The organism is Paenibacillus sp. TSM33 (assembly GCF_056099025.1).
Window position 1 is genome coordinate 115,343 of record NZ_JBLZXB010000010.1, and the last position, 115,343, is coordinate 230,685.

General features: G+C 44.8%; 71 protein-coding genes and 1 pseudogene (2 of these 72 running past the window's edge). 59 read left to right on the forward strand and 13 right to left on the reverse strand.

From position 1 onward, the window contains the following. The 9 genes from ACN6NF_RS04620 to ACN6NF_RS04660 all read left to right on the forward strand — a co-directional run. Positions 1 to 829: the 3' end of a lantibiotic dehydratase gene (locus ACN6NF_RS04620; RefSeq protein WP_474315562.1), read on the forward strand. 2,255 nt of this gene lie to the left of the window's left edge; 829 of the gene's 3,084 nt are visible here — the last part of the coding sequence; the start codon falls outside the window, past its left edge; it ends in the stop codon at positions 827 to 829. A 10-nt stretch (positions 830 to 839) separates the two neighbouring features. Next, a complete protein-coding gene (locus ACN6NF_RS04625) occupies positions 840 to 2,111 on the forward strand; it encodes a lanthionine synthetase C family protein (protein WP_017426262.1) in 1,272 nt (423 codons plus the stop codon). Between the two features lie 15 nt (positions 2,112 to 2,126). Further along, complete coding sequence (locus ACN6NF_RS04630) at positions 2,127 to 2,684, forward strand: DUF5823 family protein (protein WP_474315565.1); 558 nt, start codon at positions 2,127 to 2,129, stop codon at positions 2,682 to 2,684. Between the two features lie 14 nt (positions 2,685 to 2,698). Continuing rightward, positions 2,699 to 4,492, forward strand: a complete 1,794-nt coding sequence (locus ACN6NF_RS04635) for an ABC transporter ATP-binding protein (RefSeq protein ID WP_129548744.1) — start codon at positions 2,699 to 2,701, stop codon at positions 4,490 to 4,492. A 9-nt stretch (positions 4,493 to 4,501) separates the two neighbouring features. Beyond that, positions 4,502 to 5,098 (forward strand): accessory gene regulator AgrB, encoded by a 597-nt coding sequence (locus ACN6NF_RS04640; protein WP_231124952.1) that lies wholly within the window; start codon positions 4,502 to 4,504, stop codon positions 5,096 to 5,098. Between the two features lie 120 nt (positions 5,099 to 5,218). Further along, the gene (locus tag ACN6NF_RS04645) at positions 5,219 to 6,565 is read left to right on the forward strand and encodes a sensor histidine kinase (protein ID WP_474315567.1); all 1,347 of its coding nucleotides are present in this window, start codon (positions 5,219 to 5,221) and stop codon (positions 6,563 to 6,565) included. Further along, entirely contained in the window at positions 6,562 to 7,341 is a 780-nt protein-coding gene (locus ACN6NF_RS04650) for a LytR/AlgR family response regulator transcription factor (protein WP_017426267.1), read from the forward strand. The genes ACN6NF_RS04645 and ACN6NF_RS04650 overlap by 4 nt, the downstream gene beginning before the upstream one ends. A gap of 46 nt (positions 7,342 to 7,387) precedes the next feature. Beyond that, positions 7,388 to 8,146: a TraX family protein gene (locus ACN6NF_RS04655; protein ID WP_474315568.1), complete on the forward strand. Its 759-nt coding sequence runs from the start codon at positions 7,388 to 7,390 to the stop codon at positions 8,144 to 8,146. 140 nt (positions 8,147 to 8,286) lie between these two features. Next, on the forward strand, positions 8,287 to 9,264 hold the full coding sequence (locus ACN6NF_RS04660) for an aldo/keto reductase (RefSeq protein WP_474315570.1): 978 nt from the start codon (positions 8,287 to 8,289) through the stop codon (positions 9,262 to 9,264). A gap of 161 nt (positions 9,265 to 9,425) precedes the next feature. On the opposite strand, the gene ACN6NF_RS04665 is transcribed toward ACN6NF_RS04660, so the two are convergent. Continuing rightward, the gene (locus ACN6NF_RS04665) at positions 9,426 to 10,226 is read right to left on the reverse strand and encodes a WYL domain-containing protein (protein ID WP_474315571.1); all 801 of its coding nucleotides are present in this window, start codon (positions 10,224 to 10,226) and stop codon (positions 9,426 to 9,428) included. Next, a complete protein-coding gene (locus ACN6NF_RS04670; protein ID WP_474315572.1) occupies positions 10,201 to 11,526 on the reverse strand; it encodes a helix-turn-helix transcriptional regulator in 1,326 nt (441 codons plus the stop codon). Before ACN6NF_RS04670 ends, ACN6NF_RS04665 begins: the two co-directional genes overlap by 26 nt. Before the next feature lie 198 nt (positions 11,527 to 11,724). Between ACN6NF_RS04670 and ACN6NF_RS04675 the strand changes: the two genes are divergently transcribed. The 19 genes and pseudogenes from ACN6NF_RS04675 (at position 11,725) to ACN6NF_RS04765 (ending at position 38,817) form a co-directional block, all read left to right on the forward strand. Beyond that, positions 11,725 to 13,293 carry a limonene hydroxylase gene (locus ACN6NF_RS04675; RefSeq protein WP_474315573.1) on the forward strand — a complete coding sequence of 523 codons (1,569 nt, stop codon included), beginning with the start codon at positions 11,725 to 11,727 and terminating at the stop codon, positions 13,291 to 13,293. Positions 13,294 to 13,312: 19 nt separating this feature from the next. Beyond that, entirely contained in the window at positions 13,313 to 14,131 is an 819-nt protein-coding gene (locus tag ACN6NF_RS04680) for a nucleotidyltransferase domain-containing protein (RefSeq protein WP_474315574.1), read from the forward strand. 21 nt (positions 14,132 to 14,152) lie between these two features. Further along, entirely contained in the window at positions 14,153 to 15,592 is a 1,440-nt protein-coding gene (locus tag ACN6NF_RS04685) for a 3' terminal RNA ribose 2'-O-methyltransferase Hen1 (RefSeq protein ID WP_474315576.1), read from the forward strand. After that, positions 15,589 to 18,198, forward strand: a complete 2,610-nt coding sequence (locus tag ACN6NF_RS04690) for a polynucleotide kinase-phosphatase (RefSeq protein ID WP_474315577.1) — start codon at positions 15,589 to 15,591, stop codon at positions 18,196 to 18,198. The genes ACN6NF_RS04685 and ACN6NF_RS04690 overlap by 4 nt, the downstream gene beginning before the upstream one ends. Before the next feature lie 20 nt (positions 18,199 to 18,218). After that, on the forward strand, positions 18,219 to 19,016 hold the full coding sequence (locus ACN6NF_RS04695) for a TatD family hydrolase (protein ID WP_474315579.1): 798 nt from the start codon (positions 18,219 to 18,221) through the stop codon (positions 19,014 to 19,016). 456 nt (positions 19,017 to 19,472) lie between these two features. Then, positions 19,473 to 20,069: an ECF transporter S component gene (locus ACN6NF_RS04700; RefSeq protein ID WP_025364112.1), complete on the forward strand. Its 597-nt coding sequence runs from the start codon at positions 19,473 to 19,475 to the stop codon at positions 20,067 to 20,069. Then, positions 20,069 to 21,551, forward strand: a pseudogene (locus ACN6NF_RS04705) (ABC transporter ATP-binding protein). The gene ACN6NF_RS04700 and the pseudogene ACN6NF_RS04705 overlap by 1 nt, the downstream one beginning before the upstream one ends. Next, complete coding sequence (locus ACN6NF_RS04710; protein ID WP_474315580.1) at positions 21,526 to 22,317, forward strand: energy-coupling factor transporter transmembrane component T family protein; 792 nt, start codon at positions 21,526 to 21,528, stop codon at positions 22,315 to 22,317. The pseudogene ACN6NF_RS04705 and the gene ACN6NF_RS04710 overlap by 26 nt, the downstream one beginning before the upstream one ends. A gap of 139 nt (positions 22,318 to 22,456) precedes the next feature. Next, complete coding sequence (locus ACN6NF_RS04715; protein WP_474315581.1) at positions 22,457 to 23,182, forward strand: methionine ABC transporter ATP-binding protein; 726 nt, start codon at positions 22,457 to 22,459, stop codon at positions 23,180 to 23,182. Next, entirely contained in the window at positions 23,175 to 23,846 is a 672-nt protein-coding gene (locus tag ACN6NF_RS04720) for a methionine ABC transporter permease (protein WP_474315583.1), read from the forward strand. The genes ACN6NF_RS04715 and ACN6NF_RS04720 overlap by 8 nt, the downstream gene beginning before the upstream one ends. A 148-nt stretch (positions 23,847 to 23,994) precedes the next feature. Then, positions 23,995 to 24,852: a MetQ/NlpA family ABC transporter substrate-binding protein gene (locus ACN6NF_RS04725; RefSeq protein WP_474315585.1), complete on the forward strand. Its 858-nt coding sequence runs from the start codon at positions 23,995 to 23,997 to the stop codon at positions 24,850 to 24,852. A gap of 346 nt (positions 24,853 to 25,198) precedes the next feature. Then, positions 25,199 to 25,618: a hypothetical protein gene (locus tag ACN6NF_RS04730; RefSeq protein ID WP_474315587.1), complete on the forward strand. Its 420-nt coding sequence runs from the start codon at positions 25,199 to 25,201 to the stop codon at positions 25,616 to 25,618. A gap of 15 nt (positions 25,619 to 25,633) precedes the next feature. After that, positions 25,634 to 30,601 (forward strand): DUF5724 domain-containing protein, encoded by a 4,968-nt coding sequence (locus tag ACN6NF_RS04735; protein ID WP_474315589.1) that lies wholly within the window; start codon positions 25,634 to 25,636, stop codon positions 30,599 to 30,601. Between the two features lie 229 nt (positions 30,602 to 30,830). Continuing rightward, complete coding sequence (locus ACN6NF_RS04740; RefSeq protein WP_474315591.1) at positions 30,831 to 31,325, forward strand: GNAT family N-acetyltransferase; 495 nt, start codon at positions 30,831 to 30,833, stop codon at positions 31,323 to 31,325. A 193-nt stretch (positions 31,326 to 31,518) separates the two neighbouring features. After that, positions 31,519 to 32,502: a Gfo/Idh/MocA family protein gene (locus tag ACN6NF_RS04745; RefSeq protein WP_474315593.1), complete on the forward strand. Its 984-nt coding sequence runs from the start codon at positions 31,519 to 31,521 to the stop codon at positions 32,500 to 32,502. 496 nt (positions 32,503 to 32,998) lie between these two features. Beyond that, positions 32,999 to 35,728, forward strand: a complete 2,730-nt coding sequence (locus tag ACN6NF_RS04750; RefSeq protein ID WP_474315595.1) for a glycoside hydrolase family 3 C-terminal domain-containing protein — start codon at positions 32,999 to 33,001, stop codon at positions 35,726 to 35,728. Positions 35,729 to 35,916: 188 nt separating this feature from the next. Next, the gene (locus ACN6NF_RS04755) at positions 35,917 to 37,440 is read left to right on the forward strand and encodes a glycoside hydrolase family 30 protein (RefSeq protein WP_474315598.1); all 1,524 of its coding nucleotides are present in this window, start codon (positions 35,917 to 35,919) and stop codon (positions 37,438 to 37,440) included. 275 nt (positions 37,441 to 37,715) lie between these two features. Then, entirely contained in the window at positions 37,716 to 38,414 is a 699-nt protein-coding gene (locus ACN6NF_RS04760; protein WP_474315601.1) for an S-layer homology domain-containing protein, read from the forward strand. A gap of 100 nt (positions 38,415 to 38,514) precedes the next feature. Then, positions 38,515 to 38,817: a hypothetical protein gene (locus ACN6NF_RS04765; RefSeq protein WP_474315603.1), complete on the forward strand. Its 303-nt coding sequence runs from the start codon at positions 38,515 to 38,517 to the stop codon at positions 38,815 to 38,817. A gap of 507 nt (positions 38,818 to 39,324) precedes the next feature. Here ACN6NF_RS04765 and ACN6NF_RS04770 read toward each other — a convergent pair. Then, complete coding sequence (locus tag ACN6NF_RS04770) at positions 39,325 to 40,005, reverse strand: TetR/AcrR family transcriptional regulator C-terminal domain-containing protein (protein WP_474315605.1); 681 nt, start codon at positions 40,003 to 40,005, stop codon at positions 39,325 to 39,327. Between the two features lie 135 nt (positions 40,006 to 40,140). On the opposite strand from ACN6NF_RS04770, the gene ACN6NF_RS04775 reads away from it, so the two are divergent. From ACN6NF_RS04775 to ACN6NF_RS04805, 7 genes are all read left to right on the forward strand, one after another. After that, the gene (locus ACN6NF_RS04775) at positions 40,141 to 41,493 is read left to right on the forward strand and encodes an MATE family efflux transporter (protein WP_474317505.1); all 1,353 of its coding nucleotides are present in this window, start codon (positions 40,141 to 40,143) and stop codon (positions 41,491 to 41,493) included. Between the two features lie 284 nt (positions 41,494 to 41,777). Next, complete coding sequence (locus ACN6NF_RS04780) at positions 41,778 to 42,119, forward strand: iron-sulfur cluster biosynthesis family protein (RefSeq protein WP_013369597.1); 342 nt, start codon at positions 41,778 to 41,780, stop codon at positions 42,117 to 42,119. Between the two features lie 142 nt (positions 42,120 to 42,261). Then, positions 42,262 to 42,822 carry an SLOG family protein gene (locus tag ACN6NF_RS04785; RefSeq protein WP_474315608.1) on the forward strand — a complete coding sequence of 187 codons (561 nt, stop codon included), beginning with the start codon at positions 42,262 to 42,264 and terminating at the stop codon, positions 42,820 to 42,822. A 156-nt stretch (positions 42,823 to 42,978) separates the two neighbouring features. Then, positions 42,979 to 44,844 (forward strand): rhamnogalacturonan lyase, encoded by a 1,866-nt coding sequence (locus ACN6NF_RS04790; RefSeq protein ID WP_474315610.1) that lies wholly within the window; start codon positions 42,979 to 42,981, stop codon positions 44,842 to 44,844. Positions 44,845 to 45,018: 174 nt separating this feature from the next. Beyond that, on the forward strand, positions 45,019 to 45,252 hold the full coding sequence (locus ACN6NF_RS04795; RefSeq protein WP_474315612.1) for a hypothetical protein: 234 nt from the start codon (positions 45,019 to 45,021) through the stop codon (positions 45,250 to 45,252). Positions 45,253 to 45,362: 110 nt separating this feature from the next. Next, positions 45,363 to 46,229 carry a DL-endopeptidase inhibitor IseA family protein gene (locus tag ACN6NF_RS04800; RefSeq protein ID WP_474315615.1) on the forward strand — a complete coding sequence of 289 codons (867 nt, stop codon included), beginning with the start codon at positions 45,363 to 45,365 and terminating at the stop codon, positions 46,227 to 46,229. A 92-nt stretch (positions 46,230 to 46,321) separates the two neighbouring features. Beyond that, positions 46,322 to 46,567, forward strand: coding sequence for an HPr family phosphocarrier protein (locus tag ACN6NF_RS04805; RefSeq protein WP_016819915.1), 246 nt, complete (start codon positions 46,322 to 46,324; stop codon positions 46,565 to 46,567). Between the two features lie 90 nt (positions 46,568 to 46,657). Here the strand turns inward: ACN6NF_RS04805 and ACN6NF_RS04810 are convergent, their stop codons facing one another. Both ACN6NF_RS04810 and ACN6NF_RS04815 read right to left on the reverse strand, forming a co-directional pair. After that, positions 46,658 to 47,446, reverse strand: coding sequence for a formate/nitrite transporter family protein (locus tag ACN6NF_RS04810; RefSeq protein WP_474315618.1), 789 nt, complete (start codon positions 47,444 to 47,446; stop codon positions 46,658 to 46,660). 89 nt (positions 47,447 to 47,535) lie between these two features. Further along, entirely contained in the window at positions 47,536 to 48,318 is a 783-nt protein-coding gene (locus tag ACN6NF_RS04815) for a Cof-type HAD-IIB family hydrolase (protein ID WP_474315620.1), read from the reverse strand. A gap of 198 nt (positions 48,319 to 48,516) precedes the next feature. Here ACN6NF_RS04815 and ACN6NF_RS04820 point away from each other — a divergent pair, with 198 nt between their 5' ends. The 6 genes from ACN6NF_RS04820 (at position 48,517) to ACN6NF_RS04845 (ending at position 89,067) form a co-directional block, all read left to right on the forward strand. Beyond that, positions 48,517 to 49,536 carry a WXG100 family type VII secretion target gene (locus ACN6NF_RS04820; protein ID WP_474315622.1) on the forward strand — a complete coding sequence of 340 codons (1,020 nt, stop codon included), beginning with the start codon at positions 48,517 to 48,519 and terminating at the stop codon, positions 49,534 to 49,536. 801 nt (positions 49,537 to 50,337) lie between these two features. Continuing rightward, positions 50,338 to 51,564, forward strand: a complete 1,227-nt coding sequence (fabD, locus tag ACN6NF_RS04825) for an ACP S-malonyltransferase (protein WP_474315625.1) — start codon at positions 50,338 to 50,340, stop codon at positions 51,562 to 51,564. An 80-nt stretch (positions 51,565 to 51,644) separates the two neighbouring features. Beyond that, on the forward strand, positions 51,645 to 67,394 hold the full coding sequence (locus ACN6NF_RS04830) for an amino acid adenylation domain-containing protein (RefSeq protein ID WP_474315628.1): 15,750 nt from the start codon (positions 51,645 to 51,647) through the stop codon (positions 67,392 to 67,394). A gap of 16 nt (positions 67,395 to 67,410) precedes the next feature. Continuing rightward, positions 67,411 to 75,177 (forward strand): amino acid adenylation domain-containing protein, encoded by a 7,767-nt coding sequence (locus ACN6NF_RS04835; RefSeq protein WP_474315630.1) that lies wholly within the window; start codon positions 67,411 to 67,413, stop codon positions 75,175 to 75,177. A gap of 10 nt (positions 75,178 to 75,187) precedes the next feature. Further along, entirely contained in the window at positions 75,188 to 87,730 is a 12,543-nt protein-coding gene (locus tag ACN6NF_RS04840; RefSeq protein WP_474315632.1) for an amino acid adenylation domain-containing protein, read from the forward strand. Positions 87,731 to 87,759: 29 nt separating this feature from the next. Beyond that, positions 87,760 to 89,067, forward strand: coding sequence for an MFS transporter (locus tag ACN6NF_RS04845; RefSeq protein ID WP_474315634.1), 1,308 nt, complete (start codon positions 87,760 to 87,762; stop codon positions 89,065 to 89,067). Positions 89,068 to 89,148: 81 nt separating this feature from the next. Here the strand turns inward: ACN6NF_RS04845 and ACN6NF_RS04850 are convergent, their stop codons facing one another. Genes ACN6NF_RS04850 through ACN6NF_RS04860 form a run of 3 tightly spaced genes read right to left on the reverse strand, consistent with a single transcriptional unit; the run spans position 89,149 to position 91,726 of the window. After that, positions 89,149 to 89,847: a DUF4097 family beta strand repeat-containing protein gene (locus tag ACN6NF_RS04850; RefSeq protein ID WP_474315636.1), complete on the reverse strand. Its 699-nt coding sequence runs from the start codon at positions 89,845 to 89,847 to the stop codon at positions 89,149 to 89,151. Positions 89,848 to 89,882: 35 nt separating this feature from the next. Continuing rightward, positions 89,883 to 90,818, reverse strand: coding sequence for an ABC transporter permease (locus ACN6NF_RS04855; RefSeq protein WP_474315638.1), 936 nt, complete (start codon positions 90,816 to 90,818; stop codon positions 89,883 to 89,885). Beyond that, positions 90,815 to 91,726 (reverse strand): ABC transporter ATP-binding protein, encoded by a 912-nt coding sequence (locus tag ACN6NF_RS04860; RefSeq protein ID WP_474315639.1) that lies wholly within the window; start codon positions 91,724 to 91,726, stop codon positions 90,815 to 90,817. Before ACN6NF_RS04860 ends, ACN6NF_RS04855 begins: the two co-directional genes overlap by 4 nt. 146 nt (positions 91,727 to 91,872) lie before the next feature. On the opposite strand from ACN6NF_RS04860, the gene ACN6NF_RS04865 reads away from it, so the two are divergent. The 15 genes from ACN6NF_RS04865 to ACN6NF_RS04935 all read left to right on the forward strand — a co-directional run bounded on the left by ACN6NF_RS04865 (position 91,873) and on the right by ACN6NF_RS04935 (position 107,181). Further along, complete coding sequence (locus tag ACN6NF_RS04865; protein WP_474315640.1) at positions 91,873 to 93,657, forward strand: response regulator; 1,785 nt, start codon at positions 91,873 to 91,875, stop codon at positions 93,655 to 93,657. A 489-nt stretch (positions 93,658 to 94,146) separates the two neighbouring features. After that, the gene (locus tag ACN6NF_RS04870) at positions 94,147 to 94,593 is read left to right on the forward strand and encodes a tellurite resistance TerB family protein (RefSeq protein ID WP_013369616.1); all 447 of its coding nucleotides are present in this window, start codon (positions 94,147 to 94,149) and stop codon (positions 94,591 to 94,593) included. 28 nt (positions 94,594 to 94,621) lie between these two features. Further along, on the forward strand, positions 94,622 to 95,215 hold the full coding sequence (locus tag ACN6NF_RS04875; RefSeq protein ID WP_016821473.1) for a TerD family protein: 594 nt from the start codon (positions 94,622 to 94,624) through the stop codon (positions 95,213 to 95,215). A gap of 46 nt (positions 95,216 to 95,261) precedes the next feature. Continuing rightward, positions 95,262 to 95,837: a TerD family protein gene (locus tag ACN6NF_RS04880; RefSeq protein WP_474315643.1), complete on the forward strand. Its 576-nt coding sequence runs from the start codon at positions 95,262 to 95,264 to the stop codon at positions 95,835 to 95,837. A 31-nt stretch (positions 95,838 to 95,868) separates the two neighbouring features. Beyond that, entirely contained in the window at positions 95,869 to 96,450 is a 582-nt protein-coding gene (locus ACN6NF_RS04885) for a TerD family protein (RefSeq protein WP_013369619.1), read from the forward strand. A gap of 101 nt (positions 96,451 to 96,551) precedes the next feature. Continuing rightward, positions 96,552 to 97,817: a TerD family protein gene (locus ACN6NF_RS04890; RefSeq protein ID WP_474315646.1), complete on the forward strand. Its 1,266-nt coding sequence runs from the start codon at positions 96,552 to 96,554 to the stop codon at positions 97,815 to 97,817. A gap of 26 nt (positions 97,818 to 97,843) precedes the next feature. Further along, positions 97,844 to 98,578, forward strand: coding sequence for a TerC family protein (locus ACN6NF_RS04895; RefSeq protein ID WP_031462964.1), 735 nt, complete (start codon positions 97,844 to 97,846; stop codon positions 98,576 to 98,578). 166 nt (positions 98,579 to 98,744) lie between these two features. Next, positions 98,745 to 99,932: an HpcH/HpaI aldolase/citrate lyase family protein gene (locus tag ACN6NF_RS04900; RefSeq protein WP_474315648.1), complete on the forward strand. Its 1,188-nt coding sequence runs from the start codon at positions 98,745 to 98,747 to the stop codon at positions 99,930 to 99,932. Between the two features lie 52 nt (positions 99,933 to 99,984). Further along, positions 99,985 to 101,331 (forward strand): phosphoribosyltransferase family protein, encoded by a 1,347-nt coding sequence (locus ACN6NF_RS04905; protein WP_474317507.1) that lies wholly within the window; start codon positions 99,985 to 99,987, stop codon positions 101,329 to 101,331. Further along, the gene (locus tag ACN6NF_RS04910; RefSeq protein WP_474315650.1) at positions 101,328 to 102,479 is read left to right on the forward strand and encodes a cysteine protease StiP family protein; all 1,152 of its coding nucleotides are present in this window, start codon (positions 101,328 to 101,330) and stop codon (positions 102,477 to 102,479) included. Before ACN6NF_RS04905 ends, ACN6NF_RS04910 begins: the two co-directional genes overlap by 4 nt. After that, positions 102,476 to 103,303: an HAD family hydrolase gene (locus ACN6NF_RS04915; protein WP_474315653.1), complete on the forward strand. Its 828-nt coding sequence runs from the start codon at positions 102,476 to 102,478 to the stop codon at positions 103,301 to 103,303. The genes ACN6NF_RS04910 and ACN6NF_RS04915 overlap by 4 nt, the downstream gene beginning before the upstream one ends. A gap of 25 nt (positions 103,304 to 103,328) precedes the next feature. Next, positions 103,329 to 104,360 carry an ATP-grasp domain-containing protein gene (locus tag ACN6NF_RS04920; RefSeq protein WP_474315655.1) on the forward strand — a complete coding sequence of 344 codons (1,032 nt, stop codon included), beginning with the start codon at positions 103,329 to 103,331 and terminating at the stop codon, positions 104,358 to 104,360. 58 nt (positions 104,361 to 104,418) lie between these two features. Beyond that, complete coding sequence (locus ACN6NF_RS04925) at positions 104,419 to 105,099, forward strand: hypothetical protein (protein ID WP_474315658.1); 681 nt, start codon at positions 104,419 to 104,421, stop codon at positions 105,097 to 105,099. 93 nt (positions 105,100 to 105,192) lie between these two features. Further along, positions 105,193 to 106,293, forward strand: a complete 1,101-nt coding sequence (locus ACN6NF_RS04930; protein WP_474315659.1) for a toxic anion resistance protein — start codon at positions 105,193 to 105,195, stop codon at positions 106,291 to 106,293. Positions 106,294 to 106,632: 339 nt separating this feature from the next. Further along, positions 106,633 to 107,181: a hypothetical protein gene (locus tag ACN6NF_RS04935; protein WP_474315661.1), complete on the forward strand. Its 549-nt coding sequence runs from the start codon at positions 106,633 to 106,635 to the stop codon at positions 107,179 to 107,181. A gap of 368 nt (positions 107,182 to 107,549) precedes the next feature. Here ACN6NF_RS04935 and ACN6NF_RS04940 read toward each other — a convergent pair whose 3' ends face one another. The 4 genes from ACN6NF_RS04940 to ACN6NF_RS04955 form a co-directional block, all read right to left on the reverse strand. Then, positions 107,550 to 107,930 (reverse strand): DUF3899 domain-containing protein, encoded by a 381-nt coding sequence (locus ACN6NF_RS04940; protein ID WP_149035560.1) that lies wholly within the window; start codon positions 107,928 to 107,930, stop codon positions 107,550 to 107,552. Continuing rightward, on the reverse strand, positions 107,930 to 109,573 hold the full coding sequence (locus tag ACN6NF_RS04945) for a peptide ABC transporter substrate-binding protein (protein ID WP_474315665.1): 1,644 nt from the start codon (positions 109,571 to 109,573) through the stop codon (positions 107,930 to 107,932). The genes ACN6NF_RS04940 and ACN6NF_RS04945 overlap by 1 nt, the downstream gene beginning before the upstream one ends. A gap of 203 nt (positions 109,574 to 109,776) precedes the next feature. After that, positions 109,777 to 110,727, reverse strand: coding sequence for an ABC transporter permease (locus ACN6NF_RS04950; protein WP_474315668.1), 951 nt, complete (start codon positions 110,725 to 110,727; stop codon positions 109,777 to 109,779). A 1-nt stretch (position 110,728) separates the two neighbouring features. After that, positions 110,729 to 111,655 carry an ABC transporter permease gene (locus ACN6NF_RS04955; protein ID WP_305165494.1) on the reverse strand — a complete coding sequence of 309 codons (927 nt, stop codon included), beginning with the start codon at positions 111,653 to 111,655 and terminating at the stop codon, positions 110,729 to 110,731. Positions 111,656 to 111,976: 321 nt separating this feature from the next. Here ACN6NF_RS04955 and ACN6NF_RS04960 point away from each other — a divergent pair, with 321 nt between their 5' ends. From ACN6NF_RS04960 to ACN6NF_RS04970, 3 genes are read left to right on the forward strand one after another with little or no spacing between them, the layout of a single operon-like run. Beyond that, on the forward strand, positions 111,977 to 112,744 hold the full coding sequence (locus ACN6NF_RS04960; RefSeq protein ID WP_474315671.1) for an amino acid ABC transporter substrate-binding protein: 768 nt from the start codon (positions 111,977 to 111,979) through the stop codon (positions 112,742 to 112,744). Between the two features lie 40 nt (positions 112,745 to 112,784). Further along, positions 112,785 to 113,444, forward strand: a complete 660-nt coding sequence (locus ACN6NF_RS04965; protein WP_474315674.1) for an amino acid ABC transporter permease — start codon at positions 112,785 to 112,787, stop codon at positions 113,442 to 113,444. Between the two features lie 15 nt (positions 113,445 to 113,459). Next, a complete protein-coding gene (locus tag ACN6NF_RS04970) occupies positions 113,460 to 114,212 on the forward strand; it encodes an amino acid ABC transporter ATP-binding protein (RefSeq protein WP_474315675.1) in 753 nt (250 codons plus the stop codon). A 283-nt stretch (positions 114,213 to 114,495) separates the two neighbouring features. On the opposite strand, the gene ACN6NF_RS04975 is transcribed toward ACN6NF_RS04970, so the two are convergent. Then, positions 114,496 to 115,343, reverse strand: the 3' portion of a protein-coding gene (locus tag ACN6NF_RS04975; protein WP_474315678.1) for an AraC family transcriptional regulator. 52 nt of this gene lie beyond the right edge of the window; the window shows 848 of its 900 coding nt (coding positions 53-900); its start codon lies beyond the right edge, outside the window; its stop codon occupies positions 114,496 to 114,498.

The window sequence follows — 115,343 nt, forward strand, 5'->3', positions numbered from 1 at the left end:
GAATGCCGTTTATTATCCAGGTTCGGATTGGATATCCCTGCAGGTATATTACAATCAGGAACTGCTAACCGATTTGCTGGGCAGTGCATTTAAGACATTCATGGACAATAGCGCCGAGTACTTCATTGACCAGGTTTTTTTTGTCCAGTATGCAGATAAGGAGCCGCATATCAGGCTAAGGTGCAAAATGTCGGGAAGCGTAGAGCATCAGCGTTTCACGGCCTTGAACTATGTTTTTGATTTCCTGAATACTGTAACCTCGTCCGGATTGGTTAGTTCCTATTCGGTTGTTCCTTACCGGCCTGAAATTTTGCGGTATGGCGGCACAGCCTTCATTGAACAAGCGGAGAGGTTATTTGCTATCGATTCTTATCTAGTTTCAGGCTATTATGCAGGCAAGAGGTCAATTAATGCAACCGATCAGATGTTATTTTGCTGCACCGGACTTTTTGAGGTTGTGAACTGCGCGTATCCGCTGGCAGAAGATCAATTGAAGGCTATGGCTGCGATTATTGATCCGAAGAAATTCAGACAGGAGTACCGGGAACACAAAGAAGCGCTATTCCAAAGGATTCAACAGACCCGTTCCATATCCTTGCCAGCAAGCGATAAAGACGATAGGTTGCGGCAATACGCTGCATATTTCACGGCTATCCGGGAAGCTGACGACAGAACCAATTACTACGATGATATTATGTTCAGCATCATGCACATGTTCTGCAACAGAGTGTTCGGCCTGGACCGGGAAAAAGAAGAGCTTGCCCTACACCTATGCTACTTCAGTTTGGAAGATTATTTACAGGTAAGCAAATATCATGTTGCCTATTGAGGAGGAGCTTATGGCGGTCAAACAAGTCCCGGGAAATTTATCTGAAATAGTCAGGCAAAGCGCAGAAATTTACAAAGATATAGATACTGTAACCCTGCTAATCAAGAAGCACGCCATGCATGATTACCCTGAAATGGAGCTGATATCGCTGGCTTCAGGATACCCCGGGATCAGCCTTCTTCTGGATAAGCTAGATGAAGTTTACCCGGGGGAAGGGTGGGCTGCGCTTGCTTTCAAGTACAATCAGGAGATTGTGCGTTTAATCGGTAATATACCGTTCCATTCATTGTCACTGTATACCGGACTAGCAGGCGTTATTTATCTGTTCAACGAGTGTTCAAGAGGTTCAACAAGATATACAAATGTGCTCTCGCAGACGCTGGATATGTTTCTTAGCAGCTACGGGGAGTTCTATGAGGAGACAAGGGGGAAATTGGAAGACTCTTTGATTGAGGATAGCGACTTGGATTTGATTTCAGGCTGGACGGGGATTGCAGCTACATTAATGGAGGTTAAGGAACGCCAGGACAGATACGTTGGGAAGCTGGATGCAGTGCTCCTTAAGATACTTCAACTGATTACGGATGCTGTAGGCAAGCTGAGACATTTCGAGGAACTTCCCGAACAGACCATTTATTATAATCTTGGCATGGCGCACGGAATTACAGGAGCCATTAATCTGCTGGCCGTTGCACATCTCCGCCGCTACCCGTTAACTGGATTGAGAGAAGTACTGGAAGTTGCCAAGACTTTTCTACACGGAAGTATCAGGGAGTGGAACGGCACCCTTGTCATACCTAATATGTTCACACCGGATGAATCCGCAGAGACTAGTCGGAATCCAGGTTATCACAGAGATGCATGGTGTTACGGCACACCGGGAGCTTCTGTGGCTATGTTCCGGCTGGGATTGGCCCTGGAGGACAAAGCGCTGCAGCAGCAGGCTCTGCAATTGTTCAATACCGTCTACTCCAGACCAGATTCGCTAAGAAAGGTAATTTCACCGACGATCTGTCACGGCTATGCAGGCTTGGTCCTGATTCAGCACCATTTCAGCCGTGCGGCAGCCATGCCGTTTAAGGATGAATTTTTGCATCGTTTGTTATCATATCGAAATACTGGTGAGGGAGTACCTTTTATAGACCTTGAGGGAAGCGTCGATGATCCGTTATCTCTCGATAAAGTTGGGCTGCTCGATGGATGTGCAGGTGTATTGCTGACACTGCTGACCTGTGATAATGAGAACTTGAGTACATGGAAGCAGATGCTGGTATTTAGCTAACAGGAGGAGACGGTAATGTTCATTTTATTAAAAGAAATTATTACAGTCATGGTGGGACTGATTACCGATTTTCTCTCTTTTCAACTGGATGCATATTTTTATATTTGGTTTCTGGTCCTGTTTATTTCAAGCTTGGCAGCGACCCTGGTTCAACGAAGCGAAGGGACTATTACCTACAGCACAGCCGAATGTGTCGGAATAAATGTCCTAGTTGTCGTATTATACCTAGTAATCGGTACAATTTTGGCCAGATACTTTGCAAGTTTTGAGGATCAGCAGATTGTTGCTGAAGATAAGATTATGCTGTATAAAATTTCTTTTATGCTTACATCCGCTGTAATTATAGTGGATATTATACTAGATAGGTTGAAGAGAGTGCGGAAATTCTCCTACTCTTTGGAGTTTCTTGCCGGAAGCGCCGTGTGCTTCTTACTGTTCCAGTTAAGCAATCAAACGGACTGGATAGGAACCAAGCTGTCGCTCTCCTATATTGTCATGGTAGCGATAGCCGCAGGTGTCTATACAATGGCAATGAAGTTTTTGCTAGAATACGAAAATCACAAAGAGAAATAGGTGATTAAGCCATAATGGAATTGAATATGGAGAGCACGGCATATAAAAAGATCGGTGAAGAAAAACAAACGGCCCATTCCTTGCTGAAGTTAATCAAAATTGCGAGATGGCCCAAGCTTGCGCTTGCTTGGAGCATCGTATTTACACTGATTTCCGCCGCTTTTTCATTAGTATTGCCGATCATGACAGGCAAGCTTGTCGATAAGATCTCAGCTATGGAGCTGACGATCCAGACCGCAGCTGTGCTTATTTCGCTGTTTCTGGCCGGAGGGATTTTAAACGCTGTGTCTTCTCTGCTCCTCAGATATGTGGGGAGCAAGTTTTTTCAGGAACTGCGACTGAAAATTTGGGAAAAAATTATCCATTTGCCGGTTAATTATTTTGATAACAATGAGAACGGCAAAATCATCAGCAGAATGACGAACGACCTTGCTATTGTAAGTAATTTTCTGGCTATTACTCTGCCTTCTATTCTGGCTGATGTCCTGATGGTCACTGGTTGCATCATCATGTTATTTGTGTTGGATTGGAGATTAATGAGTGTACTCGTTGCTCTGATTCCTATAACGGCGCTACTAATCTATCCCATTGGAAGAAGGATGAATAGGGTAGCAGTTGAGGCACAGGATGCAGCCGCAGACTTTTCCGGTGAGTTATCCAAAATTCTCTATAACATCAGATTCATTAAAGCGACGACGTCGGAAAAGCTTGAAATGAAATATACTCGGGAGATACTTGGACGTATCTTTCGCTTGAACATCAAAGAGGGAATATTGTCAGCTGTCATTGAGCCGATTGTCACAATTATCATCATGCTAGCTTTGGTAGGAATGTTTTGGTATGGAAGCGCCGGCATTGCCGCTGGACATATCACTACAGGTACTCTGGTATCTATGATCTTTTATTTGTTTACAATGGTTTCGCCTCTGACCCAGCTCAGCAGTTTTTTCTCGCAGTATCAGAAGGCCAAGGGAGCAAGTAAGGAAATTTATACCATATATAACCAGCAAGATGAGAAGCAAGAAAAGTTAGGCAGTGTGCCGGACATGAAAAGTCATGATCAGAATTCGGATATCCTGCATTTTGCCAATGTTTCTTTCTCGTACAACCAGGGCCAACCGGTATTATCCAACGTGGAGTTAACCTTCAGAGGCTGTACCACTACAGCGATCGTAGGGCCTTCCGGCTCGGGAAAAACAACAATATTTTCTTTAATAGAGAAATTTTACTCAGAATATAATGGAGAAATCTATTACAATAATGTATATTTGGATAAGATTAGGACGGAAGAATGGCGTCGCAAAATATCCTATGTTATGCAGGATAGTGACTTACTGGTAGGATCAGTGAGAGACAATCTGGTATATGGCCTAAACAGAGACGCGGATGACCATGAGATTTATGCGGCTCTTGATACAGTAGGCTTGAAGGAGGTAATTTATCAATTACCGGATGGTTTGGATACCTTTGTTGGAGAAAGGGGAGTCAAATTATCGGGGGGACAGAAGCAGCGAATCCAGATTGCCAGATGCTTGCTTTCAGACCATGAGATTCTGCTGTTTGATGAAGCTACCGCCAACCTGGATAGCGAGTCAGAGCAGCTCGTCCATGATGTGATCAAGCTTCTCTCCAAGAATAAAATGACCATTGTTATCGCTCATCGTTTGTCAACCATCTACAAAGCGGACCAGATAATCTTTTTGGATAAAGGAGAAGTAACGGGGGTAGGCACGCATCACGAATTAATGAGTTGGCATGATAAATATCGTGATTATGTTCAATTCCAGCTTCCCGCACAATTAAGTTAGGGAGGGGCGGTGGCGTTGTATCATCAATTGTCAACGTGGATCGTTGATAAATACTTTCAAGACGAAGAATTGGAAGCGGAGAAGCGTGCTTATGTGCTTTATTATCTGGAGAACATACTGGCTGGCACAGAAAAAATACTTCTTGTATTGATCAGTGCCTGTTTGCTCGGTGTATTAGCCGAAACGGCTGCGATGCTGCTTTCCTATACAGTGGTCCGGCGAAAGTCCTTTGGCTGGCATGCTCGCAAGTCGCATCATTGCACCTGGGTCAGTCTACTGACCTTTGTGTTTGTTCCCTGGCTCTTAAAGGAAGTAGAATGGAACCGCTTTTTTTTGGCGACGCTCTGTCTGCTTTCTATCATTCTGATTGTCAGATACGCTCCGGCCGATACGGAGTGCAATCCATTGGTAGATCCGAAGTTCAGAAGAGCATGCAGATTACAAGCTATCTTTTTAAGTATAGTGTTTGTTTTCATGGCCATCGCACTAGATTTTTATCCTTGGTTAATATTTGGGCTGTTTCTTGAAGCAGTTGTCATCACACCAGTATTCTATTCCATAATGAGAAGGAGTTATGCCAATTATGAACAATATCAAGAATATTAAAGAATACAGAAACAACCATACTCAGAGACTCAAGGCTAAGCTACTGGAGCATATGAGTAAAAGAGGTGAAGGAGGAGGAATTTGTTTCGGGTTGTTCTATGAACCAGTCAACCCAAAAGTTTGGAAATTGAACAAAAAATGATTACATCCGGCATTTATTTTTTGCAATACACCAGCTATCTTGTAATATATCATATGGTCAGCGGCAATGGTCTAAGCGTTTTCCGTATGAATTATAAGCTGCTGCTGTTTTTAGTCATGTATTATTTTATCGGAATAACAGCTCTGAATAACTTCGGACTGATTGTTTACCTATTTCTATTTGTGCTACTGGCATTATACGGATGGTTGACCGACAAATATGAATCCTTGTGGGTCATAGGCTTCTACGCCATCCTTACCATCTTCATTACGACACTGCTGGGTTATTTCATAACGGTAATCAGCTATGCGGTTCCTTATGAATATAAAAACAAATGGACGGCGCCCTTCCTAACCGCTTGTTCACCTCCGCTGATCTACTTGGCGCTCCGAAAGCTTGTGTCTTATTTGTTTCCTACTCCGGCGGTCAGGCTTTTGAAGATATATCGGATTAAGCTTATCGTCGGAGCTTCTTTAATCTTAGTCTTGGGGATCATCGGACTAGGACTGATTATCTATTCGGAGTGTGAAAGCAACAATCCGTATCCAAGCAGATTAAAGATTGTGTTGATGCTGATCGGCTTGACCTCCATCTTCCTGATGACGATCAATTGGCTGTATCGCTTCCTGCGTGAACGTGAGCTAGAGAAGAACAAGACGGAACAATACCTGCAGCTGGAGGCTTATATTATGGAGATTGAAAAAATGTACGAAGACATCCGCGGCTTCAAACATGACTATACCAATATCCTGTTAATGCTGGACGAGGGGATCAGAACTGGGGATTTGGCGATGATCAAGCGGATATATGAGAGTTCTATCCAACCTACTGCCTCACAGTTGAACGGATATTCCTATAGTCTGGATAACCTGATTAATCTGGACGTGAGTGAGCTCAAGAGTATTATTACATCCAAGGTGCTGGTGGCAAAGAAGCGTGGAGTTGACGTAAAACTGGAAATTGATAGTGGTATCAGTGAAATGTATATGGATATTATAGACCTTTGCAGAGTAATCTCTTGTTTCCTGGACAATGCAATCGATGCGGCACTAGAGACCTGCAATCCGTCCATAAATATTGTGCTGATCCATGAAGACGATATTCAGACGGTGACGATACGAAACTCTTATAATCATTCTGCACTTGACGGGATTAAGGTGAATGATCTCTACAAACGGAACTTTTCAACGAAAGCGGACAATCGAGGTCTTGGCTTGTACAATATAGCAAAGGTGCTGCGCAGCAACAAGTATGTAACTTTGGATACCAAAAAGGAACCGGATTTTTTCACGCAAACATTAATTATAAAGAGAGCGACATCATGAATATTTTTATTCTGGAAGATCAGTTTATCCAGCAGCGCATAATGGAAAAGATGGTCCGTAAAAGCTGCGAGGAACTTGGCATCTGCTGCAGCAATCTCATTGCCACCAGTAAGCCGGATCTCCTGCTTTTTGAATCTAAAGCTTGTGCGAATAACTTGTATTTCCTTGATATTGAAATCTCTGGTTGTCAGATGAAGGGACTGGAAGTTGCCCAGGAAATCAGAAAATATGATATGTATGGGCATATTGTCTTTGTAACTACCCACGGTCATCTGTCTCCGCTTACCTTCCAATATAAGGTAGCAGCTCTTGATTTCATTATCAAGGATGCTACTCAGGATGAAATGGAAAAAAAGGTCAGAGAAGTTCTTGTTGTTGCCCATCAAAGAAAGCCTGTGTTGGATGTCAATGATTGGTTTATACTCGACAATAAATTTACGAAATTTCAAATTTCCTTCTCCAGCATTTATTACTTTGAAACAACAGGTGTTCCCCACAAAATCCGTCTGGTTTCCGAAAACAGAACTCTTGAGTTTTACGGCGATCTGAAAGATATTGAGGCTAAGGACCCAAGGTTGTTCCGGTGTCATCGGGCATTTATCGTAAACCTGATGAAGGTGGAATCTATAGATAAGAGCAAGAAGGAGATCATTTTTCAAACCAATCAGAATTCCGGAGAAGCAAGGCGCATTATTCCCGTTTCCCGCCAATTGTTGAAGCACCTCTTAGATAAGATGGGAGACCGGAGCCTCCTGAACAGACCTGTTTACGAATAGAATAGATACGGAGGGCATAGTCCTTCGGGAAGAAAAGGGGAGGAATATGGAACAAAGATTATCCGTTCAAGCAGAGGTGAAAGGCATTGATGCCACCAGTTTAAAATTAATTGCAGTATTGGCAATGCTAATTGATCATATTGGAGGGCTATTTTTTGCCGATTTTTTGGGCTTTAAGGTGGTAGGCAGAATTACATTGCCTATCATGGCTTTTTTTGTAGCCGAAGGATATATCCATACCAGAAGCTTCAAAAAATATACAATGCGTCTTGCTCTAACCGGGCTAGCCAGTGTGGTGCCTTACGGATTGGTATTTAAAGATTGGTATACTTCGGGAAACATCATGCTAACGTTGTTGATGGGCCTACTGGCAATATGGTTCTATGACAACACGACCAATCCTGTACTTAAATACTTGGCGATTTCGGCTCTTTGCGTAGTCTCTTTTTTGGGAGACTGGAGTGTAATTGGAGTGTTCCTGGTTCTGGCTTTCTATGTGGCTCGCAAACAACAGAAGATTTACAACGGATGGATTATTGCAATAATTGCGCTTATGTTCATTTTCGGAGTCATCATTATATGGGCTGTTCCCGATTCGCTCAGCATCATGGGCATCAACGCCAGCACAATGAACGAATATCTTTATCCGTTTGCGATCGGCGGGGCTTGTATTTTTGCACTCCCTCTGCTATCCCGATATAATGGAGAGAGGGGAAAAGGCCCACGAACCTTCTTCTATTTGTTTTATCCGCTGCATTTGCTCGCGCTCTATTTACTGAAGTTGGCTATTGATTATTACATATAAGAAGGGCTGTCTAATAAGTAACTAAAATAAAAAAAAATTGGACGGGAAACGACATGTTTTCCGTCTAATTTTTGCGGTTTGACGAACTATTCGAATGTTGATGAAGGAAGGAATACTTTGAAGATTAAAGGAGGAGCAGCATGAAGATTATGCCTTTACAGAAACGAGGGATCTCCGACAGTCGGCTGGTGCTCGGTTGCATGCCTTTTGGTGGGGAATGGAGCCATGCACCGTTTACGCAGGAGCATGTCGTTGAAGCGGAGAGGGCTGTAGATGCTGCACAATCCATCGGGATTACGATGTTTGATCATGCAGATATCTATCGTATGGGGAAAGCGGAAGAAATTTTTGGCCGGATTTTAAAGGGACAGCCGAGCTTGCGTGAACAAATCGTAATTCAGTCCAAATGCGGCATTTTTCTGCCGGATGGTACTCTCCCGGGTCGTTTTGATTTCTCATATGATCATATTATGGAGTCCGTGGATGGTATCCTGAAGCGTCTGGGTACTGAGTATTTGGACATCCTGCTGCTGCACCGTCCCGATCCGCTGGTAGAGCCGGAAGAAGTAGCGAAGGCGTTCGGCGAGCTTAAGACATCCGGCAAAGTACGGCATTTTGGCGTTTCCAATATGAATGTAAGCCAAATTCGCTTTTTGGAGCGTAGCCTGACGGAGCCACTGATTGTTAACCAACTGGAGATGAGCCTGGCACATCTGCATTTTATAGATCAGACCGTACATGTGAACCAGCAGGCGGGGACGAATGTACATTTTGGCGAAGGATTGCTGGAATATTGCCAAACCGAGGATATTCAGCTCCAGGCTTGGGGACCACTGGCGCAGGGGCGTTTTAGCGGAGGTTCGCTGGACGGGAAGCCTGAGCATATCCGTAAGACGGCAGAACTGGTGCAGAAGCTAGCTTCTGAAAAGGGGACGACACGTGAAGCGATCGTTTTGGGCTGGCTTATGAAGCATCCGGCACGGATTCAGCCTGTCATTGGCAGCGCCAATCCTGAACGAATCCAAGCATGTCAGGATGCCGAACGCCAGAGCGAACTGATGACCCGTGAAGAGTGGTACCAATTGTATGTCAGTGCGCGTGGACAAGCCTTGCCGTAACTGGTACTGCGGACTAGCTTGTTACAGCAGACGTGTGCGGATGTAAGTGTTTGACCTCGTTTCGTTTATGCGTACTGTAGTTTAATATGGCCCTCCTTCCGTCTCATTAACAGACGGAGGGAGGGCCTTTGCGTGAATACATCCTTTATTTTCTTTAGTAGCTATTCCTCTTCGTATCGTGCGAGGGCCTTGGCTGTTGTTTCCTTCATTCGCGAAATTAAGCGAGAGCCTTGAACGACCTTGACGCGTTTGCCGAGGAAACGGATTTTAGATAGCACATACTCACACTCGTCTGCCTGGAAAGTGAGTATAATACGATAGGTATCAGCTTCCTGTACATATTGGACCTCTTTTTCAAAACAGGAAAAAGCATATAAAATACGAGACATTTCACCGTTGTATACAGGAATGATTTCAATGATGCCCTGCTCTTTGCGCGACTCCAGTATACCGAGTATTCGTTGGGTAAACTTCTCGGCTTCTTCAGGTAGAATCTCATCCTCCGTAACAGTTACGATGTTGGACAGCTTGGTGGACATGAATGCGCGGTGTCGGCGATTGTACCACAGCAGACTCCATTGTTTTTTGACCATGGAAAACTCCAGCTTATAGGGGAATCCGGACATTCGCTCATGCAGGCGTCCGTTGCGCAGTTTGTAGGTCATACAGATGCCAGAACGGGATCGCAGAATGGAACGTAATTCACGCAGGAGCGGATGATAAACCGAAGCAGCAGGAACCCCTGCTTTTTCGCGCAGGCTGCCATCAGCCTCCAGAGGCTCGTCGTCTGCAAGTAATTGCCGAAGCTTATCAAGTGTAGAGGGGGTAAAAGCCTCTGTCGCTGCCGAGTCTGCAAGCATGGACTTAAGCCAGACTCTTTCCTGCGATGTGGTAGCAAAAGCGCCCGATTCATCCAGTCGTGAGACGATCTGATAGTTAAATATTTTCTCGAACAGGCTCATAATAGGCTTGCAGCTCCTTCCATTCCTGTCTGAATTCCTTACGCAGCCGCTGGGGCTCCAATACCTCACAGCTTGATCCGAAGCTGCGAATCCATGGTTTGATCTCAGTGATTCCATTCACTGTGATTTCATAGATAAAGGATTCACTTTCTTCCTCCGTAATCGCACCCCATTGTCCCTGTGACAGTACACGTTCCCGGATAAAGTTGCGCTTTGCACCCTCAGGATTAAAAAAACGTACCCGTACCTTCACGGGACGACCCGTATCAACAAGCCAGCTGTACCGCATTTTTTCTTCCAGCACGGCTAACAGGTCGGCATAAAGCTGCTCTGGGACAGGCTTGCCCTCCACCAATTGAGTCATGCCCTCCATACGAAACTTCATGATTCCTTTGCCGCCTACATGACCAAGCACATACCAACGTCCGTATTGATGATCATAGATGACTTGCAGGGGTAGAATGGTATGTTCACGGCCTTCGGTCTCTTTTTCAAACCGTGGGTTTGTGTTCTGTGACCCGTACATGCTTCGTTTGGACGCCGAAAAATATAAAAAGCTTACGCAGCGACGTTGCCGAATGGCATGCAGAAGCGGATGAATATGGGCTTCGTCCAGAATGCGTGAATAATAATGGTATTTATATAAAAAAGGCTCTGCCATCTCACGATCTCCGAGCTGACGGCGCATAGCTTTTTTAAGATGATCTCGTAACAGATATCCCTGCACAGAGGGGAGCTGGGTGTTGGCCATAATGTCCACAAAATCATATAAGTCCAGTAATTCCTCGTCCGTCAGTTCTGTCACCAGATCATTGCGGACAGCATAGCGATAAGGTCTGCCGCCAGGCTCCTTACGAACCACGCCGACTTCGACCAGATATTTCAGATCAGAACGGATTGTTTTCTCATCTGGCAGTGAACTGTCGGAAGGCAGGCCATTGCAGCAAGCATCCAACAGTTCCATGGTGGTCATAGGCTGTGACTGTAGCGCTGTCAGCAGAAGGGATAAGCGGACGCTTTCCGATTCCTTGAGCGATTTGGCCCGAAACAGAAATAACAGCAATGGATCAGCGGATTCGTAATAATTAAAGCGCAGCATCTCATTAAAATCATGTCCCTGTTCCGCAGGCAACTGCTGTTGTACGGATTGGACAATCTCCTTGAGACGCCGGATCGTTTTATCAAAGGTATGTACCGAAATGCCAAGTCTGTCTGCAAATTGCTGCCGCTTATAAGCGCCGCTTGTTAGTGTGAGCATACGCAGGAATTGAATTTCTTTATCAAAACTCTCTCTCGCCATGATGCATTCCCCGTTTCTGTAGCCGTTCTCCGAAAATAAGTATCCCTTTATTCTAACAGGGAAGGGATGCAGGAAAAAGGTAATTTATTCATCTTTGTAATACTTTCACCATGTTCATGACTTCCAAAATAAAGGATTATAGGGATATAAGGTAGCACGATAAGTAAGAAGCAGTACATAACAGAAGGGTGATGCAACATGTTTGGACGATTCAAAAATGAAGTGTTATATCCATGGGTAGGTAAGCTTTCGATTTATGAAACGATTAAGCAGGGACTGGACCCTCAGGGTAGGCTTACGGATGATCATTTGCCAGATGATGAAGAATACTGGGCAGGTCACAAGATGCGTTGGGTGGCAGGAGGGCTGGATGGAGCGTTTGGGCATCACGGCGCTGGCGGAGATGGAGAGACTGACAAAATTAAGGATCTGGCGCAGTTGTTGTCCAGACAATGCCGGAAGCCAGGGATGAAGACGAGACGTGAGACGTATGTACGCTTGATGGAGGAAAATGCACTCAGCCTGATTGATCCGCTGCTAGATGCGGTGCGCGAGCATCCAGCAATTCAGCCGGATCGATTGTATGAGGAAGCACGTTGGCTGGCTGAACACGGAGCACATCGTAATGTGGTTAAGTTTGGTATTGCATTGCTTGGATTGCTGGAGACGGATCAGCACCACGAGCTTATTTTAACACTAGCCAAGCATGATGAATTCACGCTATATGCGGCTGTAGCTATCCGTAATATCTCGGAGCAGGCCAACGAGCAGTTGTATAGGTTAGCGTCACAGGTACATGGCTGGGGACGTATTCACGTAGTAGAACGGCTGGAGCCGACACGGCAGGAAATACGTGATTGGTTATTACGGGAAGGATTCCGTAACAATGTCATGTATGAGTATCTTGCTTATGAGTGCGCTCATAAAGGCGAACTGCATACAGCCATCGCTGTACCGCACATTGATCAGGATTTGTTTGACGGGGCGGGTGATATTCTATCAGCTTTGCTGGCAGCAGGCGGACCTGCGGAAAGTATAGATGATTATGAGCATGCCGCTATGGTCATAGGCAACTACCTTCGCCATGCTAAGGCCATGTGTACGACTGTGAAGCATTTTACGATCATCATGGATATTGCGGATTTTCTGGGTGAAGAAGACGATTCATGGGAGGCACGTTATGAGCATGAATGGACGCCGGAATTGCGTAAACGTTACGCGTCGATATGCCAGCAGATGATGGACGATCCACAGTGGGTAAAGCCGGTAGAACAGGAGCTACAGCATGCAAATTCACCGCATCTCCACTATGCCATTCGTGTAGCTCGAATGCTAGCACTAGATGTATGGCCCGTGCTATTTGATCAATTAAGCCAATACCCAGTCAAGCCTAATCTGTACTTTGAACTCATCAGGACAGAGGATGAACAACGGGCTCGTAAGCTGGTGGCTTTTGCAGAAAATCGCTTGCCTCTGGAAGAGATTGCTTCTGGTCCTGCTGATGTGCCAGGCTTTGGACCGGAGTATGAAGCGCATCAGTGTCTGGGTATTTTGCTTCAGCAATTGTCTTCTTACGAAGGAATGGGGCAAGAGCTAGTTGCTGCCGGACTCTGGAGTCCGGTGACCTCCAATCGCCGTGCAGCGCTTCATGTACTCAAGGAATGGCCCTCTGAGCTGTGGGGAGAGGCAACGACAGAGCGCCTTCGCCGCTTATCGGTAGCTGAAGCGGAGGATTCGATTAGAGAACAGATTCGGGAAATACTTTAAGGATAAGGGAGGGAACAACATGACAGATGCGAAGCATGGGCAGGGTTTCATTCAACCGGAAATGCGCGAAACGATTTTGCGTGAGCTGCGTGCGTTGGAGCAGGAGGAGCAGGTGCGCATTGTGTACGCCTGTGAATCGGGTAGTCGGGCATGGGGGTTTCCTTCACAGGACAGTGACTATGATGTACGATTTATCTATGTAAGACCCATAGAATGGTATTTATCTATTTTTGATAAGCGGGATGTGATTGAGCGACCAATCAACGATGCGCTGGATATAAACGGCTGGGATTTGAAAAAGGCGCTCCATTTGTTTCGCAAATCCAATCCGCCTTTGCTGGAATGGCTACAATCTCCGGTTCCCTATCTGGAGCAATATTCAGTGGCTGATCAGATCCGTGCGATCTCGCCGTTAACCTTCTCTCCGAAATCTTGTATGTACCATTATCTGAATATGGCGCGAGGAAACTATCGGGATTATTTGCAAGGTGAGCAGGTGAAGATCAAAAAGTATTTTTACGTGCTGCGCCCGCTGCTGGCCTGTGGCTGGATTGAACGTTACAACAGTATGCCTCCTATAGAATTCGTAGACTTACTAGCGGAATTCATTCCGGTAGATACCGAACTTTATCAGGTGATCGAACATTTGCTGGAACGTAAAAAAGCGGGCGAGGAGCTGGATATGGAGCCGCAGCTTTCAGTGGTGAATGATTTTATTGAGCAGCAAATTGCTTATTTTGAACAGAAGGCGCCTTTGCTTCAGCATATGGAGGGCGGACGGGATCAGCAATTGGACGAGATGTTCCGCGCTGCGGTGAATGAAGTATGGAAAACATAAGCTGGGAAGGAGAAGTGGAGTATGCACATCACGCTAAGAGCAACCGGAAACAATGCCGGGATGATTTCGCATTTGCTCGCCAAGAACCCTTACAATACGTATGATCGCACGGAAAAGGGTGCTCGTGTACGCATGGTGTACACCGTTTTTACGGAGGAAGAGGCAGAAATCGTCATTCAGGCCTCGCCAGATTCGATAGATTTGCTCAAAAATAGTCCGGATAGCTATGACATTACACAATATATTAATGATCGGGAGTTTGTAACCAGCAGCTTGTTTTGCACCTATATTCGCGGCGCGCTTGGCACGGCCTTGAACGGCAAGCCCAAGGAAGACTATGCAGCATGGGTGACGCATCCTTTTGCGCTGGAGTTATCGTTTGGGCCTGTTGCGTCAGATTTGCCGGATGCTGTGGTGGAGGGACTATTTGCGCCGCTGGGCTATCAAGTGACCATCGAACGAGGGAAAGCGGATTATTCTTTTCAGCTGAAAAATCGAAGCACCGTCAGATATGTCACGCTAAGTGGCCATCAGACGGTGCAATATGCGCTGCGTCAGTTATTGCTGTTAATTCCAGTGTTGGATAATTATAAGCACTACTATATTAGCAAAGAAGAGTTTGATAAGCTGAAACGTTACGGTGAAGGCTGGCTGCAAGAGCATCCGATGCGCGAGCTCATCATTCGACGCACGCTTCATTTTACCAATCTGATTGAGCAATTTGAGCAATCTGATTCTGCTGCTACACAGACTGAAAAACATGCGGTCCAAGAACAAAACCATAATCACGAACAGGATCAGCAGCAAGATCAGTCACTGGAGGAAGGAAAGCAACAGCCTGTAATGCGGCTAAATGAGCTGCGGTATCAAGCCATTATGGATGTGATTCGCAAGCTGCCCCGAAGACAGAAAATCGTAGATTTTGGATCAGGGGAAGGGAAGCTTTCGGCTCGGATGGCTCGAATCAAGGGCATTGAAGAGATTTGGGCTGTGGAGCCGTCTGCATATGCACAGGTGAGGGCTGTGGAGCGTTTTGCCAAGCTTGAAAGGCATGCCGATGCAATTCGCCCTACACCTATGATGGGCTCTCTCTTTTATTATGATGAACAATTGAGGGGAAAAGATGTGATGATCCTGTGTGAGGTCATTGAGCATGTGGATGAGCATCGTCTGAACCGGGTGATGGATACGATTGTGACAGAATATCAGCCGGGTGTGCTGATCGTGACGACTCCCAATCGCGAATATAATGAGGTGTATCGTATGGATCAGCAAGAGCTGCGGCATGGCGATCATCGTTTTGAATGGAGCAGAAGCGAGTTTCGTGAACGATGCGAGCATTGGATTGAGGAAGCTCCCTATTCATTAGCGCTGGAAGGGATCGGAGAAGAGGTCGAAGGCTTTGGACAACCGACCCAAATGGCTGTATTTACGCGCAGAAAGGAGCCGAAGACTTCATGAGCATTTCATCCGAACGAACGATTAATCTACCGCATGCTGGACTGGTTGTGTTGGTAGGGGCCTCGAATAGTGGCAAAACCACTTTACTGGACAGGTTGGTGAGCGAAGGGATTCTATTGAAAACGGAAGTGGTATCCTCAGATCATTTTCGCCAGCTGGTCGGAGATACGGAATTTATAGACTGGAGCGGACTTCCAAGGCTGGAATCGGACGTGCTGTTTTATGAGTACCAGCAAATGTCAGCCAAGGCGTTTGAGGCGATGGATACCATTCTGGCTATGCGCTGTCGTCTGAATAAGCTGACGGTTGTGGATGCCACCCATCTGTATGCTGAGGATCGCCAGAAATATGTACAGCTGGCAGCCAAGGCGCATGTACCTGTGATGGCTCTGGTGCTGGATGTACCCGAATCTGTGCTGCTGGAACGTGATGCAGGTAGGGCGCATCCGCGTGGTCGCCAACGGGTCAAGCAGCAGGCACAGCTGTTAAAGCGGAACCTGCGCGGTATCCGGGAAGAAGGTTTTAACGCTTGTTATGTCCTCAAGGATGTAGAAAAGCTTAACTTCGCTCGCCGTGCTCAGCCGCTGTTTCATGATATAGGTGCAGGCATTGATATCATTGGTGACATCCACGGGTGCTACCGGGAGATGCTGGAGGTGTTAGAGCGGCTCGGATATATGGAAGATACGGAAGGACTATACCATCATCCAGAAGGCAGAAGACTGGTATCCGTTGGGGATGTGATGAGCCGTGGCCCAGAATCGTTACTAGCGGTGCAGTTTTGGAAAAAGCACGTGGATGCCGGACTCGCCTACATGATTGATAGCAATCATGGCTGGAAAATCGGTCGTTATCTTGATGGAAGAAAAGTAACTCTCAATCATGGAGATGAACGATTCGCAGAGGAACTGGTTCAATATGAACAAAAGGTGGGCAAGGCAGCAGCGGAACAGCTTAGAGGCGAGCTGAGGGATTTTCTGCTACATGCGCCCTCTCATCTAATTTTCGGCAGAAATGGGTTGCGACACCTGGTTGTGACTCATGCGGGGATTAAGGATCATTTTATTGGCAAACAGTCGGCACGTATTTCTGATTACTGTCGTTATGGAGATACGGATGGTCAGGATGCAGACGGAAAACCAATCCGCAAAGATTGGTTCGTAGACCATGAATCGGGAGAAATAGTAGTATGGGGACATGATCCGAGACCGCAGCCTACGATTGTGAACCAGACGGTGAATATTGATCAGGGTGTGGTATTTGGCGGTATGCTGACCGCTTATCGTTATCCGGAAAAGGAATTTGTCAGCGTTCCGGCTCATGAGAATTATGCGAATGACCCCGATAGCCCACTTGTCCGGTGGCAGAAAAAACGGTTTTCCCCGCCGAATTTACGTAAGCTCATCGCTGGTTACAGTGTACTGACGGAATCGTATGGCGAAGTGCGCGTACAAGGAGAATGGGTCAAATCCGCTATAGATACCGTGTCACATGTGACAGTACCGATGGAGGAACTGGTGTACATTCCACCAACTATGAGTCCTGCTCCCACGGTTTCCGTAGAAGAAGGATATCTGGAGCATCCGCGTGAGGCGCTGGCTTATTATCGTGGTCAAGGCGTACAAACGATGGTAGCGGAGAAAAAGCATATGGGTAGCCGGGCGATTTTGCTATTATTCAAAAACGAACAGGCTGCTGTCGAATATGTAGGATACCCGACATTAGGCACGATCTACAGCCGCAGCGGCCGCCCTTTCTTTGAATCAGGCCTTGCGAAGCAGGTGCTGGAAAAGCTGAATGCCGATCTACAGACTGCCGGGTATTTTGAGCGGAATCAGACGGATTTCGTGTTGTTGGATGCGGAAATTGTTCCGTGGAATCTCAAGGCTCGGGAACTGATTGCTGCACAGTATGCGCATGTGGGTGAAGCAGCTCTGCTGGATCGCAGTAAGCTGGTAGACAAGCTGAAGCAAGCGAAGGCTGCAGGTCGGGAGGTTGGAGACTGGCTGGAGGAAATGGAACGGAAATATGGCAATGCCGTAACGTTCCAAGAAGCTTTTCAAAAATATTGCTGGGATGTAGACGGTCTGGATGAAATTCGTATTGCACCATTTCATACACTGGCCCACAGCGGCCGGACGTTTTTTGACCAATCTCATCTTTGGCATATGGAGCACAACCGGGAGCTGGCAGGACTGTCCTCGCTGTTTATGGAGACAGAGTATCGGGTCATCACGGACGAAGCAAGCGAGGAAGAGGTTATCCGCTGGTGGAACGAGATGACAGAGGATGGTCATGAGGGCATTGTGATCAAGCCGGAACGCTTTTTGATGAAAAATCGGGACAAGATGATTCAGCCTGCAATCAAGGTGAGAGGCCGGAAGTATTTGCATATCATTTACGGTATGGATTATCTTGCCCCTGAGAATTTAAAACGTCTGAAGCAGCGCCGAACGAACAAAAAGGAGCGTCATGCCCTGATGGAAGGAGCGCTTGGTATGGAGGGCGTGGAACGTTTTGTCCGTAAGGATACGGTGGATCGTATTCATGAATGCGTCCTTGCCGCGCTATCTTTGGAATCGGAGCCGATTGATCCGAGATTGTAGTTTGCGAAGGAGGGATTGAGATGGATAGGAGTACACCGTTAATTGATATTGGTGTGAACTTGATGCACCGTTCGTTTCATGCAGATCGGGAACAGGTGGTAGAGAGAGCAGCGGCTGCAGGAATTACACCGTTAATTATTACCGGAACCAGTGTCCGGAGCAGTCGGGAGGCTGCTCAGTATGCGGCTCGTTATCCGGGTAAACTGTACACGACGGCTGGCGTGCATCCCCATGATGCCAAAAGTTGCAGCACAGATACGATTCAGCAGCTCCGCCAACTTGTGGCTCAGCCGCAGGTCGTATCCATAGGGGAATGCGGGTTGGATTATAACCGTGATTTTTCTCCGCGTGATGTACAGCGCCGATGGTTCGGAGAGCAGATTCAACTGGCGGGGGAGCTGCATATGCCTTTATTCCTGCATGAACGAGATGCGCATGAGGACTTTGTCGCTATGTTGCGAGAGCATCAGGGGCTTGTTGATAAAGCGGTGGTGCATTGTTTTACCGGTACTGCACAGGAATTGCATACGTATGTGGAGATGGGACTGTATATCGGTATTACGGGCTGGATCTGTGATGAAGGGCGCGGCAAGCATCTGCGGGAGCTGGTCAGGGATATTCCATTGGACCGGTTGATGATTGAAACGGACGCTCCATTTTTGACCCCGCGTAATTTGCCCGTGAAGCCCAAAGAAGGGCGTAATGAGCCGGTGTATCTCGCTCACATCGCCGCTACGATTGCCGAGTGCACAGGCCGCAGCATGATGGAGATCGAAATTGCGACGACGGAAACGGCCAAACGTTTCTTCGGATTATAGGATTGTCAAAGCCATGGATGTGGTATATATTATAGTGAATTAAAAAGCATTGTCGGGAGCTTGAGATAGTCAGGCTGAGAGGGTGGCCCTTGCCGCCGACCGTGAAATCTGATCTGGGTAATGCCAGCGTAGAGAAACCTAGAACACCTTACAAGAAACAGGAATACCGCCGATTAGCGGCGGCTAGTCGATGGATACGTTTCATATCCTATATCAAGTTAATGAGCTACAGTCTGTAAAAAGTTGCAGACGGACAAGCATGTCTTGTTCTGTACCTGACTTTGGCTTGGTTTTAGTGCAGTAGACTGCTGTGCTATATGAGATATGTCGACAACTGATAATGTATGGTGATCATTTTATGACTGCGCATAAAGCTTGCCTGGAGATTCAGCTCCGGACAGGCTTTTTTTTATGGCCAAATGGCCTATTTTAAAGAAAAAGGGGAGCGTATCAACAATGAATACGAATGTAAGAGTGTCCAAAGGGCTGAAGCTGACTGATATTTTGGTCACGATTGTAATCTCCGTGGTGTTTGGGCTGGTCTACAAAATATGGGGACCTGCCTATGATTTGATGAAACCATTCGGTCTGCACGCCGAGCAACTGATGTATGGCATGTGGTTTATGGCTGGCACGTTCGCTTATCTTATCATTCGCAAACCGGGTGTTGCGATTTTGGCAGAGGTGGCCGCGGCAACCGTCAGTGCCTTTTTGGGAAGTGAATGGGGCATGTCCACCTTGTACTACGGTTTGCTGCAAGGCTTGGGAGCGGAGCTGTTCTTTGCGATTTTTCTGTATCGGAACGCCAACCTGTGGGTTGCTTCACTAGCTGCGGCAGGAGCGGCTGTCACTTCTCTGATTTTAGACTTCAGCTATGGATATATTGATCAGCTATCGACCTGGAACTATGTTTTGTATATTGGATTTCGGATGATTGGCAGTATTGTGATTGCTGGAATATTCGCTTTCTATCTGGCTAAGGCATTGGAAGTAACCGGTGTTACGCGAAGTTTGAGACCGGCAACGGAACAAGATTATAAGGGGCTGGATTGATGAGCCCGGCCAACGAAGATGTGGTGGCTTCGATCACCCGTCTTCGGTTGAAATTCCCCGGTGAGCAAGAGCTGCTTTTTCACAATATGTCCTTATCTGTTCGCAAAGGGGAAAAGCTGCTGCTACTGGGGCCGAGCGGATGCGGCAAATCAACGCTGCTTCAGGTGCTGAGCGGTCTGATTCCACGCACGATAGAAGTGCCTATGAAATACGATGCTGCCGTGATCCCGAGTCTCTCTGGTATTGTATTTCAAGATCCCGACACACAGTTTTGTATGTCATATGCAGACGAGGAACTGGCTTTTGTATTGGAAAATAAGCAGGTTCCAAGGGAGCAGATGCCATCCCGTATTCGCGAGCTGCTAATGCAGGTTGGTCTTCCAACGGATGATATACATCTGCCCATTGCCAGCATGTCACAAGGAATGAAACAGCGGCTGGCGATTGCATCGGTGCTGGCTATGGCACCGGAAGTGCTTTTTCTGGATGAGCCGACAGCCTTGTTGGACGAGGAAGGTACTACACAGGTGTGGGATACCATTCGCAACATTTCGGCAGACCAGACGCTGGTGATTGTAGAGCATAAAATTAATGAAATTGTCCAGGATGTGGATCGGATTGTGGTGCTTTCTGCTCAAGGGGAGATTATTGCGGACGGAAGGGCGGAAGAAGTATTTCATATACACCGACAGGCATTATCCGAGTATGGCGTGTGGTATCCGGGAGTATGGGATGAATCGTCTTCACCACGTTGGAATGATTCTATGACGCAGCAGAATGATGCGTTGCTTGCGGATAGTCCGTCCACTTCAGCATGTACAACAAATTTGCTGGAGTTGGAACATTTTAGCGGACTTCGGGGAGGGAGTTCAGTCATTTATGTGGAGCAAGCACAGTTGAAGCCTGGCGACTGGATTGGCGTGGTCGGTGAAAACGGAGCTGGCAAAAGCTCGCTTCTACTCTCTATGATGCGCTTACTTCACACGCAGGGGCGTTATCGCATGTGCGGAGCTGAGGCAGGCAATACGGAGCAGCTGGCTGAGCGGATTGGGTTCGCGTTTCAAAATCCAGAACTGCAATTTGTAGCGAACACTGTGCGAAGTGAACTGGAGTATTCGTTACCCAAGAGTTTGTTTACAGCTGAACAGTGCAGAGAACGAGTGAATCGAATGCTTATACAGTTCGGACTGGAGCGGCTGGATGAGCGCCATCCGTATCAGCTCTCGCTGGGTCAAAAAAGACGATTAAGTATTGCTACAGCAATGATCCGGGAACCGGAATTGCTGCTGCTGGACGAACCGACCTTTGGGCAGGATGCGCGTAATACCTTTGTCATGCTGGATATGTTGGAACAGCTGAGAGCGGCAGGCACGGCCATTGTGATGGTTACGCATGACCCGGAAATTGTCCGTCGATATTGTACCGATATATGGCGGATTGAAAGGGGAACTACAGTATGAGTCTGTCCTTTCCTCATCATGAAACATGGCTGCATCGTGTGAATCCGGGCCTAAAGCTTGTGATGTTTTCCCTGCTGTTTGTGATCGTTATAGTCATCCATGATCCGAACGTTATGTTTAATGTTACATGTGCTATGCTGCTGTTGCTTGTCTGGTCAGGCCATCCATGGAAGCGGCTGCTGCTGTACGGATCTCCCTTTATATTGGTGTTTATTTCAACCTCAACAGGCATGATGATGTTTGGCAAGGGAGTGACGACCTGGTGGACATGGGGCCTGATCCATATTACGCAGGAAAGCTTTTTTCGAGGCATGCATCTGGGCTTTCGTGCACTGAGTATGGCCGCAGCAGGGTTGCTGTTTGGTTTAACGACTCGTCCGGTGAGCCTTTTTTATTCACTGATGCAGCAATGGAAGCTTCCTCCCAAGTATGCGTACAGCTTTTTGGCAGCTATGCGGTTGATGCCAATGATGCTGGAGGAATTTCAGGCATTGAGACACGCTCACCGCATTCGAGGATTGCATCAGCATGTGTCCAAATGGAATATGTATGCCACGCTGCGCAGGTACGCAATTCCGCTGCTTGCTCAAAGTATCCGGCGTGCGCAGCGCATTGCTATTGCCATGGAAGCCAAGGGTTTTGCTAATGAAACCAAGCGCACGTATTATTATGCGATCGGCTATTCGGCTGTAGATATTATATTTATTTTTTATTTTGTGGTGCTGCTGATACTGGCTTGGGGACTTGGTACCTGCTTTCCTTATGTGGGGGTATGGGATGTACGTTAATTGTTGTCAAAAGGCTTTGCCCGATTTCTGCTCTGTGGTATATTAATGCAATGGGAATTGACGGCTCGTACAGACCCGCCTGGGCTGGCGGGCTTATTACATTTTCCCGCAGTAATGGATCATCAGGAGGCCAAGTTTCATGATTACGCTGCATCAGGTAAACAAGCATTATACCACCTCAAGCGGCCCATTTCATGCGGTTCAATCCGTGTCCCTTCAAGTGGAGGAAGGGGAAATTCACGGTATCATAGGTGCCAGCGGTGCCGGCAAGTCTACGTTGCTCCGGTTGATGAATGTATTGGAAAGGCCGGATGAGGGAAACGTGGTTGTGAACGGGGAGGATCTGACTCGCATGTCGGAAAAACGTCTCCGTGAAGCGCGGCGATCCATAGGGATGATTTTTCAGCATTATCATCTTGTTCATAATCGGACGGTAAGTGGAAATGTAGCAATGCCGTTAGAACTGGCAGGTGTCACGAAAAAAGAGAGAGCGGAACGCGTGCGCGAATGCCTGCAATTCGTCGGTTTAGCGGATAAGGCAGAACAGTATCCGGCACAGCTGAGCGGAGGCCAAAAGCAACGTGTGGCGATTGCCAGAGCACTGGCGAATCGTCCTGCGGTGCTGCTTTGTGATGAGCCGACCTCAGCCCTTGACCCGCAGACGACCGCTGATATTCTGGGCGTGTTAAGGGAGATCAACCGTGAACTGGGAGTTACGATTGTAATCGTCACACACGATATGGACGTGGTACGCAATATTTGTACCCGTGTATCCGAAATGCGGGACGGGAAATTACTTTCAACGAAACATGTAGCTGATCCTATGGTAGGTTCAACCTTGGAAGCAGGTGAAGCTGATGAATGACATGTTGAACATCATTGCACAGTATCAGTCAGAGATATGGAAAGCCATCGGGGAGACGTTTATCATGGTGGGGATTTCTATCGCAGCAGCTGTACTGTTAGGGCTTCCGGCAGGAACGATTTTATATTTGTGCGGTAAAGGGCAAAAATATGAAAATCGGCTGTTCTTCACCATACTGAACAGTCTGGTCAATGTCATCCGCTCGTTCCCATTTTTGCTGCTCGTGGTGTTTATGATTCCATTTACACGTCTGGTGGTAGGTACGGCGCTGGGCACGATGGCTGCTACGGTTCCCTTGTCAGTGGTAGCCATCGCCTATTATTCGAGACTGGTGGAGCAATCGTTGCTTGAGGTGCCCAAGGGTGTGATTGAAGCCGCTACTTCTATGGGAGCATCCACCCTCCAGCTTATTTTTAAATTTCTGTACGTGGAAGCCCGTTCCGGACTTGTACTGGGTTTGACCACGTCCACCATTAGCTTCATCTCCTACTCCACGGTGATGGGCATTGTGGGCGGCGGCGGGGTAGGCGATTTTGCCATCCGCTATGGTTACCAGCGATTTGAAACAGGCTTGATGGCGTTCACCATCGTCGTTATGATTATTTTCGTACAAACGATCCAGTTCACCGGAAGCACCATATCCCGCCGGATCGACAAGCGGTAAATGATAAGTTGTATGGCTTTCACTTGCACCACCCACTATGGGAAATAAAAATGACTTTACAGTATCTCAAAAGCGGAGCGGCTCGATCTCCCACTGTAACTCATTTTATATCTTCCCAATCACAACTAATTTGGAGGTTCATCATCGAATGAGTCGGAAAAACAACATGAAAACGAACTTGAAATTACTTACACTATTTGCAGTGGTTATGCTGCTGGTTGCCGGATGCGGTGGTCAAAAGCAGGCTACACAAGAAACAACAACTAAAGAAGCAGCATCCCAAAAAGAAGTGACCTTGAAAGTAGCCACGCTAATCCCGCCGATGACAGATGTGCTGGATATCGTGAAGCCACTGCTTAAACAGGACGGAGTCAATCTGGAAATCGTCGTGCTGTCAGATAATATCCAACCGAACAACGCATTGGCAAGCCGTGAAGTGGATGCTAACTTCTTTCAGCATGCTCCCTTTATGCAACAATATAATGAAAGCAACAAATCTGATTTGGTAGCGGTAAAACCAATTTACAACGCCATTTATGGCGCGTACTCCAAAAAATACAAGAACGTTAAAGACCTGCCCGAAGGTGCGACGATTGCCATTGCCAATGATCCGGCCAATACGGGACGTTCTTTAGTAATGATGGAGCAAAACGGCCTAATCAAGCTTAAAGAAGGCGTAGGCTATAATGCTACACAGGCTGATATTATTGAGAATAAGAAAAAGTTTGTGTTTAAAGAAGTGGATTTGTTGATGCTGGCGCGGTCGCTGGATGATGTGGACATGGCTGCCATGTATCCCGCATATGCCAAGCCGCTCGGTCTGACACCGAAGAAGGACGCGCTGATTACCGAAAAAGATGATACGCACTTTGCCATTAATTTGGTAGCGCGTAAGGATAATGCAGATTCCGATGCCATTCAAAAGCTGGCAAAACGAATGACTGGACCGGAAGTACGCAAATTTTTTGAGGACAATTACAAGGATAGCGTGGTTCCAGCATTTTAAAATAAATAAGTATTGAAATATTATTTTATGATGATATTTGACCTGTACAATGGAGTGAAGTCTGTGAAGAGCAGATGGTTTTCCTTGTGCAGGTCTTTTTCTTTTTCAACCTTAATATGGATAAATTTCATCGAAATCAGGGTACAAAGTCTTACTTTTTAAGATTTTAGTGTATTACAGCACTGTGAATTTTGGTCATAAAGGATGATAGAGTAATGATAAGGAACCTATTAAAATAAATATACGAACAAACATTCGTTTTTTTTATAAGCGATGTTTGTAGGAGGATCGAGAAATTCAGCTGACAACGGGTCAAAAGCGTCAATAAAGAAGGAAGGGAAACGATATGAAGCTGTTTGTAACTGTAAAAAGTTTGGGAAAGCGCAAGCCCGCACTCGCACAACAGGAAATAGAGCTGAGCCCTACTCCAGAAACATTGCGAGATTTGATTACTGCAACCGTTGCCCTGAATGTTCAAAAGCTACGGGAAAAGCAGGAGAGTGTTGCGTTGATTCCGTTCCTTACAGGAGAGGAAGTTCAGGCACAAGGCGAGACAGGCAAAGTTGGATTCGGTTCCATATATAATGATGGTGTTCCTGATATTGAGGCTGCCGTGAACACGGCGATGCAGGCCTTTGAGGATGGTTTATATAGGGTTTTTGTATGTGATGAGGAAGCAATTGAACTGGACGCTCCTTTGTCACTTCATGCAGGGGATGAGATTGTATTTATACGCTTCACAATGTTGGCTGGAGGCCTATGGTAGAGGAGGAGACGAAATATGCATCAGGAGAACAATGAACAAGAATATTTCGCCACACTGAAAGAGCGCGCAGCGCAACTGGGTGGACAACAACAGGAATTGGCTCAGTATGTTGTGGAACTGGGCAAGCTTCATTACATACAAGAGGTCGAGGAGCCATTTACCGAATGTCAGCGACTATTGAAAGAACGAGCGGCAGAAAGCGGAGAACCGCTGTTCAAGCCACTGGCAGAGGTACTGCGTGCTCTAATTGGACAAACAACTGGCGATGTGTTCGCACATCTAACAGAGCATGTGACCGAATATCCATACAGCACAGGATATGAGCGCAGACCGTTTCGCACTTCGGACATTACCGCTCATACTTCCCGGGTGTATAAAAAAATGGTGCAGTTGATCCGAATGGACTGTATCGGATTCTCTGTAATGGATTATTTAACGAAAAAAGAATATGAACCGGGCAGGGATTACCGGATTCAGGAAACGATTGGTGATTGGATTGCTTACGAGCTGGACAATGGCAATTCACAGGTGCTTGAGGCGCTAAAAGCTATTATTTATGGGGATAATCAGGCAGCGCTACTGACGCGCAATATGATTAAAGGTATGCTGCTGAGCCATCAAGAAGAGAATTATCACATGATTGGCGAGCTGCTGACAGCGGCCAAGCTTCAGGAGGGATTGCGCCAAAGCATTGTGGAGCAAATGGATGAAGGAACTACAGAGGCTCTTATTTATCTGTTAAAGGTGATCATCGACCAAGGCTTTATTCGTTACAGTTCGGTGGTGCGGGCGCTTGCAGTCTGGACGGGCATGGGCTTGGAATCCGCCAACCAGCGGGTCGTTCGCCAACTGATTGAGCAGGCATATGAAGCATTGACTCGCAGTGAACTGCGCCAGGAATGGCTGACCAGCTCAAATGCTAACGAACTATATATAAGTTTGTGGGCTACGGCAGTACATGAGGAACGTGATTTATATGGACAGGTTCGCCAACTTATGGAGCAGGGAGCAGCATACCAGAAGATTGTAGCACAGTATGTACTGTCTAATACTAAAAACAAGGATCTGCGCCTCGGAATTGCGAGAGAATATCTGGATGAGACGGACCCGGAGCTTCGCTATTGGATACTGACGAACTATATAACTGATTATTTTTATGAATGGGTAGAAGGCGGGACAGTCGCGGACCGAATCGTTAAAGTGGCGCGTACTCCTTTGCTGGAGAGCAAAGATGAGCGGCGTAAGGATTTTGAACGACTTCATAATCTGTTTGCACATATGAAAAAGGGTGAGTCTACCGAGCCCTCCAAGGTGCTGGATTATGTAAATGTGTATTACCGCTCAGATGCACCAATTCAAAAAATGCTCTATCTTGCTGGCTATGATATGGACGCTTCCTGGATTGGGGAAATTATAGACTTAAAGGATCAGATTAGCTCTAATCTGCGCGGCGAGATATTGAATTATTTTGTGCAGAACACTGAGGATGCGGTACAGCGCGATTTTATTTTTTCCAGCTTGTCTGACAAAAGTATGAGTATCCGTGGGTTCGCTGTGGCCAAGGCCCGTAAAATGACGTTGTCGGAGCCAGAAATGCAGCAAATGGAAGCCTTATTAAAGCTCAAGACAGGCTCGTTGCGACAAAGTGTCATTGGTGTGTTGCTTTCACAATCGGAAGAGCCGCTCGCTGGCTCATTGGAACGCTTGCTTCGTGCGAAGGCGGAGCTGCAACGATTGGGTGGACTGGAAATATTGACAAAGATATATTCAGACCCTGATCGTGCCCAGCAGTATGAAAATCTGCGGGCTTTAGCGGATATCATTCAGCAACCCACTGCCAAAGAGGAGCAACTGCTGGCCAAGCTGGGACAGGAGGATGCTTATACAGGGACAAACGGCTTTGGCCTGTACGATCCGAATGTCAAGGAAGCTTGGCTGGAAGAGAAGGTTGATCTGGGTGATTTCCGAATGGCCGATGTTTTTGCTAGTCCATTGGAGAAGCTCAAGCAGTTCTTGAGTGGACTGGATGAGCTTGTTCATCATCATCGTGATGTGGAATATACTGCGGAGTATTATTCAGGCTACAAAGATACATTGCTTATTGGGACGAATCTTCGCCCTCTACGGCTGGTTCAGGTCGATGAAGAAGTAGATTCCAGGCTGTCTTTATATCCTCTTTACGAGGAGTGGGACCGTTATTTGCAGGAAAGCGGCATAGAAGCGCGTGAACTGCTGGAGCTTGTTTTTTATGATCGATTGGAGCCCATGGACCGAACGTTGGATCGCTACTATCGATATTTCTCATTTAACTTTGGCTATTCAGAACAAAGCAAGCAAAAGCTGCTAGAAGGCTGGCGTAAAGACTTCGCCGAACAATTGTATCCTTTAGAGCGGATTAACGAGGTTCAAAAGTGGATGGCAGAGCTGAACTATTCCGATCAGGTAAGCACATTAATTAATGCTTATTTTATGGACACAGCCGGTTCCGAAACATTTGACGTAATCGACCTTGCCTTCAATTCACTAATGCAGAGCATGCCTAAGGATAGACCTGTAGAGGATATGGGAATGTTTCATTTATTGTCCGGCCCGTGGGTGGCATTGGAGAAAGGGCGAGTCCATGATAATGAGTCCTTTAAGCGCTTTTTCCATACCTTTGTGAACTACGCAGAATGGCCAGGCATGGAAAATCGTTTTTATTCTCCGCTGGATCTGGAGGATTACTTCAAAGCCTATGAAAAAGGGCTGATTGGTGTAGGTGAACTGTATCGGGAGCTGCTGGCCGGTAGTGAAAGCAGAAGGCATATGAGCACCTTAACCAATGCCCGCAATACATGGATTTCCAGCAAGCCAGAATTTTTGGAGATACGTCGTACGGTTATTGATCGACTGTTGGAGGTTGAATTGGTTCGAGGCGATTTGCCTACCGAAGCTACGTCAAAGGTGATGGGTCTGAGCCGGATTGAAGGCATGGATTATTTTATCCGTATTCTGGAGGGGCTCGACAAGGAAACGTTCGTGCGTGGTTATGTGTATGGCTACGGTGATCGTATTACCAAAAAAGAATCGTTCAGCCACTTGCTCAAGGCATGTTATCCAAGTGATGGTGAGGATGCTGCATTACTCAAGGAGAAGCTGAAGAACACTAAAATTACAGATAAACGTCTGCTAGAGGCGGCAATGTATGCCCCACAGTGGATTGAGATTGTAGCAAGCTATCTCGGGTGGGAAGGACTTCGCAGTGCAGCATGGTACTTCCATGCGCATATCAATGAAGGCTTTTCGGCTGAGAAGGAAACGATTGTAGCTCATTATTCACCGATCGCTCCGCAGGATTTTAATGATGGTGCCTTTGATATTCACTGGTTTCATGAGGCCTATGAGACGTTGGGCGAGGAACGATTTGATCTGCTGTACGACTGTGCCAAGTATATTTCGGCTGGAGCCAATCATCGTCGATCCCAGTTGTTTGCGGATGCGACGCTGGGTAAGCTGAAACGGAGTGAAATGGAAAAATCAGTGGAAGACAAGCGAAACAAAGACCATTTGCTGACCTACAGTTTGATTCCACTCGCTCAGCCGCCTGAACTAGATGTCCGCGAACGTTATGATTTTATTCAGAAGTTTCTGGAACAAAGCAAGAAATTCGGGGCACAGCGTAAGGCTAGTGAGGCACTCGTTTCACGGATTGCGCTCGGGAATTTAGCACGTAACGCAGGTTATGATGACGTAACCCGTCTCGTCTGGGACATGGAAGCTCGCAAGCTGGATGATCTCCGCTCTTATTTTGAGCCCCATGCCTTGGATGAGGCTACAACGATACAACTCGTCATTGATGATGAAGGAACGGCAGATATTGAAATTGTCAGCAAAGGAAAGACGCTGAAGTCCATTCCGGCTCGTTTCAAAAAGGATGAGTATGTTATGGCGTTGAAAGAGCTTAAAGGAGATCTGGTAGACCAATATCGCAGAGCTCGCAAAGAATTGGAACGCTCTATGGAGTCTGGAACGACCTTTATGGTGAAGGAATTAAGAGGACTGCTAGGCAATCCTGTGCTTGCTCCGCTAGTGCGGACACTGGTTTTCAAGGCTGGCGAGCACCTCGGATATTTTAACGGGGATACATTAGCGTTGACTACTCCTTCTGCTGAACAGCATACTATTGGAGAAGAGGACAAGCTGATTATTGCACATCCACTTCATTTGTACGAAAGTGGTCGTTGGAGCGAATTCCAGAAGGACTTATTCGACCGCCAGATACGCCAGCCATTTAAGCAGGTGTTCCGTGAGCTGTACCTGCTGAATACTGATGAACGTGCCAACGCGACAGTTTCCCGCCGATATGCGGGACATCAGGTACAGCCGAATAAAACGGTATCTCTACTAAAAGGCCGCCAATGGACAGTCAGCTATGAGGACGGACTCCAGAAGGTATACTATGCCGAGAATCTGATTGCGAACCTGTATGCCATGGCCGACTGGTTCTCACCAGCGGATACTGAAGCTCCTACACTGGAGACCGTGCAGTTCTTTGATCGGACAACATATAAGAGCGTGCCTATGGAGGAGGTTCCACCTGTTCTGTTCTCTGAAGTTATGCGGGACGTGGATCTGGTCGTCAGTGTTGCTCATGTAGGTGGCGTTGATCCAGAGGCTAGTCTGACAACCGTTGAAATGCGTAAGGTCATTGTACAGGAATCCCTTCGTCTGCTGAAAATTAGCAATGTACGCTTAGATGGGAATTACGCACGTATAGATGGGAATCTTGGCGAGTATGCGGTGCACCTCGGAAGCGGTGGGGTCTACAAGCAAGCGAAGGGAGCACTGCACATTATTCCAGTGCATTCGCAGCATCGTGGGCGCATCTTCCTGCCGTTTCTGGATGAAGATCCAAGAACAGCCGAGATTCTATCCAAAATAGTGTTGTTGGCTGAGGATCAGAAGATCAAGGACCCACAAATTCTTGCACAGCTTCAAGCGTAGAATAGAAATTGTAATATAAAGAAAATCATAATTAACTCAACGTTCGCACCTAGACAAGGCTTCAAATCATCGACTGTGCAGGTGGAGGCTCAGTTTAGCTGCGGAGGTTGAGTTATTTAATACTAGGTACGAATCGAGCACGAATAAGGAGATATGCGTAAAAAGTTGTTCCTGTGTTTTGAAGGAAAGCTTACGACATCACAATTGACGATAATAGGAGAATACAGCGATGGTAAATAGTATCTTTTTAAAAGAGTACGCAACCGAGTATCAATCGCAAGTTGTCGATTTAATTTTACATATTCAACAGAACGAATATAATATCCCCATCACTAAAGAAGATCAGCCTGATCTGCTTGATATTGAAAACTTTTATCAGCATGGTAACGGCAACTTCTGGGTGGCTCTTCACGAAGGACTCGTAGTAGGGACGGTCGCCTTGCTAGATATCGGTAACCATAAGACAGCACTCAGAAAGATGTTTGTCAAACAAAACTATAGAGGCAAAGCCTTGAATGTTTCGAATCAATTACTTCAGCATGCCATAGAATGGGCGAAGGAACGGTCTGTTGAAGGAATCTATCTTGGAACAACACCGCAATTCGTAGCCGCTCATCGATTTTATGAGAAGAATGGATTTGTTAGCATAGCTCTTGATGAATTGCCAATGGGTTTTCCAGTTATGAAAGTGGATAAAAAGTTTTACAAATACACCATTCAATAAATGGCCTCAACCAAGAACGATCCTAAAGGAATTCCTGTTCAACATTGAATTCGAGTTCGCCTTGCTGCCTTCCTGCCGGCTGCAACGCACACTGTCCCTGAACAGGAATTCCTTTTGTTTAGGTCAGGTGTTTGCTAGAATGAAGAAGGTCGTGTAAGTCTACGTTAACTATACAACTGGGAGGGATACAAGTATGAGCAAAAAGATTAAATGGGGAATTGTTGGTACGGGATGGATCTCGGATCAGTTTGTTGCGGATTTGCAACATGTTACGAATGGAGAAGGATATGCCGTTGGATCACGCAACATTGAAAGCGCTACCGAATTTGCGGCCAAGCACCAAATGGCACAGGCTTATGGTAGCTATGAGGAATTAGTGCAAGATTCCGAGGTCGATGCTATTTACGTAGGGACTCCTCATCCTTTTCATAAAGAGAATGTTCTAGCGGCTCTTCGAGCGGGCAAAGCCGTCTTGTGTGAGAAACCCTTCACCGTCAACAGCAAAGAGTTGGAGGAAGTAATCAGCTACGCGCGTGACCATAAGCTATTTTTAATGGAAGCCATGTGGACACGTTTCTTGCCCCCGATTCGCCAAGTGCGGGAGTGGATCCATGCGGGACGTATTGGTGAAGTGAAGCTGGTGAAGGCGGAATTCGGTTTTCGCATAGATTGGAACCCAGAGGGAAGATTATTGAATCCCGAGCTGGGTGGAGGGGCATTATTAGATGCAGGAATTTACCCCGTTTCTTTTGCTTCGATGATCTTTGGCCCTGAGCCAGAGCATGTATGGAGTACCGCCCATATCGGGGAAACGGGCGTAGATGAGACATTTTCAATCATGTTGGATTATGGAAAAGGACGTACAGCTATGCTTAATGGGGCAGTTCGTCTCGGACTGACGAATGAAGCTTATATCCATGGAACCAAGGGCTATATTCACATTCCGTCGTTCCTGAATGGTACATCGGCTACTTTAGTTGTGGACGGTGAAGAGGCGCAAAACTTTCAGGATGATCGTTCCTCTACAGGCTATGCTTTTGAGGCAGAAGAAGTCGGGCGCTGCTTGAACGAAGGTTTGCTCGAAAGCTCTACCATTTCTTTGGATGAATCATTAGGAATTATGAAATTGATGGATCAGATTCGTTCACAGTGGGGACTTCGGTATCCGTTTGAATAATCACATTGAATCCACAGTGCTTCCAGGGACCGTTCAGGTTCCTGGATTTTTTTGTTATCTGAACTTTTTTATACATAAGTATTCCTAATTTCCTAAATAGAGGCTTTGGTCGCACGCTAAAAAAGACCATAGAAGCATGTCAAAGTGTGGGACATATGAATCATTTTTTATGATTATAAATAGTTAAAAATACGTCATTAAAAAGTTACAAAAGTGTAATCTTATGATCGGTTAACTGAATTGTTAGCGCTCTCTTTTTATAAGAAAGAATGAAGGTCCTAGTGTTCTTCTTCCAAAAACTTTCAATGAAATTTCCGAAAATGTGCGGTAGGGTGGTAAACGTGTCACTTGAGCCATTGCGGCTTTTGCTGACTTGCTTGCTTACCTCGTGGCTCTGGATTTTTGTTGGAAATCGCAGGGTCGAGAGCCTTTGCAAGCCTGTGAGCGTTGAATAGGCATTCACCTCATGACCAAACATCAAGGAGGAATTACAAACGTGAAAGTAAAATCAACATGGGCGTTCCGTATGGTGATGATGACAGTCATTGCGGCTGTTGTGATCGGACCTATGCATATTGCAGGAGCGGCAGGAAGCCGGACAGATCGGCCTTGGATGAACACGTCCCTGTCGGCTGAGAAACGAACTGCATTACTGTTGCAAGAAATGACGCTGGAGGAAAAAATAGATCTGGTGACCGGTAAGGTCAACAATTATTATGGATTTTATAATAATTCGATGGAACGGTTGGGTATTCCAGCGTTAAAGATGGCAGATGGACCTGCGGGTGTGCGGATCGCCAATCCGGATGTGCAGGACAAGCAATCAACTGCGCTGCCTGCCCCTATTGCACTGGCTGCAACGTGGGATACCCAGGCTGCCAAACAGTATGGAGATTTGATTGGAGACGAGGCTTTTAATACAACTCATAATGTAGTGCTTGGACCGGGGATGGATATTGCCCGTATTCCATGGGGATCGAGAAACTTTGAATCTATGGGCGAGGACCCGCTACTGCAATCGCAAATGGCGACCGCTTATGTGAAAGGTATACAAAGCCACCCTGTTTTGGCGACTGCGAAACATTACCTTATGAATAATCAGGAGACGGAGCGTTTCACAACAAATGTCAAAGTCAGTGACCGTGCGCTACATGAAATTTACATACGCCCGTTTGAGGAGGCTATTGCCAAGGCAGATTTGGGCGGAGCTATGTGCTCCTTTAACAAGGTCAACGGCGAATCGGCATGTGAGAACAAGACCATCCTGACAGACCTTTTGAAAAAGGAAATGCAATTCAAAGGCTTTGTGATGAGTGATTATGGCGCGAATCTGAGTACAGTCGAATCGGCAAATAGCGGCTTGGACCTGGAAACACCGGGAACCCCTTATGGTAAATGGGGAGACCAGCTGCTGGATGCGGTCAAGACTGGTAAAGTAAGTGAACAAACGATTAATGATAAGGCTAAACGTATTCTGGTGCAAATGTTCAGTAAAGGTTTGTTTGATCACCCGGCTCAAAATAATCAAATTGATGCCCGAGACCATGGTAAAACAGCCCGTCAATTGGCTGAGGAAAGTATGGTGCTGCTTCAAAATAAAAACAACGTATTACCGTTGTCCCAAGACAAACTCAAATCCATTGCTGTGATTGGTCCAGATGCAGATAACGGCACAGTGGCAGGCGGAGGCAGTTCGTTGGTGAATCCGACGTACACGGTGAGTCCGCTGGAAGGCATCCGTAATCGTGTAGGCAAAGGAGTTACCGTCCAGTATGCACCGGGCACGGACCCTATTTCTGCGGGAGACATTATGCCAGGTCCATCAGCTGTACCGTCTTCGTTGCTGACCACATCCGATCAGAAAGAAAATATCAGTGTTGGATATGCGACTTATGGCGATGCTGAGCAGGGACTGCGAGGCGAATACTGGAAGAATAACAAGATGGAAGGCAATCCGATTCTTGTGCGCAATGATGATCAAGTCAATATGAACCTTGGCTTTTATAATTATCAGGGCTTCAATGCGAAGTCCCCTAAAGTTCCTAATACACCAACGACCCTGAATGGTTTGATATCTGCACGCTGGACAGGGACTATTGCAGCTCCCAAGGATGGCAACTATGCATTGTCATTAACCAGTTTGGGATCAAGCAAGCTGTATCTCGATGACAAGCTATTTGTAGATAATCAAGGTACGAAGCTGGAAACAACGAAGAAAAATATCTCGCTCAAAGCAGGGGAAAAGCATAAGATACGTATTGAATATCGTGCCGATTATCCAACGAATGGTCGCGATTCTGGCGGTATGGTTCGTCTGGGCTGGGAGCCTCCGGCGGATACGTCAGACAAGCTGATTGATAATGCTGTGAAGCTGGCCAAAAAATCGGATGTTGCGATTGTGGTCACGCGTACGTATGAGAGTGAAGGCTATGTGGAGCGTTCCGATATGGAGCTGCCGAACAATCAGGATCGGTTGATCCGCGCGGTTGCTGCTGCAAATCCGAAAACCATTGTCGTACAAATGAGCGGCAGAGCCGTGCAAATGGATACCTGGCAGGACAAAGTCCCTTCCATCGTACAAGCATGGTTTGCTGGACAAGAACAAGGGAATGCCATAGCGCGCGTCCTATTCGGGGATGTAAACCCTTCAGGCAAGTTGCCAGTAACCTTCCCGGTTAATGAGCAGTCTACACCTGTGTCCTCACCGGAGAAATTCCCGGGTGTCAATGGAGTGGGTGATTATTCAGACGGTATTTTTGTAGGCTACCGCGGATATGAGAAATCGGGTATTCAACCTGCATTCTCCTTTGGACACGGTTTATCCTATACAACTTTCGGATACAGTGATTTGAAGATAAAACAGCATGCGAGTGGAAAGAAATCCGATCGTACAAGTTCTGTCGAGGTTTCGCTTAAATTGAAAAACACTGGCAAAAAAGCTGGAGCTGAGGTTGTACAGGTATACAGCGGTAAGCTTCCGACCAATGTAGAGACCCCATCCCGTCAACTGGCAGGTTGGACCAAGGTAGAATTAAAGCCGGGCCAAGAGAAAAAGATTCGCATTGAGCTTGACCCAAAAGCTCTCTCCTATTGGGATGAAAAATCCAAAGCATGGGTTATGCCATCTGGTGAAGTTCCGATTTATGTAGGCAGCTCCTCTCAGGATACAAGACTGACAGGAAACGTTACGATTCCAGCTATCTCTACAGAAAAGGCAAAAAAGTAATCCCGTTATATTCCTTTTAAAGTGGTTAAATTTCAAGAGAGCACGGGCACTAGCACCGGCTCTCTTTTTGCTATAAGTAGGCAACCATTCTAATAGGATCTAATAGGTATGCAAAGGGACAACCTAGTGAAAGCTGTAATAGAGGAACGATGGGGACAGTTTGATTATATGAGAGAGGAGGACATTAGATGAAGAAACTACAAAAACAACGACGTTCTGACTTCTTGCTGCTTATAGTTGCAGCTATCATCTTGATTGGTGCTATTCTGGTCAGTCTGGCTATGCATATGCAGAATGGTGTGAATACGGCGGGCGAACAGAATGTTAGTATGTGGCTAACCACACCGGACCCGAAGAATCGTCTAACACAGCAAGCCCCAATTCTATGGAAATTAGACGACAGTAACGAAGCTGCAGCGAGTGCGGATATACTGACGGTTGAGATTAGACCCAATATTCGTTACCAGACGATGGAAGGATTTGGCGCAGCAGTATCCGGCTCGTCCGCATATCTAATGAATCATGGCATGTCTGCCAATCAGCGTGACCAGTTGCTCAATGATCTGTTTACAGCCGGCGGCATTCAATTAAGCTATATTCGCCATACCATTGGAGCATCAGATTATTCGGTGGATGAACAGGGACAACCTAGCAGCTATACCTACGATGATGTGGCAACAGGCAAGGACTATGAACTAAATCATTTTTCCATTGCTAAGGATCGGGATGTGATTGATGTGCTGAAGCAAATTCTGAGAAGAAACCAGGATTTACGGATTATGGGGACTCCATGGACAGCCCCGCCCTGGATGAAATATGGTAAGCAGATATACAACGGCTGGTATTTAGATTATACCGATCCGCGTGTCTATCAGGCGTATGCTGACTATTTTGTTCGTTATATACAGGCCTATGCGAACGAGGGGATTCCCATTCAGGCGATTTCCGTTCAAAATGAGCCTGAATTCACTACGTCCAAGTATCCCAGCATGAGTATGGGAGCAGCAGAGCAGGCGAAATTTATCAAGCAATACTTAGGCCCTGCTTTAAGCCGAAACGATTTGTCTACCCACATTATTGCCTTTGACCATAATTGGGATACAGGGAGTGAGTATGCAAAGACCGTGCTGGGAGACGAACAGGCTCAAAGCTATACGCATGGAACGGCCTTTCATTGCTACAAAGGAGAGCCGACAGCGATGACTGACGTGCACGATGCTTTTCCGGATAAGCCTGTTTATATGACAGAATGCAGCGGAGGAGCATGGAGCCCGGGCTTTGGAGATAATTTGAGCTGGGATATGTCCAAGCTGATTATTGGCGCACCTCGAAACTGGTCGCAAAATGTCCTCTTTTGGAATATTGCACTTGATCCGTCCGGCGGTCCCACCAATGGTGGATGTACCAACTGCAGAGGTGTAGTGACCATCGACCCGTTAAGCGGTGCCGTTACAAAAAATGTAGAATACTATGCGATTGGACATGCCAGCAAATTTGTTCGTCCAGGTGCGGTACGTATTGATTCTACCCACTATAGTGGAAGTATCGAAACAGTCGCTTATCGTAACCCCGACGGTACGCTGGTCCTGATTGCCGCCAATACGGGAGAGAACACAGAGACCTTTAAGGTTCGGCAGGGAAATCACGTTTTCAAATCAACCCTTCCATCCAAGTCAGCAGCTACCTTTCAATGGGAGCCTATAACTTCCTGATACTGTATCTACATCAATGTTTATGAAAATTTTAGAGTGCTTAGCCCTAACTGGCTAAGTGCTCTTTTTTTCTCTACCAAGTTCCAATTGTTAATAAATAAAATTTTAATGTTGTTCAGAATCGGTTCAGAAGCGGATGATAAGATCTTTTCACTAACAAAAGAATGAACCGTGTACGAGGAGAAACTGGTGATTAAGAACCAATAAAGAATGGCAGAAGTCGCTAATCGTGACGTTGCTGGCAGGTATGGCATGAAGACCACAGCTTTGTTCATGTGGAAAAGAAAGGGGACACATCAGTAATTGTGAGCAAAGCGAATACAGTATCTTTTACCGATCAATCCAATATGTCGTCCCAAGCGTTGCAGGTGGTACAGGAGGCTGTGAAGCAAGGGCTGGTCACCGGTTATCCAGATGGCTCATTTCAGCCAGATCAACCACTGACGCCTAAGGAAATGGTCGCTTTGCTGGCTAATGCACTTAAGCTTAACGTAACGGAGAAAGCAGTAACTTTTAATGACACACAGGGGAGTTGGGCCCTTCCTAATATAGAGGCGGTGCGTGCGGCAGGTCTAATGACTGAGGACTCAACGGGAGCTTTCCACCCGGGTGCTCCAGTGAGTCATGAGGAATGTGGTAGTTCTATAACGAACCCAACACCCACACTTAACCATGTACCTGTCATAGCTACAGTTCCTCCCGATCAATATGGCATTGTAGGTTCTGGAGATACACTAGTAGATTTAAAAAATGTATTTTTTGGTGCTGATCAGGATGAGCTATCGTATCATGCGATCACTTCAGATGTAAACGTAGTAAAAGCAGAAATAGCAAGTCAACAGCTTACGTTAAAGCCCAAATCAGCAGGAAGCACACAGGTGTTTGTGACAGCAGAGGATGGAAAAGGTGGTAGAGCGAGCGTGTTTTTCACCTATACAGTCACTGGCTCTACTTATAGCTCAACTTTGACGTAATTAGATGTTACAAAGCTGGACGTTCACGTTGTATTTAGTGGTACCGCCTGGCAGAGCGACTATATTTCAGGTTCATTAGGAACCACAGGAGGCATTTTTTTTGTTCTTTTCACAATATGTCGATGGTGGAGACGGTCGCATCGTACTGCAATTGTTTTACAACCGAGAATGTGACTTTTCTCATAAAATAGAAGGATATGAGCTGGAGGTTCACCAATTCATGAAAAATACAAACCGCATGAACGTGTCCAGCATAGCGCTATATCCGGTTAACCCATTAATACCGTATCTGATCATCAACAGCATCTTTTACGATTTTATGGATGTGACAAATGTTTCCTATTTTAATCAGAGGGTCATTTTTATAACCCAAGCGAATTTAATACGGTCGCATATGTACTAAAATATCATGGAACTGTGGTAGATGTGCTTGGAGAGCCTCATTCGCAGGATCAATTGTTTCCTCAAGGTGGGACATTTGTTCGTAAACAAGGTATAACATGCGGATCGCCCGTTTTTAATCAGCAGGATGAGTGGATTGCATACCCGAAAGGTACTTATCAATATGTGGGCAGGCATACACCTTAATTGTGTATATTGGTCTGAAACCTTTGCTTTTAAGACAGGTCCACAATTTTTAAAAGGTGTAACCCATCAACAATGGAGGGTTACACCTTTTTGTATATCAATCAAAACGTAATGATACTGGAGAGCACTCAGAACAGGAAGAAAATAAAATGATGGAATTCACTGTGACCGATAATAAGGAAGCAGCCGCCCATTTAAAATTTTTTTGGTCTCCCCTATAATGATTTCTTGGCGCCTGAGAGCAAGCTATGTCCAGGAGCGATTGCTATAAGCCGAATCAGCGCCGGGAGAACCCGATAACCCAATGAACATTTTTTACACTCTAGTTCTGCTGCTCCTTAATCACCTGTTCAATTCCCAACAGAATCACCTTCAAGCCGAACTCAAACGCCCTGTCGCTCCCCATCAGTTCGAACATCCCATTCGTGAACGTCCTCCTGAACAGCCCCACATCCGTATCGCTCATAGAGTCCAGAAGGCGAATCAACTCCTCACCCGGAGGCGTTTCCTGGTCCTTAAGGATAGCGGAGACATTGCGCTGATGCTGATAATCGTCCATAACGAAATAGAAGACATAGTTCACAAGCGTGGTAACCACTTGCATTTTCTGCTCTTCCTCAAGCGGCGTCGATTCCACGCAAAGTAGCATACGGTTGGTGAACCGTATGATGTCCGGTTCGTGGGGGAGCGTCAACATCATGAGCTGAGTGGAGCAGGGATACCGGATGAGCACATTCCGTACCGTTATCGCAAGCTCCTTCAGCTGCTCCTTCCAATCTCCTTCGGAGTGGAATTCCTCCAAAATCAATCTCGATACCTGGTTGGCTAGACGCTGGTAGAGATTCTGCTTGCTTTTGAAGTACCAATACAGAGAAGGAGCCTGAATCCCCAGCCGATCGGCCAATCGTCTCATACTGAATTTCTCAATACCATCCTCCCCTAAAAGCTCCCACGACGCTTCTAAAATCTTATCTTCTGAAATCTGAGGTTGCTGCTTTTTCATTAATATCCGCCCTTTAATCTAACAGTGTAAGTTTGTTCTTTACAGATTTATAAATTCATGATAGCATCTAACACTGTAAGGTTCAATCTAACACTGTTAGATTAGACCGAATAATTGAAGAAAGCAGTGATCCGTATGGATGCAGAAAACCTCCATTATTTTGAAAAAGCACCGATCGCTAAAGCCGTAGCTCACTTCGCTGTACCGATGATGTTAGGTACGTCAATGAGTGTCATTTATTCCATCTTGAATGCCTATTTCCTAGGCACGCTCCACAATACCGCCATGTTAACCGCACTCGCACTAACCTTGCCATTATTCGCGGCCATTATGGCGATAGGAAACTTGATTGGCATCGGCAGCGGTGCATTCATCTCTCGTTTGCTGGGAGAGAAAAAGTATGATGATGTAAAGAATGTGTCTTCATTCGCCTTTTACAGCAGTTTAGCTCTAGGTCTAATCTTGATGGCCTTTGGCCTTCCGTTGATCGATTCAGTCGTTCATGGCCTGGGGGCAACAATTGACTCCTTCGGCTTCACGAAGGACTATGTGACGATTATGCTTATAGGTTCGCCATTCGTCGTATTATTCTTCACGCTGGAGAATATCGTACGCTCAGAGGGTGCAGCTATTACGTCGATGGTCGGCATGATTCTCAGTGTTGTTGTGAATATTATTCTCGATGCGCTGGTCATCTTCGTTTTCCATTGGGGCGTGATCGGCGTTGCGTCAGCTACGGTTATTTCAAACTTGGCTGCGAGCATATTCTACGCCTTCCATATGGGATATAAGAGTCAATTCTTAACCATCTCAGTAAAATGGTTCAGGGCTACCAAGGACATTCTGAGCAATGTATTCAAAATTGGAGTCCCCGTATTTATTATGAGTCTCTTCATGGGTGCGATGTCACTCGTCTTTAACCATTTTCTTGTCGAATATGGGGATCAGGCCATAGCGGCTTACGGAATTTCCTCACGTTTATTACAATTTCCTGAGTTTATTCTGATGGGCTTATGCGAGGGTGTTGTTCCGTTGGTTGCCTTCACTTTTACAGCGAATAAATTACGAATGAAACAAACCATTGGATTTACAATCAAAACGATTTTGGCCTTAGCAGTCGTGTTCGGCATCATCGTCTATCTGATTTCCGATCACTTAATTGGCTTATTTACGAATGACCCGCAATTAATTGTAATGGGCAGCTACATTCTGCATGTGACGTTTTTATCCTTGTTCATTACGGGAATGACCACGTTGTTTACGGGGATATTCCAAGCAACGGCGCAGGGAACGGCTGCGTTTGTTATGTCCGTCATCCAGGGAATTACTCTGATTCCTGTGCTATATATTGCCAATCAAATGAGCGGCTTCCACGGAGTGGTCTGGTCGCTCGTCATTGCGGATGCCGTCGCATTCCTTGTTGGGGCTATCATGCTATTTGTTCTGCGGAACAGATTGCAGCCGGAGTTGGATAATTTAGTACATTAGAAAAGATTACTATTTCAAATTATTATCGACCTAGAACAAGTTTGAGAATAGTACAAAAATCAACCAGAGGGAATGGAGCAATAGTTCAAACTTGATAAATGCAGCTATACCTGCTGCCAAGCTAGGTGCAGTGTATCCTTTTGTAAATGCGATCATTAATGATCTCCTTGTACTTAAAGTTTTTAGATGATTATAATGAAAATATAGTTTATATTTAGACTTTTTGAAGTTATTGAGTCCAAATATGTCCAAACACTTCAATTACAAAGGAGAGAATTCATTTCATGAGTATACATTTAGAGTTGGATTCCTTGTCGGTTGAAAGGCTAGCAATGGTCCTTTCAGGACGGCCAGGCATGTTCAAGTTGTTTTATGATACAGAGGATTGTGGATGCAACGGCGTACTTACCATTTTGGTGATCGATGCACCGAATGCAACCGACACAGCAATTCAGTCCGATTCGTATTCTTTTTGGGTAGATCGGCAGCAGGAGCAGCAGTTCGATAGCCAAATGCGGCTTGAGGCAGATCCAAGTTACCCATCGTTCAAAGTAAGTAGCGATGCTGGTATATTGAGCAGCAATGTTAGAATTCAAGATCGGCGTGTAAACTCGTCCAAGGCGTGATATGCGGACGTAATAAAAATATTAAGCACCAAAAAGCAATGCTAAATTAACACCAGCTTCCCAAAAACGAACCTTGTTAAGCCCATAGGGCAGAGGTTCGTTTTTACAATAATCTTTATGATAATTTCAGAAGGACGATGAGATGATGAAAAACTTGCTCGTTTCGGGCTATCGTGCCCATGAGCTGAATATTTTCAGTCAAAAGCATGAAGGCATTCCATATATTAAAAAGGCGATGGCAGGCAGGCTGATTCCCCTGATCGAAGATGGGCTGGAATGGGTGATTACCCCTGGCCAATACGGGGTGGACTTGTGGGCTTGCGAGGTCGTCATTGCATTAAAGGAGCAATATCCTCACCTAAAATGCTCTATTATGATGGCTTATCAAAATATGGAGGAAAAATGGAAAGAGGATAAAAAGGAATATTTTCAGCAGATTTGTGCCGAAGTTGACTATGTGGGAGTGGTCAGCCGCCAGCCGTATCAGGGAATATGGCAACTCAAGGCACGGGATGAACTCCTTTTCCGTAAAACAGACGGTTTATTGCTTGTGTACGATGAGGATGCCGGAGAGGGCAGCCCACGTTTTATGAAGGAACTGGCATTGAAAAAACAACAGGCAGAAGGCTATCAATATATCAGTATTAGCTCAGAGGATATCCAAAGTATAGCTGACGAAGAACGATTATTCATGGACCTCTGATTTTTAAAGCATTAGCCCGGATTTTTGAACAAAAAGGACGGAATCGTCCCTTTACAATAATGTAAGCGCTACCATAAGATTTAAACAACAATAACTTATCAGTCATATAAAATAAATTTATTGAAAATACAAACCATGAAAGGAGCTAATGATCAGATGAACAAAAGATTTCGGCATACTGTGTTGTTTTGTCTCGGTGTCATGTTATGTGGAGTGGTCACTCCGATGGATAGCCCAATCTCAGCTGCCTCTACAAGGCAAATGGAGAAGCTGAACAGGGGAACTGTCGCAGTGAAGGTACCAGAGGGTGTACTGGTGAGCTGGCGTTTATTGGGTACGGAACCGGACTCGGTTGGCTTCAATCTGTACAGAGGGTCAAGTAAGGTGAATGAAGCGCCGATTACTTCGAGAACCAACTTTCTGGACAAGGCAGGTACGACATCATCTTCGTATACCGTTCGTGCCGTGGTCAGTGGAGCAGAGCAGGCCGCTTCTCCCGCAGTAAAGGTATGGAACAACAACTATTTGGATGTTCCCATCCAGCAGCCTGCAGGAGGCACAACCCCGGATCATGTGAACTACACGTACAATGCCAATGATGCCAGTGTGGGGGATCTCGATGGGGATGGCGAGTATGAGATTGTGCTGAAATGGGCCCCTTCCAATGCTAAGGATAATTCGCAATCCGGTTATACGGGAAATGTATTTTTGGATGGATATGAGCTGGATGGAACACGCAAATGGCGAATCGATCTGGGACGGAACATTCGGGCTGGTGCCCACTATACGCAATTTCTCGTCTATGATTTTGATGGAGATGGTAAAGCAGAGGTTGTATGCAAGACAGCAGACGGCACGGTAGATGGTACAGGAGTAAAGATTGGCGACGCTTCGGCTGATCATCGCAACACGAGTGGATATATTTTGAAAGGTCCCGAGTTTCTAACTGTATTCTCAGGTGATACAGGCAAGGCTCTCAGCACGATAGACTATGTGCCACCGCGCGGAACGGTATCGAGCTGGGGAGATAACTATGGTAACCGTGTAGATCGTTTTCTCGCCGGGGTTGCTTACCTGGATGGCGTAAGACCCAGCATAGTGATGGCACGTGGTTACTACACACGCACCGTTCTAGTCGCATATGATTGGCGGAACGGCAATCTAAGCCGCCGCTGGACCTTTGACAGCAATAGCTCCACCAATACCGGGACGGCTGGACAGGGGAATCACAGTTTGAGCGTGGCAGATGTGGATGGAGATGATAAGGATGAGATCGTGTATGGCTCGCTGGTAGTAGACGATAACGGGGCGAAGCTGGCTAATACGGGGATGGGGCATGGCGATGCACTTCATGTAGGGGATTTGGACCCGGACCGTTCAGGTTATGAAGTGTTCAAGGTGAACGAGGACAAAAATGCCACTTACGGAGCCGCCATGTATGATCCGCGCAATGGCAACATTTTATGGGGCGTAAAAACAGGCAAGGATACCGGACGAGGCATGTCGGCAGACATTGATCCGCGTACCAAAGGAAATGAACAGTGGGCACCGGGCATTGGGTTACGTTCAGCCCAGGGGCAGCTCATTACCAACACGATACCGTCCTCCATTAACTTCGGAATTTGGTGGGATAGGGATCTCCTTCGTGAACTGCTGGATCATACCTCCTCAAGCGCTGGTAAAATCGACAAGTGGAACTATGCGAACTCGACGACTTCCAACTTGCTTACGGCTACAGGGACGAGTTCCAATAACGGAACCAAAGGAACGCCGTCGCTGCAGGCTGATCTGTTCGGTGACTGGCGGGAGGAAGTCATTTGGCGCAAAAGTGATAATTCGGCGCTTCGTATCTTTACAACACCTTACGAGTCAGAACACCGATTCTACACGCTTATGCATGATCCGGTGTATCGCCTGAGTGTGGCCTGGCAGAACGTAGCTTATAATCAGCCACCACACACCGGATTTTATTTGGGAGAAGGGATGACCAAGCCCAAGCAGCCGAACATATACACTCCTTGATGTGCAGCTCAGTAGTGGGGTGAATGAAAGTTAAATGAATAGTATCAGAAAGAGCTCCAGACTAGTCGGGGCTCTTTTTGTTATGGGTACATATGAGAACGTATGATTTCTATATAAATGGGAACATTAGTTCTTATAAAGGTAATATATGTATGGAAAAAGGAGGCGGAATCTGTGAGTTCTTTAACGACTGAAGGCATGATCGAGCTCGTAACTAATGTCGGATTCCCTGCAGCATTAAGCCTGATTCTGTTAAAATACATCCTCGTCACTCTTAATCGTAGATTGGAGCAGCTGGACCAATCTATGAAGCAAATGTCACGATCCCTGGAAGAGATCGAGGAAAAGCAGGAGAAGCGGTCAGAACCTACGCTCCCGGTAAATACGGACAAACTTCGCGCAGAATGAACAAAAAAAGGCAAATAGAAACAATTTAGCAACCCAATCGAGAAACAAAATTCTTATAATAGAGACGTGTGCAGTTTATGCAGACAATGATTATGGAGGTGTATAGAAGTATGAAAATAAATACGAAACTATCCGCACTATGTGTTGCGGCCACACTTTTGAGCGCGGCACAGGTTGCCGCTGCTGCGCCCGCTGTGTCCGCTCCAGCGAACGCAGCGCAACCAAGCGTTGCCGTTCCGTCAGCTACCGTACCGGCCCAGGTGCCAGCACCAGCAGCATCTGCGTCTGTTACGACGCCGGCTCCTGCGCAAGCGCCGTCAGTTCCAGCAACAACAGCCCCAGCCGCAGGTTCCGTCCAAACGGCTAAACCAGCAGCTCCGTCTGCACCAGCACCGCGCCCATCTACGTCGGTAGCGCCAGCGGCTGTTCCGTCCGTACCATCGACTGCCAAGCCGTCCAAGCCGCTGCAGCCGTCCACTTCGGCGCCAGCTGCAGCTACGGCTACCAGCGTGAATCCAACCCAGCTGGACAAGCTGAACCATGAGAGTGCGATTCCGCTTGTGCTGGAGGCACAATCTCGTTATCAGTATGCTACCAGCGGTGGCAAAACGTTGGGCCAAGCGTTCCAGTTGAATGGTAAAAGCTACCGCTATTTGTCCGAGGACATCGGCACGAAGACCAAATTGATCAACTATCTGACGCAGGCTTATACCAAACAGGCCAGTGAGCAATTTGTTGGCAAATTTTTTGTTGAAGTCAATGGCAGACTAGCTCAGTTGAATGCAGATGGCGGCAATTTGCTAGAGTTCAGCCGGGCTACGGCGAAAATGGTAACCATGACTCCGGTGAAGCGCAGCTACCTGCTGACCGTGCCTTATCCGGCAGAAACCAAACAACCAAACGAGAAAATCACCGTGAATTTTGAAAAGGTCGGCAGCCACTGGAAGGTTAGCTCCGCGCCGCATGTTATTTTCTAAATTAAGATTTTGCAACGTTCTTTATAAATAGGGTAAAGTGATGTTAAGGCTTGTTTCGTAAGCCCTAATTCAACGCAGGGGAGTGCTGTGCAATGATGACACCGATCAAGGTAAAAAACGTTAAGGATATTGAGAAGATCAATCAAATCGTATCCAATTATACGTATGACATCTGGATTCATGGCAAAAGCGGTATGGCAGATGCCAAATCCATTCTAGGCATGTATGTGCTCAAGCTGGATGAGCCGCTAACTCTGGTTGTACCTGACAACGTCAATCCCAAAAAGCTGTTCAAGGAGTTGGAGGAATTTATTCATTTTCCTGCTCAAGCAGAATAAACAGCAAAGAAGTATCTGCAGACACTGCATACGCTATTTTTCGAAATTAATGCAAAGAAGCCATGGAACTCAGGTTCCACGGCTTCTTTTTTAATGTTCCTCCTCGTCCAAAAACGGGAGATTGACCGAATAGTACATAACCCCCATAAGCAGCACGCCACCCACCAGATTCCCAAGCGTTACCGGAACGAGATTATGGATGACGCCAGCGACAGAGACCGTACCCGGATGATCGAGCACGAGCGCAATGGCGAAAGTACACATGTTAGCTACACTATGCTCATATCCCGAAATGAAAAAGCAGAATACAAACAGCACCATGGCAAACATTTTTGCGCCATTTTCTTTCATAAACATCGGCACAAAAAAGGCGAGGCAGACTAGCCAATTACACAAAATAGCGCGGAAAAATAGCTGCATTGCAGGCGCTTCCATTTTATGTTCAACCACGTTCAATAGAAAGCTGTTCACGCTGGAGGAGTCAAACAGCCCTGTCAGGTAGATAAGGAGTGCAAACACACCCGCACCTAACAAGTTACCTCCATAGCTGGCAGTCCACAATCGAAGCACCTGGCCCCAGCGCAGCTTTTTACGGAGCGCAGCATAGGTGTAATAGAAGGTGTTGCCGGTAAACAAATCCCCGCCGCCGTACGCGATGAGAATGATGGCTGCCCCGAACGTGAGCGCCGCCATAGGATAAGTAAGTGGAGAATGCTCCATGTAAAAAAAGTTGCCCGTCTTGAAGGCGACAATAACGCCGAAGCCGATAAACATACTCGCCAGCATGGAACGCGCCAAATACCGGAGCAGGCTTTGTTTATAAATTTTGTACTTCTTCAGGGCTAGCTGTTCGACACTGCGTAAGCCTTCCGTTTCCATACCAACGACAACCTCCTATTTTCTCATATCTAAGTCATTAAACCGACTTGTTTTTTCCCGAAACATGCTCAGCCTGCCAAGCAATCCAGTCAGCTTAACAAACCAAGCTTTTGCAGTCCATACCAAATACCGTCTTCATCAGCGCGCTTTGTGACCATTTTAGCGGCGGCTTTGGCTTCATCACAGCCGTTCCCCATCGCGACACTGTTATGTATAGTTGTTAGCATCTCCACATCATTTAATCCATCGCCAAAAGCGTATTGATTCTCAGCGGCAATGCCCAGTCTGGACGTAATCTCGCGGATGCCTTTGGCCTTGGAGCCAGTTTGAGGAACAACGTCCACCGAACTTGGATGCCAGCGTACAAAGTCAAATGCCTTGAACACCGCTTCATAGAAAGGCTCTTCTTCTGCCGTACACATCAACAGCGTCTGATAAATATCTCTCCCTTGGAAATAAAGCGGATCGTATCCCACTGAAATCTTGGCTTTAAGCGTTTGGATCGATTTTTCTACAAGCTCATCGTTAGGAATATTGGCCTTCATGTCCATATGATCCATATATACGAGAGCATGATTATGTGTGAGTGCCAGATCGGTCATCGCTTGCAAGGCTTCACGATTCAGCGGATTGGTAGCGACGACTTCCCCGCGAAGCACGACATATTGCCCGTTAAAGCTAACGTAGGAATCAATTTCTAGCTGTTCACGGATATCCTTGAACATAAAAGGCGCACGTCCTGTTGCGATCGCTACCTCATGTCCTTGTTCTTTCAAAGCAAAGACAGCTTTTTTGGCGGTTAACGGCATTTTCTTGTCATCGTCCAGTAATGTACCGTCGATATCGAAAAAAATAATTTTTTTGTCTGACATGTCCTTACACCTGACTTTCAATAATATATTGTCGAAATAAACTCATATGGATTCATTATATCAAAGGAACTGCTTCTGGATACACAAATACGTATAAATCCTCATGAATGTCCGACCTCTATAGCTTACAATATGAAATAAGGATTACTGAAAACTTTAATTTCTATCTCCTATTTTCGTAGATGGGATGTGATCACCATGACAAAAATCCAAGTCACACCGGAGCAGCTGGATAACGTGGCCTCCCAATTTGCCAATGCCCACGGCATACTGTATAACCAGCTAAACGGCCTGGATAGCACAATGAACCGCCTTCACAGCCAGTGGGATGGTATGGAGAGAAATCGTTTTTATAATGACTATCGTACAGCTAAATATACGCTTTCTTCTATATTAAATAAGGTCCAATCCATTGAAATTGAGCTGAAAAGCATTGCTTTGAAGTTTAGAAATGCGGATGGTGAGAGCACACGTGGCTTCTGGTCAGCCCTGGCAGCAGCGATGAACGCCAGTGCAGCGCTGGCGGGTAGCGAAGAGGCTGGAAATCATGCTGAAGATATCGTGAATTCACCCAAAAATATAGACGAGTGGGAGCAAGCAGACGCGGATAAATATAATCAATATGAGGAACTATTGAAAAACGCGGAGACCATCGGCGACAAGCAGGTCATGCAGAAAATCCACGACCAGATGAATGTCCTGCGGCTGCAATACGAGGACTCGGTTACTCGCACAGATTACAATACAGGAGAGACTTCCAAGATCACATCCGATTCCCTTGTTGCCGTCACTGAACTGACAGGTAAAGACGGAAGCAAAACAGATATATCTATAGATAAAAAAGGGAATATTGTAAGTTATGATCAAAATACGGATAAATACGATTACTGGGTCCAAAAGCATACTCAATCAGCTGCAGAACACGCTCTAGGTAAAACGGCCCAGACCGTTACCGGATATGGAATGGGTCTTATTTTGTCGCGCGGGACTGGCGTCAATGGAGCAGGTTCAGGCGCAACCTCCGGCTGGGGGGAACATGTTGTCGGTATTGGTGGTGGCATGATCAGTGACAAGGTGTTGTTCTCTGTCCCCGATGAGGGAGAAACCCGTACCATGATCTACCGAACAAATAAAGAAACTGGACATGTGGAGAACATGATTATCGTCACCAAAGGTGAGAATGAAATGAAGTATCGCTATTGGGAGGATTATAACTAGAACTTGAGTGGGAAATGATTTTAGTAAAGCGAATAGCAATATCTATCACATCTACAGACTTTTTCAACACTAAGCGAGCGGCAGTGGAAGACTGCAAAACTCACCAGTTGGTAAAAACTGTAGATTTTTTAGTGCGCATATTTCTAAAATTATATTCGAGTTATTTAATTGTTACATCGTATTTATGATTTAAGCAGCAACTTTATGGAATAAAGGACATCTGACTCATGTCGTGTCTTTAATTTATTTTTTCAAATGTAGAGTAATCTGAGCTTAAGAGCAAGGTTCAAAAAAAGATTGTATTATCATAATTTAGATAAATGTGAAAATACAATAAGAATGTATTTATATCAATCTTTTGAAAATATTTAACAATTGCATAAATTAATTTTATTTATTTTTATGTAGTGAAAATAATGAAAAGAGCTATTCTTTCAGGAAAACGACTTTATGTAATGACAATCAACAAAATTCTACATTTTACGACCTTTTATTTACAAAAATGTAACATTTGGAGGTTGACTTATTCATTGACTTTGTTGAAATAAATCGTTATTTTAATTCGTAAAAGGAGTAGAACATGGGTTGGAATAACGATTTATAAATTATTAATACAAGCTGATTAAATGCTAGTACACGGTGATTACATATGATTTAATTTGTTTTAAAATAATTCCTTTTTTCATTAATTATGTCGATCATAAATTTCTGCTTTAATAGTACAAAGGTTATAACTTGCAACAGAAGTTAAATTTTAAAAGTACAGATATTCAGGAAGCTCACTGGAGAAGAGGTTTTCAGATGAATGGTTTTCAGATGAATAAAGTATCTTTTATTTTTCCTGGGCAGGGTTCGCAATATGTAGGAATGAGTAAAGAACTATGGGATAATTTTAATGTGGTAAAGCGTTTATTCGAAGAAGCGGATGATACCTTAGGTGTAAAACTCTCAAAACTTTGTTTTGAGGGAGATCCCCAAGAGCTTCTTCAGACCATGAATGCCCAACCAGCCTTACTTACTGCCAGCCTTGCTGCATATTATGCTAGCAGAGAAATACTGGAACTGGAACCTCAACTGTTAGCCGGGCATAGTTTAGGAGAATATTCAGCATTGGTGTGCAGCGGTTTTTTCTCTTTTCAAGATGGACTTCAAATCGTGAGAAAACGAGGAATGCTCATGCAGCAGACTACAGCTAACGGGGTAGGGACTATGGTTGCTGTTGCGAATGTTTCTGCTTCTATTCTGGAGAGCTTATGTCAAGAGATATCTACGGATCGTGATGTTATATCTATTGCATGTCACAATTCGGACAATCAGTACGTGCTATCGGGACATACAGAACCTATGGCTCGAATAGTGGAGCAAATCAAACGTCTAGAACAAAGTAAGGTTAACTATTTAACAGTAAGCGGGCCTTTTCACAGTACTCTGATGAAGCCTGCAGCAGATAAGCTTGCCGTAGAACTAAAGAAATTCCCGCTACGCAAGGGAAGGTGGCCGGTTGTTTCCAATGTAACAGCCTTACCACATGATGAATTCTCGATTTATGAATTGCTGTACAAGCAAATGATAAGCCCGGTACGCTGGACAGATACGATGGATTATTTATATCAGAACGGTATTACCGTTGCGTTAGAATTAGGTCCGAGAAAAGTACTTGGACAGCTGATGAAAGAAAGATATCCGAGTATCTCCACTTTTTCTGTTAATACCAGTTCTTCTTTAAAAGAGGTGGACAAATGGCTAAGTAAGCAGCAAAGTATACGCAAAGTTACACTTGAGCGTCTGGAGGAAGGCTTTGCAGCAGCGCTTATTGCACGAAATCGAAATGGAGATTACAAACAACATATGGAGGGGGTTGTTTACCCTAGTCAGCAGATTCGAAATCGGATCAATCAACTTCAAAGTCATAAAAATGACACCGTTTATAATGCGGTTAATACAGAGGTGTTAGAGCTAATTCGTACTATTCTCACTACCAAGCAAGTGCCCGATCAAGAACAACAGACGATTCTTAATATGTTCTGAATAAGATTCATCAATGATGTTGGAGATTGTAAATTTATTAACTGGAAGCTAATAAATCTTACGATATACGGGGGAATAGCATGTATACAAATAGGTTCAAAACACTGGTTGATGTTATTACAGAACGGGGAAAGTATGATCATAAATTTATTGCTTTTATTGAGTCGGATCAAAACGAAACAACACTTACTTATAAAGATTTATATTGGGAAGCTCTAGCATTTCTGGGGAATCTTCAGGATGCAGGAGTTAGGCAGGGACAGGAAATTGTATTTCAAATAGAAAATAATCGCCATTTTGTAAAAGCGTTTTGGGCTTGTATTCTTGGTGGCATGATTCCGGTACCTGTCAGCATCGGTAACAATGATGAGCATAGAATGAAACTTTTTAAAATTTGGGATGTTCTTAACGATCCTTTTTTACTCATCGAGCCCAAAATATTAAAAGACCTTGAGAAATATACTTTGAAAACCAATCAGAATAACCTATTCGAAAATATCCGCCATCGTCATCAATTACTTCTTCAAGACCATGAACAACCCAAGCAATCTTTTGCAAAGATACACACCCCTCAGTTGGAGGATATAGCATTTATTCAGTTCTCCTCCGGTTCCACAGGTGATCCTAAGGGAGTCATCCTTACACATCATAATCTCATTCATAACACAAGTGGAATTATAAATAGGACAGTCGTCACAGAGCAAGATTCGTTCTTGCAGTGGATGCCTCTAACCCATGATATGGGTTTAATTTACAATCATATTACCCCATTAGTTGCTGGAGTGAATCAGTATATTATGCCAACTTCGCTGTTCATTCGTCAGCCAGTACTTTGGATAAAAAAAGCTAGTGAACATCAAGTAAGCATTATTTCATCGCCAAACTTCGGATATAAGTATTTCATGCAATTTTTCAAACCTGAAAAAGTGAAGAACTGGAACCTGTCCAAGATCCGTGCCATCATCAATGGTGCTGAACCTATCTCTCCTGAATTGTGTGACACCTTTCTTGACAAATTAGCTCCTTTTGGATTAAAAAGAACGACTATGCGAACATCATATGGTTTAGCAGAAGCATCGGTTGCAGTTGCTATCCCGCCAATCGATACTGAATATATAACCGTTTATGTTGATCGTAAGCACTTAAACATTGGAGAGTCCGTCTTGGAGGTAGACAAGACTTTTCATAATGCTCTGCCATTTGTTGTGGTCGGTCAGTCGTTAGATTATTGTGAAATCAGAATATGCAATGACGAGGATGCAGAAGTCGCAGATCGCGTTATTGGGCACATACAAATCAAAGGTGAAAATGTTACAAAAGGATACTATAACAACGAAGATTCGACATCCAAACTTTTGACGTTAGATGGATGGGTGAGAACTGGCGATCTGGGGTTCTTCCGTGAAGGCCAATTAGTCGTCACAGGGAGAGCAAAGGATATCATATTTGTAAATGGACAGAACGTTTACCCTCATGACATCGAGCGTATCGCTGAGGAAGTAGAAGGAGTCGAACTTAATCGTGTGGCGGCGTGTGGAGTTCGTGTAAATGGGATGGAATCAGAGGAAATTGTGGTATTTGTCGTATCCAAAAAGACGATAGAAAAATTTTCTCCAATTGCAACTCAATTAAAAAAACATTTGTATCGTCATGGAGGATGGGCGGTTCACGATATTATACCTATTAAGCAAATGCACAAAACGACCAGTGGGAAGTTGCAGAGGTATAAGCTTGCGGCTCAGTATGAAGCCGGACATTATCAGGAGACTTCATTAGTTTTAAAAGGGATTATGGAGCAAGAAAACAAAAATCAAAAATTGCCTACACTTTCGTTTGAGATCGAAAAAGTACTTCACGATATTTGCTGCGAGGTATTACTTAGGGGAGAGGTTGACACGAGGGACAGCTATTTTGATTTAGGAGCCAATTCCTTACAACTGGTTCAGATTACAGACAAAATTGAAAATCAGCTGGGGATTAAGCTTGCAGTTACCGATTTGTTTGATCACCCATCAATAGCTCACTTGGCAGAATTTTTAGCGAGCCCTACTGATTCTGAACAACAGCATGTTCCTACGGATGATACGGATCACAATCATAGCAAGGACGTGGCTATTATTGGGCTCTCTTTGGACTTACCTGGTTCTTCATCTGTGTCACAGTATTGGGATCATATTGTTCAAGGCGATGACTGTATCGGGAACTTAAGTTCTCAACGTAAGCAAGACGCCATCGATTATTTATCAGTTGTAGACCAAAGTAAGGGAGAAGAAGAGTTTATAGAAGGCGGCTTCCTAGAAGAAATTGATAAATTTGATTATGCGTTCTTCAAGCTGAGTCCTGTGGAGGCTAGCTATATGGACCCTAATCAGAGATTATTCCTTCAGACCGCATGGCATGCACTTGAAGATGGGGGCTATGCAGGGGAACGGATTCATGGACAAAAGGTAGGAGTTTACGTCGGCTTCTCAAAAGTGGGCTATGATTATGAGCGGATGCTCTCTAAGGGAGAACCGGACAAATTTCATCAGTATATTGTTGGGAATTTACCGTCAGTGCTGGCAAGTCGGATTTCTTACTTTCTTAATTTAAAAGGTCCAGCAGTAACAGTGGATACGGCGTGCTCCTCTTCACTTGTCGCGATTCATATGGCTTGTAAGGCGTTAGCGACAGGGGATTGCAAGATGGCGATTGCCGGAGGAATCCGAACGATGCTATTACCAGTGAAGCTGGGACTAGATATGGAATCACCAAATTTCAGAGCGCGTACCTTCGATGCAGAAGCGGATGGAACAGGTGTGGGAGAAGGGGTTGCAGCGGTTTTGTTGAAGCCTCTCGATCAGGCTTTGCAAGATGGAGACAGTATTTATGCAGTAATAAAAGGAAGTGCGGTGAATCAGGATGGTACAACGGTAGGAATTACTGCGCCTAGTCCTTCCGCACAGGCAGAAGTGGTGGAGGCGGCTTGGAATGATGCGGCTATTCACCCGGAAACTCTGTCATTTATCGAAGCTCATGGAACGGGAACTAAGCTAGGGGACCCTATTGAGATTGCGGGATTGACACAAGCCTTTGAAAAATATACGGACAAAAAACAATTTTGTGCAATCGGTTCCGTCAAACCCAATATTGGTCACTTATTTGAAGCAGCAGGAATATCCAGTCTTATTAAAGCAGTTCTAATGCTGCAAACGAGGAAGAATCCTCCGTTGGTTCATTTTAAGAAACCTAGTTCCCGTATTAATTTTGAATTGTCGCCCTTTTATTTGACGACAGAAGTAGCCGATTTAAGTTCAAATGATGTCCCACTTCGCTGCGGAGTAAGTTCTTTTGGATTCAGTGGGACCAATGCTCATGTTGTTATGGAGGAGTTTATAGAAACGCGAACACATGAGGAATCTGTAAACACGCCGGATGGTGTTCATCTTTTTACGGTTTCCGCAAAAAATGAGACAAGCCTGCATCATTTGGTTGAGGGATATGTGGACTATTTACGCCAAAATCCAGCGGTTTCCTTGGAGCAGATGTGCTATACCACACATATCGGCAGAGCTCATATGGAACATAAATTAGCAGTTATTACTTCCAGTCCAGAGGATTTATTACACAAGTTGGAGCGATGGACTTCCGGGAACAAACGAGAGAATACACCTGATATGTATATAGGTTCTCATAAACAGAGCGTTGATCATAAACGGGAAAAAGATGATACGGTAGGTCGATTGATTACAGCCATTAGAGCAAGTGCACATACAGATGTTCACGCTCTACGCCAATTGGGTGAACTGTACGTCAAAGGTATGGCTATTCCGTGGCAAGCGCTTTATGCGGATGATATCAAAATAATCCAGTCGCTGCCTTTGTACCCTTTTGAACGAAATCGTTGCTGGTTTACTCCAAAAGTAGTGCAGATAAGTAACGTAGGCAGGGAGGAGAAAAGTATGGAGTCCGCGTATCCAAAAGAACTGCAAGCTACAGATCAGCTAGACTACACAGCGAAGATTTCCAAAGTATTAAAAGATGTAATCAGTAAAGTTTCCGGTTTTACGGTGGAACAACTGGATGAACAGATGCATTTTCTCGAAATGGGCTTGGATTCAATTATGCTAGTTCAAGTTCAAAAAGAAATTAGAGAACAATTTAATGTGGATGTTCCCATGAACCACTTCTTTGAAAGTGTTACAAACCTGGATCGTCTAACAACGTTTATTTCAGATTTGACATATACCACCCAATCAGTTGCGGCTGCGGATGCTCTAAATACGGTCGATGATCGGACAGAAGTCAATCCGGAAAATACGGTTGCTGCAAAGCCTTCGTCCGAGTTGGGTGGCCTGGAAAAGTTACTCTCTCAACAAATTGAATTACTGAACAACCAACAGCTGGGACTTACTCAAGTGTTGACCAAACAACTGGAGATGCTTAGTGGCGGTCAAGGAGGAACTATTCAGGCAGCATCGTTAACCACAAACAAAGACACAGTCAGTGCTCAGCCTACATCTCTGCATGTTGTGGCAACTGACGTGCCTATCACTTCTACAATTAAAGTGAATCCAACTACTGAATCCAAACCTTTTGTACCCTATCAACCTCTACTGATCGGTGAGGAAAGTGGATACAGTGCGCGGCAAAATGATTTCTTACAGCGTTTTATTAAACGATATACTCAACGAACCCTCGGGTCCAAGAAATACACACAGGAAAGTCGACTGGTTCATGCAAATAATCGTCATGTGTCTGGGTTCCGATCCTATTGGAAAGAAATCGTATATCCTATCATTTCAGAGAGCGCTTCGGGTTCAAGGATATGGGATGTGGATGGGAATGAGTACATTGATTTAACTATGGGCTTCGGGGTTCATTTATTGGGTCATAACCCAGCTTGGCTAACCGATACTTTACGGAGCAATGTGCACGACCGTACGCCTTCGATCGGCCCTATGTCGAATACAGCAGGCGAGGTTGCTGCCTTGATTAGCGAGCTGACAGGTGTGGAGCGGGTTGCCTTTTACAATTCGGGGTCAGAAGCTGTTATGGTTGCTTTACGTTTGGCTAGAGCAGCTACAGGACGCTCCAAAATAGTACTATTTGCTGGTTCTTATCATGGAACATTCGATGGTGTACTTGCCGTGTCCGATCCGAACTTCAGCGGGGGAGAGGCTTTGCCCATGGCACCGGGAATTCCTTCGAGCATGATGGAGGATGTAATTGTACTCCCTTATAATCACCCGGATTCTATAAAAGCTATCAAACATTATGCACATGAACTTGCTGCCGTATTGGTGGAGCCTGTACAAAGTCGAAGACCGGATTTGCAACCAAAGGAGTTCTTGGAACAAATTCGCGAGATAACAGCACATTCGGGAACGGCACTTATTTTTGATGAAGTAATCACAGGATTTAGAATTCATCCAGGAGGTGCTCAGGCCTGGTTTGGAATTAAAGCTGATCTAGTTACTTACGGAAAAGTGGCAGGTGGAGGTATGCCTGTTGGCATAGTCGCTGGAAGCTCAGAATTTATGGACACTGTAGATGGGGGTGTGTGGTCGTTCGGAGATGACTCCTATCCGGTAAATACGCATATTAAAACGTTCGTAGGCGGTACTTTCTGTACACATCCGCTGACCATGCATACGGCTCTAGCCACTTTGAAATATTTGAAGTCTGAAGGGCCGAATCTTCAGGAACAACTGAACCGAAGAACCAACGAATGGGTAGCAGAGCTGAATACTTATTTTAAGCAAAATAGTGTACCTATCCACATGGTGAACTATGGCTCATTATTCCGGTTCGTTTCGTTTGGCGACATTGAGCTCTTTTTCCATCTGCTGATTGACAAGGGAATTTACATATGGGAAGGTCGCAATTGCTTTTTATCGACTTCTCATACAGATGGAGACCTTCAACAAATTACACAGGCTGTAAAGGAAAGTGTGGAGGAATTGAGAAAAGGGGGATTCCTACCTGACCATACGCCATCACCGGATGGAGATGGAAGCCGAAAAAATGAGGTGGTCCCCCTCGAATCCTCAACGTTCCCTTTAACAAAGGAGCAGCAGCAAATTTGGTTTGCTACGCAATCCAGAAGTGATTCATCCACTGCATTCAACGAAATAGCAGCATTGCGAATGCAGGGTCAACTGCAGCTTGATATTGTAAAACGTTCAGTACAGACAATTGTGAATCGGCATGAGTCGCTACGGACGGTTATTGACCCCGATGGTGAAGAACAGCATGTTCTTGACAACGTGAATGTGGTCATCTCACTGAATGATTTCTCAGGATTTCCTCCATCAGAACATAAAGAAAAGGTCAAGCAATGGTTTGAGGAAGAGGGACAAAGAACATTTGATCTAACGTCCAAAGAACCATTGTTCCGAGCTCACATTTTACGTTTAAAACCGGAAGAACATATTGTAGTATTCACATTTCATCATATTATTGCGGATGGTTGGTCAATGGCAGTGTTTATCCGTGAATGGGAGCAAGTCTACACTTCTTTCTGCAAAGGAGAAAATATAGTCAAGCTGCCTGTACCGCCAAAATTCAGGGAATTTCAAGCTTGGCAACAGCTGGAACTAGAACATACAGGAGTGAGTGAGGCAGTTTCTTACTGGACACAGACTTTGGATTCCGTCTCTGTTGCCATGGACATTCCGTCAGAGGACGGTGGTATGAAGAAACCAGCGTATAGTGGAAGAAGAATAAATATTCGGGCAGACAGTACGCTGACGAGAAAATTGAAAAAACTTAGTATTAAAGCGGGTAATAGTCTGTTTGTCACACTTTTGACAGCATATAAAGTATTTCTGCACCGTTTAACGGGAAACACCACGATAGTAGTAGGCATTCCTACCTCTGGTCAGTCTAGAATGGAACAAGTTAATTTGATCGGAAACTGTGTTAATATGCTGCCGATTGTGAGCCATATTACCAGCAAAGAATCATTATTTAAGTATATGACACAAGTTAAGCGAGTCATGCAGGAAGTCGAACCGCTTCAAAACTACTCTTTTGCTGATCTGATTGAGCGTATTGAAAACATACTGATACCTGAAATGAATGTCATCTTCAACATGGATCGACCGATGCAGAATTTTCATTTTCATGGACTGGATGTTGAATTGATACCGACACCGATCCTGTACTCCAAATATGACATGTTTCTCAATGTGATGGAGGTTGAAGGAGAGCTTTGGTTTGATTTTGATATTAAAGCTAGCTTGGCCGCATCAGAAACAATGCAGATTTGGGCAAAGTACTTTTTACACATCCTGAACACGATTGCTGATGGGCAGGAACGGGATTTAGTAGATATCTCACTCTTAAATCAGGATGAACTGAAATATGGGGCTAAAAACTACAGGGACTATGTGGAACTCGAATCCAGCGACATTACGGACAACGATTCACCAAGAGCCATCTATTTACTGGATCATTATCTGCAACCTGCGCCTGTGGGAACGATCGGGGAATTGCATGTAGTACAGGAAAACGAATCGCCTTCCGAAAATTTAGTATATTTACCGACAGGAATCCTGGCTTTGCGAACCGCAAACGGTGAATTGCGATTGTTGGGACCTGTTCAGAAGCGAGCCTATATAAAAGGACATGCCATATATACTGAACAGCTTGAACGATTTATTACCTCTATTCCACAAATTAGTGAATGCCAAGTGATAGCCCAGAGCACAGAGGGCAGAGCAGACACACATTTGGTTGCCTATGTTACGAGTCCTGATGATGGAATAGAGGAAATCCTTCGCAAGCAATTGCGAAATCATTTGCAAGACCAATGGGTACCTCAACAGATCGTACAGCTTGAAAACATGCCCTTAAATTCGCAGGGGTATGTAGACTTGTCGCAGCTTTCTACGATGAAACAAGTTGTTAGCAAAGAACCTGTTGAGGCAGTTAGTAGCACGGAGAGGAAAGTAGGAGAAATTTGGGGAACGGTGCTGGGATTGAATCGTGTTAAATCTGATGACAATTTCTTTGATCTAGGAGGAGATTCGTTGAAGGCGACTCTCTTGCTTGCCAGAGTTCATCAAGAGTTTGGCAAACGAATCCCTTTGAATGTACTTTTTCATTCACCGACAGTTTCGACCTTGACCAAGGTGATCGAAGGAGCCAAACAAGGAACAGCCGTTTCTATTAAAAAGCTCGAAGAATGTACCCATTATGCAGTATCAGACGCCCAAAGACGTATGTTTGTCTTACAGGATATGGGGATAGGTACAGCTTACAATATTACGGGTCAGGTGCGTATTGATGGGGATCTAGACATCCCCCGTCTTCAGAAGGCTTGCCTGGATTTGATTCGGCGCCATGAATCATTTCGTACTTCCTTTGATATCGTGGATGGCGAAATTGTACAAGTTATTCATGATGAGCCGACTTTTGAAATCGAAGTCACAGAAATATTGGAGAAAGATGCAGACGAGAGGAGTCGCTTGTTTGTCCGTCCGTTTGATCTGCGCCAATGGCCACTTTTCAGAGCAGAATTGTTTCGCTTTGAGGCTAATAAACATATGTTGGTCATGGATATGCATCACAGTATTGCAGATGGGCTTTCGTTATCCATTTTCCTTAATGAACTCGTACAACTGTACCGGAGTGAAATTTTAGCTCCGATCCAAATTCAATATAAAGATTTTGTTGCATGGCAAAAGGAACAGTATACCAGTAATCGTTTATTTGAACAGGAACATTATTGGAAAAATGTTTTGAACGGAGAATTACCTATACTGGCAATGCCTACGGACTTCCCTAGACCATTACATCAAAGCTACGAAGGGGCTGTATTGTCGTATAACATCACTTCAGAGATGACAGAAGAATTAAAGAAACTTGCCAAAAATACGGGGACTACAGCTTTTATGATCCTGCTTGCGGCTTATAATATACTGCTCGCAAAGTATACGGGTCAGGAAGATATTATTGTAGGAACAGCGGTGGCAGGGCGTCAGCATCCGGACACGGAAACGATGATAGGAATGTTTGTCAACACGTTAGCTTTGCGGAATCGTCCGTCTTCTCAGCGGAGTTTTCATTCATTTTTGCAAGAGGTCAAGGAAACAACTCTGCGAGCTATGGACTATCAGGACTATCCTTTTGAAGCATTGATTGAGAGACTGGATATCCGTCGTGACCAAGGACGCAATCCTTTGTTTGATACGATGTTTGTCATGCAGAATTTTGAGATGAGTTCGCTTGAAGCCAATGGAGTAAAATTTCATCCAAGTGAATTCAATCCAGGAATTTCCCAATTCGATTTGGTACTAAGTGCTGACGAATGGCAGGAGGGACTAGCCTTACGCTTCAATTATTGTACCCAATTGTTCCGATCAGAAACGATTGATCGTCTTGCTAACCTCTATATACAAATACTACGCTCCATTTTGGAACAACCTTGGAGCGAGATTGGGAAGTTGGAATGGTTACCTGAGGAAGAGAAGTTACAGCTGATACACGGCTTTAACACTTTTGATCTGTCCTCTTCATCGATAGTGGAGAAACAAGAAACGTTGCACTTGCAATTCGAAGAGCAAGCTCTCAAAAGTCCGGATCATGTAGCTGTAGTTCATCAGGGACATGTGATTACTTATAAAGAGCTGAACGAGAAATCAAATCAGCTGGCGAGGGCATTAATGAAGCGGGGGGTAGGGGCAGAAACTGTAGTCGGCTTAATGGCGGGCCGTTCATTAGATTTGGCCGTTGGTATGTTGGCTATTTTAAAAGCCGGTGGCGCCTATCTTCCAATCGACAGTTCTTATCCAGAAGAACGAATTCACTTTATGCTTGAGGATAGCGGGGCTGCTCTCCTGTTGTTGAATGACTCATCTAATTACAATGCTACAACTTATGAAGGTTTAGTCCTAAATATGGACGATGATGAGTGGTATAAAACAGAAAGCAAGTTGTCTTCAAAGTGGGAATCGGATTCAAGTCATTTGGCATATGTGATCTATACATCGGGCTCAACGGGTACTCCTAAAGGAGTTTGTATTGAGCATCGAGCGATATTAAATACGTTATCTTGGAGAATAAATGAATATGCACTTGAAGCAGCAGACCGTATCCTGCCAATGCTGTCTAGCTCATTTGATGCTTTTGTGGGTGCCTTTTTTACTCCGCTGCTGTCTGGAAGTACGGTGGTGCTGCCTACGGATGAGGAACTGAGTGAATTATCGGCTCTGAAGGCCATAATTTTATCAAGTCATATTACACATCTCGTGTGTACTCCTTCCATGTACATGTCTATTATAGAGGGTCTGACTCCAGATGAAGCCAAGTCTCTCAAGGTTGTAACGTTAGGCGGTGAGAAAGCAACGAAACGGTTGATAGAAGCCAGCCAAGCCAAACATCCTGGCATTCAATTGTTCAATGAGTATGGCCCGACAGAGAATAGTGTAGTTACAACGATGTTACGAGATATGGGGCCTGAAGAAGTGGGCTGTATTGGAAAGCCGATTCCTAATACGGGCATTCTCATTCTGGATCAATACTTGCAGTTGCGGCCCATAGGACTTTCAGGAGAATTATGCGTTTGGGGTAAAGGAATTGCGCGAGAATATCGTAATCGTCCTGAGCTTACGGCGCAGAAATTTATCCCACACCCTTATTTGGACAATATGAAGCTCTACAGAACAGGAGATTTAGCGAGATGGTTACCTGACGGAACGCTAGAGTATCTTGGCCGCGCAGATCAACAAGTTAAAATCAGGGGCTACCGGATTGAGCCAGGTGAAATTGAAAGCACATTGTTGGCTCATAGAGCGGTAAAAGAGGCAGCAGTAGTGATTAAAGGAACAGATGACAATCCGTATTTATGCGCTTATGCCGTTTTGCGGGAATCGGTTACAGTAGATGTTTTGAAAGACTATCTGTCGTCAAGCCTGCCTCATTATATGGTACCAGCCCATGTATTCTTGTTGGATGCGATGCCGCTGACAGCAAACGGCAAAGTTAGTAAAAGTGCATTACCTGAACCAGGGGAGCATTCTAGCAAAGAATTACAGCACGTTGGGCCCAATAATGAAACGGAGCAGCTATTGATCGAAATGTGGCAGGATCTGCTAGAGATTACTCCGATTGGTATACACGATCATTTTTTTGAAATAGGTGGGCACTCGATGAAAGCGACCCTGTTGACTGCGAAAATCAACGAGGTCTTTCATATCGAAATTTCAACTCAAGATATATTTGGGGCACCAACAATCGAAGCGCTCTCCAAGAAGATTCTTGCTGCCAAACCCACAGATTACCAACGAATTGAGGCAGTGACTGAGGGAGCTTATTATGAGGTTTCTCCAGCACAATCCAGATTGTTGGCCGTACTACCGCTAGATGAGACGGGTGTGGCTTACAATATGTCGGCAGCATTGATGATCGAAGGTCATGTAGATCGAAGAAGAGTGGAGCGTACCTTTGAACAATTATTAGCCCGGCATGAAGCATTTCGGACCTCGTTCGGATACGTGGATGATAGAGCGGTGCAATTTGTACAACCAGAGGTAAGCTTTGAACTTGGCTTTGCCCGGGCTGCTGGTGATATTACGACAAAGGGCATAGATACATTGATCCATAATTTCATCCGTCCTTTTGATGTTGGCAAAGCCCCACTATTTCGAGCGGAGCTTCTTCAAATGGATCGTGATAAATTTATGCTTCTTATTGATATGCACCATTTGATAGCTGACGGTACTTCTATCGACACTATTATTAACGAATGGAACAAGCTGTACAAGGGAGAAGAACTTCCCGCTTTACCGCTTCAATACAAAGATTACTCTGCTTGGCTCAGATCGAATACAGAAATTCATGCAAAGCAAGAACAGTATTGGCTTGATCAATATAAAGGAGAACTTCCCGTTCTAGATCTGCCTACAGACTATCAGCGGCCACAGTTGCAGAGTTTTGTTGGAGATATGGTGAAAGTCGAACTGTCCGAAAAGCTTATAGAACAGTTGAATCTCACGTGTATTCAAACGGATAGCACACTCTTTATGCTTCTATTTGCTGCCTATAATGTGCTGTTGGGGAAATATGCAGGACAGGAAGATATCGTAATTGGTATTCCAACGTCTGGACGAACGCATGCAGATACCAATGGGATCGTAGGATTATTCGTTAATACACTGGCTATTCGGAACCATCCGGCTAGTCATAAGAGCTTCAAAACCTTTTTGAACGAAGTAAAAGAAAACACGCTGCAAGCTCTGCAAAATCAATCGTATTCATTTGCCGAACTGGTTGATAAGCTGTCCATCAAGAGAGACCTGAGTCGAAATCCGTTGTTTGACACGATGTTCTCCTTTATGAATACGGATGCACAGCAGTGGCAAGCCGATAACCTTAATTTTGAGCTATATCCGTTCAAAACGGGTATTTCCAAATTCGATCTTGTACTGAATGCCGAACAAAAGGCTGGGAGAGTTCATCTGGAATTTGAGTACAGTACAAAACTGTATAAAAAAGAAACAATTGAGCTTCTCGTCGAGCATTACCTAAATGTATTGGAGGAAATAGTCCAAAACGCTGATATAGCATTGACTGATATTAATCTCCTAAACGCAACAGAAGCGGCTGCTATGGATGAGCGGTATAACAGCACTGATATAGCTTATTCACAGCCGAGACCCATACATCATTATATTGAGGAGCAGGCTGATAGAAGACCGGATGCTAAAGCTGTTATCTATCAAGATCAGGTGCTGACCTACAAGGAGTTAAATGATCAGGCAAACGCGATAGCAAGCAATTTGTTGGCTAAAGGAATTGGACTTGGAAGTTATGTGCCTATACTCATGGAACGGAGCCTGGAACTGGTAGTATCCATACTGGCTGTTATGAAAACAGGTGCTGCTTTTTCGCCTCTTGATACAGAGTGGCCTATTGACCGCTTACAGAGCGCCCTGCAGGATTTGGGAAGTTCTACCCTATTGGTCAATTCAAGTACACCTATCAGTTCAGAAATAAATGCTGAAGAGTATCTAGTTATAGACTGCTCTGTAGTCGAAAGGAAGAGTAACGCTATCAGTAACCCGGAAGTAGGTGTAGATATGGAATCACCAATCTATGTCATCTTCACTTCGGGTTCAACCGGCAAACCAAAAGGAGTTATTGCTGCCCATAAAGGAATAACCAATCGTTTTCTATGGATGAACGACTATTTTGGAACATCGGCTGCACAAAGTGTTCTCCAGACGACTCATCATGTATACGACAGCGCGGTATGGCAATTGTTTTGGCCATTAATGAACGGCGGAACGACCGTGTTGCCGGAAACAGGCATGACCGTGGATGCTACGTACATGACGAGTATCATTGAACAGGAGCGTATTTCTTTTACAGACTTCGTTCCATCCGTATTTAATGCTATTGTCAACCAGTTGGACCAAAATTCAACTCGAACCAAGCAATTGGATTCTCTTCAACAAGTTATTCTTGGTGGTGAAGAAATTACGCCATCGACGGTTCATACGTTTTTAACCATTTTTCCTCATGTTCAAATCACGAACCTGTATGGTCCAACGGAGGCAAGTATAGGCTGTGTTGCTTATCGAGTGACAGGAGACGAAGACAGAATTCCTATCGGAAAGCCAATTGCCAATACCAAGATTTATATATTGGACCCTGGACTAAAAAGGGTTCCCGTAGGAATCGCAGGAGAAATGTATATTGCAGGTACACCACTTGGGATTGGATATTTGAATGATCCGACTAAAACGAAGGCCAGCTTTATAGATAATCCTTATTCAATGCCTGGCTATGAAAAGCTCTATAAAACGGGGGATTTAGCTAAATACTTGCCTGACGGTAACATTGCTTTCCTGGGTAGATCCGATTTTCAGGTCAAAATTCGCGGCTACAGGATTGAACTCAGTGAAATTGAATATCATCTTTTAGGCATAGCTGATATTCAGGAAACTGTCGTAATGGTCAAAGAGAATAAGGGAAGTTCTTATTTATGCGCGTATGTGGTTTCAGCTAATCCATTAGATACGGATCATATCAAAATGCAGTTGGCTAAGGAGCTTCCTGATTACATGATACCTTCGGTGTATGTTCCGCTTGACGTGATCCCCATTACACCTGGCGGAAAGATTAACCGTAAAGCATTACCTGAACCTGACTGGAGCGGTGCCTTAGAAGTGGAGTATGTGGAACCAACAGGTGAGACTGAAGTATTGCTGGCCCAAATATGGGAGGAAGTGCTTGCCGTAACAGGCGTGAGTGCAACTCACAACTTCTTTGATTTGGGCGGAGACTCTATTAAGGGTCTGCAAATCGTCTCGCGTTTGAACACACATGGCTACAAGCTAAGCATTAAAGAATTATTTTTGTACCCTCAGATTAGACAATTGAGCCCATTCGTTAAGGTGATCCGTCGGAAGATTAGTCAGGAAGCTATTGAGGGGGAGCTGCCTTTAACGCCAATACAGCAGCGATTCTTCCATCTACAGAAGATAAGTCCTCAGCATTTTAATCAGTCCGTCATGCTATTCTCCGAAGACGGTTTTGATGAGCAAGGGATTGTGGCTGCATTTGACTGCATCATTAAACAGCATGATGCCTTAAGAATGACATTCTGTCAGAGAGAAGATCGCATTGTTCAATACAATGAAGGACTAAACAATCAACCACTATCCTTAACGATTAAATCACTGCCTGAAGGTCTACCAGCAGAAGCATGGATTGAGCAAGAAGCGACGGCTATTCAAAGTAGTTTCGATCTCACCACTGGTCCTTTAATGAAGCTTGGTTTATTCCGGACTGCTAAGGGAGATCACCTGCTCATTGCGGTTCATCACCTGGTAGTTGATGGGGTTTCATGGAGAATTATTTTACAAGATTTTGCGTCCCTTTATCAGCAATATCAGCGGGGGGCAGCACTACACTTGCCAGACAAAACGGATTCTTACCGCTCATGGGCACAAGAAATAAGCCAATATGCAACAAGCGAGGAGCTGGCGCAGGAACTGGAATACTGGACACAGCTGGAGCAAACCCAGTCTGGAGCGTTGCCTAAAGACAGCTCCTATGAAACCAACATGTTGCGTGATAGTGAAAATGTAAGTGTATCACTTGATAATGAGAACACTAGCAAATTGTTAAGACAGGTGCACCAGGCCTACAATACTGAAATTAATGACATTTTGCTCACTGCTCTTGGATTAAGTATCAAAGAATGGACTCAGCAGTCTCGTGTGTTGATCTATCTTGAAGGGCATGGGCGAGAAGAAGTGTTTCAGGAAATGAACATTTCCAGAACTGTTGGCTGGTTCACAACAATGTATCCATTTTTACTGGAAGTGGACAATGCGCATGATCTCTCATATCAGATTAAGAACATCAAAGACAGCCTTAGAAGGATACCGAACAAGGGCTTTGGGTATGGGGTATTAAACTATGCTCAAGTGAATGAGTCTGGTGTGACTGCATTTCAGGCCGCTCCTGAAATTGCCTTTAATTATATGGGGCGTTTTGATACGGAACTAGATACAGATGTATTTACACTTTCTAAATTTTCCTCTGGAGAAGAGGCTAGTCCCTTCACGGAAAGATCTGTAGCGTTAGATATCAACTGCATTATTAATGAAAGCGAACAATTAATTATTACATGCAACTATAACAAGCAAGAATACCAGCAACAAACCATTGAACAACTATTATTTTTATTCCAAAAACATTTGACGAATCTAATCGACCATTGCTGCAGCAAACAAGTAACGGAACAAAGTCCAACTGATTTTCTCTATGACAAGTTGTCAATCGATGAGTTTCAGAACCTGTCCCAACTTTTAAGTAACAAACTAAACTTGTAGCAAAGTGGTGAGCCGTATGAGAAACGCACTCATTCAAAACATTTATCCATTGACACCCATGCAGGAGGGGCTTCTATATCACTCCATTTTAGACGAGCACTCAGAAGCATATTTTGATCAAACGGTCATTACCTTAAATGAACGGTTGAATGCAGAAACGCTGAAGGAAAGCTTTCAAACCCTAATTGACCGTTATGATGTGTTACGGACTGTGTTTGTTTATAAAGAAACAGACCAACCGTTACAAGTCGTGCTGGCTAATAAAGAAGCAACGATTGATTATAGAGACATTACAGAATTAAATGAAGCAGAACAACGTTTATATGTTGATAATTTTACGATTAATGATCGGAAAATGCGTTTTGATCTTGAAAAGGATCTCCTTATTCGGATAAGTGTTCTTGCATTAAGTGATACAAGCTGCAAAATGGTTCTGAGCTTTCATCACATCATTATGGATGGCTGGTGTATTGGTACCATTGCGAAGGATCTATTCCAAATTTACAGAGCTTATTCCATCAAGAAAAAGCCAGAATTGGACGCAGTATTTCCGTATAGCCGATATATCAGTTGGTTAGGGCAGCAAAATAAGAAGACAGCTCTTGCTTATTGGGAACAACAATTATCAGGTGTGGAAGAGCAAAGTGGCTTACCTCTTAGCAGCAAGTCAACTGAGGATGGAAGCTACAAGCTGAACAACCATATTTTCACCCTGGATGAGCAGTTAACCCGTGGTTTGGAAATGATAGCACAACAAAATCAGGTAACCTTAAGTTCTGTATTTCATGGGATATGGGGTCTGTTGCTGCAAAGATACAATAACACCAAGGATGTGGTATTTGGTTCCGTTGTTTCCGGCCGTCCAGCTGAGCTGGAAGGGTCGGAGAAAATGGTTGGATTATTTATTAATACGATTCCTGTACGTATATGTCATAAAGAAGCACAAACATTTTCCCAAATAATCAAACAATTTCAGCAGAACATGATGGAATCGGGGAAGTACCATTTTCTATCCTTGGCTGATATCCAGATGCTAACCCCACTGGGTAAGAGCTTGATCCACCATATCATAGCGTTCGAGAACTACCCAATTACTGAAGAGCTTGCTGGTGGAGAAGGAGAACAGCTTGTTTCAATTGTGGAAACCGAAGGTTTTGAGCAAACGAATTATGATTTTAATATTGGAGTCATTCCTGGTAAAGAATTGAAAGTTAAGTTTGGCTATAACAGTATTGCTTATCAAGCTTCAGATATTCAAAGAATTGAACTGCACCTAAAACAAATAGCTGAACAGGTAGTCTCTAATCCTCATATGAATGTGGACGATATTGATTTGCTTTCGGGCGAGGAAAAACAAAGAATCCTGCGAGATTTTAATGATACAGATGCCTTGTATCCTCAAAGTCAAACGATTCAACAGCTTTTCGAAGAGCAGGCGGCGCTGACGCCGAATCGTTTGGCAGCAGCATTCGCTGATGAGCGGTTAACTTATCTGGAATTGAACGAACGGGCTAATCGCTTGGCTCGCGTCTTGAGGATGAAAGGGGTGCAAACTGGCCAGATTGTTGGGATTGCAGCCTATCGCTCACCGGAGATGCTAGTCGGGATCATGGCTATTCTTAAGGCAGGAGGGGCTTACTTGCCAATCAATCCAGAGGATCCTCTGGAACGAATTCAATATATAGCGGGTAACAGCGGAGCTTCCATCCTGCTGGTGCAGCAGGAAATCCAATCTACATTGAAGGATCTTTCACAGAATATCAACGTGCTTGCGATCGGAGCAGACTGGGCAACTGAAAAAACTAATCTTGAACCTTACAGTGGGCCGGAGGATGTAGCTTACGTAATTTATACTTCAGGTTCTACAGGTAAGCCTAAAGGAGTTATGATTCGTCACACCTCTATAGTGAATCGACTTCATTGGATGCAAAAAAAGTATCCGATTGGTGTGGACGATATCATTTTACAGAAAACACCTTACACCTTTGATGTTTCTGTATGGGAACTATTTTGGTGGGCTATAGCCGGAGCTTCAGTCTACTTTCTTCCACCTGATGGGGAGAAGGATTCCAAGCTACTGGTGAACACGGTGGCAGAGCAGAAAATTACAACCCTTCATTTTGTACCTTCCATGTTGTCTGTTTTTTTGGAGTATGTTGAGCAGCACCAAGCAGAGGGAAAACTCAGCAGCATTAAACGAGTTTTCGCTAGCGGGGAGGCACTAACAGTAAAGCAAGCCAGACGGTTTAATACTCTGCTTCGAAAGCCGAATGGCACAACTCTGCATAATTTATACGGACCAACGGAGGCAACAGTGGATGCAACATGGTTTGATTGCCCGGATGGAGATGATTTGCAGAGTATTCCAATCGGTAAACCGATTGACAATACCCGGTTGTACATTTTGGATCAGGAGGGGAGACTGCTTCCTGTCGGTATTCCGGGGGAACTTCATATTGCTGGTACAGGAGTAGCCCTAGGCTACATTAATCAACCCGATCTAACGGACGAAAGATTCACAGATAGTCCCTTCGTTATCGGAGAGCGCATGTATAAAACAGGGGACTTGGCAAAGTGGCTTCCTGACGGCAATGTGGAGTATCTCGGAAGAACAGACCATCAGGTGAAAATTCGTGGATATCGTATTGAGACTGGAGAAATCGAAAAGGTCCTTCTCTCTCATCATGACATCAGAGAGGCCGTTGTTCTATCTAGAAAAGACCAAGAGGACGAAACGTATTTATGCGCTTATATTGTGTCTGACTGTGAACTCTTAACACAGGAAATACGATCCTATTTGAAAGCGTCTCTACCCTTATATATGGTACCTACTCATCTAATACAGATTGCTGCGATACCTCTTACGACTAATGGAAAGGTGAATCGAGGAGCGCTTCCTGAGCCCCATCATGTGATTCGGGAGCAGGGGTTTGTAGCTCCTCGTACAGATACAGAAACTCGTCTAGTACGTTTGTGGGAGGATATTCTGCATGTGAGCCCAATAGGTGTACACAGCCATTTTTTTGAACTGGGTGGACATTCGCTGAAGGCTACAATACTGATCGGGAAAATTATTCGAGAATTCCAGGTCGAGTTGCCTATGCGTGAAATATTTGAGTTTCCAACTGTGGAAAGCATGAGCAAACTCATTGAACGTACCATCGGAAGAGGGGCAGGTACATTTACCGAAATTGCTCTACTTTCTGGTCAAACCTATTATCCGGTTTCCTCCTCGCAAAGACGTCAGATGATACTGCATCAACTTGAAGGAGCGGAACTGGTTTACAATATGCCTTCTGTCATGCTCGTTCAAGGCCATCTGGATCAGGAGCGGTTGAAAATAGCATTCAACACTCTGATTCACAGGCATGAAGCATTGCGCACTTCATTTTCATGGATCAACGGAGAGCCGGTTCAAAGCGTACATGACGAAGTAGAATTTGAGTTGAGGATTCATAGTCTGACCAGCAAAGAGGATTTAGAGGAACAGCAAATAGAAACGGTGTTAAGTGAATTCGTCCAACCGTTTGACCTGAGCCGTGCCCCTTTATTAAGAGGCGAGCTGATTCCGTTGACAGAGAACCAAAATATGCTGCTGGTTGATTTGCACCATATTATTTCGGATGGCGTTTCTATGTCTATTATTATGGATGAATTTGTAAAAGCGTATGATGGACAAGTACTTCCGCCTCTATCCGTTCAGTACAAAGATTATGCTAGCTGGCATAATGAGCAAGTAAATCATGGATTTATTAAAGATCAGGAATCCTACTGGCTGGACATCTTTAAAAATGAGCCACCTGTACTGGAGCTACCAACGGACTTTCCAAGACCGTCTATTCAAAGCTATGAAGGTAACACGGTATCTCGAATCCTGGGCGATGATATAACAGAGCCACTTCATAAACTCGCAGCTGAAACTCAAAGTACATTATTCATGATTTTACTGGCTGTATATAACGTTGTTTTGTCCAAGCATGCACGACAAGAAGACATTGTCATCGGTACGCCGGTTGCTGGGAGGAGACATCCAGATACGGAAAAGATCGTCGGCATGTTCGTCAATACGTTGGCATTGCGTACTAGCCCTTCATCGGAGAAGAGTCTTTCAGCTTTTTTGGATGAAGTTAAGGAAGCGGTTTTATCTGCTTTTGAGCATCAGGAATATCCCTTTGAGCAATTGGTCGAAAAGCTTGCGCTGCGGAGAGATGTGAGCCGAAGCCCGATCTTCGACACCATGTTTGTCATGCAAAACACAAAAGGACAGCCGCTACAATCTAGTGGGTTGGAATTCAAACCGTTTCCATTCAATCCAGGTGTTTCCCGATTTGATTTAACCTTGAGCGCGGAAGAAACAGGCAGCTACCTTCATTTAAATTTGGAGTACAACAGTGCTTTGTTCCAAAAGGACACTGTCGAACGCTTCTTGGATCATATGGTGGTGGTGCTAAGGTCTTTTGTAGCTAATAGCACACAAACGATAGGTGATACAGATTTATTAACAGCGGTAGAAAAAGAAGTGATTTTGAAAAAATTCAACGGGACGGCTGCGCCTTATCCAAGGGAGAAGACGATTCATCAATTGTTTGAGGAGCAGGTGGAGCGAACACCGGAACATCCGGCAGCTCTATACCAAGATCGGCAATTGACGTACCGGGAGCTGAATGCCCAAGCGAATCGGGTGGCTCACGTCCTGCGGAAGAAAGGCATCGGACCCGACCAGATGGTGGGCATCGCAGTTCATCGATCGCTGGAGATGATCGTCGGCCTGCTGGGGATTTTGAAGGCAGGCGGGGCGTATCTGCCGCTACATCCAGAGGACCCAGAAGAACGGCTGGGATTCATGCTGGAGGATAGCGGGGCATCTATCCTGCTGACCCAGCGGGATCAGTTGGACCGCCTTCGTCCGCACGGAGCCGACCGCGAGCTGATCGCTATCGAAGATTTGCTGGTGGAGGGGATGGAGCTTACAGGAGAAGAATGCGAGAAGAACCCAGAACCTGTTAACCGTTCGAGCGATTTGGTGTACGTGATCTATACGTCAGGCTCCACTGGCAAGCCGAAGGGGGTCATGATTGAGCACGCTTCACTGATCAACCGTCTGCACTGGATGGAACAACGAATTCCGTTTGGGGCGGAGGATGTGATCCTGCAAAAAACGCCCTACACCTTTGACGTATCGTTGTGGGAGCTGTTCTCGTGGGCGATTCAGGGAGCGACAGTATGCTTTTTGGAGCCGGGAGGCGAGAAAGATCCGGCAACGATAGCCGAAACGGTGGAGGCCAACGGAGTAACAGCGATCCATTTTGTGCCATCCATGCTGGGAGCGTTCCTGGAGTATATCGAGCACAGCGGAGCCGCCGGGAAAATGCGGAGTGTACGGCGAGTATTTGCCAGCGGGGAAGCGTTGATGACAGAGCATGTCCGCCGATTTAACCGTTTGCTGGGAGCCGGCGGAGCCACGCTGCACAACTTGTATGGACCGACGGAAGCAACGGTAGAGGTGGCGTATTACGACTGTCCTGGGGAACAGGAACCGGAGAGCATTCCAATCGGGAAGCCGATTGACAACGTGAAATTGTATATTTTGGACTATAAAGACCGATTACAGCCGATAGGCATACCGGGCGAACTGCATATTGGAGGGGAGTGCGTAGCCCGAGGATATGTAAATCGGAAAGAACTGACGGAGGAGAAGTTCGTAGAAGACCCATACGCGGCGGGGGGACGGATGTACCGGACGGGAGACTTGGCGAGATGGCTGCCGGATGGAAACATTGAATATATGGGTCGGATTGACCATCAGGTGAAAATTCGGGGCTACCGGATCGAACTGGGTGAGATTGAAGCGGCAATATTGGGCTACGAAGGGGTCCAGACGGCAGTAGTGCTTGCTCGTGATGACCGTTCTGGGGGAAGTTATTTATGCGCCTATGTTGAACATGCCAAGGAATTCAATATACAAGCATTAAAGGCTCGTATTAAAGAAATCCTTCCTGAGTACATGGTGCCCGCTTATATCGTATCTATGGAAGCTATGCCTTATCTATCGAGCGGTAAGATCGACAGAAAAGCATTGCCTGAGCCTGATCACAGTCTGTCGATTGAGGTAGATTATATTTCTCCTTCCAATGAGGTTGAAGCGTTGATGGCCGAAATCTGGCAAGAGGTTCTTGGCTATGCTCCTATCGGAACGAATCATAACTTTTTTGAATTGGGCGGAGATTCAATTAAAGCTATTCAAATTTCCACACGTCTAAGTAAGCACGGATATCGTATGGAAATTAAGGACCTTTTCCGTCATCAAACGATAGGTAGCCTGACTCCGGATCTAAGAGCAGTCAGTGTTCAAGCCGAACAAGGGATTATTGAAGGAGAGGCTGAGTTATCGCCTATCCAACGATGGTTTTTTGAGCAAAAGTTCACGGAATCGAACTATTGGAACCAGGCTGTTATGTTGTATAGCCAAAAGGGATGGAAGGAAGAACTGGTCGATCAGGTGTTGTGTAAGCTGACAGAGCATCATGATGCCTTGCGAATGACATATACAGCGAATCCGGACGGAATTATTCCCACCATTCATGGTACGAATCGAAAGGCATATGCTCTTACTGTTCTGGATGTAAGTCATGAGGCATCCATTGAAGAAGCAATCCAAAGCCTTAGCGAAGCGATTCAGCGGCGTATGAATTTAGAAGAGGGTCCACTTGTGCAAGCAGGATTGTTTCACACCGCTCAAGGTGATCACTTACTACTCGCGATACATCATTTGGTGGTAGATGGAGTTTCTTGGAGAATTCTATTGGAAGATTTGGAGCAAGGGTATATGCAGGCGCTTAATAATGAAGAAATCTTCTTCCAGGCGAAGACCCATTCATGGAAGGATTGGACCCATCGCCTTGGTGATGATGCAAAGGGTGGGCGTCCAGCTCGTTACAAGCGTTATTGGGAGAATGTGATCCGTCATGCCAGTAAACCGCTTCATAAAGACTATCCGGCCGCTGACAGAAGAGGGAAAGACCTGAAAATCTGCAACGTAAGGCTTTCCGAGCAACAAACAGACCGTCTGCAGAAGGATGTACACAAGGCTTATAGTACGAATGTAAACGATCTACTGTTGACAGCCTTTGGACTGGCATTGAAAGACTGGACTGATGATGATGAATTTACTATTTTGCTGGAAGGGCACGGACGGGAACAGATTTTTGATGATATAGATATAACCAGAACGGTCGGTTGGTTTACTACGATGTATCCTATTCATTTGGATATGAAGCATAATGCAGATTTAGCTTACCAAATTAAGCTGACCAAGGAAGCGTTGCGACGTGTTCCTAATAAGGGTATTGACTTCGGAATTCTGGAATATATGACCCTACACGATTTGAAAAGTACTAATCAGGGACATTTTGCACCTGAAATCCGGTTTAATTATCACGGCCAGATTGATTCAGGCTCAGTTGCGCCTTTATTTGTCGAATCAAAGTATTCTCCGGGCCGGACAGTAAGTGAGGAGACCGAGACACCATTTGTGCTTGATATTAATGGCAGTATCGAACAGGGGATATTAACCCTCGGGATTGAGTATAGCAGTCGTGAATATGCTGAATCGAGTATTCAAAAATTAGGAAATTTCTTGCAAAGTCGTTTGCTAGAAATTATCGAGCATTGCTCGGAAAAGAAGGAGAAGGAATGGACTCCCGCAGATGTGAGCGATGAGAATCTTTCAATTAACGATTTGGATGAGATTATGGCCTACTATAAAAATAATACATCTTCCTAGGCGGTGGATTATGAGTAAAGATCTGCAAATTCAAAGTATATTCCGATTAACCCCGATGCAACAAGGAATCTTGTTCCATAGCCTGCTAGATCAAACTTCGTACGCCTATTTTGAACAAGTGAGTCTTACCTTGAACGGTTTACTCGAGGTAGAGCTTCTGGATCGAAGTCTTTCTGTTCTATTTGAGCGCCATGAGATATTGCGCAGCAATGTTTTTCACATCAATATTGAAGAGCCTAAATTGATCGTATTTCGGCAGAAGCATCCATCAATTCACTTTGAGGACATTTCTTCACTAACGCAATCTGATCAGGTGGCCTATATAGAACAGTTTGTTCAACGTGATAAGACCAACGGATTTGATATCACCCGGGATGAGTTATTCCGGGTCTCCATATTGCAATGTGCGTCAGATGTATATAAGCTGATCGTTAGCTTTCATCACATCATTATGGATGGATGGTGCTTAGAAATCGTTCTGAAAGAATGGTTCCAGATCTACACATCATTGAAAAAAAATGAGCCAGTTCAGCTAGGGGAAGCTCCTTCTTATGAAAAATACCTCAAATGGTTGGACAAGCAGGATACAGATACAGCGCTTACGTTTTGGGAGCGATATTTGGATGGTTTTGAACAGCAGAGCATCTTGCCTACGATTGGTAAAGGGAGCCACGTTGACTACGATCCACAGCAGCAAATCTTTAGCTTTGATTCGCAATTAACTGGTCAGTTGGAATCACTGGCCAAAGAACTCAAGGTTACTTTGAGTACATTGTTTCACTCTATCTGGGGTTTGCTATTGATGAAATACAACAACACCCGCGACGTGGTATTTGGCTCTGTCGTTTCCGGTCGTCCGTCAGATATTCCGGGAGCAGAAAATATGGTGGGCCTATTTATCAATACTATTCCAGTGCGTATATCAAGTGAAGAGGATCATCTTGCTTTTTCGGAATTCGTCCAGCATGTACAACATTCGGTTATGGAGGCGGGAGAGCACCATTATGTGCCTCTTGCTGATATTCAGGCGGGGAGTTTGTTGAAGAGTAATCTGATACACCATATTTTGGCTTTTGAAAACTTCCCGGGTATGGAGGAAGCCTCCGATCACGCGGACGAAAACAGTTTAGCGGTTTCGGAGATGGCTGGCTTTGAACAAACTAATTATTCCTTCAATCTTAACGTTGTCCCCGGTGAGAAACTGCGGATGAAATTCAGCTATAACGGTCTATTATACGAACCAGCATATATAGATCGATTAGGTCGACACGTTGAAGAAATCGCCCGCACTGTGGTTTCATCTGCTGATGTTGTTTTGAACGAAATAGATATTATTCTGCCAGAAGAAAAAGAATTGATTTTGAAGAAATTCAACGGGACGGCTGCGCCTTATCCAAGGGAGAAGACGATTCATAAATTGTTTGAGGAGCAGGTAGAGCGAACACCGGAACATCCGGCAGCCCTATACAAAGATCGGCAATTGACGTACCGGGAGCTGAATGCCCAAGCGAATCGGGTGGCTCACGTCCTGCGGACGAAAGGGATCGGGCCCGACCAGATGGTGGGCATCGCAGTTCATCGATCGCTGGAGATGATCGTTGGTCTGCTGGGGATTTTGAAGGCAGGCGGGGCGTATCTGCCGCTACATCCAGAGGACCCGGAAGAACGGCTGGGATTCATGCTGGAGGATAGCGGGGCATCTATCCTGCTGACCCAGCGGGATCAGTTGGACCGCCTTCATCCGCACGGAGCCAATCGCGAGCTGATCGCTATCGAAGATCTGCTGATGGAGGGGATGGAGCTTACAGGAGAAGAATGCGAGAAGAACCCGGAACCCGTTAACCGCTCGAACGATTTGGTGTACGTGATCTATACGTCAGGCTCCACCGGCAAGCCGAAGGGGGTCATGATTGAGCACGCCTCACTGATCAACCGTCTGCACTGGATGGAACAACGAATTCCGTTTGGAGCGGAGGATGTGATCCTGCAAAAAACGCCCTACACCTTTGACGTATCGTTGTGGGAGCTGTTCTCGTGGGCGATTCAGGGAGCGACAGTATGCTTTTTGGAGCCGGGAGGCGAGAAAGACCCGGCAACGATAGCCGAAACGGTGGAGGCCAACGGAGTAACAGCGATCCATTTTGTGCCATCCATGCTGGGAGCGTTCCTGGAGTATATCGAGCACAGCGGAGCCGCCGGGAAAATGCGGAGTGTACGGCGAGTATTTGCCAGCGGGGAAGCGCTGATGACAGAGCATGTCCGCCGATTTAACCGTTTGCTGGGAGCCGAAGGAGCCACGCTGCACAACCTGTATGGACCGACGGAAGCGACGGTAGAGGTGGCGTATTACGACTGTCCTGGGGAACAGGAACCGGAGAGCATTCCAATCGGGAAGCCGATTGACAACGTGAAATTGTATATTTTGGACTATAAAGACCGATTGCAGCCAATAGGCGTACCAGGCGAACTGCATATTGGAGGGGACTGCGTAGCCCGAGGATATGTGAATCGGAAAGAACTGACGGAGGAGAAGTTCGTAGAAGATCCATATACGTCAGAGGGACGGATGTACCGGACGGGAGACTTGGCGAGATGGCTGCCGGATGGAAACATTGAATATATGGGTCGGATCGACCATCAGGTGAAAATTCGGGGCTACCGGATCGAACTGGGTGAGATTGAAGCGGCCTTACTCGCGTACGAAGGTGTCAAGGCGGCTACAGTACTTGCCCTTGATGATCGAGATGGTGGTAAATATTTATGCGCATATTTCGAAAGCGGAGAAGGTTTGAACACATCTATTTTAAGGGCGCACTTGAAGGCACTCATACCGGATTACATGGTGCCAAGTCATTTCGTTCGGCTAGATGTTATGCCGCACCTGTCCAGTGGCAAGGTTAACCGTAAAGCGCTACCCGAACCAGATCATGGGATGCGAGCCACCAGCTATGTTGCACCAAGAAACGAAACGGAAAGAAAACTAGCCGAGATTTGGGAGAAGTTGCTGGACATATCCTCCATCGGTATACATGACAACTTTTTTGAACTGGGTGGACATTCACTAACGGCGACTCGACTTATGTCTCGAATCAATAAGTTGCTGCAAGTTGAAATTCCACTCCGTGATATTTTTGCACATCCGACCATCGAAGAAATGAGTGTTTTGATCTGCGGACCAGAGGTTGCAGCTGGGACGATGATGGATATTGCTCCTGCCGAGCTACGCGATTCTTATCCAGTGACATCCGTTCAAAAGAGACAAATGATTTTACATCAGTTTGAAGGAGCAGAAACAGCATACAATATGCCCTTTGCCTTACTGATGGAGGGAGAACTGGACATCCAGCGGCTGGAGCGAGTGTTCAGGGATCTAATAGATAGGCATGAGGCATTGCGGACATCATTTGAGTGGGGCACAGAGGAGCCAGTACAAAAAATTCATAGTGAGGTTCCATTTCAACTGAGTTTTCAACAGGCTGATGATATCGGAATAGAAGCACAGGACAAACAGATTCAAGCGATATTCAAAACGTTCGTAAGACCGTTTAACTTAGGTCAGGCTCCGTTGTTGCGGGCGAAGCTGGTGCGTATTTCGGACAATAGGCATATTTTGATGGTAGATATGCACCATATTGTTGCAGATGGTGTTTCCATGAGCGTTTTGGCTAATGATTTCACGACATTGTATCACGGGAACTCACTGCCACCATTGCGTATTCAATATAAAGATTACGCCGTTTGGAATAGTGAGTGGATCAAAGAAGGACACTTGATTAAGCAGGAACAATACTGGCTAGACTTGTTTTCGGATGAGCTTCCTGTCCTTAATCTACCAACTGATTTCACGAGACCTCAAGTACAGAGCTTTGAAGGTGACCGGTATTCTTTTCAAGCTGATAAGACACTTCGTGAAAGTCTACAGCAATTTGTTGCAGAAAATCGGACCACTTTATTTATGGTACTGCTATCGGCTTACAACGTGTTGCTGCATAAGTATTCAGGCCAGGAAGATATCGTGGTAGGGTCTCCAATAGCAGGTCGTAATCATACAGATTTAGAAAATATTATGGGGATGTTCGTTAACACACTAGTGCTGCGCAACCGTCCAGCTGCTGACAAAACGCTCAAGCAATTTTTACTGGAGGTGCAAAGAAGCAGCCTGGAAGCTTTCGAACATCAGGATTATCCAATAGAAGATCTTGTAGATAAGCTCGAACTTCACAGGGATTTGAGCCGAAATCCTCTGTTTGATACGATGTTCTCTCTAGAAAATACCGATTCGGTAAGCCTTCAAGCTGACGGGATATCCATATCACCGTATTCTGTTGAAGCTGGCATAGCCAAAGTTGATTTAACGTTAACAGCAGAAGCGGATCAAGAGGGACTCTCTTTTCGAATTGATTATTGTAATAAGCTGTTTCACAAAGAAAGTATTGAGAGAATGTCGAAGCATTATTTGCAGATTTTACAGACTATTGTGGACTCTGCGGATGTCCGGATTGGCGACGTAAACATGGTAACTGTATCCGAAGAAGAGATTTTGTTAACGAAATTTAATACGGTACCCGCTTCTAACGAGAAAGAGAACCGAAAATTGCTGCATCAGCTCTTTGAAGAGCAGGTAGCGAAGACGCCGGAGCGTGTCGCGGTATCGTTTGAGGAACAACAATGGACTTACAGCGAGTTAAACGATAAAGCGAATCAGCTTGCCAGAGTGCTTAGAGAAAAAGGAGTACAGGCTAATACGCTTGTTGGCATGATGGTAGAGCGATCTTTTGAAATGATAGTCGGAATCCTAGGGATTTTAAAGGCTGGGGGTGCGTATGTTCCTCTGGCACCAGATTATCCTGCGGAGCGAATTAGTATGATGCTATACGATTGCAAGATAAAGCTATTATTGGCTTCCCATCGTGTTCTGACTGAGTCAACTTTCATGAAAGAGGCAGGAGCAGACGGGTTTGCAGGGGAAATCCTTGATTTGGATCAGCTCGATACTATCGTCAAGGATTCAGATTCTATTAACTTACCTTATGTGAATGAATCGGATGATTTGGCATATGTGCTATACACCTCTGGCTCAACAGGTAAACCAAAAGGGAATCTGACCATGCATTATAATGTGGGGAGATTGATTAAAAATTCCAATTATATCGATCTTACGGAACAGGATATTCTCTTGCAGTTATCCAACTATGCCTTTGATGGGTCAGTCTTCGATATATTTGGCGCTCTGGTCAATGGTTCTAAGCTGGTTCTCTTACGTAAAGAGAACATGCTGAATCCAGAAAAACTGTCTTCCTTAATTCGAAATGAAAATGTCTCAGTATTTTTTATTACTACTGCTTTGTTTAACACGTTGATAGAAACAAACATTGAATGTTTTACTACAATTCGTAAAGTACTTTTTGGTGGAGAGCGGGTTTCGCTACCGCATGTGAGCAAGTTGTTTGAACATATTGGACCCCATAAAATGCTGCACATGTACGGTCCTACCGAAAGCACGGTCTTTGCTACCTGTTATGGTGTCGATCAGATTCATGAACGGAAAGGTACCATTCCGATTGGAGCCCCGATTACAGGTACTACTGTGTATATTCTAGATAAAAATCTCAAACTTCAGCCTATTGGTATACCAGGGGAGCTTTGTATATCAGGGGATGCACTATCCCAGGGTTATTTGAATCTACCTGATTTTACAAACGAAAAGTTTATAGACAATCCATTTAATCCAGGCGAGAAAATGTACAAAACAGGTGATATTGCAAAATGGCTTCCAGATGGAAATATTGAATTTGTAGGCCGCCAAGATCATCTGGTGAAAATTAGGGGGTTCCGTATAGAGCTTGGAGAAATTGAAAATCAACTACTATCCCATGAACGCATTAAAGAGGCAATAGTTGTAGCTAAACCGGATCAATCCGGCCAAAATCGTATTTCTGCATATATGGTGACAGACGGGGAATTAAATACTTCAGCTATTCGCCGTTACTTGGCGAAGTATTTACCAGATTACATGTTGCCATCCAGCTTAATACTGCTTGACAGTTTGCCGCTGAACGCTAATGGCAAGGTGGATCAGAAGAAATTGCCAGAGCCTCATATCAACTTAGACTTAAGCACGCTGTATGAACCACCGACAAGCCCTACGGAAGAGAAGTTGATCAAAATTTGGGAAGGCGTACTGGGACAAGAGGGAATTGGAATTAGTCACAGTTTTTTTGACCTTGGAGGAGACTCTATTAAGGCCATTCAAGTTATCGCAAGGTTGAGTCAAGAGGGATTAAAGCTGGATATGAAGGACATATTTCAGCACCCTACTGTTCAGCAAGTAGCACCATATGTCCAACGTCGTTCCAGAATCATTGACCAGAAGGCGGTAACAGGTGAGGTACAGCTAACTCCAATCCAAAAATGGTTCTTCGAAAATGTACAGGATGATCGGAACCATTTTAATCAAGCGGTTATGTTGTTTACTAGTGGTGTGTTTGATGAAGAAGCCCTAAAAACTGCTTTGGAGAATATTATTATTCACCATGATGCCCTACGAATGGTGTATGAGATCGGTCAGAGTTCTGTTAGCCAATACCATATGGAAACGCAGTTAAAGCCTCTTCATTTAAATATTTATAATCTACAAGGAAATAACGATGCTGAAAGCAAGATTGAGGAAGAGGCTAGTCGGCTACAGGCTACCATGGACTTAAGAGCAGGCGAGATGATCCGGGTTGGCTTGTTCCAAACAGATCAAGGTCAGCATTTGCTGATTGCTATTCACCATCTAGTTATTGATGGAGTCTCCTGGCGAATCTTATTAGAGGATTTGGAGAGCGCATATACCCAGGCATTACAAGGTGAGACTATCACTTTGCCGGATAAAACGGACTCTTTTCAGTATTGGTCTGACCGGCTTGCAGAGTATTCGAATAGTCGGGCTTTACTAAAGGAGAAGGCATATTGGCAGCAAATTGAAGGTGTTCAATGTGAGTCTCCATTTCCTCAGAAGAGAGCAGTTACTGAAGAGGGTGGAGTGAAAAAAGAAAGAACGAGTATAGCTGTCCGGTTGGACAAGCAAGATACACAGCTACTGCTTGGGACTGCTCATCAGGCTTATAATACCGAAATTAATGACTTATTGTTATCAGCACTTGGATTGGCTATTAAGCAATGGGCGGGTAGTAAAATCTTCGCTATTAATCTTGAAGGACATGGCAGGGAAGAGATTATGGAGGAGATTGATGTTACTCGAACCATAGGCTGGTTTACTTCGATGTTTCCTGTTGTGCTGGATATGAGGGATAGTGAAGATATTTCATCTGTTATTCGGCGAACTAAGGAAATGATTCGGCATATCCCTAATCGAGGGATTGGATACGGAGTTCTGAAGTATTTGACCGATGTGGAGCATATTCAAGATTTAGATTTTAACATACAGCCACAAATCAGTTTTAATTATCTGGGTCAATTTATGGAGGGTACGCAAGAGGGAAGCTTTGAATCATCACCGTTATCTCCTGGACGTTCTGTTGGTGAAGGGGCAGAAAGCCATTTTACACTGGACATCAACAGTATTGTTTCCCAAGACCAACTGTTACTTGAATTTGGATATATTCGCGGCGAGCATGAAGACCATGCTATTGAACAATTATCCCTTATGTATATTGAGCATTTAAAAATGTTAATTAATCACTGTACAAACATTTCACAGAAGGTTCTCACACCATCTGATTACCAAGACCATACTCTCTCTATTCCTGAATTAGATCAGATTCTCACACAGTTTGGTGGGACTGAACAGGTAGAGCATATTTACCCGTTAACACCTATGCAGCAGGGAATGCTGTTCCATTACATGATGGAGCCAGAAACTACAGCTTATGTTGAACAAGTGGCGATTGAAATGGAAGGAGAACTACAGCAGGAACTTCTGGAACAGAGTTTTCAAGAATTGTTGGCAAAATATGAAGTATTGCGTACGAATTTTGTGTTTACCGGTATACGTGAACCTCGGCAAGTAGTGCGTAAACATCAACATGCAGAGTTTCGGTTTTATGACCTTACCGGGATGAATGAGCAAGAAATTACCGCTTATCTAGAGGATTACAAAAAACAAGATCTTCTGCGTGGATTTGATTTATCCAATGAGGCACTAATACGTATAAATGTATTAAGAACAACTCCTGATAAGTTCCTTATGATGTGGACCTTCCATCATATGATTATGGATGGATGGTGCGTAGGAATTGTCTACCACGATTTTATGAGCATGTATCTAGAATTGAAAGATGGTAGACCGCTTAAGTCTGAAACAGCCCCTGCTTATTCAACTTATATTCGTTGGCTGGAAAAGCAGGACAAAGAGGAGTCCATGCAATATTGGAAACAGGCTTTGGATGGATATACGCAATGTGCAGTTATACCAAAGACGTCCAAATTGCAGGCTAAAGAAAGTGGTTACCGGACGAGTCAGCTGGAATTTTCGTTAGACCAAACACTGACACGACGATTAACAGAGATTGCATCTCATAATCGGATTACGGTCAACACGTTGTTCCAATCCATGTGGGGGGCATTGCTTCAAAGATATAACAATACCAACGATGTAGTATTTGGAGCAGTCGTTTCAGGGCGACCGCCAGTAATCCCGGACATTGAGAGCATGGTAGGTATTTTCATTAATACGATTCCCGTGCGAATTTATGGCGAGGAGAATGAAAGCTTCATTGAAATGGCCAAGAGAGCTCAACAAAGCTCCATTGAATCGGTTAAGTATGAGTACACATCGTTAGCAGACATTCAATCCATATCTACACTGAAGCAAAGCCTGCTAGATCATATTATTGTGTTTGAAAATTACCCTGAGTATGGCGAAGAAGAGGCGCTGCAGAAGCACAATCTGAAAATTCACGTGCGAGATATGGCCTTTTATGAACAGACAAACTATGACTTTAATCTTATTGTTTCCCTGAAAGAAGAACTGAACATTAAATTTCTGTACAACGCTGATACCTTAAGTAGAGAATTTGTGGAACGTATAAAAAATCATTTAAATGGCGTAGTCCGACAAATCGTGGATAATCCAGAGATGAGTATATCCTCGATTGAAGTAACTTCTTTACCGGAGAAAGAAGTGATTTTGAATGAATTTAACAATACGACGGCGATCTATCCGCGAGAGAAGACAATCCATCAATTGTTTGAGGAGCAGGTGGAACGAACACCGGAACATCCGGCAGCCCTTTATAAAGGACGGCAACTAACGTATCAGGAGCTGAATGCCCAAGCGAATCGGTTGGCTCATGTGCTGCGGGAAAAAGGAGTAGGACCTGATCGTGTGGTGGGGATCGCGGTTCACCGATCGTTGGAGATGATTATCGGGCTACTAGGAATCTTGAAAGCAGGTGGAGCTTATCTGCCGCTGAATCCAGAGGATCCTGAAGAACGACTGGCGTTCATGCTGGAGGACAGTGGAGCATCCATTTTATTGACCCAGCAAGAGTTAGCGGAGCAGCTTCGTTGTCATGGAACAACCCGGGAACTGATCGCTATCGAAGATATGCTGGTACAGAAAAAGGAGCAAACAGGAAGAGAAAAGAATCTGGAATCGATCAATCGCTCGACGGATTTGGTATATGTGATTTACACCTCGGGGTCTACGGGTAAGCCCAAAGGAGTCATGATTGAGCATGCCTCGCTGATCAATCGTCTGCACTGGATGCAAAAGCGGATTCCATTTGGAGCGGAGGATGTGATCCTGCAAAAGACACCGTATACCTTTGATGTATCGTTGTGGGAATTATTCTCGTGGGCCATCCAAGGGGCAACGGTATGCTTTTTGGAGCCAGGAGGAGAGAAGGACCCGGCAACAATAGCTGAAACGGTTGAGGCTAACCGGGTAACGGCATTGCATTTTGTGCCGTCGATGCTGGGAGCGTTTCTGGAATACATGGAACACAGCGGAGCTGCGGGGAAAATGCACAGTGTAAGACGTGTATTTGCCAGCGGAGAAGCGCTGATGACAGAGCATGTTCGTCGGTTTAACCGCCTGATAGGAGGCGGCGGTGCCACGCTGCATAATCTGTATGGCCCAACGGAAGCGACCGTGGAGGTGGCGTATTATGACTGTCCTGCCGAGCATGAACCGGAGAGCATTCCGATCGGGAAGCCGATTGATAACGTAAAATTGTACGTTTTGGACAAGAAGGACCGTTTGCAACCGATAGGGATACCGGGGGAACTGCATATTGGGGGCGACTGTGTAGCGCGAGGATATGTCAACCGGGAGGAATTGACGGAAGAGAAATTCGTAGAAGATCCATACGAGCCGGGAGGACGGATGTACCGAACAGGAGATCTGGCCAGATGGTTGCCGGATGGAAATATCGAATATATGGGCAGAATCGATCATCAGGTGAAAATCCGCGGGTATCGGATCGAACTGGGTGAGATTGAGGCGGCTTTGCTTGCACATGATGGAGTTCGGGCAGCGGCAGTGCTTGCTCGTGCTGATGACCGAACGGGGACGCCTAGTTTGGGTGCGTATCTTGTTGCCGAACCTCATGTGACAACGGCAATGTTGCGACAAAATCTATCTGTCTCAGTTCCAGAGTATATGATTCCAGCTTATTTTGTATTCTTGGATCAGATGCCGCTCACGTCGAGTGGTAAGATTAATCGTCGTATGCTATTAGAAATTGAGCTGGAGTTTGGTACCGGAACAGAATATGTAGAGCCCAGCAGCGAGCTGGAAAAGGAATTAGTCGAGATCTGGATGAGTGTACTTGGTGTTGAACATGTGGGTATCGACGACAATTTCTTTGAACTGGGAGGACATTCTTTAACGGCTATTCAGCTTGCATCTCGGTTACAGGGGATTTTGAGTAGTGAATTACGGTTGAGCAGTATCTATCAATACCCTACGGTCAGAGAGTTGGCACTACATGTGGAAAGAATGGAAGAGAACCATTCTGTACTTGCCCAACAATTTGATCAGATTATAGCGTTGCTACATCAAAAGCTGAACGTTAAGGGATGGATACAACAAGAGCAATTCAATGGAAAATCTTATATTGTTCTGCATTTAGAAGAGGGAGCCATTTCTTTCGAAAAAGAGATTATGGAACTGTTGGACATGAATTGCGATGAATCAGTCCAGCCTCATTACATCACTTGGCATGGAGAAGAAACCCTGAGACTAGAAAAGGTCAATCTTGAAGACATTAAGAGCATATGGACAGAAAGAATTGACAATGATTTGGACGTTTTCTCCAAAGCTATTCTAAGCCCAGGAGTGATCGAGAGACTGGCAGTTTCTCCAACACAACGCTACCATCTCCAACACAGTGATATTTCTGGCACGATTATTCCGCTAGAAAAACATATGAACATGGAGTATGTGGAAGAAGCGATTCTGCAGATTATTCGAGATCAAGATTTGATGAGAAGTACGCTGTGTGAAGAAAACGGAGAATTGCAATGGCAAGTAAGGGAAGCACCGAATCATCTTCCTGTACCACTGGTGGATATCTCTATGTATGACGAAGATACACAGCAAGTGATTCTGAATAATATCATCTGGCCTTATTTTTACAAAAAGCATGAATTGAGCAATTCACTTTTATATCGGATATTGATTGTGAAAAAGAATCTGAAAGACTACCTGCTTATATTACCTTTTTCGCACTCGATCTTTGACTTTATGAGCAGTGAGATTATTAAGCACCAGTTCAACACTTATTATGAATGTGTTCGAGCTGGAAAGGAAACGCCTGAAGGGAGCAAAAATCGTTACTCTGATTTTACAGCTCATATTATGGAAGGACCTCAGGGTGTTGACGACTTGGAACTAGTAACTACCTATAGTCTGGATAAGTTTGATCGTGCAATTGGTCGTATAACCGATTTTGTGGGTCAAAAAGCAGTACTTGAGGGGCATACAACCGTTATCTGGGATTTGAAATCTTCCGAGAGAGCAGTTCACTTGGACAACACAAGTCAATGGGAGATCGCATTCTTTATATTCACTACTTTTTGTAAAATGTATTTCGAGCTTAGTCAGGTTCCAATTTGGGTAACGCAATATGGTCGAAGCTTTGGAGAGAAGCGTTACTATGATGTTGTTGGTGAATTTGTGGATCATATCCCGATACTAACTAATTTAGACCAAAACCTTGTATCTCTAGAACAGCAGGTTCGCCAAAGTGTTCAATGGGCAGCTGAACATAATATCAGCTTTGCTAACTTAATGTATAACCCGGATGTACAGAACGATTATCCTTTATCTGGGAGATACTTGCAGCAGGCTTTGGATAGAATGCCGATTGTATTTAATTTCCTTGGTGAGCTGAGAAGTGAGCATCAACTCCTACAAACGGTGGATCTGGGTAATGTCAATGTTGAAGGAAGAACGCGAATTTTATGCGAAGTTTGGCATGATAGCGAGTCTAATCTGTTTGTGGCACTAACTGTACCTTTTTCAGAAGACGAAAGTATAGTACGGAATCATTTACAAAGTGCCTTGGAGCAATTGGAAAGACGCTGGGCAACCGTTCTGTAACTCTTGCCCTAACCGAATAGGGGGATCTCATGAATCAGCCAAAGGAATTTTCGTTTTATGCTCGCCGGAACCTATTTATTTTTTCTGTGACTAGGCTTATATCGGAGCTAGGAAGTTCGATTTTTAAGTTTGCTTTAAGTCTATATATTTTGGATATCACTGGGTCGGCCACTGTATTTTCAATGGTGTTAGGCTTGTCCATTCTGCCCGGAGTATTTGTTAATATTTTTGCAGGTGTAGTTATAGACCGGAGTAATAAGAAAAAAGTGCTTGTCATTACCGAGATATTAAGCGGAATAGCGCTACTAATCTTTTTACCCATTTTCTTGTTGGATTCAACCAATGTTATGTTGCTTGCCGTGTTTTCCGTTATATTAAGCTTAATTCAATCATTTACGTTCCTAACGCTGAATGCTTCAATTCCTAACTTAGTGGAAAGAGAAAACGTTCATAGCGTAAACTCTTCCTATCAAAGTATAGGAGCAATCATAAATGTACTGGGCCCGATCCTGGGTGCAATTACTTATCGAGCTTGGGGCTTGGAAACAATAGTGATGATTAACGGAATAACATTTATTTCGGCTGGATTAATGCAACTATGGTTACAATTCAGGAAGTCTGATGAACAAACGGTATCCTCAAGTTATTTAGACAGCGTAAAAGACGTGTTTGCGTATATAAACAAGCAAAAAGCCATAATGTATTTACTTGTCATCTTTGTCGGTATCAATTTTATGCTCGCCCCATTAGTCCAGGTGGTACTGCCGTATGTGACTTATCAGGAACTTCAACTTTCAGCTCAGCAACTGTCTGTTATTCAAGGAGCCTGGTTCGTAGGAGTCATTGTGGGAGCCATTGTGGTTTCACGTCGGAAAGTACATCAATTTGTTATTACCAAAATATTTATCCTGTTTCAGCTTCAAGCGATCTTATTCCTAACATGGTGTTTCCCATTATTGTTTCCCTCAACATCAGGAAGCCTGATACAGATGACGTTCATCTTCATTATGATTTTGGCAGTAACCGGATTCTTTAATTCAATGAGCAATGTTCCCATGATATCTTATGTGCAGCTGTATACTCCAGAACATATCAGAGCCGGGGTGTTTGGTGTAATCAGCTCGATTACTATGCTAGCAACTCCGCTCGGTATCGGGTTGTACGGGATACTATTGGATAGAATTCATTGGGTATACCTTCCACTGGCTTCGGGAATAGTTGCTCTGGTGATGGGCATCATGGCTCATAAGAACAAAGCATTACGTAACTTTTTCAGTCAAAATGCCGAACCAGTCCTTCATAGCGTAGGTGAAAAAGAAAGAGTATCCGCATTATAAACTGAATTTCCGCTCATGATGTGATTGAAGGACCTGATGTTAATGGAAAGGCCAACATATGTTGGCCTTTTGGTCTTTCAGTTATTTTTTGCTTTGAGTCACTTTTCCCTTCACATCACCGATGCTTACTTTTCCATTGCCGCTCTGAATAATGACAACATCTTTTGCAACTTGATCAATATCCAGAGAGCCGTCACCTAACTCAATATATGCAGTACCCCCTATTTTATCTGCTTGAATATGTCCGTTTACATTCTCAATATTGACATCGGATGAGCTATTCTGAATAGTAATCCCACCATCTCTGTTGGTTAAATCAATGGCTCCACCGATATCTTTAAGTGTGATATTACCATTCACATTTTCAATGCTTACATCTGAGGCTAAATTCGTTACTTGAATATCTCCATCTCTATGCGGATGTTTAATTTCTAGTTTCATTTTTTCCGGAATGGTTAGCTTGACATCAACTGTTTGGGGACCTGTTGACATGAATTGTCCCTCGAAAAAAGTATTAAGAGTAGCTACACCATCTTTTCCCTCCAGACTTAATTTTAGCTTATCCATGTTGCTGCCATTAGCAACGACACTGGCTTGTATTTTATCTGTATTCTTGTTTCCGACAATTTCAATTTGACCGTTGCTATTATCTAAAACTAAGCTGGAAATACCTGCAGATGATAATTCAAGTTCCTTGTTTAAAGATGTTGCAGGTTTGGATGAACAGGCTGCAGTTAACAGTAACATTGAGATCATCACTAAAGTAGTGAGCCATTTCATTTCAATCACTCCATTTCAGAATAGTTAGTATAGATTTAGATTACATCCCGTTTTGTAAAAATAGGATATGAAACGAGATGCATAGCGACCAGATGAAGTAGAAGGAGGAACAGTGAGAAGCCTAGAGTCATTCCTTCCACTGGCGTCGTTCCAAAAAAATAAGGATTGAGATCTGTACTGGAAAACACAAAGTATTTTGTCCAAGGCCATCCATTCATGGTGATACTCAAGACGAATCCTGCTATAGCTGCCAGCATAGAGAACACAATAGAAAATGTAACACTGCGAAATGCTGCAGAAATCATAAATGCAAATGTCAACACGATAACCATGAAAGGTATATTAAATAAAAACCCTCCTAACAAGGCTTGAATCATATCTGCCTGCTGAATGGTTTGATCCTTGACGAATAAGTAGGGATCGCCGATCCCCTTAAAGCCAAACATTAATCCACCGAAAAATATAGCAGCCAGAAAAGTGAGCAGAACCAAAAATATCCCAAACAAGAGAGTTGCAATATATTTAGAAAAATAAATTTTTGAGCGTGTAGCTGAACGTGTCAGTAAAAATTTGATTGTACCGGCAGAAAACTCAGAGGCTACAATATCGCCAGCCACGATAAGAGCTAAAAGAGAGATACCTACAATTAAATTTCGGGATTGACTCACTGTAAAACTCCAAGCATTGGATTGAGGAGAAATGTTATGGTCCAAATAATACTGATTCATCAAAATTTTTTCTGCTGCCATTTTTTTCTCAATGGGTAGAGCGTCTGACTTTGCTGCATCTCTCGTTAGCTTTGAATTTTCATGCTGTAAGAGTGTTTTCCAGCCTTCATTGTACTCAGTCATACCAGAACTTTTTAAATTGGCCATCTGGATTAATACATACAAAATAAGCAGTATGATGATAAACCAGGTACGTTTACGCTTATAAATCTTCATATTTTCATTGCGAATTAACTGAATCACTTTTCAATTCCCCCTGTGATTTCAATGAATTTATCCTCAAGTGTTTGTTTCGTAATCTGAACGCTGTATATGTTCACCCCCGTATCCATGAGTTTTTTTGTAATACCCGGAATTTGATCTTTCGTAATGTCAACTTGTAGAGTTTGTTGATCTGCAATAATTTCTTTCCCCGCCAGCATGGACTGGAATACCGGAAGAGCCAATTCGGGTCGGTCTACTTCAAAACGAACAGGAGCAAGCCGATTATCCATCATCTCAGCTACATTATGGATACCAATCAGTTTTCCCTTATTTAAAATCGCTACCTGATCACACATCAGTTCCATTTCAGCCATAAGATGGCTAGAAATAAGAACACCAACGCCTTCTTTTTGAGACAGATTAATTAAATGTTCCCGAAGCTCTCTTATTCCTGCTGGGTCTAAACCATTGGTAGGCTCGTCAAGCACAAGTAAGGAAGGTTTATGGGCTAGTACAACGGCTAATCCCAGTCGCTGCTTCATTCCTAGAGAGTAAGTTCCCACTTTCTTATCAATGCTGTCCTCAAGTCCGACGAGCGAGATTACTTCCTGAATACGTTCCGAAGAAACCCCTGGAGACATTCTTGAGAAATGAATCAGATTGTCATAGCCGGATAAATATTTGTACAGATCTGGATTTTCGACGATAACTCCAACATGTCTCATTGCCTTTTCAAAGGAGCGGTCGATATCTTGGCCGTGGATAAATACCTGGCCTCCTGATTTTGAACTTAACCCCACGATCATCCGAATAGTGGTCGTCTTGCCCGCTCCATTTGGGCCAACAAGACCCATGATTTCCCCCGCCTTTACATCCAAGGACAGTCCTTCAACAATGGTTTTCTTCCCAATCTTTTTACTTAAATGACGAATCTGTAATAGTGACAACAACGATTCCCTCCCCGCCAACAGTTTGATTGTCTATAAAGTATCAGGAGTGCAGTCATACCCCCTAGTGACAAAATGTCATGACCTTGTTATGATATGAAAAGATTGAAAAAATTACCTTAATTTAAGAAGAATGGGGTACTTACATGCTTGGATGCAATATGCGCTGGTCTTGGCAGGAATGGATTGTTGCTGTATTCCGAATCTTGTGGTTGATTTGCTTTGTTTTGCTATCGTATCAAGACCGCCCATCTTTCCCTTTCACTGTTGTATTTATCTCTGTTCTCGTTTGCTATTCATTACCTTTATTCATTGATCGAAGTCATTATCTCTGGTATTTGTTAGCTGAAGTATTTCTAGTGGGTGGAATTTCTTTGCTATTTGCTCATCAATATGAGCTTGTCCGGCTATTTTTGCCAGCTGTTTTTACGATTTCGTTTTATAGCCGCGGCCGTTCACATGTGGTCACTTTTCCTCTTGCGTTGGCGATGTTTTGTCTGGGAGGAAGAGGGGCGTTTCATTGGACGATAGAGGACGTATTCCAGAACCTAGTGGATGCTTCGTTTGTATACGGTATTGGTTTTGGATTACAAATGGCATTTCGTTCTATAGATCGGATTAAGCAAAAACTCGAATTAATAAAAAAACAGTATCAAACCCTTGAGCAGTATTCGACTCAGGTCGAACAAATGACACTATTGGAAGAAAGATACCGCATGTCACGTGAGCTTCATGACTCGATTGGTCATACGTTCACTTCCATTATCTTAGGTATGGAAACATTACGTCCTTATATCTCTTCTAAAGAGGGGATTGAAAGATTGCAGTCTGTTCTTCAACTTGGTCGAACAGGGCTCGAAGATATCCGAAAGCAAGTTCATCAGATGGACCCTATGGAGGAAGATCCCTCTTTGGATCTATCCTTGCTAAATATCATTAATGAATTCAAAAAGAATACTGCCATTCGTGTTGTGTTCAGAACGATGGGGGAGCCGCTTCCTGTCATCAAACAGTCAAAACTGACCTTGTACCGCTGTTTACAAGAACTATTGACTAATGCCAGTCGACACGGACATGCCAATTCTATTCAGGTGCTTCTTCACTACGACCGTAACCAGATCATTTTGCAGGTGCAGGACAATGGAAAGGGAAGTGACGAAATTAAGTTCGGGTATGGTCTTTCAGGAATGAAAGAGCGGCTTTCGTCTCTTCAAGGCAAGCTATACCTCCATTCCAAACAAGACGAAGGAACGATTGTGACCTGTTCTATACCATTGCTTCAGGATACAGATATTAGCAATCCAGAGATCAAGGTATTGTTGGTGGATGATCAATTACTCATTCGGGACAGTTTAGGCCTGTTGCTCAAAAACGAACCTGATTTTCAAATTCAAACGGCAGAAGATGGAAACGTTGCTGTAGATAGATGTGCCAGCGATCCGCCAGACGTTATATTAATGGATGTACATATGCCCCAGATGGACGGTATTACTGCAACGAAGTTAATTAAAGAAAGCTGGCCTAACATACGTGTAATTATGATCACAACCTTTGATGACATTTCGTATGCTACGAAATCACTTGCTTTGGGTGCTGAAGGTTATGTACTAAAATCAATTGATCCAAGAGAGCTGGCTAATACGATACGGCTAGTGCATCGCGGAGGAACGATGATAACCCAAGAAGTAGCAAGTACACTGTTTCAGCAAATGACAGGGACGATGAAGAATCCTTATGGACTGACAGAGCGGGAGTTGGAAATTCTGCATTGTTTAACTGAAGGACATCGTTATAAAGCAATTGCAAGCAAGGTTCACTTATCTGAAGGAACGGTTCGAAACTATATTTCGACCATATACTCAAAAATGGAAGTACAGAGCCGTGACGAAGCAATTGAAAAAGCTAAAACAGAGTTGCTTACAGACTCTTAATAAAAGCAAGACATATAGACAGCGTATGTCACTTGTTTAAACAACGTGAAAGAGATATCCTAAATTAGACAGAGTTTTTCAGCTTCGGAATTAAAAGAGTAGCTATATACGACCGAACCTAATAGATTGAAGTGAAAATAGCGTCGTCCTAAATTGGGTCGACGCTATTTTTGTATGCTGTGATCCGCAAGTATGCGCAACGTTTAGCTTAGCAAAACCGTATATGTAGAACAGCAATTGTATTTTGTTGCATATCCATAGAAGTCTACCATTCTACAAACTTGCAATCGTGCTATCAAATGGGGGATAATGGAAGGGATACTTTCGACAGAAAATAGGGCTAAAGATAGAGAGGATACCTACAAAAGGTAGATCGGATTTACCGCATTTTTGTATATTATTGTAGAATAAGATCGTAATTCAGGTTATAGTAAAGGAAGAAATTAACTAGGATAGATGATACCCAAATACGTAATTGTGGAGGGAAATATGAGTACATTTAAAAATTGGTTGAATACAACTAAAAAAGGACTTGGCGACCAGGTTAAGAAATTTAAGAATAAAGATTTTATGGAAGCTGTTGTTGCAGGTTGTGCATTAGTGGCATTTGCCGACGGCACTATTAGTCCGGAAGAAAAAACAAAAATGGCCGGATACATAAATATCAGTGAAGAATTGAAAGTGTTTGATATGGGTGAGGTCATCAACCGTTTCAATCACTATGTAGCAAACTTTGAATTTTCACCTGAAATCGGCAAACAGGAAGCGTTAAAAGCGATTGGTAAATTGAAAGGCAAGCCTGAAGTAGGTCGACTTGTCGTCGGCGTATGCAGTGCCATTGGTGCAGCTGACGGTGACTTTGATGCCAATGAGCAACGGATTGTTGCTGAGATTTGTGGCGCGCTTGGTTTGAACCCATCTGAATTTAGTCTGTAAATTTTACGGAAGGGAGGTGTGTTAATCAGTGGCTGTAATTAATCTGGTCAAGGGCCAGAAGATTGATTTGACCAAGGGAAACACAGGATTAACCAAGGTTATAGCTGGATTGGGATGGGACCCCGTGCAGTCCAAAGGATTTTTTGGTTTCAAGAAGCAACCCAATATTGATTGTGATGCTTCTGCCATTTTGCTGGATGCCAACGGGAAACTAACTCAGTCTGACAATGTAGTATGCTTCCATAATAAAAAAAGCCCGTGCGGCTCAGTCGTGCATTCCGGTGATAATCTGACCGGACAAGGTGACGGCGATGATGAACAAATTATGATTGACCTGGCACGGATTCCGGCCAATGTCGATAAAGTGCTTGTTGTTGTGAATATATATGATTGCGTTAACCGGAAACAGGATTTCGGCATGATCGAGAAAGCGTATATCCGCATTCTGGACGGTGCTAACTCCAAGGAACTGGTGACGTTTAATTTATCTGATAATTTTGAGGGAATGACTGCGCTGATCTGCGGGGAGCTCTATCGCCATAATGACGAATGGAAGTTTGCTGCAATCGGTGCAGGCACCCATGCCGTACATATTGATGTGCTGGCTCAGCGTTATATGTAATTTTAGGTTGCTCATACAAAACTAATGAGAAACGGGGTACTTACTCATGGCAATTAACTTATCTAAAGGTCAAAAAATTGATTTGACGAAAACAAACCCAGGTTTGTCCAAAATTATGGTAGGTCTCGGCTGGGACACCAATAAGTACGATGGCGGTAAAGATTTTGACTTGGACGTATCCGTATTTTTGGCGAATGCGGACGGCAAAGTGGAAACGGAAAAGAACTTCGTTTTCTTTAATAACCCACAAAACGAGAACGGGTCTGTCGTTCATACCGGAGATAACCGCACAGGTGATGGTGACGGAGACGATGAGCAAATTAAGGTTGATCTGAGCACTGTACCTGCTAACGTAGAAAAGATCGCTTTTACGATTACGATCTATGAAGCTCAAGAACGCAGCCAAAACTTTGGACAGGTGTCCCGTGCTTATGCGCGTATCGTAAATGAGGCAAACAACGAAGAATTGGTTCGCTTTGATCTGGGAGAAGATTTTTCGATCGAAACAGGCGTCGTGGTAGGTGAGCTGTATCGCCATAACGGTGAGTGGAAGTTTAATGCCATTGGCAGCGGTTATCAGGATGGTCTTGCAGGATTGACACGCGATTACGGCTTAGCTTAAGAAATCTACACAAAGAAGGCAGGTATGCAGTATGACGATTAGTCTTTCCAAGGGACAACGTATTGATTTGACCAAAACGAATCCAGGCTTGACTCGTGTTGTTGTAGGTCTGGGCTGGGATACCAATAAATATAGTGGCGGCGCGGAATTTGACTTGGATGCTTCGGCTTTCCTATTATATGAGGACGGTAAAGCGAAGGCAGCTGACGATTTTGTATTCTACAATAACCCAACAGGCGGAGCGGGTGCGGTTACTCATACAGGCGATAACCGCACAGGTGAGGGCGACGGGGATGACGAGCAAATTATTATTGATTTTGCAAAGATTCCTGCGAATATCCATCGTATCGGGATTACAGTTACGATTTACGACTATGAGGCACGTGCGCAAAACTTTGGACAAGTGTCCAATGCCTTTGTACGTGTGGTAGATGCGGCAACGGATCGTGAAGTGCTGCGCTACGATTTGGGAGAGGATTTCTCCACCGAAACAGCTGTGGTGTTCTGTGAATTTTACCGTCACAATGCAGACTGGAAATTCCAGGCTATCGGCAGTGGTTTTGCTGGTGGATTGGGTGCGCTTGCTAAAAACTATGGCTTGGACGCTCAATAATATCCACATGGGGTGGTGTCCAAAGGGCGCTACCCCTTTCTTTTTAAGCCATTGAAGAACGTACGCTGAACATGACACACGGACAGAAAGGTGACACAATCATGGCTGTTATCGTAGTAAAGGGGCAGAAGGTGGATTTGACCAAAACAAATCCGGGCCTGAGCCATGTCAACATAGGGATCGGTTGGGAGTCCTCAGCGGCTCTGGAACTTGATACTTCTGCATTTTTGCTGGGCCCTGGAGGGAAGGTATCAGGCGATGAGGATCTGATCTTTTACAATAATCCGACCACACCCTTTATCACCTATTCAGATGGACAACAGTTTGGTGACAAGAAACAGTTTTCCCTGGACCTAACGAGAATACCTTCTCATATCGAGAAGATTGCATTTACGCTGACCATTTATGATGCGGATCAGAAACGGCAAAATTTTGGACAGGTTCAAGGCGGATTTATACGTTTTGCTCATCCGGTTAGTGGAGAGGTTTTGCGATTTAATTTGGATAGTGGCTTTACAGTTGAGACGGCCATTGTGATAGGCGAGCTGTATCGCCATAACGGTGAATGGAAGTTTAACGCGATAGGCGCAGGCTTTTCCGGTGGATTGGATGCGTTGTGTGAAAATTTCGGCATTGAAGTGGAAAATAATCCAGCTCCTCCGGCGCCCACACCTACACCACCTCCAGCGCCTCGACCAGCACCAATACCGCCACCTGCACCTCCTGTTCCAAAACCAGAGCCATCAGCAACTCCGGTAAATCTGAATCTGCGGAAAATTGAGCTGAAGAAAAAGGGCGATACCATTAACCTGAAAAAGGGCTCAGGCGGATTGGGTGAAATCCTGATCAATCTGAACTGGAATCAGGTACAGCAGAGCAAGGGCTTTTTCAGTCGTGGCTCCAAGGGTGTCGATCTGGATCTGGGCTGCTTGTATGAGATGAAGAATGGGGATAAAGGTGTCGTTCAGGCGCTTGGGGAAGTTTTCGGTTCTCTGAATCGCTTCCCGTACATTGCTCTGGATGGTGACGACCGTACGGGCTCTGTGAAAACAGGGGAAAATCTCCGCATTAATGGGGCTAAAATTTCTGAAATTAAGCGAATTTTGGTGTTTACCTTCATTTATGAAGGAGTCACGAACTGGTCACAAGCAGACGGCGTAGTCACGCTGTACCAGAAGGACGGGCCTGACATTATCGTTCATATGAATGAACATGACAATCGCAAAGGGATGTGTGCGATTGCTATGATCCAAAATGTGAACGATGAAACGTTCAGTATTGAGAGACTCGTACAGTTTTATGGCGGTCATCGTGAAATGGATCGGGCATATAACTGGGGCATGCGCTGGACGCAGGGTAGTAAATAAATTGAATTATCGGAGGCACTCTTTTCATGTTGAATGATTTATTTAAAAATATCAGCGAGAACTACGGCCATTTCTTTTCATGGAGTGATGTGGTAGGTACGCTTACTGACCCGGTGAGTTGGGGGATTATTGGAACTCTCATTTTGCTGGAAGGTCTTTTGTCGGCGGATAACGCCTTGGTTCTCGCAGTTATGGTTAAGCATTTACCAAAAGAGCAGCAAAAGAGAGCCTTATTTTACGGGATTTTAGGTGCGTATATATTCAGGTTTCTGGCCATCGGCTTGGGTACATTCCTGATTAAGTTCACGCTGATTAAGGTACTGGGTGCGGCTTATCTGCTCTACATCGCTTATAAGGGCTTATTCAAGTCCGAGGGTGAGGGAGAAGTGAAGAACAAACCTACTTCTTTCTGGAAAACCGTATTAATGGTCGAACTGATGGATATTGCCTTCAGTATTGACAGTGTCATTGCCGCTTTTGGTGTGAGCGAGAAAGTATGGGTGCTGTTCCTGGGTGGTATACTCGGCGTTCTGATGATGCGTGGTGTTGCACAAGTGTTCCTCAAGCTCATTGATAAATTTCCGGAACTGGAACAGACAGCCTTTATTATGATCGCCATTATCGGGGGTAAAATGCTGGCTGCTGCTTTTGGCTTTCACATGTCGCAAGTATTATTCTTCGGCATTTTGATTGCCGTCTTTGTAGGCACAATGATTCTTAGCTCGGCGAAAAGAAAGAAAAAGGCCGACAAAGAGGCTTAATGTACAAAGTATAGCGAAATCCCTCCTGAAACTAAGGGGGGATTTCTTTTATACCCGAGGACAGGGCTTCAGTCAGGCGAGATAGAGCAAGAGGAGGGGAAGGGCCCTGAAATATTTTAATGATTTAACCTCTGAGGAAGTAGAAGCGATCTTTTGTACTCCACCGATGGAGTTTCATAACCGTTCACCCAAAAGTATATTGGCTTATGCCATAGGAGCGGCTTTGTACATGCCGGCGACCCGCTCGGAAGTAGCGGAAGAGATCAAAAATGGAAAGCATGAAGGACTTACAACGGTCATTCTGGATTTGGAGGATGCTATAGGGGATCAGCAGGTCGGACAGGCCGAAGAATCGCTGGCACAGCAACTGCTTCAACTCTTGTCCTATGTACGGACAGGGATGATGAGTGAACAGCAATTACCTTTGCTGTTTGTACGTGTACGCTCTGTGGAGCAGCTGGAACGACTGCTGAACAGTTTGGGAGAAACCCTGGCGCTGCTCACGGGCTTTGTCCTCCCCAAGTTCTCTTCTGATAATGGACGGGCGTATTTTGCACTCATTGCAGAATATAACCGGACTATGCATACAGGGACAGGAGACGCAAGCCGTACGCCTGTGTTGTATGGATTGCCGATTCTTGAAAGCTCTAAAATTATTTATCGGGAAACTCGTTGGAAAGAACTGCTGGCGATTAAAGTAATTTTGGACGAGGTTCAGGAATATGTGCTGAATGTACGAATTGGGGCCACCGACTTCTCCAGTCTGTATGGGCTGAGACGCAGCCCGGATATTACGATTTATGAAATTGCCGTCATTCGGGATTGCATCGCAGATATTATTAACTTGTTCGGACGCGTGGACTCGGATTATGTCGTTTCCGGTCCTGTATGGGAGTATTTCTCTCACCGAGAACGTATCTTTAAACCTCAATTAAGAGTATCGCCCTTCGAAGACGCATTTGGGAAGCCGGGACGCTACTTGCGAATGGACTTCATCTCAGATGCAGTGGACGGACTGATTCGCGAAGTTATGATGGATAAAGAGAATGGGATTATTGGCAAAACGATCATTCATCCGTCCCACATTAAGCCGGTACAGGCTATGTATGCGGTGACCCATGAAGAGTATATGGATGCACTTGAAATTGTTGAACGTAACGACGGTAGCCTGGGTGTATTCAAGAGCACCTATGCCAATAAGATGAATGAAATTAAGCCTCATTTGAATTGGGCTTATCGTATTATAAATAGATCTAAAGTATACGGGGTGTTACATGAACAACAACATTTTGTCAGTCTCTTACCCAACCACGAAAACACATCTGCTGCCAATTCTGGAGCAGTTCAGCGTTAAAATTACGGAGACCCATAACCCATTCCGTCTTCCTGTGGACAAGCTGTTTGCAATGGCGGCACGGGTCAACAAAAAGCGTTCGTTTTTGTTTGTCAGCAAGGTGCTGGGCAAGCATATTCCGGTAAATCCATACACCTCTCTGTTAAGTGGAGCGGCCCTGGCGATCCTGTTATATAAAGAGCTTGTCCCACAGTCAGGACAACAGATGGATAAGCTGATTGGAGAGGCCGTGAGAGGACTTCTTGACCCGAATTATGCAAAAGAGGCCTACCGAAAGCTGATGGATGAGCGTTTGGCTTTTTCTTTTCCAGAACCGATGAAGTTTGTTGGTTTTGCCGAGACGGCTACAGCACTGGGGCACAGCATGTATCGGTTGTTTGATGGCGGTGCCACGTATATTCATACGACACGCGAGGATATTCCGGGCCTTCGGCCTATTATTCGGTTTGAAGAAGAGCATTCTCATGCTGTTGATCATCGTTGTTATGCACTGAATGAGGATGCTTTTGCCGGAGATGGACCCATTGTGCTGGTAGATGATGAGATTACGACGGGAAAAACAACGCTTAATATTATACGGGATATTCAGGAACATTTTCCGCGCAAACAGTATGTGATAGCTTCGTTATTGGACTGGCGGACAGACAGCGACGAGCGAGCTTTTGCCGATCTGGAAGCTGAGTTAGATATTAGGATTACGCCTCTAAGTTTGCTCAAAGGAAAGATAGAAATACAGGGAACACCGATACTAGATCACGCAGAATATGCTGGACAGACCGGGAACGCAGAGCTTGCAGCCACTAGCACCGCAGAGGTTAATAAAGATTTTTCTGGAACAATTGACCGCTGTTTTGAAGAGGATGCTTCCGCTTTTGAGCGGATATCACATACCTCCATATCTACCGACGGGTACGCCAATACAGCTCCTTATCTTAAATATACTGGCCGTTTTGGTCTACAATCCGCCGACAATCCAGCGCTGGATGCAGAAATCGCGTACACAGCTGAACGACTGAAGCAACTTCGTTCAGGGCAACGTACGCTGGTGATGGGTACGGGGGAATTCATGTACATTCCGATGCGGATTGCTGCGGAGTTAGGCCCGAACACATATTATCAGTCTACCACACGCAGCCCGGTGTATCCCCATAGAGAAGAAGGGTATGGCGTTGCATGTGGTGTGACCTATCCCTCACCTGAGGACAGCACGGTGCGCAACTTTATTTATAATGTAGAGCCAGGTCAGTATGACGAAATATTCATTTTGCTGGAAAGAGAGTCGGACCCAGAGCGGATGAAGCCCATGTTGGATGCATTGAGCCGTCTGGGCTGTGATAAAGTGCATGTCGTTTATTTTAATGGTTTAACTAGGCAGGAGAGTAAAGGAGCGCGGATATGAAGCAAGCACTTATGGAGCAAATACAGCAGAAGAACATTCATCCGCCCGTACCGCTAGGCAGTTATCTTGCCTCGGATGTCACTTTTTTATTGAAGGATTTGAGCCGGGTTGCGTTGGAAAAAGGGACAGAGGATCGGGAAGAAGCGATACAGTCGGGCGTCCATTATTCAGAGATGCTGCCAGTGGAATACCAGCCCACAGCAGAGTATATTGGATTGTTTCACGAAACACTCGCCCAATCTGCCGAAAAGGTTGCATTAGCGGCAGCTTCTGTGGCTGAGATGATTGTGAGAAAAAGAGGCCTGAACACGGCGATTGTTTCTCTTGCCAGAGCGGGCACGCCCATTGGTATCCTGATTAAGCGTTATATTGACTGGAAGTATGGCGTATCTTTGCCGCATTACAGTATTTCTATTATCCGTGGCAAAGGCATTGACCGGAATGCTATTTTGTACATTTTACAGCAGCATGGGCTGGGGATTGAACTTCAGTTTGTCGATGGCTGGACGGGGAAAGGCGCCATTCGTCAGGTGTTGATCGAGGCCTGCCGTGAGATGACTGCAGATTACGGGTTGCGCCTAAATGATGATCTGGCGGTGCTGGCCGATCCGGGCAGATGTTCAGAAACCTTTGGTACACGAGAAGATTATTTGATCCCGAGCGCTTGTCTGAATTCAACCGTATCAGGACTGATGAGCCGGACGGTACTTCGGGACGATCTGATAGGTCCGGACGATTTTCATGGGGCTAAATTTTATGAATCCTGGCGGTCAGTGGATCAATCCAATACGTTTGTGGATAGGGTATCCGGTTACTTTCAAGCCGTAGCTGAAACGGCAGCTACCTATGCGGAACAGATGACATTGAATCCGCCTGTCGTGACATGGCAGGGCTTACGGGATATTGAGGCGATTCAGCGGGCATTTGGGATTCGGGATATCAATCTGGTCAAGCCGGGAGTGGGGGAGACGACTCGCGTACTGCTTCGTAGGGTGCCGTGGAAAATTCTGATTGACCGTGAAGATAATCCGAATCTTCAGCATATTATGCTGCTGGCCAAGGATCGTGGAGTGCCTGTTGAGGTATTTGAAGGGTTGACCTATTCCTGTTGCGGGATCATCAAGCCGCTCAAGGGGGGACAAGAATGATCTACGCCAGTGACCTGGATCAGACGCTGATTTACTCCAAACGCTCGCTTGGCGTGCCACTGGATTCCCCCGGTCTGCTGCCTGCGGAACAGATCGACGGGGCGACGTCGGCCTTTATTTCTGTACAGGCTTTGCAATGGCTCCAGACACTACCGGCAGATGTCATGTTTATGCCAGTGACGACTCGGACCATGGAACAGTATAGACGAATCACCGTGTTTCAGACGGAACTGGTTCCCGCCTATGCCGTGACGAGTAATGGCGGTAACATCATCGTCGGAGGCGAGGTGGACCGAGATTGGAATCGACGTATTCACGAACAAGTACGCCGCGATGGTGCTCATGCGGAAGAGGCACGTCAGGTGTTCGGACAGGTGCTGCATGAAGACTGGGTCGTAAGCGAGCGTTTTTGCGATGAACTATTTTATGCTTTCGTGATTGAACGGGATCGGATGCCGCTGGAACAGGTGCTGGAGAAGGCACGGATGATGCATGAAATGGGCTGGGAGGTATCCATTCAAGGTCGTAAGGTATATCTAGTGCCTGCGGCCGTGAATAAACAGGCAGCTGTGGAGCATATTCGTAACCTCACCAATGGGGGAGCAGTGGTTGCATCCGGTGATTCTTTACTGGACCGTTGTCTGCTGGATTATGCCGACTATGCGATTGCCCCGCGTCATGGTGAATTGTATCGGGAACAGCAGCGGGATAAGCTAGAGGTCAATTACCGATTTACGGAAGTGTCGGGGGTTTATGCAGCAGATGAAATTATGGAATATGTCTATGAGGTACACGGGAGCATGTCAGCGTCTCGTACTTCATGATTAAAATAATAGGGGACGTGGCGTTGTGAAGAAGGTCAAAGTGTATTTTAACCGCTGGTTTTCGGTGGTGTATCATTATATGAATGCTATACGCAACAATGAGGACGGTATTCCGTTCGAGATCTATGCGACGCACTCTGATCCGCAGCACATGGCACTGCAGGCCAGTGATGTAGCTGAAGTAGAGCCGCGCACGAGCGGTGTGGAGTATGCACAGTTTTGTGCTGATTTTTGCAGACGCCATGAAATTGATATCTTTATTCCACGGTGGAATATGCTCGATGTTAGCAAGCATCTTTATCTATTTGACGATATTGGGACAGAAGTAATGGTGTGCCGGGATATAGCGCTGCTGGAGCAATTGATGGAGAAGGACCTATTTTATGAATCCATTCGTCAAAAGGATATTGTCACCATTCCCGATTATGCCATTGCCAGTAATGCCGAGCAGTTTAGACAGGCGTATGAGTCATTAATAGCACTTGGGCACAAGATATGCTTCAAGCCATGTAATGCAGAAGGTGGAATGGGCTTTCGTATCATTGATAATGAACGTAATCCACTGGAAGAACTGTTCGGTCATGCGCTGAATCATATTTCGTTCGAAGAGGCCTATCGCGTATTGTCTTCCACAGAGACGTTTCCCAATTTGATGGTGATGGAACTGCTGGAGGGATACGAATACAGTATCGACTGTTTGGCTGACCGAAACGGAAAATTGTTAGCAGCCGTCCCACGTCGAAAGGCAGGAGGACGATTACGGCTGCTGGAGCAGCATCCTGAGCTGTTGAAGGTGGCACAAAAGGTCGCTGAGGCGTATCACATTCCGTACAATTATAACATTCAAGTGAAATATAACGGCGAGCGAGCCAAGCTGCTAGAGATCAATCCGCGAATGTCTGGAGGTCTTCATGTATCATGCTTGTCAGGTATCAATTTTCCTTACCTGGCGGTAAAATCGGCTTTAGGTCATGAAATCGGTTCACTTTATCCGCAATACGACATTCTAGCCAGTCATATCGAGCAGCCAATCACGATACGCAAATCCTTACATTGACATAGGCAAATATTGTTTTCTACAATATGGTAAGGGTTTACGTCAGGAGGTACAAGCTATGACTTCTAAAATGTGGGGTGCCACGATTGCTGTGGTCAGCTACCTGATTGCGCTTTTACTCAGTAATTGGTTGCCGTTGTTTGTGTGTTTGGCGATTCCGATCATTGGTTTGGGAGGATACAGTCTTATCATGGCTGTTCGTCATCCTCGTCCCAACCTGACCGGTTCCGTGATTCCGGTGGGACAGGAGCAGGATGGTGAGACACAGCAACATAAAAAGGAAATCGCCGCACCGCGAGAGTCTATAACAGGACAAGCACGTTTGCCGGATCAGGTGAGCAGTGAATTTGCTCAGGTCATGGAGTATTTGGAAGTACTGGAGGATATGGTGATCTCCGAGGGACAGAAAGATGCGCTTGATAACGAGATTGTCGAGAAGGCGCTGGCTCTATTTGCACGTTTGCAGCGGGTCATCCCGCTTTTGCATGAATTGAACAATAGTGAAGTGAATCACACGGTTCGGAGATTGATTTTGAAGGACTTGAATGGACTGATTAACCCGTTTCTTCGGCTCAGTGGCGATGCGAAACGGACCAACCGCAGGACGCTACTAAACGGATTGCGAGATGTGGATAGCAAAATATCTGTAATTGTATCCACAGTGGAGCACAAGGATCTGATGGAATTACAGAGCAAAGCAGAGCTTATTCATCAGCGATACAGCAGTTCCGAATTGTAGGCGATTTTAAATTTAAAAATGCAGCAGAGCTGCTCTGAAAAACACCGATTAGCCTTGGTTTGGCAGTTGTTTTCAGAATAGGAGGTTAGCATGATGGCGACCCCATGGGCTGAATTGAAAAAAGAAGATGAACAAAAGGTGACTGAGGAGGCTTCACAGCTGATTCAAAAGGTATCGCAAAGCGATGTTATGAGTTTGGACACCTTAATGGATGACATTGGTAAGCTGGGGGTTAAAACGCAGGAACGGGCGGGACAAACCCTTAAAATGTTGGATCGTCCGGTAAACGACCTCATGTCTGGTGACCGGGCTGAGGTTTCGAATATGATCTTAAAACTCCGGGATGAATGCGAAACGCTCCAGCAGAGTAAAGATGTAGGTTTTTTTGGCAAGCTCCTGCGTAAAAGTCCATTGAAAAACTACATTTACAAGTATCAGTCGGTGAAGACGAACATCGAGAAAATCATTACTGCCTTGAGAGACGGTAAGGATAATCTGGAAGAGAACATCGTCAGCATGAGACAGTTGAAGAAGGCTTCCATTGAAGAAATCTACAATTTACAGACGAAGATTGCCTTTGGTAATCGCTTGAAAGAGCTGTTCGAAACCGAGATTGCCAAGCCGGAAAATGAAAATCGTAAGCCTCATCTGGAGCGGGGATTGCGCAAGGTGGTTACTCGCACACAGTCGATGACTGAAATGATCTTGTTATACAACCAGGCCATTGCAGCAACGGATATTATTAATGATAATAATGATAAACTGATTGATTCTGTCAATAATGCGATTGATAAAACATCGAATCTGATCACCGTATCGGCTATGATCGCAATGGCACTGGCGGATCAAGATAAAATTGTTTCAGCCGTTGATGCGACTAACCGTACGATTGAGGATCAATTCAAGGAAAATGCAAAGCTTCTCAAAACGACGACCGAGAGAACGACAGACCTGCTTAGCAAGCCCTCTATGTCACTGGAGGCTGTGAATCAGGCGATTGGTGATTTGGTATCTGCTTTGGATCTGTCTGAGAAATCGAACCGTCGAATTATTGAAAGCTGTCACGATTATACAAGTAAAATGACAGCAATCAATGCCAACCTTAGCCAGCGGTTGGGCATCGAAGGGAATGAACAATCCAAACCACTGAAGGACAACCATTCTTCTGAGGGACTAAGTTCGTTTTTGAACTGATAGCTAATATTCAATAACACAATAATCTATGAAAAAAGACGCCAGGGTGAGTCCAAAAGGCGTCTTTCTTTGGTTTGGCAGCGGACCATAAAGGACATGATGAACATATATAGCATTCTCGTGCATAAACTCTTAAAAAGTGAAATGACAAAGGAGAGAATGAGCGTATGATGTCCTTTATTTTGGTGTGTGTGATTGTTTTTTTACTCGTGGCTGCCAGTAGCGAAAAAGCAGACTCTATTGTGGAGTTAAATGAAACTGTGAAATAAAATTTTTTATTGAAAATCATGCATTTTCTGATAGGATAGAGTTAAATATTGGAATCCCAAAGGAGAATGCATGCTGGAATTTTCATTTGAAATCATCGATGAATCGAAAATCAACATTGTATATCAGTATGGGAGCAGTAGCTTCAATTTTAATTTATTTTTTAACTACGGTGTGTGGACGCTACATCCCTTTGATGGGATTCTGCTGCAGAACAAGGAAATGTGTCGTCTGATCGTTACGGATCTGTTTAAGAACAAAGATTTTCATGTCATGCTGGCACGTGAAAATATTTTATTGTCAACTCTTCGTACCTCTATTGATCTCAATCCCGAAACACGGGGAGAGCGATATCAGCAACAGGATTTTGATGAGCTGTCTGAATTAGCTGAGACACACAGCTTTGAAGATGTGCTGCAAATCGAACAGGATTCCATCCGCGAGCGTATGGATTTTTTCCAAAATATTATCCAAAGGATGTATATGGAAGGATTCGGCCCGGAAGACAATGATTTTAACAAGGTGCATGCGATCCTCCGCATTTATAAGGCTGCACATGACCAACTCGGAGAATTGAGCGACTTTCCCCTAAGTGGCGACGAGAGACGACGCCGATGGTAGGTTAGACGAGTTCCCGTCATGGCTGCAAGAAGCGAAGGAAAAGCGCATTTATTAAGGCTAATAAGTCTTGTAGTACTATGAGAAACTTTTCAAAGTTATATAAAAAATGAAAAAAGAGAGAGCTCCGCTAGCAAACGCTTTGCGGAACTCTCTCTTTTCATATTACCAATCACTAAAACGTATAGAAGCTCTATTGGCGGTTGCTAGCGGAGCGGGCAGAATTGTTCTGGAGAAGCGAAGCGTTCGCTTTTGTCCCCGGATTTTAACCTTTACAGGTTTTAGTTTAATAGAAATCCGGGGGCGGTGGCGATCGGAGGAACAATCTGCACGCGCAGTGTCCACCAACCGCAAGAAAGCTTCTCATTTCCTTAACTCATCCCCATTAATACCACTGAGCAAAGTATAAGTCCCGCCCCGCACCCCGAGGTATATACCTTGAGGTGGCGGAACATGGATGTTTTCCAGGCTGACAGAGATTCATCGGAACGCAAACGTTCATTTTCCTCCTGTAATGCCTTGGATTGACGAATGAACAACTGCCCGATGTCGGCAAATCCCCGCAGGAAGAGGGTGAGGAAGCCACTTTGCAGAACGTGGAAGATCGCACCGATCACCAAGCCCAGCAATCCTAACAGAAATAGTAGATTCGCGGTAGCCAGGTTTTCACGACCATACATGAGATGAGGTGCGGCATATAAAAATCCTAAAGTACCAACAATCAGGGCAGTAATCCCGAAACGTAAAATCATTATTTTTCGACCCGTTTTGCAAAACGTAGATCCGGGTTCGAACGAGCATCAAATACGATGCCTTGAATTTTAGGGCTGATTAATGCAGTATCCGCAGAGAACTGAATCGGGATAATCGGCAGATCTTCCATCAATACGTCTTCCGCCTGATGAAGCTGTTCAAAACGTTTTGCCGGATCAAGCTCAAAGGTTGAGGATTCGATCAGCTTGTCATATTCCGGGTTGCTCCAGTTGGTAAAGTTGTTCGAATTTTTGGAAGTATAATGCCCCAATACGCCAAGTGGATCAAGGAAGTTTCCTTCCCAGCCCATACGAGCAATCTGGAAGTTCTTTTGTTTAAAGGTATCAATATACGTTTTCCATTCCTGATTCTCCAGCGTCACTTCAATCCCCAAATTCGTTTTCAGCATTTCCTGAATGGCTTCAGCTACTTTTTTATGCTTGTCCGATGTGTTGTATTTAAAGGTGATCGGAGGCAGCTTGGTCAAACCTTCTTCTTTTAGACCTTCAGCCAGCAATTGCTTTGCTTTGGCCGCATCAAATTCATAGTATTTTTTCGGTGCTTCATCACGGAAGTCCTTGCCGGAAGGTGTTGTTGTCCCGTATGGAACATATCCGTATGCTGGAGTTTCGCCGCCTTTGGTTACGTTGGTAGCCAGTGCTTCACGGTCAATAGCGTAGGCAATGGCCTGTCTGATTTTTTTATTGTCAAAAGGTTTTTGTTTTACGTTGAAAGAATACGTGTACACACTGAAAGACGGATGCGACAGGAATTCCTTGTTGCTCTTTTCTTGATCCAGTGTATCTACGGGAAGGCTCAAGATCAGATCCAAATCGCCTGTTTTGTACATTTGATAATAGGTTGTGGAGTCTTGAACCATTTTAAAGTTAATCGTTGCCATTGTAATGGCATCTTTGTTCCAGTATTGACCGTTTTTCGCCAGCGTAATTTGTTCGTTATGCTTCCATTCCTTGGCTACATACGCGCCGTTGCCCACAATTGTGTTAGCTTCAGCTGCCCATTTGTCATTTTTTTCTACCACAGCTTGGTTCACAGGTAAATAGGCGTGACCCACAGCAATCGTTGGGAAGAAGCTCAGCGGTGATTTTAGCTCAACGACAAGCGTTTTATCATCTTTAGCTGTAACACCTACATCTTCAATTTTACCCTTGCCTGTGTTGTACGCTTCGGCACCTTTAATGTAGTAGAGGGCAGAAGGATCGTAGGCAGCTGTTTTCGGATTCAATACCCGTTTCCAGGAGTATTCAAAGTCCTTAGCTGTCAGCGGGTCACCATTTGACCATTTTGCGCCGTCACGAATGGTAAAGGTGTATGTTTTACCGTCAGGAGATACATCTACTTTGCTGGCAGCACCTTCTACGATTTTACCGGCTTTGTCGTATGTATACAGCCCTTCATACAGGTTATCAATGACAAAATAGGACGTTGTATCTGATGCGAATGCAGGGTCAAGTGTATAAGGCTCGCCACCTGCCAGATTGGCTGTAATTTCTTGCGGGATATCTGCTTGAGACGCAGCGGACGAATCGTTGCTTGCTGTCTTGTCCGCATTGCCAGAGCATCCTGCCAAAGCCGTTACGGCCAAAAGTAAGATGATCGTCATCCAATGCATTTTTTTCATCGTCGTTTTCCTCCATTATTATGGTTATTTATCGAAAATAAAGTACACCGTACCGGGAGCTATTCATCCTCCTTTCCGGCAGGTATGCCGCGTGTGCGCACCACCATAAAGGAATTTCCATTTTTTCTGCGGTTCGGCGAGAAGCTGTAGAAGCTGCGGACCATAGTGACACCCCTTTCTTGTCCAATTGGATATCTCAGTTGTTAATGCTGTGAACGCGGATCAAGTGCATCCTGAAGCCCGTCTCCAAGTGTGTTGAATGCCAGCATGGTGAGCGAAATCATCAGTCCAGGGAAGAATAAGCGCCACCATTGACCGCTTAAAATAACGCCGAGTGAATCGTTAGCCATCGTCCCCCAGCTTGCCGAAGGAGATTGAATCCCCAAACCAAGAAAACTCAGGAACGATTCGGCAAAGATAGCCGACGGAATAGTGAACGTCAGGTTCACAATAATGATGGCCGCTGCATTCGGCAGCAGATGCCTGAAAATAATGCGTGAATGAGATGTCCCCAGACTGCGGGCGGCCAGCACGTACTCCTGCTGCTTGAGCTGTAGGATTTGCCCGCGTACGACCCGCGCCATACCGACCCATCCGGTAATAGACAAAGCAATAATCATGGTGAGCAGGCCGGGCTTCATAATGACGAGCAGTAGAATGATGACCAGCAGATAAGGAATGCTGTACAAGATTTCAATAATACGCATCAGGACATTGTCGATTCGGTCGCCCATTTTGCCATGACCCGCACAATAACCAGCTATACAGCCGACGAGAATGCCGAGCACCAAATCAATGGCAGCAGCAGCAAAACCAATCATAAGTGAGATTCTGGCCCCAGCCCATGTCCGTGCCCATACGTCTCTGCCTAGATCGTCCGTGCCAAACCAATGTTCTTTCGAGGGGGAGAGATTCGTCTTCAAAAGGGATTGATCACTGGGTGCATAAGGGACCATGGAAGGCCCGACAATCGCCAGCACCATAATAATGATTAGAAGGGAAAGCCCCAACAGGGCAAGCTTGTTGTTGAAAAGTCTGCGAAGCCGATCCCGCCATGGTGACTCTTGGGGTCTAGTTAATGTGGGGGCGGGCATCTGACTGCGGTCTACAAGACTAAACAGGCTGTCTTTTTCGACAGTAGGTGCTGCTTTCATGTTAATCTCCTTTGCTGACTAATTTGATTCGCGGATCGACAAGGCGATAGGAAATATCAATTAAAAATAAAGTGACGACCAGAATGGCGCTGTAGAAAATGGTCGTACCCATAATGACTGGATAATCCCGGTTAAAGATACTGTCTACGAAATATTTACCGATGCCGGGTATGGCGAATATTTTTTCGACGACAAAGGTACCTGTAATCACAGAAGCGAATAGTGGTCCGATAAAAGACAGCACCGGAATCAATGCATTACGTAGACCGTGACGAATAACCACTGCCCAGGAGGACAAGCCTTTTGCTTTGGCGGTGCGTATGTATTCCTCATGCATGACTTCCAGCATACTTGTCCGCATAAAACGGGCGATAACAGCAAGAGGTGAAACGGCAAGAGCTAGCGATGGAAGCACTGTATGCTGCCAGGTTCCCCATGAGGCGACCGGAAGCAGATGCCATTTGACGGCAACATACTTGATTAACAGCGGTGCCAAAATGAAGCTGGGAACAGAAATACCAACAATGGCAATAAACATCGAGATATAATCCAGTGGTCGATTATGGTGTAAAGCAGCCAATGTTCCGAGCGAAATACCGGCTATAATCGCAACCACGATGGATTGAATACCCAGCAATGCCGAAGGTGGAAAGCCTCTGGCGATAAGCATATTTACGTCGGTTGTTTTCGATTGAATAGACGGCCCCATATCCAGCACGAGCAGATTTTTGAGATACAATACATATTGCACAGCGAGCGGCTTGTCCAGATTGTACCGAGCACGCATGTTTTGCAATACGGTCTCTGGAATGGTCTTGGAATCGTTCGAGAACGGATCTCCCGGAATGATGTGCATGATAATAAACGTTAAAGTGACGATAATCCATAACGTAATGAGCATCGTGAAAAGACGTTTTAAAATGTACATGGAACATTATTTCTCCTGTCTATCAAGCTGATTTACATTCTATTGCTGCCAAATTTCCGGAAATATATAAAAGCATATAAGAATACTAGGAAAAATAATAAAACGGATAAGCTAACATGTCAAGGTAAGGTTTTACATTATAGAACACAGGTCAAATTTTCGTCACAAGTTTTCCATTTTTATAAGAATAAGATTCCGCTGATTCCTCTCGACGAGTATCCTGCGGTATGGTATGATGATACTCTGATAACGTGTTAACGAACTAAAGCGTTTGCCACCTATTCTTAAATACGGGGGTCACCATTGTTGGAGGGGAATAAGATGAGAAAAGCAGCCATGTTTACGATGATGATTGGGTTGATTATGATCGTGCTGGCCGGATGTTCCGGCGGTAAGGATAACAGCAAGTTGATTATTGGAATTGATGATAAATTCGCGCCGATGGGCTTTAGAGATGAAAACAACGAGTTAACCGGTTTTGATATTGATTATGCGAAGGCGGCCGGGGAACAAATGGGCAAACAAGTGGAATTTCAGCCGATTGACTGGTCTGCCAAAGAATCCGAGCTGAACAGTGGACGTATTGATCTCATTTGGAATGGATACACCATTACGGATGAGCGTAAGGAAAAGGTGCTGTTCACGAAGCCATATCTGAAAAATAGTCAGGTGATTGTCGTTCCAGCTGCCTCCGGTCTTTCCAAGCTGGCTGATCTGGCGGGCAAAACGGTGGGGCTTCAAACGTTGTCCTCTGCAGCCGATGCATTGGATGCGAATCCGATTAAAAGTAAATTGAAGCCAGTGTCCGAGTATCCGGACAACGTTCTCGCTTTGACGGATTTGAAAACCGGTCGCCTGGATGCTGTTGTCATTGATGAGGTTGTTGCCAAGTATTATATGTCTAAGGAACCAGGGACGTATAAGCTGCTTGATGAATCACTGGCTCCTGAGGAATACGGCATTGGCGTGAAAAAAGGGAACGAAGAGCTGTTGACGCAACTGCAATCTGCTTTGGATGAGCTGCACAAGAACGGAAAAGCGGCTGAGATCTCAAAAAAATGGTTCGGTGAAGATAAAGTATTAAATTAATATGTAATGTATTGAACTAAGGGTTTAGGAGTCGAAGGTTATGAGTATGGAATATATTTTACGAATTATGAAGCCTATGCTTGAAGGGGCACAGATGACGGTTATTTTATTTTTTATTACGCTCATCTTGTCTATTCCGCTGGGATTTATCGTTACGCTGCTGGCTAAAAGTCGGTTTAAGCCTATTGCCTGGCTAATGCACACGTACATTTATGTTATAAGGGGTACGCCGCTTTTGCTGCAATTATTGTTCTTTTGCTTTGGTCTGCCGATGTTGCCTGTTATTGGGGAATATCTGGTACTTGACCGGACAACGGCAGCGGTACTGGCGTTTGTACTGAATTATGCGGCTTATTTTGCAGAAATTTTTAGAGGCGGGATGTTGTCGATTGATAAAGGGCAATACGAAGCTTCGCAAGTGCTGGGCCTAAGCAAGTCGCAAACGCTAATTAGAGTCATTGTGCCGCAAATGATACGGATTGCTTTGCCTGCGGTAACCAATGAGGCGACGACCCTGGTGAAAGACACTGCTTTGCTGTATGCGGTAGCGGTACCGGAACTTCTGCATTTTGCGAATACAGCTGTAAACCGCGATTTTACGATTGTGCCTTATGTTGTAGCAGCAGTTATTTATTTATTGATGGCTTTGGTGCTTACAATATTTTTCAGGGCGCTGGAAAAACGTTTTAAATTCGAGTAAAAGGAATGTCGGGATATGAACACTAACGCAATAGAAGTAACCGATTTGAAAAAATCATTCGGCCAGCTCGACGTTCTGAAAAGAGTGAGCTTTAACGTGAAGTCGGGCGAGGTTGTAGCTGTCATCGGTCCTTCAGGTTCAGGGAAAAGTACCATGCTTCGCAGCTTGGTGCATCTGGAGGATGTGACGGGCGGGACGATTCGCATCCATGATAAAGCCCTGGTGGAAAATGGTCACTATGCTCCGGCAGGCGACATTAAGAACATTACTACCGGAATGGGCATGGTGTTTCAGCATTTTAATCTGTTTCCTCATTTGACGGTGCAGGACAATCTGGAACTGGCTCCAAAGCTGGTGAAAAATGTGAGCAGGGCTGAACTGCGACGCCAAAGTGCCGAGTTGCTGGCTAAAGTCGGCTTGGCGGATAAAGCGGATGCGTATCCGTCCCGATTATCGGGGGGACAGAAGCAGCGTGTAGCGATTGCCCGGGCAATGATGATGAACCCTGATATTTTGCTGTTTGACGAGCCGACCTCGGCCCTTGATCCCGAGCTGACAGGCGAGGTGCTGCGAGTGATCAAAAAGCTGGCTGAGGAGCACATGACGATGGTCATCGTGACCCATGAAATGAATTTCGCGAGAGATGTGGCGGATCGCGTCATTTTTATGGACAACGGAGAAATTGCAGAATCTGGTACACCGGAGCAGATTTTTGGCAATCCGCAGCTGGAGCGGACGAAGGTGTTTTTGAATCGGGTGGGGGATTAAAAACATTGTCCTTCCCAGGGGAGGCGCTGCGCGTGCAGATTGTTCTTCCGATCGCTGTTATCCCCGGATTTTTTCATTGGAATAGCAATTAGAGGTGAAAATCCGGGGATAAAGGCGAACGCTCCGCTTCTTCAGAACAATTCTGCCCGCTTCGCTCACCGACCACTGTGTAGGCAATATTTTTAAGCAAGTAATTTGGGTAAGGATAAAAGCAAGGGAGATGGCGAGCGCCATCTCCCTTTTTGTAGTTGTTAGGTTGCAATAAAAGCTGACACTGGTAACTTCATTCATCGATTATAAAATCATTTCTGAATTTCTGGAATTCTTTGGGTGTTTTTTTACAGTGTTTTTTAAAAGACTGAATGAAGTGATTTACGTGATTGAAGCCCACTTTGTGGGCTATTTCAGTAATGGTATATTGTGTTGAGGTTAATAACTCGCTGCTTTTCTTGATGCGGTATTTAATCAAGTAGTCGTAAGGTGTCATATGAATGGTTCGCTTAAAACTACGAGTACATTCCGAAACACTTAAATGTGCTATATCAGCAATTTCTTGCAGTGTTATGTTGTTTGCGTAGTTTTGATGGATAAAGCTAAGCATCAATTGAAGCCTTTCCTGTTGCAGTTTCATGTATTTAGGTGCTTCCTCAGAAGAAAGCGAAATATTAGATATTAAGATGAACCATAATTGTGCTGTTTTGATGGCTACTTCATATTCCCACCCCCAACTTTTTTTCATATCAAACTTCTGTTTCATATCCCACAGCATTTGCAAGATTTGAATTTGCCATTCAGCATCTCCTTTAATTACAAGTGACAGTAAGGAAGAGTTTGTATAAGGCAGTACATAATTTTTTTCCATCGCACTATCTGCATAAAAGCCCAGCAGCTTCTCCGGAAAATTAAAGCTGACATATTGACCGTGATGTGAAAGCTGGGTAGTCACGTGAAGAACACCCTTATTAATTAAAATAGCTTGACCTGTGTCTAAATCATGATCAATCCCGTTCACTTGTATCACTAGCTTTCCCCTTGTAACCAAAGTGATCTGTAGTTCTTCATGCCAATGTAGATCGTTAAATCCTCTACCTTTAGGAATACTTTCATAAACCGTATGAGTGTACATGATGT

Coding starts and splice junctions, on each gene's coding strand:
- ACN6NF_RS04770 (WP_474315605.1), bottom strand. CDS start 40,005: ATGAAAAAGCAGCAACCTCAGATTTCAGAAGATAAGATTTTAGAAGCG.
- ACN6NF_RS04880 (WP_474315643.1), top strand. CDS start 95,262: ATGGCAATTAACTTATCTAAAGGTCAAAAAATTGATTTGACGAAAACA.
- ACN6NF_RS04710 (WP_474315580.1), top strand. CDS start 21,526: ATGAGTCTGTCCTTTCCTCATCATGAAACATGGCTGCATCGTGTGAAT.
- ACN6NF_RS04635 (WP_129548744.1), top strand. CDS start 2,699: ATGGAATTGAATATGGAGAGCACGGCATATAAAAAGATCGGTGAAGAA.
- ACN6NF_RS04945 (WP_474315665.1), bottom strand. CDS start 109,573: ATGAAAAAAATGCATTGGATGACGATCATCTTACTTTTGGCCGTAACG.
- ACN6NF_RS04715 (WP_474315581.1), top strand. CDS start 22,457: ATGATTACGCTGCATCAGGTAAACAAGCATTATACCACCTCAAGCGGC.
- ACN6NF_RS04805 (WP_016819915.1), top strand. CDS start 46,322: ATGATGACACCGATCAAGGTAAAAAACGTTAAGGATATTGAGAAGATC.
- ACN6NF_RS04950 (WP_474315668.1), bottom strand. CDS start 110,727: ATGAAAGCAGCACCTACTGTCGAAAAAGACAGCCTGTTTAGTCTTGTA.
- fabD (WP_474315625.1), top strand. CDS start 50,338: ATGAATGGTTTTCAGATGAATAAAGTATCTTTTATTTTTCCTGGGCAG.
- ACN6NF_RS04925 (WP_474315658.1), top strand. CDS start 104,419: ATGACTTCTAAAATGTGGGGTGCCACGATTGCTGTGGTCAGCTACCTG.
- ACN6NF_RS04830 (WP_474315628.1), top strand. CDS start 51,645: ATGTATACAAATAGGTTCAAAACACTGGTTGATGTTATTACAGAACGG.
- ACN6NF_RS04965 (WP_474315674.1), top strand. CDS start 112,785: ATGAGTATGGAATATATTTTACGAATTATGAAGCCTATGCTTGAAGGG.
- ACN6NF_RS04690 (WP_474315577.1), top strand. CDS start 15,589: ATGAGCATTTCATCCGAACGAACGATTAATCTACCGCATGCTGGACTG.
- ACN6NF_RS04800 (WP_474315615.1), top strand. CDS start 45,363: ATGAAAATAAATACGAAACTATCCGCACTATGTGTTGCGGCCACACTT.
- ACN6NF_RS04905 (WP_474317507.1), top strand. CDS start 99,985: ATGGCGGCACGGGTCAACAAAAAGCGTTCGTTTTTGTTTGTCAGCAAG.
- ACN6NF_RS04915 (WP_474315653.1), top strand. CDS start 102,476: ATGATCTACGCCAGTGACCTGGATCAGACGCTGATTTACTCCAAACGC.
- ACN6NF_RS04865 (WP_474315640.1), top strand. CDS start 91,873: ATGCTTGGATGCAATATGCGCTGGTCTTGGCAGGAATGGATTGTTGCT.
- ACN6NF_RS04685 (WP_474315576.1), top strand. CDS start 14,153: ATGCACATCACGCTAAGAGCAACCGGAAACAATGCCGGGATGATTTCG.
- ACN6NF_RS04815 (WP_474315620.1), bottom strand. CDS start 48,318: ATGTCAGACAAAAAAATTATTTTTTTCGATATCGACGGTACATTACTG.
- ACN6NF_RS04970 (WP_474315675.1), top strand. CDS start 113,460: ATGAACACTAACGCAATAGAAGTAACCGATTTGAAAAAATCATTCGGC.
- ACN6NF_RS04630 (WP_474315565.1), top strand. CDS start 2,127: ATGTTCATTTTATTAAAAGAAATTATTACAGTCATGGTGGGACTGATT.
- ACN6NF_RS04840 (WP_474315632.1), top strand. CDS start 75,188: ATGAGTAAAGATCTGCAAATTCAAAGTATATTCCGATTAACCCCGATG.
- ACN6NF_RS04940 (WP_149035560.1), bottom strand. CDS start 107,930: ATGATTTTACGTTTCGGGATTACTGCCCTGATTGTTGGTACTTTAGGA.
- ACN6NF_RS04740 (WP_474315591.1), top strand. CDS start 30,831: ATGGTAAATAGTATCTTTTTAAAAGAGTACGCAACCGAGTATCAATCG.
- ACN6NF_RS04780 (WP_013369597.1), top strand. CDS start 41,778: ATGAGTATACATTTAGAGTTGGATTCCTTGTCGGTTGAAAGGCTAGCA.
- ACN6NF_RS04785 (WP_474315608.1), top strand. CDS start 42,262: ATGATGAAAAACTTGCTCGTTTCGGGCTATCGTGCCCATGAGCTGAAT.
- ACN6NF_RS04850 (WP_474315636.1), bottom strand. CDS start 89,847: ATGAAATGGCTCACTACTTTAGTGATGATCTCAATGTTACTGTTAACT.
- ACN6NF_RS04675 (WP_474315573.1), top strand. CDS start 11,725: ATGTTTGGACGATTCAAAAATGAAGTGTTATATCCATGGGTAGGTAAG.
- ACN6NF_RS04695 (WP_474315579.1), top strand. CDS start 18,219: ATGGATAGGAGTACACCGTTAATTGATATTGGTGTGAACTTGATGCAC.
- ACN6NF_RS04895 (WP_031462964.1), top strand. CDS start 97,844: ATGTTGAATGATTTATTTAAAAATATCAGCGAGAACTACGGCCATTTC.
- ACN6NF_RS04900 (WP_474315648.1), top strand. CDS start 98,745: ATGGAGTTTCATAACCGTTCACCCAAAAGTATATTGGCTTATGCCATA.
- ACN6NF_RS04650 (WP_017426267.1), top strand. CDS start 6,562: ATGAATATTTTTATTCTGGAAGATCAGTTTATCCAGCAGCGCATAATG.
- ACN6NF_RS04870 (WP_013369616.1), top strand. CDS start 94,147: ATGAGTACATTTAAAAATTGGTTGAATACAACTAAAAAAGGACTTGGC.
- ACN6NF_RS04835 (WP_474315630.1), top strand. CDS start 67,411: ATGAGAAACGCACTCATTCAAAACATTTATCCATTGACACCCATGCAG.
- ACN6NF_RS04680 (WP_474315574.1), top strand. CDS start 13,313: ATGACAGATGCGAAGCATGGGCAGGGTTTCATTCAACCGGAAATGCGC.
- ACN6NF_RS04960 (WP_474315671.1), top strand. CDS start 111,977: ATGAGAAAAGCAGCCATGTTTACGATGATGATTGGGTTGATTATGATC.
- ACN6NF_RS04755 (WP_474315598.1), top strand. CDS start 35,917: ATGAAGAAACTACAAAAACAACGACGTTCTGACTTCTTGCTGCTTATA.
- ACN6NF_RS04885 (WP_013369619.1), top strand. CDS start 95,869: ATGACGATTAGTCTTTCCAAGGGACAACGTATTGATTTGACCAAAACG.
- ACN6NF_RS04935 (WP_474315661.1), top strand. CDS start 106,633: ATGCTGGAATTTTCATTTGAAATCATCGATGAATCGAAAATCAACATT.
- ACN6NF_RS04775 (WP_474317505.1), top strand. CDS start 40,141: ATGGATGCAGAAAACCTCCATTATTTTGAAAAAGCACCGATCGCTAAA.
- ACN6NF_RS04730 (WP_474315587.1), top strand. CDS start 25,199: ATGAAGCTGTTTGTAACTGTAAAAAGTTTGGGAAAGCGCAAGCCCGCA.
- ACN6NF_RS04910 (WP_474315650.1), top strand. CDS start 101,328: ATGAAGCAAGCACTTATGGAGCAAATACAGCAGAAGAACATTCATCCG.
- ACN6NF_RS04790 (WP_474315610.1), top strand. CDS start 42,979: ATGAACAAAAGATTTCGGCATACTGTGTTGTTTTGTCTCGGTGTCATG.
- ACN6NF_RS04955 (WP_305165494.1), bottom strand. CDS start 111,655: ATGTACATTTTAAAACGTCTTTTCACGATGCTCATTACGTTATGGATT.
- ACN6NF_RS04725 (WP_474315585.1), top strand. CDS start 23,995: ATGAGTCGGAAAAACAACATGAAAACGAACTTGAAATTACTTACACTA.
- ACN6NF_RS04700 (WP_025364112.1), top strand. CDS start 19,473: ATGAATACGAATGTAAGAGTGTCCAAAGGGCTGAAGCTGACTGATATT.
- ACN6NF_RS04670 (WP_474315572.1), bottom strand. CDS start 11,526: ATGGCGAGAGAGAGTTTTGATAAAGAAATTCAATTCCTGCGTATGCTC.
- ACN6NF_RS04845 (WP_474315634.1), top strand. CDS start 87,760: ATGAATCAGCCAAAGGAATTTTCGTTTTATGCTCGCCGGAACCTATTT.
- ACN6NF_RS04890 (WP_474315646.1), top strand. CDS start 96,552: ATGGCTGTTATCGTAGTAAAGGGGCAGAAGGTGGATTTGACCAAAACA.
- ACN6NF_RS04665 (WP_474315571.1), bottom strand. CDS start 10,226: ATGAGCCTGTTCGAGAAAATATTTAACTATCAGATCGTCTCACGACTG.
- ACN6NF_RS04660 (WP_474315570.1), top strand. CDS start 8,287: ATGAAGATTATGCCTTTACAGAAACGAGGGATCTCCGACAGTCGGCTG.
- ACN6NF_RS04820 (WP_474315622.1), top strand. CDS start 48,517: ATGACAAAAATCCAAGTCACACCGGAGCAGCTGGATAACGTGGCCTCC.
- ACN6NF_RS04720 (WP_474315583.1), top strand. CDS start 23,175: ATGAATGACATGTTGAACATCATTGCACAGTATCAGTCAGAGATATGG.
- ACN6NF_RS04625 (WP_017426262.1), top strand. CDS start 840: ATGGCGGTCAAACAAGTCCCGGGAAATTTATCTGAAATAGTCAGGCAA.
- ACN6NF_RS04655 (WP_474315568.1), top strand. CDS start 7,388: ATGGAACAAAGATTATCCGTTCAAGCAGAGGTGAAAGGCATTGATGCC.
- ACN6NF_RS04930 (WP_474315659.1), top strand. CDS start 105,193: ATGGCGACCCCATGGGCTGAATTGAAAAAAGAAGATGAACAAAAGGTG.
- ACN6NF_RS04745 (WP_474315593.1), top strand. CDS start 31,519: ATGAGCAAAAAGATTAAATGGGGAATTGTTGGTACGGGATGGATCTCG.
- ACN6NF_RS04810 (WP_474315618.1), bottom strand. CDS start 47,446: ATGGAAACGGAAGGCTTACGCAGTGTCGAACAGCTAGCCCTGAAGAAG.
- ACN6NF_RS04735 (WP_474315589.1), top strand. CDS start 25,634: ATGCATCAGGAGAACAATGAACAAGAATATTTCGCCACACTGAAAGAG.